Annotated in this window: 87 protein-coding genes, 1 pseudogene and 1 riboswitch; of the genes and pseudogenes, 51 read left to right on the plus strand and 37 right to left on the minus strand. The window is 67.3% G+C overall.

Translation table 11 applies throughout. The features are described from left to right. Positions 1-149: 149 nt before the first annotated feature. Together ABE522_RS05450 and ABE522_RS05455 are read right to left on the minus strand one after the other, a co-directional pair. Positions 150-968, minus strand: a complete 819-nt coding sequence (locus ABE522_RS05450) for an META and DUF4377 domain-containing protein (RefSeq protein ID WP_346590849.1) — start codon at positions 966-968, stop codon at positions 150-152. 73 nt (positions 969-1,041) lie between these two features. Continuing rightward, positions 1,042-1,836 carry an undecaprenyl-diphosphate phosphatase gene (locus tag ABE522_RS05455; RefSeq protein ID WP_346590850.1) on the minus strand — a complete coding sequence of 265 codons (795 nt, stop codon included), beginning with the start codon at positions 1,834-1,836 and terminating at the stop codon, positions 1,042-1,044. Between the two features lie 224 nt (positions 1,837-2,060). On the opposite strand from ABE522_RS05455, the gene glnA reads away from it, so the two are divergent. The 10 genes from glnA to ABE522_RS05505 all read left to right on the plus strand — a co-directional run bounded on the left by glnA (position 2,061) and on the right by ABE522_RS05505 (position 12,402). Beyond that, positions 2,061-3,470 (plus strand): type I glutamate--ammonia ligase, encoded by a 1,410-nt coding sequence (glnA, locus tag ABE522_RS05460; protein WP_057509241.1) that lies wholly within the window; start codon positions 2,061-2,063, stop codon positions 3,468-3,470. 312 nt (positions 3,471-3,782) lie between these two features. Continuing rightward, complete coding sequence (locus ABE522_RS05465; RefSeq protein WP_042614733.1) at positions 3,783-4,121, plus strand: P-II family nitrogen regulator; 339 nt, start codon at positions 3,783-3,785, stop codon at positions 4,119-4,121. A 20-nt stretch (positions 4,122-4,141) separates the two neighbouring features. After that, positions 4,142-5,569: an ammonium transporter gene (locus ABE522_RS05470; RefSeq protein WP_346590851.1), complete on the plus strand. Its 1,428-nt coding sequence runs from the start codon at positions 4,142-4,144 to the stop codon at positions 5,567-5,569. Between the two features lie 98 nt (positions 5,570-5,667). Beyond that, positions 5,668-6,411 (plus strand): N-acetylmuramoyl-L-alanine amidase, encoded by a 744-nt coding sequence (locus ABE522_RS05475; protein WP_346590852.1) that lies wholly within the window; start codon positions 5,668-5,670, stop codon positions 6,409-6,411. Between the two features lie 70 nt (positions 6,412-6,481). Then, positions 6,482-6,757, plus strand: a complete 276-nt coding sequence (locus ABE522_RS05480) for a hypothetical protein (RefSeq protein ID WP_346590853.1) — start codon at positions 6,482-6,484, stop codon at positions 6,755-6,757. 115 nt (positions 6,758-6,872) lie between these two features. Beyond that, positions 6,873-8,453: a metallophosphoesterase gene (locus tag ABE522_RS05485; RefSeq protein WP_346590854.1), complete on the plus strand. Its 1,581-nt coding sequence runs from the start codon at positions 6,873-6,875 to the stop codon at positions 8,451-8,453. A gap of 95 nt (positions 8,454-8,548) precedes the next feature. Beyond that, positions 8,549-9,604 carry a two-component system sensor histidine kinase NtrB gene (locus ABE522_RS05490; RefSeq protein ID WP_346590855.1) on the plus strand — a complete coding sequence of 352 codons (1,056 nt, stop codon included), beginning with the start codon at positions 8,549-8,551 and terminating at the stop codon, positions 9,602-9,604. Then, positions 9,597-11,060: a nitrogen regulation protein NR(I) gene (gene ntrC / locus ABE522_RS05495; protein WP_346590856.1), complete on the plus strand. Its 1,464-nt coding sequence runs from the start codon at positions 9,597-9,599 to the stop codon at positions 11,058-11,060. Before ABE522_RS05490 ends, ntrC begins: the two co-directional genes overlap by 8 nt. Before the next feature lie 94 nt (positions 11,061-11,154). Then, complete coding sequence (locus ABE522_RS05500; RefSeq protein ID WP_346590857.1) at positions 11,155-11,724, plus strand: superoxide dismutase family protein; 570 nt, start codon at positions 11,155-11,157, stop codon at positions 11,722-11,724. 45 nt (positions 11,725-11,769) lie between these two features. Continuing rightward, positions 11,770-12,402: a superoxide dismutase family protein gene (locus tag ABE522_RS05505; protein WP_346590858.1), complete on the plus strand. Its 633-nt coding sequence runs from the start codon at positions 11,770-11,772 to the stop codon at positions 12,400-12,402. A gap of 231 nt (positions 12,403-12,633) precedes the next feature. Here the strand turns inward: ABE522_RS05505 and ABE522_RS05510 are convergent, their stop codons facing one another. Further along, positions 12,634-13,521, minus strand: coding sequence for a hypothetical protein (locus ABE522_RS05510; RefSeq protein ID WP_346590859.1), 888 nt, complete (start codon positions 13,519-13,521; stop codon positions 12,634-12,636). 93 nt (positions 13,522-13,614) lie between these two features. On the opposite strand from ABE522_RS05510, the gene ABE522_RS05515 reads away from it, so the two are divergent. Next, positions 13,615-14,910: an acetyl-CoA C-acetyltransferase gene (locus tag ABE522_RS05515; RefSeq protein WP_346590860.1), complete on the plus strand. Its 1,296-nt coding sequence runs from the start codon at positions 13,615-13,617 to the stop codon at positions 14,908-14,910. 61 nt (positions 14,911-14,971) lie between these two features. Here the strand turns inward: ABE522_RS05515 and ABE522_RS05520 are convergent, their stop codons facing one another. From ABE522_RS05520 to ABE522_RS05530, 3 genes are all read right to left on the minus strand, one after another. Next, positions 14,972-16,276: a heme biosynthesis protein HemY gene (locus ABE522_RS05520; protein ID WP_346590861.1), complete on the minus strand. Its 1,305-nt coding sequence runs from the start codon at positions 16,274-16,276 to the stop codon at positions 14,972-14,974. After that, positions 16,273-17,262, minus strand: a complete 990-nt coding sequence (locus ABE522_RS05525) for a uroporphyrinogen-III C-methyltransferase (protein ID WP_346590862.1) — start codon at positions 17,260-17,262, stop codon at positions 16,273-16,275. Before ABE522_RS05525 ends, ABE522_RS05520 begins: the two co-directional genes overlap by 4 nt. Before the next feature lie 129 nt (positions 17,263-17,391). Further along, positions 17,392-18,186 carry a uroporphyrinogen-III synthase gene (locus ABE522_RS05530; protein ID WP_346590863.1) on the minus strand — a complete coding sequence of 265 codons (795 nt, stop codon included), beginning with the start codon at positions 18,184-18,186 and terminating at the stop codon, positions 17,392-17,394. Positions 18,187-18,221: 35 nt separating this feature from the next. Between ABE522_RS05530 and ABE522_RS05535 the strand changes: the two genes are divergently transcribed. From ABE522_RS05535 to ABE522_RS05555, 5 genes are all read left to right on the plus strand, one after another. Beyond that, positions 18,222-18,689 (plus strand): YiiD C-terminal domain-containing protein, encoded by a 468-nt coding sequence (locus tag ABE522_RS05535; RefSeq protein WP_101101586.1) that lies wholly within the window; start codon positions 18,222-18,224, stop codon positions 18,687-18,689. 47 nt (positions 18,690-18,736) lie between these two features. After that, positions 18,737-19,165 (plus strand): hypothetical protein, encoded by a 429-nt coding sequence (locus ABE522_RS05540; RefSeq protein WP_319275302.1) that lies wholly within the window; start codon positions 18,737-18,739, stop codon positions 19,163-19,165. 113 nt (positions 19,166-19,278) lie between these two features. Further along, positions 19,279-19,716, plus strand: a complete 438-nt coding sequence (locus tag ABE522_RS05545) for a rhodanese-like domain-containing protein (RefSeq protein WP_346590864.1) — start codon at positions 19,279-19,281, stop codon at positions 19,714-19,716. A gap of 108 nt (positions 19,717-19,824) precedes the next feature. Further along, complete coding sequence (secB, locus tag ABE522_RS05550; protein ID WP_042614716.1) at positions 19,825-20,343, plus strand: protein-export chaperone SecB; 519 nt, start codon at positions 19,825-19,827, stop codon at positions 20,341-20,343. A 20-nt stretch (positions 20,344-20,363) separates the two neighbouring features. Beyond that, positions 20,364-21,389, plus strand: a complete 1,026-nt coding sequence (locus ABE522_RS05555) for an NAD(P)H-dependent glycerol-3-phosphate dehydrogenase (RefSeq protein WP_346590865.1) — start codon at positions 20,364-20,366, stop codon at positions 21,387-21,389. 324 nt (positions 21,390-21,713) lie between these two features. Here ABE522_RS05555 and ABE522_RS05560 read toward each other — a convergent pair whose 3' ends face one another. Beyond that, on the minus strand, positions 21,714-22,289 hold the full coding sequence (locus ABE522_RS05560) for an OmpO family porin (RefSeq protein WP_182656519.1): 576 nt from the start codon (positions 22,287-22,289) through the stop codon (positions 21,714-21,716). A gap of 401 nt (positions 22,290-22,690) precedes the next feature. Between ABE522_RS05560 and ABE522_RS17495 the strand changes: the two genes are divergently transcribed. After that, on the plus strand, positions 22,691-23,176 hold the full coding sequence (locus ABE522_RS17495; RefSeq protein WP_406846311.1) for a mobile mystery protein A: 486 nt from the start codon (positions 22,691-22,693) through the stop codon (positions 23,174-23,176). After that, a complete protein-coding gene (locus tag ABE522_RS05565; protein ID WP_346590866.1) occupies positions 23,112-23,387 on the plus strand; it encodes a hypothetical protein in 276 nt (91 codons plus the stop codon). The genes ABE522_RS17495 and ABE522_RS05565 overlap by 65 nt, the downstream gene beginning before the upstream one ends. On the opposite strand, the gene ABE522_RS05570 is transcribed toward ABE522_RS05565, so the two are convergent. Beyond that, the gene (locus tag ABE522_RS05570) at positions 23,384-23,869 is read right to left on the minus strand and encodes a MarR family winged helix-turn-helix transcriptional regulator (protein ID WP_346590867.1); all 486 of its coding nucleotides are present in this window, start codon (positions 23,867-23,869) and stop codon (positions 23,384-23,386) included. The genes ABE522_RS05565 and ABE522_RS05570 overlap by 4 nt on opposite strands. A gap of 46 nt (positions 23,870-23,915) precedes the next feature. Here ABE522_RS05570 and ABE522_RS05575 point away from each other — a divergent pair, with 46 nt between their 5' ends. From ABE522_RS05575 to ABE522_RS05590, 4 genes are all read left to right on the plus strand, one after another. Beyond that, positions 23,916-25,418 carry an FAD-dependent oxidoreductase gene (locus ABE522_RS05575; protein ID WP_346590868.1) on the plus strand — a complete coding sequence of 501 codons (1,503 nt, stop codon included), beginning with the start codon at positions 23,916-23,918 and terminating at the stop codon, positions 25,416-25,418. 81 nt (positions 25,419-25,499) lie between these two features. Next, entirely contained in the window at positions 25,500-25,847 is a 348-nt protein-coding gene (locus tag ABE522_RS05580) for an RcnB family protein (protein ID WP_346590869.1), read from the plus strand. Positions 25,848-26,083: 236 nt separating this feature from the next. Continuing rightward, positions 26,084-27,736, plus strand: a complete 1,653-nt coding sequence (locus tag ABE522_RS05585; protein ID WP_346590870.1) for an amidohydrolase — start codon at positions 26,084-26,086, stop codon at positions 27,734-27,736. A gap of 83 nt (positions 27,737-27,819) precedes the next feature. After that, a complete protein-coding gene (locus ABE522_RS05590) occupies positions 27,820-29,175 on the plus strand; it encodes a putative bifunctional diguanylate cyclase/phosphodiesterase (protein ID WP_346590871.1) in 1,356 nt (451 codons plus the stop codon). Positions 29,176-29,281: 106 nt separating this feature from the next. Here the strand turns inward: ABE522_RS05590 and pnuC are convergent, their stop codons facing one another. The 5 genes from pnuC to ABE522_RS05615 form a co-directional block, all read right to left on the minus strand. Then, entirely contained in the window at positions 29,282-29,857 is a 576-nt protein-coding gene (gene pnuC, locus ABE522_RS05595; RefSeq protein ID WP_346590872.1) for a nicotinamide riboside transporter PnuC, read from the minus strand. Then, positions 29,854-32,025, minus strand: a complete 2,172-nt coding sequence (locus ABE522_RS05600) for a TonB-dependent siderophore receptor (protein ID WP_346590873.1) — start codon at positions 32,023-32,025, stop codon at positions 29,854-29,856. Before ABE522_RS05600 ends, pnuC begins: the two co-directional genes overlap by 4 nt. 67 nt (positions 32,026-32,092) lie before the next feature. Continuing rightward, positions 32,093-32,188: riboswitch (TPP riboswitch) on the minus strand. Between the two features lie 41 nt (positions 32,189-32,229). Continuing rightward, complete coding sequence (locus ABE522_RS05605) at positions 32,230-33,366, minus strand: phosphotransferase enzyme family protein (RefSeq protein ID WP_346590874.1); 1,137 nt, start codon at positions 33,364-33,366, stop codon at positions 32,230-32,232. Between the two features lie 132 nt (positions 33,367-33,498). Beyond that, the gene (locus ABE522_RS05610; protein WP_346590875.1) at positions 33,499-34,800 is read right to left on the minus strand and encodes an aminotransferase class V-fold PLP-dependent enzyme; all 1,302 of its coding nucleotides are present in this window, start codon (positions 34,798-34,800) and stop codon (positions 33,499-33,501) included. Continuing rightward, positions 34,800-37,193: a TonB-dependent receptor plug domain-containing protein gene (locus tag ABE522_RS05615; RefSeq protein ID WP_346590876.1), complete on the minus strand. Its 2,394-nt coding sequence runs from the start codon at positions 37,191-37,193 to the stop codon at positions 34,800-34,802. Before ABE522_RS05615 ends, ABE522_RS05610 begins: the two co-directional genes overlap by 1 nt. A 186-nt stretch (positions 37,194-37,379) precedes the next feature. On the opposite strand from ABE522_RS05615, the gene ABE522_RS05620 reads away from it, so the two are divergent. Beyond that, positions 37,380-39,749: a TonB-dependent receptor gene (locus ABE522_RS05620; RefSeq protein ID WP_346590877.1), complete on the plus strand. Its 2,370-nt coding sequence runs from the start codon at positions 37,380-37,382 to the stop codon at positions 39,747-39,749. Beyond that, positions 39,746-41,890: a phosphocholine-specific phospholipase C gene (locus ABE522_RS05625; RefSeq protein WP_346590878.1), complete on the plus strand. Its 2,145-nt coding sequence runs from the start codon at positions 39,746-39,748 to the stop codon at positions 41,888-41,890. Before ABE522_RS05620 ends, ABE522_RS05625 begins: the two co-directional genes overlap by 4 nt. A gap of 13 nt (positions 41,891-41,903) precedes the next feature. Here the strand turns inward: ABE522_RS05625 and ABE522_RS05630 are convergent, their stop codons facing one another. After that, entirely contained in the window at positions 41,904-42,542 is a 639-nt protein-coding gene (locus ABE522_RS05630; RefSeq protein WP_346590880.1) for a response regulator transcription factor, read from the minus strand. 117 nt (positions 42,543-42,659) lie between these two features. Here ABE522_RS05630 and ABE522_RS05635 point away from each other — a divergent pair, with 117 nt between their 5' ends. Beyond that, positions 42,660-45,527 carry an ATP-binding protein gene (locus ABE522_RS05635; protein WP_346590881.1) on the plus strand — a complete coding sequence of 956 codons (2,868 nt, stop codon included), beginning with the start codon at positions 42,660-42,662 and terminating at the stop codon, positions 45,525-45,527. A 21-nt stretch (positions 45,528-45,548) separates the two neighbouring features. Beyond that, a pseudogene (locus ABE522_RS05640) lies at positions 45,549-45,857 on the plus strand (response regulator); the annotation flags it as partial. Here ABE522_RS05640 and ABE522_RS05645 read toward each other — a convergent pair. Then, complete coding sequence (locus ABE522_RS05645; RefSeq protein WP_346590882.1) at positions 45,854-46,237, minus strand: c-type cytochrome; 384 nt, start codon at positions 46,235-46,237, stop codon at positions 45,854-45,856. The pseudogene ABE522_RS05640 and the gene ABE522_RS05645 overlap by 4 nt on opposite strands. Before the next feature lie 7 nt (positions 46,238-46,244). Continuing rightward, entirely contained in the window at positions 46,245-47,921 is a 1,677-nt protein-coding gene (locus ABE522_RS05650) for an electron transfer flavoprotein-ubiquinone oxidoreductase (RefSeq protein ID WP_346590883.1), read from the minus strand. A 371-nt stretch (positions 47,922-48,292) separates the two neighbouring features. On the opposite strand from ABE522_RS05650, the gene ABE522_RS05655 reads away from it, so the two are divergent. Continuing rightward, complete coding sequence (locus ABE522_RS05655; protein ID WP_346590884.1) at positions 48,293-49,057, plus strand: polymorphic toxin type 15 domain-containing protein; 765 nt, start codon at positions 48,293-48,295, stop codon at positions 49,055-49,057. Further along, positions 49,047-50,210, plus strand: coding sequence for an acyl-CoA dehydrogenase family protein (locus tag ABE522_RS05660; RefSeq protein WP_346590885.1), 1,164 nt, complete (start codon positions 49,047-49,049; stop codon positions 50,208-50,210). Before ABE522_RS05655 ends, ABE522_RS05660 begins: the two co-directional genes overlap by 11 nt. Before the next feature lie 571 nt (positions 50,211-50,781). Here ABE522_RS05660 and ABE522_RS05665 read toward each other — a convergent pair. Continuing rightward, a complete protein-coding gene (locus ABE522_RS05665; protein WP_042614241.1) occupies positions 50,782-51,261 on the minus strand; it encodes a tRNA (cytidine(34)-2'-O)-methyltransferase in 480 nt (159 codons plus the stop codon). 120 nt (positions 51,262-51,381) lie between these two features. Next, entirely contained in the window at positions 51,382-51,855 is a 474-nt protein-coding gene (locus ABE522_RS05670; protein WP_346590886.1) for an XAC0231 family protein, read from the minus strand. Positions 51,856-52,223: 368 nt separating this feature from the next. On the opposite strand from ABE522_RS05670, the gene ABE522_RS05675 reads away from it, so the two are divergent. Continuing rightward, a complete protein-coding gene (locus ABE522_RS05675; protein ID WP_346590887.1) occupies positions 52,224-55,076 on the plus strand; it encodes a M16 family metallopeptidase in 2,853 nt (950 codons plus the stop codon). Positions 55,077-55,231: 155 nt separating this feature from the next. On the opposite strand, the gene ABE522_RS05680 is transcribed toward ABE522_RS05675, so the two are convergent. Next, complete coding sequence (locus ABE522_RS05680; protein WP_346590888.1) at positions 55,232-55,747, minus strand: DUF2059 domain-containing protein; 516 nt, start codon at positions 55,745-55,747, stop codon at positions 55,232-55,234. Positions 55,748-55,882: 135 nt separating this feature from the next. Between ABE522_RS05680 and arfB the strand changes: the two genes are divergently transcribed. The 3 genes from arfB (at position 55,883) to dcp (ending at position 59,206) form a co-directional block, all read left to right on the plus strand. Beyond that, the gene (arfB, locus tag ABE522_RS05685) at positions 55,883-56,314 is read left to right on the plus strand and encodes an alternative ribosome rescue aminoacyl-tRNA hydrolase ArfB (protein WP_346590889.1); all 432 of its coding nucleotides are present in this window, start codon (positions 55,883-55,885) and stop codon (positions 56,312-56,314) included. A 3-nt stretch (positions 56,315-56,317) separates the two neighbouring features. Further along, positions 56,318-56,920, plus strand: a complete 603-nt coding sequence (locus tag ABE522_RS05690) for a lysophospholipid acyltransferase family protein (protein WP_101101503.1) — start codon at positions 56,318-56,320, stop codon at positions 56,918-56,920. A 114-nt stretch (positions 56,921-57,034) separates the two neighbouring features. After that, positions 57,035-59,206 (plus strand): peptidyl-dipeptidase Dcp, encoded by a 2,172-nt coding sequence (dcp, locus tag ABE522_RS05695; protein ID WP_346590891.1) that lies wholly within the window; start codon positions 57,035-57,037, stop codon positions 59,204-59,206. A gap of 269 nt (positions 59,207-59,475) precedes the next feature. On the opposite strand, the gene ABE522_RS05700 is transcribed toward dcp, so the two are convergent. Continuing rightward, a complete protein-coding gene (locus ABE522_RS05700) occupies positions 59,476-59,922 on the minus strand; it encodes a 3-dehydroquinate dehydratase (RefSeq protein ID WP_346590893.1) in 447 nt (148 codons plus the stop codon). Positions 59,923-60,106: 184 nt separating this feature from the next. On the opposite strand from ABE522_RS05700, the gene lepB reads away from it, so the two are divergent. Both lepB and ABE522_RS05710 read left to right on the plus strand, forming a co-directional pair. Next, positions 60,107-60,733 (plus strand): signal peptidase I, encoded by a 627-nt coding sequence (gene lepB, locus ABE522_RS05705; RefSeq protein WP_346590895.1) that lies wholly within the window; start codon positions 60,107-60,109, stop codon positions 60,731-60,733. Between the two features lie 206 nt (positions 60,734-60,939). Next, entirely contained in the window at positions 60,940-62,193 is a 1,254-nt protein-coding gene (locus ABE522_RS05710) for an MFS transporter (protein ID WP_346590896.1), read from the plus strand. Between the two features lie 42 nt (positions 62,194-62,235). On the opposite strand, the gene ABE522_RS05715 is transcribed toward ABE522_RS05710, so the two are convergent. Both ABE522_RS05715 and ABE522_RS05720 read right to left on the minus strand, forming a co-directional pair. Beyond that, positions 62,236-63,147, minus strand: a complete 912-nt coding sequence (locus ABE522_RS05715; protein WP_346590897.1) for a LysR family transcriptional regulator — start codon at positions 63,145-63,147, stop codon at positions 62,236-62,238. A gap of 78 nt (positions 63,148-63,225) precedes the next feature. Further along, positions 63,226-64,191, minus strand: a complete 966-nt coding sequence (locus ABE522_RS05720; protein ID WP_101098326.1) for a LysR family transcriptional regulator — start codon at positions 64,189-64,191, stop codon at positions 63,226-63,228. A 108-nt stretch (positions 64,192-64,299) separates the two neighbouring features. Between ABE522_RS05720 and aceB the strand changes: the two genes are divergently transcribed. The 4 genes from aceB (at position 64,300) to ABE522_RS05740 (ending at position 71,128) form a co-directional block, all read left to right on the plus strand. Continuing rightward, complete coding sequence (aceB, locus tag ABE522_RS05725) at positions 64,300-65,937, plus strand: malate synthase A (protein ID WP_346590898.1); 1,638 nt, start codon at positions 64,300-64,302, stop codon at positions 65,935-65,937. Positions 65,938-65,994: 57 nt separating this feature from the next. Further along, positions 65,995-67,287 carry an isocitrate lyase gene (gene aceA / locus ABE522_RS05730; protein ID WP_346590899.1) on the plus strand — a complete coding sequence of 431 codons (1,293 nt, stop codon included), beginning with the start codon at positions 65,995-65,997 and terminating at the stop codon, positions 67,285-67,287. Positions 67,288-67,534: 247 nt separating this feature from the next. Then, positions 67,535-68,578: a GGDEF domain-containing protein gene (locus ABE522_RS05735; protein ID WP_346590900.1), complete on the plus strand. Its 1,044-nt coding sequence runs from the start codon at positions 67,535-67,537 to the stop codon at positions 68,576-68,578. Positions 68,579-68,590: 12 nt separating this feature from the next. Continuing rightward, positions 68,591-71,128 (plus strand): putative peptide modification system cyclase, encoded by a 2,538-nt coding sequence (locus ABE522_RS05740; RefSeq protein WP_346590901.1) that lies wholly within the window; start codon positions 68,591-68,593, stop codon positions 71,126-71,128. On the opposite strand, the gene ABE522_RS05745 is transcribed toward ABE522_RS05740, so the two are convergent. Beyond that, entirely contained in the window at positions 71,083-71,385 is a 303-nt protein-coding gene (locus tag ABE522_RS05745; protein ID WP_346590902.1) for an NHLP-related RiPP peptide, read from the minus strand. The genes ABE522_RS05740 and ABE522_RS05745 overlap by 46 nt on opposite strands. Positions 71,386-71,519: 134 nt before the next feature. Here ABE522_RS05745 and ABE522_RS05750 point away from each other — a divergent pair, with 134 nt between their 5' ends. Further along, complete coding sequence (locus ABE522_RS05750) at positions 71,520-72,692, plus strand: putative peptide maturation dehydrogenase (protein ID WP_346590903.1); 1,173 nt, start codon at positions 71,520-71,522, stop codon at positions 72,690-72,692. 300 nt (positions 72,693-72,992) lie between these two features. Here ABE522_RS05750 and ABE522_RS05755 read toward each other — a convergent pair whose 3' ends face one another. Next, positions 72,993-73,820, minus strand: coding sequence for an inositol monophosphatase family protein (locus ABE522_RS05755; RefSeq protein ID WP_042615229.1), 828 nt, complete (start codon positions 73,818-73,820; stop codon positions 72,993-72,995). Between the two features lie 116 nt (positions 73,821-73,936). On the opposite strand from ABE522_RS05755, the gene ABE522_RS05760 reads away from it, so the two are divergent. From ABE522_RS05760 to ABE522_RS05770, 3 genes are all read left to right on the plus strand, one after another. Then, the gene (locus tag ABE522_RS05760; RefSeq protein WP_042615228.1) at positions 73,937-74,701 is read left to right on the plus strand and encodes an RNA methyltransferase; all 765 of its coding nucleotides are present in this window, start codon (positions 73,937-73,939) and stop codon (positions 74,699-74,701) included. 78 nt (positions 74,702-74,779) lie between these two features. Next, on the plus strand, positions 74,780-75,712 hold the full coding sequence (locus ABE522_RS05765) for a phosphate/phosphite/phosphonate ABC transporter substrate-binding protein (protein ID WP_346590920.1): 933 nt from the start codon (positions 74,780-74,782) through the stop codon (positions 75,710-75,712). After that, the gene (locus ABE522_RS05770) at positions 75,709-77,841 is read left to right on the plus strand and encodes a putative bifunctional diguanylate cyclase/phosphodiesterase (protein WP_346590904.1); all 2,133 of its coding nucleotides are present in this window, start codon (positions 75,709-75,711) and stop codon (positions 77,839-77,841) included. Before ABE522_RS05765 ends, ABE522_RS05770 begins: the two co-directional genes overlap by 4 nt. 7 nt (positions 77,842-77,848) lie before the next feature. On the opposite strand, the gene epmB is transcribed toward ABE522_RS05770, so the two are convergent. Further along, positions 77,849-78,853, minus strand: a complete 1,005-nt coding sequence (gene epmB, locus ABE522_RS05775; RefSeq protein ID WP_346590905.1) for an EF-P beta-lysylation protein EpmB — start codon at positions 78,851-78,853, stop codon at positions 77,849-77,851. Between the two features lie 120 nt (positions 78,854-78,973). Here epmB and efp point away from each other — a divergent pair, with 120 nt between their 5' ends. The 5 genes from efp (at position 78,974) to ABE522_RS05800 (ending at position 83,200) form a co-directional block, all read left to right on the plus strand. Then, a complete protein-coding gene (gene efp / locus ABE522_RS05780) occupies positions 78,974-79,540 on the plus strand; it encodes an elongation factor P (protein WP_101098522.1) in 567 nt (188 codons plus the stop codon). A 150-nt stretch (positions 79,541-79,690) separates the two neighbouring features. After that, positions 79,691-81,034 carry a TRZ/ATZ family hydrolase gene (locus ABE522_RS05785; RefSeq protein WP_346590906.1) on the plus strand — a complete coding sequence of 448 codons (1,344 nt, stop codon included), beginning with the start codon at positions 79,691-79,693 and terminating at the stop codon, positions 81,032-81,034. Positions 81,035-81,076: 42 nt separating this feature from the next. After that, positions 81,077-81,793 (plus strand): bifunctional 2-polyprenyl-6-hydroxyphenol methylase/3-demethylubiquinol 3-O-methyltransferase UbiG, encoded by a 717-nt coding sequence (gene ubiG, locus ABE522_RS05790; RefSeq protein ID WP_346590907.1) that lies wholly within the window; start codon positions 81,077-81,079, stop codon positions 81,791-81,793. After that, a complete protein-coding gene (locus ABE522_RS05795) occupies positions 81,790-82,485 on the plus strand; it encodes a phosphoglycolate phosphatase (RefSeq protein ID WP_346590908.1) in 696 nt (231 codons plus the stop codon). Before ubiG ends, ABE522_RS05795 begins: the two co-directional genes overlap by 4 nt. 10 nt (positions 82,486-82,495) lie before the next feature. Further along, on the plus strand, positions 82,496-83,200 hold the full coding sequence (locus tag ABE522_RS05800; protein ID WP_346590909.1) for an isoprenoid biosynthesis enzyme family protein: 705 nt from the start codon (positions 82,496-82,498) through the stop codon (positions 83,198-83,200). Positions 83,201-83,369: 169 nt separating this feature from the next. On the opposite strand, the gene ABE522_RS05805 is transcribed toward ABE522_RS05800, so the two are convergent. Genes ABE522_RS05805 through yidD form a run of 3 tightly spaced genes read right to left on the minus strand, consistent with a single transcriptional unit; the run spans position 83,370 to position 85,811 of the window. Beyond that, positions 83,370-84,209 (minus strand): M23 family metallopeptidase, encoded by an 840-nt coding sequence (locus ABE522_RS05805; protein WP_346590910.1) that lies wholly within the window; start codon positions 84,207-84,209, stop codon positions 83,370-83,372. After that, complete coding sequence (locus ABE522_RS05810) at positions 84,209-85,555, minus strand: dihydroorotase (protein WP_346590911.1); 1,347 nt, start codon at positions 85,553-85,555, stop codon at positions 84,209-84,211. Before ABE522_RS05810 ends, ABE522_RS05805 begins: the two co-directional genes overlap by 1 nt. Before the next feature lies 1 nt (position 85,556). Beyond that, complete coding sequence (gene yidD / locus ABE522_RS05815; RefSeq protein WP_042615209.1) at positions 85,557-85,811, minus strand: membrane protein insertion efficiency factor YidD; 255 nt, start codon at positions 85,809-85,811, stop codon at positions 85,557-85,559. Positions 85,812-86,182: 371 nt separating this feature from the next. On the opposite strand from yidD, the gene dksA reads away from it, so the two are divergent. Continuing rightward, positions 86,183-87,463, plus strand: a complete 1,281-nt coding sequence (dksA, locus tag ABE522_RS05820; RefSeq protein ID WP_346590912.1) for an RNA polymerase-binding protein DksA — start codon at positions 86,183-86,185, stop codon at positions 87,461-87,463. 339 nt (positions 87,464-87,802) lie between these two features. Here dksA and ABE522_RS05825 read toward each other — a convergent pair whose 3' ends face one another. The 9 genes from ABE522_RS05825 to ccmA are packed head-to-tail and all read right to left on the minus strand — an operon-like array spanning position 87,803 to position 94,578. Then, positions 87,803-88,807 carry a tetratricopeptide repeat protein gene (locus tag ABE522_RS05825; protein WP_406846312.1) on the minus strand — a complete coding sequence of 335 codons (1,005 nt, stop codon included), beginning with the start codon at positions 88,805-88,807 and terminating at the stop codon, positions 87,803-87,805. After that, positions 88,804-89,235, minus strand: a complete 432-nt coding sequence (locus ABE522_RS05830) for a cytochrome c-type biogenesis protein (protein WP_346590913.1) — start codon at positions 89,233-89,235, stop codon at positions 88,804-88,806. The genes ABE522_RS05825 and ABE522_RS05830 overlap by 4 nt, the downstream gene beginning before the upstream one ends. 37 nt (positions 89,236-89,272) lie before the next feature. Next, positions 89,273-89,890, minus strand: a complete 618-nt coding sequence (locus ABE522_RS05835) for a DsbE family thiol:disulfide interchange protein (RefSeq protein ID WP_346590914.1) — start codon at positions 89,888-89,890, stop codon at positions 89,273-89,275. A gap of 14 nt (positions 89,891-89,904) precedes the next feature. Beyond that, the gene (locus tag ABE522_RS05840; protein ID WP_346590915.1) at positions 89,905-91,824 is read right to left on the minus strand and encodes a heme lyase CcmF/NrfE family subunit; all 1,920 of its coding nucleotides are present in this window, start codon (positions 91,822-91,824) and stop codon (positions 89,905-89,907) included. Continuing rightward, positions 91,825-92,286, minus strand: a complete 462-nt coding sequence (gene ccmE, locus ABE522_RS05845; RefSeq protein ID WP_191771447.1) for a cytochrome c maturation protein CcmE — start codon at positions 92,284-92,286, stop codon at positions 91,825-91,827. Further along, on the minus strand, positions 92,283-92,468 hold the full coding sequence (gene ccmD, locus ABE522_RS05850) for a heme exporter protein CcmD (protein WP_101098511.1): 186 nt from the start codon (positions 92,466-92,468) through the stop codon (positions 92,283-92,285). The genes ccmE and ccmD overlap by 4 nt, the downstream gene beginning before the upstream one ends. Beyond that, positions 92,465-93,214, minus strand: a complete 750-nt coding sequence (locus ABE522_RS05855; RefSeq protein ID WP_191771451.1) for a heme ABC transporter permease — start codon at positions 93,212-93,214, stop codon at positions 92,465-92,467. Before ABE522_RS05855 ends, ccmD begins: the two co-directional genes overlap by 4 nt. Before the next feature lie 33 nt (positions 93,215-93,247). After that, positions 93,248-93,943: a heme exporter protein CcmB gene (gene ccmB, locus ABE522_RS05860; protein ID WP_101098509.1), complete on the minus strand. Its 696-nt coding sequence runs from the start codon at positions 93,941-93,943 to the stop codon at positions 93,248-93,250. Beyond that, a complete protein-coding gene (ccmA, locus tag ABE522_RS05865; protein WP_346590916.1) occupies positions 93,940-94,578 on the minus strand; it encodes a heme ABC exporter ATP-binding protein CcmA in 639 nt (212 codons plus the stop codon). The genes ccmB and ccmA overlap by 4 nt, the downstream gene beginning before the upstream one ends. Positions 94,579-94,759: 181 nt before the next feature. Between ccmA and ABE522_RS05870 the strand changes: the two genes are divergently transcribed. The 3 genes from ABE522_RS05870 (at position 94,760) to ABE522_RS05880 (ending at position 97,260) form a co-directional block, all read left to right on the plus strand. Next, positions 94,760-95,908, plus strand: coding sequence for a pyridoxal phosphate-dependent aminotransferase (locus ABE522_RS05870; RefSeq protein ID WP_346590917.1), 1,149 nt, complete (start codon positions 94,760-94,762; stop codon positions 95,906-95,908). Further along, complete coding sequence (locus ABE522_RS05875; RefSeq protein ID WP_346590918.1) at positions 95,905-96,732, plus strand: amidohydrolase; 828 nt, start codon at positions 95,905-95,907, stop codon at positions 96,730-96,732. The genes ABE522_RS05870 and ABE522_RS05875 overlap by 4 nt, the downstream gene beginning before the upstream one ends. Before the next feature lie 90 nt (positions 96,733-96,822). Then, positions 96,823-97,260 (plus strand): hypothetical protein, encoded by a 438-nt coding sequence (locus tag ABE522_RS05880; protein WP_346590919.1) that lies wholly within the window; start codon positions 96,823-96,825, stop codon positions 97,258-97,260. The last annotated feature ends 81 nt before the right edge of the window (positions 97,261-97,341 follow it).

Here is a 97,341-nt window from a genome sequence, read left to right on the forward strand (position 1 = left end):
GGCGGGGAGGGTATGCGGGGCCTTGAGCGGCAGGAGCCGCGAAGAGCTACATGGACGTACTTGCGCGTGCCCCGCATAGCCTCCCCGCCCGACCCAGGCTCAGCTTCAAGCTTGAAAGCCACCCGCGAGGGGGTCTCACCCGTTCGCCGTCACTTCTCGACAGCCGACTCCACCACCATGTCCAGCACGTACGCCTGCGAGGACGCATCCGCCGGCGGATTGGCCACCTTGAAGCGGTTCACGCGCAACACGTTGCGGATCCCGGCTTCATGCGTATAGCCCTCGATGCTGTCGTAGAAGTTCTCGAACGCGCCCGGCTCGCCCTGCTTCAGTCCCTGCTCGTCGAACTTCACTTCGCGCACCTGCAGGCACTGCTTGTCCTTGATCAGCGGATGCGGGCACGGCCTGGTCTGTGCGGCCACTTCCAGGAACACGCGCTCACCCGGGCCACCGAAACGGGTCTCGGCGGTGGGCTCGGGCTGGAACACCAGCACTTCGCCCTGGGCGCTGCGCAGGGTCAGCTCGCCGTTGTCGGACAGTTCGGTCTTCAGGCTGCCCTGGAGCCGGTTGGCTACGGCTTCATCCAGCGCCATCACGTCCGGCTCGCAGGCCATTTCCGTGGATGCCAGTGGCGAAACCACCAGGTTGCCGTCCGCCAGCGTGTAACCACCATTCATGCGGTTGCAGGCGTTGGATACCGACAGCCGCCCTTCGCTGAAGTCCAGCGTCACCGGCTTGTCGGCGCGCACGAACAGCGCATCGATGCGCGTGCCGTCGGCGCCGGTAGCGTCCTTCAGGCGCCAGTGCTGGCCCTGCAGGCGCTGCACGTCCAGGTGCGCGACGGTCTTCTGCGCGGCGGCCGCCGCCGGTGCCGGAGCGAGGTCGTCGGCATTGCCGGCCGGGGCCGGGTTCTGGCTGCAGGCCGCGAGCAAGGCCAGCGGCAGGGACAGGATCAGGGTGCGCTTCATTTGGATTCTCCTTGGATTGCCGGATTCAGAACGGATGCGCGTGACCGGTGGGGTTGCGCGCATCCAGCAGCGTTCAGTTGCCAGCAGGCAGCCACAGCAGCAGTGCCGCGCCGAGCAGGATGCGGTACACCGCGAAGGCGGTGAATCTGTGCGACTTGATGTAGCCCAGCAGCCACTTCACTACGACGAAGCCGGTGACGACCGCGGCAAGGAACGCCACGCTCACGTCGGTCCAGTTCTCGCTGGCCAGCTTGCCTTCCTTGGCCAGTTCCAGGAACGCGTACGCGCTGGCGGCGAACATGGTCGGGATGCCGACCAGGAAGACGAATTCAGTGGCCGCCGCCCGCCGGCTGAGGCCCAGCAGCATCGCCAGGAAGATCGCCGACGCCGAACGCGAGGTGCCCGGGAAAATGCCCGCCACCACCTGCGCGATGCCTACGCCGATGGCCACCGTCCAGGTGATCTGGTCGCGGTCCGGCAGGCGCGCGGTATACGCCTCCACCAGCAGCATCCAGATACCCCCGATAATCAGCGCCCAGGCCACCGGGCTCACCGTTTCCGGCAGTTCCCACCCGGCCAGGCGCACCGGCAGGCCGACCACGGCCGTCACCAGGAAGGCCGCGCCGAGCTTCATCACGTAGTCGCGGTTCTCGCGCTGGTGCAGGCCCGTGGCCAACGTCCACAGGCGCTGGCGGAACACCAGGGTGATGGCCAGGATCGCGCCGGCCTGGATGATGATGTTGAAGAAGTCCGAGCGCGCACCGAGCCAATGCTGGGCGATCAACAGGTGACCGGTGCTGGAGATGGGGAGGAACTCGGTGACGCCTTCGAGGATGCCCAGCAGCAGGGCGGAGAACAGATCGGACATGGAGGGGGATCAGCGGATGGCAGCAGAAGTTGCCGAAGAGGATAGACCATCTCCTGACGCACCAAGCCAGTGCGCGGGGCTGGCTACGCACCATATTGGTGCGCCGGGTGGTGCACCATTCAGGCGCACGCTCATGCAAATCAAGGGCTTGTGAGGACCTGAAAGTTGGCACGGACATTGCTCTGTTGATCCCAGGCATTCAATTCCAACCGAGGTTCCACCCGATGTCCGTTGAAAACGTTGAGAAGCTGGTCAAGGACAACCAGATCGAGTTCGTCGATCTGCGTTTCGTGGACATGCGTGGCATCGAGCAGCACGTCACCTTCCCGGTCAGCATCATCGAAGCGTCGCTGTTCGAAGAAGGCAAGATGTTCGACGGCAGCTCCATCGCCGGCTGGAAAGGCATCAACGAATCGGACATGGTGCTGCTGCCGGATCCGTCCAGCGCGTACGTGGACCCGTTCTACGCCGACCCGACCATCGTCATCAGTTGTGACATCCTCGACCCGGCCACCATGCAGCCGTACGGCCGTTGCCCGCGCGGCATCGCCAAGCGCGCCGAAGCTTTCCTGAAGTCCAGCGGCATCGCCGAACAGGCCTTCTTCGGCCCGGAGCCGGAGTTCTTCATCTTCGATTCGGTCCGCTTCGCCAACGACATGGGCAACACCTTCTTCAAGGTCGATTCCGAAGAAGCCGCCTGGAACACCGGTGCCAAGTACGACGGCGCCAACAGCGGCTACCGTCCGGGCGTCAAGGGCGGTTACTTCCCCGTGCCGCCGACCGATTCGCTGCACGACCTGCGCGCTGAAATGTGCAAGACGCTGGAACAGGTCGGCATTGAAGTGGAAGTGCAGCACCACGAAGTGGCCACCGCCGGCCAGTGCGAGATCGGCACCAAGTTCAGCACCCTGGTGCAGAAGGCCGACGAACTGCTGCGCATGAAGTACGTGATCAAGAACGTGGCCCACCGCAACGGCAAGACCGCGACCTTCATGCCCAAGCCGATCGTCGGTGACAACGGCAGCGGCATGCACGTGCACCAGTCGCTGTCCAAGGGTGGCACCAACCTGTTCTCCGGTGACGGCTACGGTGGCCTGAGCCAACTGGCGCTGTGGTACATCGGCGGCATCTTCAAGCACGCCAAGGCGATCAACGCCTTCGCCAACGCCGGCACCAACAGCTACAAGCGCCTGGTCCCGGGCTTCGAAGCACCGGTGATGCTGGCCTACTCGGCCCGCAACCGTTCGGCCTCGTGCCGCATCCCGTTCGTGACCAACCCGAAGGCGCGCCGCATTGAAATGCGCTTCCCCGATCCGATCCAGTCCGGCTACCTGACCTTCACCGTGCTGATGATGGCCGGCCTGGATGGCATCAAGAACCAGATCGACCCGGGCGCACCGAGCGACAAGGACCTGTACGACCTGCCGCCGGAAGAAGAGAAGCTGATCCCGCAGGTCTGCTCCTCGCTGGACCAGGCGTTGGAAGCCCTCGACAAGGACCGCGAGTTCCTCAAGGCCGGCGGCGTGATGGACGATGATTTCATCGACGGTTACATCGCGCTGAAGATGCAGGAAGTCACCAAGTTCCGTGCGGCCACCCACCCGCTGGAATACCAGTTGTACTACGCCAGCTGAGCACGCGCGGCGGTGGCGGAGGATACCCCTCCCACCTTCGTCATCGCCGCATCTTTTCCGGCTGGGGAGCCGGAGCAGATGAAGCCTGCAACGCGGTAGAAATCGTTCCACCGTTCAGGGGCAAGCAAGACCGGACGCGCGTCATGGGCCTACCTCCCTCCCGCGTCGCTGGCTGTGTTTGGAGAGAGACACAGCCGCCAGGGCCCAGACCACGTTCGGCGCGACAGCCACGGCCACCCCGCGGGGTGGCCCGTGGTTGCAGACGCCACGGCCTGCATCCGCCGTGGACCCATCCACCATCGGGATATGCGCATGAAACTGATCTCCGCCATCATCCGGCCGTTCAAGCTCGACGAGGTCCGCGAGGCCCTCTCCGATGCGGGCGTGTCCGGCATCACCGTGACCGAAGTGAAAGGTTTCGGTCGCCAGAAGGGCCACACCGAGCTGTACCGCGGCGCCGAGTACGTCGTCGATTTCCTGCCCAAGATCAAGATTGAAACCGTGGTGACCGACGAGCGGACCGACGCGGTGATCGAAGCGATCCAGAACGCAGCGGGCACCGGCAAGATCGGCGACGGCAAGATCTTCGTCACGCCTGTCGAACAGGTCATCCGCATCCGCACCGGCGAAATCGGCGCGGACGCGCTGTAACCCACTCGGAGATCCTTCGCATGAAGATTCGACTGTTCGCCGGGTGGCAAGCCCGGTTCCATCTGGTGTGCCTGCTGATGCTGCTCAGTGCATTGGCCGTGGGTGCGTTCCCCGGCGCTGCGCATGCCCAGGCACAGGTCACGCCGGTGCCAACCGAAGAAGTGACCGTCGAGGCACTGGCTGCCGAGCCGGTCGCCGCACCGGTGGCCGAAGCGGCCGCCGCACCGACCTTCGACCACGGTGACGTGGCCTGGATGCTGACCTCCACGCTGCTGGTGCTGCTGATGGTGGTGCCGGGCCTGGCCCTGTTCTATGGCGGCCTGGTGCGTTCGAAGAACGTGCTTTCGGTACTCAGCCAGATCCTGGTGGTGTTCTCGCTGGTGATCATCCTGTGGGTGGCCTACGGCTACAGCGCGGTGTTCAGTGAAGGCAACCCGTTCTTCGGCTCCTTCACCCAGTTCGCCTTCCTGAAGGGCTTCACGCCCGATTCGGTGGGCAATACGCCGATCGCCGGCCTGCCGGATTATCTGTTCGTCGCCTTCCAGTCCACCTTCGCCGGCATCACCACCGCACTGATCGTCGGCGCCTTCGCCGAACGCATCAAGTTCAAGGCGGTGATCCTGTTCTCGATCCTGTGGTTCACCCTCAGCTACATCCCGATGGCGCACATCGTGTGGGGTGGTGGCTACCTGGCCGAACTGGGCGCGATCGATTTCGCCGGCGGCACCGTCGTGCACATCAACGCCGGCGTGGCCGGCCTGGTCGGCGCGTACTTCGTCGGCAAGCGCATCGGCTATGGCCAGACCGCGCTGAAGCCGCACAACGTGGTGTTCACCTACATCGGCGCGATGCTGCTGTGGGTGGGCTGGTTCGGCTTCAATGCCGGCTCGGCCGCCGCCGCCGACACCGTGGCTTCGCTGGCCTTCCTCAACACCCTGCTGGCCACGGCCGCGGCGGTGGTCGGCTGGACGCTGGTGGAAGCGATCACCAAGGGCAAGCCGTCCGCACTCGGCGCTGCATCGGGCGCGGTCGCCGGCCTGGTCGGCATCACGCCGGCCTGCGGCACCGTGGGCCCGATGGGCGCGCTGGTCATCGGCGTGGTCTCCGGTGCGCTGTGCGTGTGGGGTGTCACCGGCCTGAAGCGCCTGCTGAAGGTCGATGACACCGCCGATGTGTTCGGCGTGCATGGCATCGGCGGCATCGTCGGTGCACTGCTCACCGGTGTGTTCAGTGCGCAGTCGCTGGGCGGCACCAAGGCCGACCTGGATATCGGCCACCAGGTGTGGGTGCAGTTCGTCAGCGTTGGCTTCACGATCGTCTGGTGCGCCGTGGTGACCGCGCTGGTCCTGCTGCTGGTCAAGGCGCTGGTTGGCCTGCGCGTCACCGAAGAGGCCGAGCGTACCGGCCTGGACGTGACCTCGCACGGCGAGTCCGCTTACGAGGTCTGATCGACCTGCCTGCTGCAGAACAACTTGTTGATGGCGCCTGCGTGCGCCGTGACCGGCGGTCCGGGGGCCGCCGGTTTTTTAATGGGTACAATCGGGGCATGACGATGACCCGCCACCTGGCCCTGCTGCTTTCCTGTGCGCTGTTGGCCGCCTGCGCCGGCGCACCGGTAGAAGAGCGCAATCCGCTTGCGACCTGGGTGCCATCGGCCAACCACAACGCGCGCATGCCGGTGATCATCGTGTTGCACCACACCGACCAGCACTCCGTGCAGCAGAGCCTGGATACGCTGCGCAGCGCCAACAGCGGCGGCAAGGTCAGCGCGCATTACCTGGTCGGCGCGGACGGCAAGCGCTACCAGCTGGTCGCCGACGATCGCCGCGCCTGGCATGCCGGGCCGGGACGCTGGGGCACCATCACCGACCTGAACTCCACCTCGATCGGCATCGAACTGGACAACGACGGCGACACGCCTTTCAGCCAGGCGCAGGTCCAGTCCCTGATCGTGCTGCTGCAGGATCTCAGCGATCGCCTGCGGATTCCGCCGTCGCAGGTGATCGGCCATGCCGACCTGGCGCCTTCGCGCAAGCAGGACCCCAGCCGCTTCTTCCCGTGGCAGCAGCTGGCGCAGGCCGGTTTCGGGGTCTGGCCGCGCGCTGCCGATGGACTGCCGCCGGCCGGCTTCGATGCCTGGCAGGCGCTGGCTGCGTTCGGCTATCCGTTGGACGACCGGGAGGCGGCCGTAAGGGCATTCCATCGGCGCTTCCGCGGCAGCGACGACCTGCCCCCGCTGCTGGATGCCGAAGATGCGCGCATCCTGCATTCGCTGCTGCTGCAGCAATAACCAGCGCCCTGAGGCACACTCAGCGCCCTTTTTCCAGATTTCCGGGCGGCTGGCCCGGGTAGGACAGTTCATGAACACCGACAAGAAGTACTACAAGCACCCGGCCGAATCGGACCTGGGCAAGGGCAACGTGCTGATGGAAGCGCGCGGCGAGAAGATCCTGCGACAAGTGGAGATCTACGGATTGCGCGCGGTGTGGTGCGATGCCCACGGGCAGAGCGACGACCGCTTCCTGCTGGCCGACCAGCCGCTGTCCTTCTTCGATTTCGATGAAGATGACGAGATCAGCGCCCGCGAATTCGAAAGTGCCTGGAAGAAGGCGCGGGACGCCTCGGGCACACCCTGAACCGCGCGCCCCGGATTGTCTGATTGGTGACGGCGGCATGCGCTGATGGGGGCTGCGCCGCCGCCTTGCGAGGCTGGTAGCAGGCAAACGATGCCTGAGACCCCGGAGTGCCGCCATGCCCTCTCCCGCCCCGCGCTCGCGTTACCTTGGCGTCGCGCTTTTCATCGCATTCCCGCCGGCTGCCGTGCTGGCGGCGGACCAGTCCTTCCTGGTCCACTCCGATACGCAGTACGAGTGGTTCGACGACGGCAAGAATCCGACCCCCGGCCCCACGCTGACGGCACAGACCAAGGCGATCGCGTTATGGCTGTCCCGGCACCCGCAGGGAACGCCTGTCTTCCTCAACGGAGACGTCACGGCTTACGGGCACGGCAACGAATGGAAATTCATGCTCGCCGACCTGGGTCATCGCCTTGTACCGGATCGGTACTGGGGACTGGGAAACCATGACTATGACAACAACATAAGGCAGCCCAATGGCTCAGGGTGCTTCAACAATGGGTGCGCGCGCGACTCCATTTACCACCTCGACGCAGCCACGAAAAACTGGGGGCTGGATTCCTTCGACTACCGAACGCATGACGATGGCCTTTTTCGACATCACACTGGCAGCCTCGCCTACAGCAAGACAATCGGCGACATCAAATTCATACAGCTGCACAACCACTATTACTATTCGGTCGAGTTCACAAGCGAAGTACTCCCGCGGAACTACCTCTTCAAGATCACCCAATCGTTGGACTGGCTGGAGCAGGAACTCGAGAAGGCCAAGGCAGCAGGCCGGTTCACTGTCATCAACATGCACCGCCCGCCCATGGGGTATGGGGAAGGCGCCCAGGCAGATGCGGCGCGGGCGCGATTCGCAAAACTGGTGACCGATCATCGCGTGCTGGCGATTTTCCATGGGCACACGCATTCAGCGGGTGTGCGGAAGATGATCGGAGACACCACCAACGTCTTCGATTCCGGCGCGTCCTTCCGGAAGACATTCATGACTGCGGATATCGATCTCGCCGAAAACGCGCTCAGGGTGCACCAGGCCACCGACAACAAGGTATCCATGCAACCGCTGCGCACGATCGAGCTGGTGAAGGTGTTCGCGCCTGAGGTCGTGGTCAGGCCCACCCCGACTGGTAAGGTCGCCGCGAGCTTCCACTTTGGAGACACGCGACGGGACAAGCCGGTAGGCTGGATCAAAGTCCAGCTCAGCGGTGAGCAATCGCCGCGCGAAGGACGGCCCGGCCAGCAGCTGACCGACCTTGAACCCATGAAAGACTACGGCTACGTGCTTTCCGCCTATGCCAATCGTGGCGGTGAGGAACTGGCCACCTTCACTGGCACGTTCAACAGTGGATACGGCAATCATCCTCCGACCAATCTGTGCCTCGAGGAATGGGACGGGGACAGGGAAAGCATCACATTGCGATGGGAGAGGCCACTTACCTTTCCGACCCCGGCGTCCAGCTTCGTCGAGGGGGCCAGCGTGGACAGCGGCGTGACCTACAGGTTCCGCGGACCGAACGACAGCAACCAGGCGAGCACCCGGCAGAAGATTTTCTATACGTCACACGGCATAACGGACCCGATGCGGGTGGACTACTCGGTCTACTACTGGTCCGCGTCGCACGGCCATACACCTGCTGCGGTGCTTCATGGGAAGGACTTCTTCATGGGTGCAGCCTGCCCGCCGGAATGAGCGTGGTCCGCCGACGGGCGCATCACCGGTGATGCGTTTGTCCATCGAACGGCAGCCAGGTCCATCAATCCGCGGTTTTGCACTACATTGGTGCAATGACTGTTTCCCTGCCGCCGCCCCTCGTTGAACAGCTCGGCACGCCGGTCGCCTGGGCCGATGCCGAAGGGCGCATCACCGGCTGCAACCCGGCCTTTGCACGCTGGCTGGGGGTCAGCGGGCGTCGCCTGGTCGGCCAGCCGCTGGTGGCGCTGGAAGCACAGGGCGATGCGTTGGCGCATTTCCTGGCCCGCGACGAGCGCGACAGCCTGCGCCTGCACCGGCTGGCGCTTGCGCTGCCGGGCGAAGGCGCCCGCTTTGCCGAAGGCTGGATGAGCCGGCTGGACGACGGCGGCTGGTTGCTGGAAGCGCATCCGGTGGATGAATTTCCCGGGCTGGACCCGACCCAGGCCCTGCCCAGCGCGCTCAGCGCGGCGCTGAAAGGACTCGCCCACGAGTTGCGCAACCCGCTGGCCGGATTGAAGGGTGCGGCCCAGTTGCTGGCGCGCCGGATAACCCAGCGCGATGCCGACGAGCGCGAACTGGTGGACCTGATCGGCACCGAGATAGAACGCCTCAACAGCCTGCTCGACCAGCTGCTGTCGCCCGCACCTGCGGCCCCGCACGCCGCGCTGAACATCCACGCTGCGCTGGAGCAGGTGCTGCGCCTGGCTGAAAGCGAAGCCGGCTGGGCGGTCAGGCTGCAGCGCGATTACGATCCCAGCATTCCGGAATTCAATGGCGACGCCGACCGCCTCAGCCAGGCCGTGTGGAACCTGGTGCGCAACGCCATCCAAGCCGGTGCCGGCGGCATCACCCTGCGCACGCGGGTGGAGCACGGCGTGCGCATCGCCGAGCAGCTGCATCCGCTTGCGCTGCGGCTGGAAATCGCCGACGACGGCCGCGGCGTGCCCGAAGAGCTCGCCGAACACCTGTTCCTGCCGCTGGTGAGTGGCCGCGCCGAGGGCACCGGACTGGGCCTGGCGCTGGCCCAGCAGGTGGCGCGCGAACACCGCGGTACGCTGACCTATCGCTCGCGGCCGGGCCATACCGTATTCACCCTGCTGCTGCCGATCCGCGGCGGCGCCCCCCATGAGGTCGTGGCCCATGACTGACGCCCCGCATCCCGCCCACGCCGGCCAACGGGTCTGGGTGGTCGACGATGACCGCGCCGTGCGCTTCGTGCTGTCCACCGCACTGCGCGATGCCGGTTACCAGGTGGAAGGGTTCGACAGTGCCGCCGCCGCGCTCGACGCGCTCACCCGCCAACCGGTGCCGGCGCTGCTGTTCACCGATGTGCGGATGCCCGGCGACGATGGCCTGGTGCTGCTGGACAAGCTGAAGGCAGCCCACCCGCAGCTGCCGGTGATCGTGATGTCCGCCTATACCGACGTCGCCAGCACCGCCGGTGCGTTCCGCGGCGGCGCGCACGAGTTCCTGTCCAAGCCGTTCGACCTGGACGATGCGGTCGCGCTGGCGCGGCGCGCGCTGCCGGGAGCCGAAGCACTGCTGCCCGACGATCCTGACCCGGGCGATGCCGGCCAACCGGACCAGACGCCGCAGCTGGTGGGTGATACCCCGCCGATGCGCGCGCTGTTCCGTGCCATCGGCAAGCTGGCGCAGGCGCCGCTGGCGGTGTTGATCACCGGCGAAACCGGCACCGGCAAAGAGCTGGTGGCCAGTGCGCTGCACCGCGAATCGCCACGGTCGCGTGCACCGTTCGTTGCACTGAACACGGCTGCCATTCCGGCCGAACTGCTGGAAAGCGAACTGTTCGGCCATGAAGCCGGTGCCTTCACCGGGGCACAGCGGCGCCATGTCGGCCGCTTCGAGCAGGCAGACGGTGGCACCCTGTTCCTGGATGAAATCGGTGACATGCCGCTGGCCTTGCAGACGCGCCTGCTGCGCGTGCTGGCACAGGGCGAATTCTTCCGCGTGGGCGGCCGCGAGTTGATCCACGTCGACGTGCGCGTGGTTGCTGCCACCCACCAGGACCTGGAAGGGCTGGTGGCGGAAGGCCGCTTCCGCGCCGACCTGCTGCACCGGCTGGACGTGGTGCGCCTGCAGCTGCCGCCGCTGCGCGAACGCCGCGACGATATCGCCCAGCTCGCCACCACGTTCCTTGCCGCCGCTTCGCACAAGCTGGAAGGCCCGGCAAAACGGCTGACTGCGGCCGCGCTGCAGGCGCTGCGCGAGCACGACTGGCCGGGCAACGTGCGCGAACTGGAAAACGTGTGCTGGCGGATGGCGGCGCTGGCCGCCAGCGATACCATCGGTGCGGCCGACGTGGAGATGGCGCTGAACCGGGGAGCTGCGCGCAGCGCCCCGCGCGCCGGCCATGCAGACCCCGGCCAGTGGGAAGCGCTGCTTTCGCAGTGGGCGCGCCAGCGGTTGGCCGAAGGGGCCGAGGGCCTGCATGCGCAGGTGCGCGAGCGCGTGGACCATGCATTGCTGGAAGCGGCCCTGCAGATCACCCATGGTCGCCGCGCCGAAGCGGCCGCGCGGCTGGGTCTGGGCCGCAATACGTTGACCCGCAAGCTGGGCGCCGGCCGCCGGCGTGGCGGCCATTGAACCGGAAATCCAAAGCTGCCTGTGCACGCTCGACACCTGGCGTTGATGTGTCGTGGACAGGCAGGCCCGTAACGTGCATTGCAAGGAGTCCACGATGTCCTCGATCCGCCTGATCCTGCCGGCTGCTGCCGGCGTGTTGTTGGTTGCCTGCGGTACCACGCCGCCGCCGCCCGCTGCGCCGCCGGTGGCGGTGAGCGTGGTGAGTACCGCGCAGATGGCCGAAAGCAATCTGTCGTCGGCTTCGGCCAGCATCGTCAGCGGTCGCCTCGCCCTGGTGCCCGAAGCCGGTGGCGTGCACGTGACCGGCGTGATCGGCGGACTGCAGCCGCTGCAGCAGCCGGCGTTCCACGTGCACGAGCGCGGTGACTGCAGCGCCGTGGATGCCAGCAGCGCGGGCCATCATTTCAACCCGACCCAGCAGCCGCATGGCGCGCCGGGCAGCGGGCCGCACCACCTTGGCGACATGCCCAACCTGCGCGCCGATGCGCAGGGCCGCGCCAACGTCGACATCCACCTGCGAGGCGTCACCCTTGGCGGTGGCGCCGCCAACGACATCGCTGGACGTGCACTGATCGTGCACGCCCAGTCAGACGATCATCGCAGCCAGCCTGCCGGCAATGCCGGCGCACGCATCGCCTGCGGCCTCATCCGCATCACGAAGTAGCCCTTGGGCTGCGGGCCCTGCACCCATCCAATGGAGAACCACCTGATGCGCCTGATCCACACTTCGCTGTTCGTTGCCGTTGCCGCCCTCGGCCTGAGCGCCTGCAACAAGCAGCCGGAAAACGCCGCCGACACCGTTGCCCCGGCGACCCCGGCCGAAGCCACCGCAGCCACCACCCCGGCCGAAGCCCCGCCGCCGATGACCGGCCCGACCGCAGATACCGGCGCGACCGCCGTCGCCGAACTGGCACCGACCCAGGGTAATGAAACCAAGGGCTCGGTCAGCTTCAAGCTGGTCGACGGCCGCGTCCACGTCACCGGCCAGGTCAGCGGCCTGAAGCCGGGCAGCGAGCACGGCTTCCACATCCACGAAAAGGGCGACTGCAGCGCACCGGACGGTGCCAGCGCCGGCGGCCACTTCAACCCGGGCACCCAGGACCACGGCAGCGTAGCCAGCGACCCGCACCACGGCGGCGACATGCCCAACATCACTGCCAACGCCGAAGGCGTAGCCACCATCGACGCCCCGGTTTCGACCAACGTCAACATCGGCAAGGGCGACGACTTCGACATCATCGGCCGCGGCCTGATCGTCCACGCCGACGCCGACGACTACAAGACCCAACCCACCGGCAACGCCGGCGCCCGCCTGGCCTGCGCAGTAATCAAAGCCCCGTAACAGATCAGCTGCACGCAAACAGGAACGCCGGCGAAAGCCGGCGTTCTGCTTTCAAATCCCCCAACGCCGCCGGCGCCAGAAATCCGTCAGCAGAGGCGATGGTCCGGGTCAGGCAGGACCGTCTGTTGCCAAGGATGGCAACAGCGAGCCCCCATGGAAGGGTTCACGGCGTGTCCTGCCTGACCCGGACCATCGCCTCACCCCGACAAATCAAAGGCGCCGGCGAAAAATTCATCGTTCCAACAACGCCCGCGCATCCTGCCCCGCCTCGCAATGCACGAACAACACCGGCACCCCATGCGCCTCCAACACCGCCGCCATCTGCCGCTGTCGCATCAGGTACTGCTCATACACGCCCTTCAGCTGCTCGCAGTCATTGCGCCCGTGCGCGTAATACGTGCACCAGCCTGCCGGATCGAACAGCGCCATCCGCGCCTCGCCCTGCGTATAACGCAGCAACGGTTCCGGCGCGGCATCCAGCCACTCATCCTGGCCCGGCGCCATGATCGCGGTCTCGATCAGCGGCCATAGAACCGCCAGGCCCTGGTTGTCGTACTGCATCGACATCATCGCGGCGAGATCGTTCACGGTGAAATAGCGTGCATGTTCCACGCGTGCACCAAACGCTTTCTGCGCCAGCAGCGCGGTATCGGCGTGGGCCATGCCCTCGGCCAGCAGCACCGTTTCCAGCGCATCGGATACCGCCGCCGTGGTGGCCGCATCCGTGCCGGTCAGCAGGAACGGCAGCACGCGCAGCCCGCCGCCTTTCAGCGTGGCATCGGCCTGGAACGGCAGCGGTACATCGCCATTGGCGTCGGCACCGAAGGCCAGCAGGCGCGGACCCTGGCTGCGGCCGGGTGCGCGCATCTGCAGCTCTTCCAGCCGACGATGGATCGGCCAGCCCGGGCGCAGCACTTCGGCCGGGTCGAAATGCGCCGCGGCGAACACCAGGTCCAGCTCGCTGGCCTGCGGCACCAGCTTGGCCAGGTCGCGGCCGATACGTTCGGCCAGTTCGCCGGACTGGTCGGCGGTCAGTGCGGCCTGCGTGGGCGATTGCCCATCGGCGAGCTCAAGGGCCAGCACGCCGATGGCGTTCATGGCGGGGTCGGTTTTGCTCATGGTTTCACGGTTGGCCCATCACAGGGCGGCAGCTACACTTGGGACCATTATGCCTGCCATGTCGTGCAGGCCATGTTGCAGACACCCTATCCCATGCCAGGTATGTCCATGCCCAACGCCCGACCCGTCGCCATCCTCGGTGGCGTCCGTATTCCGTTCTGCCGCCAGAACACCGCGTACTCGGATGTCGGCAACCTTGGCATGTCGGTACGTACGCTCGGCGCCCTTGTCGAACGGTTCGGCCTGCATGGCCAGCAGCTCGGCGAAGTCGCGATGGGGGCGGTGATCAAGCATTCCAGCGATTGGAACCTCGGCCGTGAAGCCGCCCTGTCCTCGGGGCTGTCCGCGCTGACGCCCGGCATCACCCTGCAGCGTGCCTGCGGCACCTCGCTGGACACGATCATCGCGGTGGCCAACAAGATCGCCCTGGGCCAGATCGAATCCGGCATCGGCGGCGGTTCGGATACCACCTCCGACGTGCCGATCGTCTATGGCAAGAAGCTGCGTGCCCGCCTGCTGGCGGCCAACCGGGCCAAGCGCCCCGGCGACAAGATCCGCGCGCTGACCCGCGGTTTCAAGTTCTCCGAGTTCAAGCCCGAGTTCCCCGGCGTGGCCGAGCCGCGTACCGGCAAGAGCATGGGCGACCACTGCGAAGACATGGCCAAGGAATGGAACATCTCGCGTGATTCGCAGGATGAGTGGGCGGTGTCCTCGCACCGCAAGCTGGCCGCCGCCTACGAGCGTGGCTTCTTCAACGACCTGATCGCCCCGTTCCGCGGCGTGGAGCGCGACAACATCCTGCGCGCCGACACGTCGCTGGAAAAACTGGCCACGCTGAAGCCGGCCTTCGACAAGGTCTCCGGCCGCGGCACGTTGACCGCCGCCAACTCCACCCCGCTGACCGATGGCGCCTCGGCGGTGCTGCTGGCCAGCGAAGAATGGGCGCGTGCGCACGGCCACGAACCGCTGGCCTACCTGCGTGACTCGCAGGTCGCAGCGGTCGATTTCGTGCATGGCGAAGGCCTGTTGATGGCCCCGACCGTGGCCGTCCCCGAAATGCTCAAGCGCAACGGCCTGACCCTGCAGGATTTCGATATCTACGAAATCCATGAAGCGTTCGCCGCGCAGGTGCTGTGCACGCTGCGCGCCTGGGAAAGCGAAGACTACTGCCGCAACCGCCTGGGCCTGGATGCTCCGCTGGGCCGCATCGATCCGGAAAAGATCAACCCGCTGGGTTCGTCGCTGGCCACCGGCCATCCGTTCGCGGCAACCGGTGCGCGGGTGATCGCCACGGCGGCCAAGCAGCTGGCCGAGCGCGGCGGTGGCCGTGCGCTGGTGTCGATCTGCACCGCCGGCGGCATGGGCGTGGTGGCGATCGTCGAACGCTGATGGGCGTGATCCGGTAGCGCCGAGCCATGCTCGGCGTGCCGGGAGCCGCATCCCTCAACGCTTACGGGACGCGCGGGAAACCGTTGTCGTCGCGCGGTTCGCCGGCGTCATACACCGGCGGCACCGGCGCCATCACCTGCTCTTCCACCGTCGCGCGCGGGGCCACCACCACGGCTGGCTCCGGGCGCACCAGCGCGATGCTGCTTTCGCCGCGCTGCTCGCGCAGTGCGTTGGCCAGGCATTGTGCGGCCAGCGTGGTTTCACCGCGGGCGAGCAGCGATGCCCCCAGCGCTTCCCACGCCGATGCACCGGCGCCGGCCGCAATCGCTTCGTGCAGCAGCACTTCGGCCTCTTCATTGCGGCCCTGCGCCAGTGCCACGCGACCCTGTGCCAGCAGCAAGGCGGGCGAGCCATCGTGCACCCGGCGCCAGCGCACCAGGTTGGATTCGCGGGTCGCCAACCGTGAAGCGGGCAGGGCGCCGTAGAGTTCCACCAGCTCATCGCTCCAGCGCTGGTCCAGCGCCTGTTCCAGCGCCAGCAGGGCCGGCTCGTCCCAGTCCAGCGCCACCGCGCGTGCGGCATAGGCGGACACCACGGCAGGGTCGGCGCGCAGTGCCTTCGGCGTGGTCTCCCACTGCGCGGCAAGCGCGTTGACGTCGGCCGCTTCCAGCAGCGCCTGTGCCGCCAGGCGGGCTTCCAGCGTGGTCAGGGCATCGGCCGGCAGCACCTTGCTCTGGCGCAGCGCGCCCAGCTGGCCGTACGCCTCATGCGCACGGCCGGCGCGTGCCAGGGCTTCGCTGCGCAGCCACAGGCCGCGCGGCGGCAGTGGCTGCAGGTTGGCCGCATCCAGGGTGTTGATCGCATCTACCGGCAGGTCGTCGGCAAGCAGCTGTTCGGCGCGCAGCAGCGCCAGGCTGGTGGCATCGGCCGCGCCCAGGCGCTGCAGGTAGGTCTGGCTGGCGCTGTCGTCACCGCGCGCCCGCGCACTGCGCGCCGCGCTGGCCAGCGCCACGCCGGTCACTTCCTCGTCCTGTGCGGCGCCGTCGAACAGCTTTTCGGCACGCTGCCAGTGACCATGTTCATACGCCTGCAGGCCATCCACCAGGCGCGCGCGGCCCTGCTTGCGGCGATAGCGGCCCCACGCGCGGAACGGCGACGCGACCAGGCTCCACAGCAGCCACAGCACCAGCAGCGTCACCAGCACCAGCAGCGCCACCTGTGGCAGGGTGCTGCGGTAATCGGTGCCGCCGTAGCGGAAGATCACTTCGCCATACTGGTTGAGCGTGTTGGCGCCCAGCCACTGCGCGCCGACCACGCCCACAGCGACGGCCAACAGCAGCACGATCAGGGATTGCAAGGGCTTCATAACGGGGTCTCTCCATCGCGCAAAGTACGCAGTTGTTGCAGGGTGCTGCCCAGTTCCGGTGCGCCCAGGCGCAGCGGCGCCGAGCGCAATGAACGCAGTTCAGCACGCTGCCTGCGCAGGCCCGGTGAATCCGGCCACAGCCGGGTCATCCCGTGTTCAATCCGGTCCAGCGCCTGCTGCAGGGCCGTGCTGTCGCCGCGTTCCACCGCAGCGCGGGCGAGGGTCAGCTCCAGCTGCAGCGCGTCGGCAGCGGGCACGCGCTGGGCATCGGTCAGCGGGCCGCTGAGGCGGCTGGGGGTGATCTGCACGAACGGGGCCAATGCGATCTCCCACCATGGTCGTTCCCGTGCGGTGCTGGTCGGCGACGCCGGGGCCTGCAGCGGCAGGGTCTGCAGCGCCTGTGCGAAGGTCGCCAGGCGCAGCCGGGCATCGGCCCGCGGCCCGTTACCGGCAGCATCCAGCAGATTACGTTCCTGCAGCAGCGCCTGGCGCAGGTTCAGCCCGCTGGCGGCGGGCAGGTCTTCCAGCTGGGTGGCGGCAAGCGCATACAGCCTGCGCGCGCCGGCCAGGTCATCGGCGCCATCCAGCCGCTGCGCGGCCTGGGTCAGCAGCAGTTCGGCCTCGTCCGCATGCAGCGCATGGCTGTCCTGGCGGGCGCTTTCGGCGAGCCGCGCCAGGTTCTCTTCAATCAGGGCGCTGCGCTGGCCCAGGCCCAGCACTTCGTCGCGCAGCACCCGGTTGGTGCTGGCCGCGTCCTGCAGGCGGGCGCTGGCCGCGCGCTGGTCGCGACGCAGCGCTTCCACGCTGTCCAGCAGGCCCTGCAGCCGGACCGCGTCGGCCTGCGACTGCAGGCGGGCACGTTCCTGCCATTGCTGCACGGCATGCCATCCCCAGCCGCTGGCGGCGACCAGCAGCAGGACAAGGACCAGCGGGACGATCCAGCGCAGCGACCGCTGCGGCGGGGTAGGTGGGGGAGTTTCAGTCATCAGGACAGCATCCCTGTTGCATGCGCCAGCGGCAAGCAGCGCAGATGGGGGTTCGCGCCGAGCCATGCCCGGCGGCAGCAGATTCGGACATCACCACGCCTGATGGATCCCGCCGAGCGTGGCTCGGCGCTACCGGGTCTGATTCACATCAGCGTGCAGTGCCAGCGCGGCGGTGGCCATCTGGCTGGGAGTGGGTCCGGCGGCCACCCGCACCGGGGCCAGCCCCAACGCCCGTGCCTGCACCGCCAGCCGCTCGCTGGCGACGACCACTGCCATGTCGGCCTGCCAGCGCCTCCGCCACGCTGGCGACAGCTGCGCCCAGACGCGTTCCAGCGCTTCGCCACTGCTGACCGCCAGCACCCACGGCCGTGGTGATCGCGACAACCGCGCCAGCGTCCGCGCCGGCAGCCGCAGTGGCACACGGCGATAAACGTCGGCGCGCAGCAGCCGGGCACCGCGCGCCTGCAGATCGGCGGCAATCAACCCGCGTCCGCCGGGTGCGGTGACCAGGCCTATGGTCATTCCCCGCACATCGGACAGTGCGCGCAACGCCAGCAGGCCCTCGCTGTCCATCCGCGACGGTGCGATGGCATGCGCGATACCCTGCGCACGCAGCGCGCGCAGCGTGCCTTCACCCACCGCCAGCCAAGGCCGTTCGGGAGCATTCAGGAAACCATCGCCGCACGAGGCCGCCGCGGCCACCGCGCCCGGGCTGGTGAAGATCACCGCTGAGGCCTGCAACGCCGCGCACAAGGCGCGAGCCCCTGCGGCATCAGGGCGGCGCTGCAGCCGCCACGGTGACAAGGCGACCATCTGCGCGCCTGAATGGGCCACGGCAGCACGCAGCGCCGCGTGCTGTCCCTTCGGGCGCAGTGACACCAATGTCCAACCACACGGTTTCGCATGTTTATCCATTACCTGCATTATGCGGGCCCGCGTTGTTGCAGGTGTAACCACCGATGTCCGTCGAACCCGTTTCCTCCTCGCTGCTGGTCCTGCAACAGGTGCTCGACAGCATGCCGCCGGTGCGGGCGATGCAATTGCGCCTGGAAAGCTATGCCGATGGCCAGCTGCAGCTGACCGCGCCATTGGCGGTCAACGTCAACGACAAGGGCAACGCCTTCGGTGGCAGCCTGGCCTCGGCCATGACGCTGTCCGGCTGGGCCCTGGTGACCCTGCGCCTGCGGCTGGCCGGCTTCGAAGCGGAGGTGTACGTGGCCGACAGCCAGCTGCGCTACCGCGCGCCGGTGTACGGCGACCTGCATGCACAGGCCCAGATCGACCCGGACAGTGACTGGGACACTTTCCTGTCCACGTTCAAGCAGCGCGGCAAGGCGCGGATCGGCGTGGTCGCGGTACAGCCCGGGACCGATGGCAAGCCGGCCGCTGAACTCAGCGGTCGTTTCGTTGCCTTCGCCAAAGGGTAGGATGGCAGGCTGATGCCTTGGGGAGCAGACCGTTGAAGCACCTGCACATGCGCCGCCTGATCCAGTTGTTGATGCTGTCCAGCCTGCTGGTCGCCTCGTCCATGACGCTGGCCGCCGATTTCAGCCGCAAACAGCGCACGATGCTGGAAGAAACCCAGAACGCCTATGGGTCCACCATCCGCTGGGGCAGCATGGAAGACGCCGTCGGCTATCTCGACCCCGAACGGCGCAAGACCAACCCGCCCACCGAATTCGAGCTCAACCGCTATTCGCAGCTGCGCGTTTCGGCCTACCGCGAACGCAGCACCGCATCCTTGCCGGATGGCACGGTGGAGCGCCGCGTGGAAATCGGCGTGATCAACATCAACACCCAGGCCGAGCGCCTGGTGACGGTGGTGGAACGCTGGCGCTGGGACCCGGAAGGCAAGCGCTGGTGGCAGTTCAACGGCCTGCCGGATCTGTGGCAGGGGCATTGAGGCCCGGCCCGGCCCATCGTCAGCGGACCGGCTGAGGCCGGAAATGGCCGCTGGAATCCCGCGGCCATCGCCTTGTGCGACAATCGGCGCCCGCTTATCGACCCGTGACCTGCGTGAATTACGAAGAGTTGGTGGCCTTTGCAGGCCGAAACCCCATGCTGTCGATTGCCCTGGTGGGCTTGACTGCCGCGATCATCGTCACTGAAATCCGCCGCCTGTTCCGTGGCTACAAATCGCTCAAGCCTGCCGAACTGGTGCAGCTGATGAACGCCGGCGACGCCGTGGTGGTGGACCTGTCCGCCAGCAGCGACTTCGAGAAGGGCCACATCGCAGGCAGCAAGAACGCGCAGGCCAGCCAGTTCGGCCCGGAGCACAAGCTGGTGGCCGCGGCCAGGCAGCGCCCGGTAGTGCTGGTATGCCGTGCCGGCACCGCATCCGAAGTCGCTGCCAAGACGCTGAAGAAAGCCGGTTTCGAGCAGGTTTCCGTGCTCGACGGTGGCTTGCCGGCGTGGCAGCAGGCAGAACTGCCGCTGGTCAAGGGTCGTCATTGACCTGATGGCGCAGGCAGGGGTTGTGCACTGCGTGACCCGCCCCCATCGCTGTTGATGCAACATACCGATCAAACATAACGTTCAACGAATAATCTGGAGCAACAGGAAATGTCCGAAGAAAACACCAACGGCGCCGTCGCGCCGGTCGACGCCGCCAACGGCCCCGCGTTCACCGTCGAAAAGATCTACGTCAAGGACGTTTCCTTCGAATCGCCGAATGCTCCGAGCATCTTCAACGACCAGGTGCAGCCGGAACTGCAGCTCAACCTGAACCAGCAGGTGCAGCGCCTGGGCGAGAACGCTTTCGAAGTCGTGCTGGCCGTCACCCTGACCTGCAAGGCCGAGGACCGCACCGCGTACGTGGCCGAAGTGAAGCAGGCCGGCGTGTTCGGCCTGGTCGGCCTGGACCCGCAGTCGATCGACGTGCTGCTCGGCACCCAGTGCCCGAACATCCTGTTCCCGTACGTGCGTTCGCTGGTCAGCGACCTGATCCAGGCTGGCGGCTTCCCGCCGTTCTTCCTGCAGCCGATCAACTTCGAAGGCCTGTACGCGGAAACCCTGCGCCAGCGCCAGGAGCAGGGTGAAGCGTCTTCGCTCGCCAACTCCGAGCCGGCCGGCAACGCCTGATCGGCGTTCCGACCCCGCGCATGAGCGATAACGCTGACAAAGTAGCCGTACTCGGCGCCGGTTCCTGGGGAACCGCGCTGGCCAGCCTGCTCGCCCGGCATGGTCTTCGGACCGTGCTGTGGGGACGCGACGCGGCGATGGTGGACGCCATCGACCAGCGCCACGAGAACACCCGTTACCTGCCGGGCATCCCCCTGCCGGAGTCGCTGCGTGCGACCACCGACATGGCGCAGGCCGTGGAAGGCGCCGCGTGGATCCTGGTCGTGACGCCGTCGCATGCGTTCAACGAAACGGTGACCGCGCTGGCGCCGCTGCGTCCGGCCGGTGCCGGCGTGGCATGGGCGACCAAGGGCTTTGAACCGGGCTCGGGTCGCTTCCTGCATGAGGTAGCGCGCGGGATCCTCGGCGATGACGTGCCGCTGGCCGTGGTCACCGGGCCGTCGTTCGCCAAGGAAGTCACCCAGGGCCTGCCCACCGCGATCACTGTCCACGGTGACGTGCCCGAGTTCGCCCAGACCGTGGCCGAAGCCATGCATGGTCCGGCATTCCGCGCCTACACCGGCGATGACATGCTGGGAGCCGAACTGGGCGGTGCGATGAAGAACGTGCTGGCCGTGGCCACCGGCGTTGCCGATGGCATGCAGCTGGGCCTGAACGCACGTGCCGGCCTGATCACCCGTGGCCTCAACGAGATGCTGCGGCTGGCCGCGGCGATTGGTGCCAAGCCGGAAACCCTGATGGGCCTGGCCGGGCTGGGCGACCTGGTGCTGACCTGCACCGGCGACCTGTCGCGCAACCGTCGCCTGGGCCTCGCCCTGGGCCGTGGCCAGACGCTGCAGGATGCCATCCGCGAAATCGGACAGGTGGTGGAATCGGTGCAGACTGCTGACGAAGTGATGCGCCAGGCGCGTCGTTACGGCATCGACCTGCCGATCTCCGATGGCGTCCGCGCCGTGCTGCACGGCGAACAGACCCCGTCGGAAGGCCTGCGCACCCTGTTGGCGCGTGAGCAGAAGCCGGAGTATCCGGACACGCTGTTCAAGTGACCCCGAGCAGGGCTCGCCTGACCTGACCTGACGAACCCCGGCCAACGCCGGGGTTTTTCTTTGCCGGTAGTGCCGCGCCATGCACGGCGGCGGCTCGCGGAAAGTTAAAGAGTGGGCGTGACTTTTTAACTTTTCGTCTCAAAAGTTCAAAAGCCCAACCGCGCGATTTCCATACCGGCGCGTCAGGCTCATCAAACCCCAAAAAAAAAGAGCCCGACCAAAGGCCGGGCTCCGTGGGCGTGTGGGAGAGAGGTCACACGCCGTTTCGCACTTACCACCACACCATTCTTTCAACTACGTATTACGCACTAACGACAGGCGTTCTTACCAGGTGAAGCGCGGACCGACGAACCACTCGCGGTCACCGGCCTTGGCCAGCTTCACTTCGCCACTCAGGCCCCAGTTCTGGTTGAACTTGGCGGTGGCGCCGACGCGGCCGTAGAACTCGCCGTCCGGATTGATGCCGTGCTTCTCGCTGAAATCTTCGTAGCCGGCCAGCGCATAGCCTTCGATCATCGGGGTGAACGCAGTGCGCACGCCGACTTCGGTCGAATAGCCGTTGAAGTCCAGGCCGCGCTTCGGATCGAACTTCTGGTACGCGACGCGGGCCACCAGGTCGGTGGTCGGCGCGATGCCGTAGTTGTAGCCGACACCCAGGCGCCACTGATCGACGTCAGCGTTGCTGCGCTCGGTTTCCTGCGCGCTGTAATCACCAAAGATGTGGAAGTTCGGATGCACCGCGACCGAACCCTTGACACCCCAACCGTCGGCATCGCCGCCACGGGCGTCGGTGTTCACGTAACCGCCTTCCACGTAGTTGTAGGACAGGCCATCAGCGGCGGAGGCCGCGAACGGCATGGCAACCACGAGACCCAGGGCCAGCAGGGAAATCTTGTTCATCGGGACACTCACACCTTTCTTGTTTTGGTAGATCGGACGAGCCTGAAAAACCCGTTCGACAGGTGTGAATTATCCGTTTGCCACCGCAATCGCTCCTGAATATTGAACTGACTGGTACATGAACTTGGTCCCCGTTCAGGGAACTAAGGCACTTCCCTTGTGGTGCGAACACACCCGGCGCAGCGGCCTGGTAGCTACTGCGGGCAGCGTCGGCTGGACCACCGCGATGCGCAGGCACTGTTGGACGGCGAGGAAGCGCGAGCGTTGGTCTGGCGCCGCACGGGGGAGGCTGCGCGGCCATTGATGACGCTGCAAATCCCCCATGACGCTGGTTGGAATATTCATGGCCACAACACCGACATCGAAGATGCGTCGCCTGGCTCGTTCAAAACTGGACAGGAGTGGGGAAGCTCTGCGCAAGAGCTTACCGGCGCTTCGGGCTTACCCCTCGAGGTGGCTGGATAGCCGCGATTCGCGAAGCCTTGGGCATGTCGCAGTCCGACCTGGCTCGCCGCCTTGGTGTGGTCCAAAGCTCTGTGGTCAAAATGGAGAAGAGCGAACGCTCCGGAACGGTACGCGTGGAAACTCTGCGGCGAGCCGCTGACGCCCTTGACTGCGAGCTGGTCGTCCTCATGGTCCCTCGCGCCCCCCTGCAAGAGACCGTCGATCGCCAGCGATTGAAGGTGTACAGCGCCACGATCAATCGAGCAGCGGCCCACATGGAGCTCGAGGACCAGGCAGTATCGTCCGACCTGCGCCAGCACCTTCTTCAGCAGGCCGAGGACGAGATCCCAGACAGCGCCCTGTGGGGGATCGGGTCTAGTGGCCAAGCTCCAAGGGTTCGATTTCGAGATCGAAGATGGCCAGACACCGCTGGACCCGGATGAGGCCCAAGGGCTGAAGCTGAAGTGGGTCGCGACTCGCGCCGACCTCAACGATGCTGAGGGTGCAAACATCGTCAGCGGCATGCTCTGGGCGGCACGGGAGATCCGAAAGAAGGAAGTGGTGGTGCCCTGTGAAGCCTTCCTGCGGAAGCTGCACGAGCGACACACGCCGAAGCAAGCGCGCAGACAGGCCTGGCGGAGAAACGCTCCCTAGCCGGTCCTTGTGCCTTGTTCCAGATCCTCGGCGAACCTGCGCATGAGGCGCACCAGGTTGGCAATGTCTTCCGCCGTCCAATCCCGGAGGATTCCCTTTGCCAAGCGCTCACGGGCCTGGTCGATCTGGTCGGTGAGGGCCTTGCCTCCCGCAGACACCACCGCCTGGCGCATCCGCCGGTCTTCGGCGTTGTCATGTCGGACCACCAGTTCCATGCGCTCCAGCTTGGTGACCTGGCGACTGATGGTCGTGTAATCCCTGCCCAGGCGATCCGCCAGTTCAACCACTCCAATCGGGCCCAGGCGCTCAATCAGCACCAGGAGGCGAAAGAGCGCCTGATCCAGGTGCACGCCGGCCTCTGCGATCAAACGCTCGTCATTCCGGGGACGGTTCATGACACTCACGATTGAGATCAAGGATCGATGAAGGTCCTTCAACTGCGTCGATATATGTGTATCTTGCACTTTCTTTTTCGCGGCCATACGCTCTCTCCTGATATGTGCATATTACACTCTATTGGGAGACTGAATGATGGCGGGTACGACTGATGTCCTGATCTGTGGTGCCGGTGCCGCCGGCCTCACGTTGGCGATCGACCTGGCGCGACGTGGCGTGCGCTTTGTCCTCATTGAAAAGCTCCCTTCCCCCTTCCAGGGCTCGCGCGGAAAAGGGATCCAGCCGCGTACCCAGGAGATCTTTGAAGACCTCGGCATCCTGGACCGGGCCATGGGGGCGGGCGGGATCTATCCCACCGTGCGCCGGTACACCGCAGACGGGAGCCATGTGGACCAGGACGTGGTCAGCGCCAGCAACCCCACGCCTGCCGAGCCCTATCACCTGCCGCTGATGGTTCCGCAGTTCAAGACCGAGGCGGTCATGCGCGAGCGCCTGATCGAACTGGGGCATGCCCCGGAGTACGGTGTCGAACTGACGCGTATCGCGGTCGGCAGCAATGGAATGGAAGCCGTGCTTTCCACGCCGAACGGCGAACGCACCCTGCATGCCCGCTACCTGGTGGGAGCCGATGGCGGGCGCAGCTTCGTGCGTCGTGCTTTGGGGATCGGCTTTCCCGGCAAAACCCTGGGTGTGCGCGCAATCGTGGCCGACGTCGTACTGGAGGGGCTGTCGCGCGATAGATGGCATCAGTTCAACGGCGACGCAGGCCCCCTGGCCATCTGCCCGCTCGCAGGCACCACGCTGTTTCAGATCCAGGCGCCCGTTCCGCTGGAGGGGGACATTGATCTCTCTGCGGCCGCGCTCACCGAACGCGTTGCCCGACAGACAGGGCGCGCAGATATCATCGTCCAGTCAGTCGCCTGGTCATCCCTCTACACGATGGGTGCCAGACTTGCTGATCGCTATCGAAATGGCCCGGCGTTCCTGGTTGGCGACGCGGCGCATGTCCATCCTCCCACCGGCGGGCAAGGTCTCAACACCAGCGTGCAGGATGCTTACAACCTGGGCTGGAAGCTCGCCGCGGTGTTGGCCGGCGCACCCGATACGCTGCTGGACACCTACGAAGCCGAACGCCGGCCCCTGGCCGCAGATGTGCTCGGTCTTTCCACCCGCCTGCTCGAGGGATTCAAGAACGGCGACAACCGGCGCCCCCGTGAGGTCCAACAACTGGATATCGGCTATCCGTCTTCGCCACTATCGTGCGCGGGGCGCTGGCCGGCCGGCAAACTGGCGCCCGGCGCCCGCGCGCCCGATGCCCTCGTACAGGGCGCGGCTGGCAGTCCGACGCGTCTGTTCATGCTGTTCAAGGGCACGCATTGGACCCTGTTGGTCAATGGCCCCTCGACCGTTGCACCACGTGCTGGCCTGCACATCCACAGCATCGGGCCCGGCCTGGAGATGCAGGATCACCTGGGCCATTTCGCCCGGTTCTACGGGCTGCCCGAGCAGTCGTCCGCGTTGATCCGACCCGATGGATATCTTGCCGGAACGTTTGCCAAGGATGAGCTCGCCGCGCTTCAGGACCACCTGGACCGATATTGCCACCGCCAAGCAGGCGTGTTTCCTGATCAGTGAGCCCGCTTGGTTTCTTTCACGTCAGCTGATCTATATTCGGCCCCGATACGCCGCATGTCGCGGCCGGGTCGGGAGATTTCCATGACAAGCGTACGACTGCTGGGCGTTGCATTGACTACGGCAGCACTGCTGGCCGTGGCCCCGGCCTGGGCCGACCCGCCGCACCACGCCAAGGGCAAAGGCCCTCCTGCCCATGCCGGTGGGCCGCACAACCGCGATGCGCCGCCGCCCGGCTGGCAGAAGAAGGCGTGGCGGCGGGGTGAGCGCCTGCAATGGGCGGAGGTGGATCGTCGCTATTGGGTCGACGATTACGCGCACTACCGGCTGCGCGATCCCGGACGCGGCGAGCGTTGGGTCCGGCAATCCGACAGCGAGTATCTGCTGGTGGAAATCGCCACTGGCCTGATCATCGACGCCCTGCATCGGTGATCCAACACGGATGAGCAACGAGGCGGCTGGTCGGATCGACGCATCGGTCCGGCCAGCGCCAGGCAGTTCCCTGAAGACACCATCGGCCCGCTCTTTTCGCAAAGGCTGCCTTGGCGGATACCGCGCTGGACCCCGCTCGGAGAACCAAGATGAAACGTCTTGCCACGGGTCTATCCGTCCTGCTTCTGTCCGCTTGCGCGGGATATGCGCCCAGGCCGGTTTCCGCGGACGCCACGATGGTCACCGCGCAGGACGCCGCCGATGTCATCTACTTCGGCGGTGACGTCGTCACGGTGAACGACGCGCAACCCACGGCAGAGGCGGTGGCGATCAAGGACGGCAGGATCCTTGCCGTTGGCCGCCTGCAGGACCTGGTCGCCCGCGCACAGGGCGCTGGCACGCAGTTGATCGACATGGCAGGAACCACGATGCTGCCGGGCTTCGTCGACCCGCACAGTCACTTCCTCAACGGCATGACGATGGAAGACCAGGCCAACGTCACCGCCCCGCCGGTGGGTCCGGCCAGCACCGCCGCCGAGATCGTCGCTGAACTCCAGCGCTTCGCGAAAGCAAAATCCAAGGCGCCCGGTGACCTGGTCATGGGCTATGGGTACGACGAGAACCTGCTTCCCGGCGACCACCCGCTGACCCGCGATGACCTGGATCCGGCGTTCCCGGATACTCCCGTGGTCGTCGTGCACGTGTCCACGCATGGCGCGGTACTCAACTCGGCCGCACTGAAGAAGTTCGGCATCTCGGCCGCCACGCCCACGCCGCCCGGCGGCATCATCGCGCGCAGGCCGGGCACCCGCGAGCCGACCGGGCTGTTGATGGAAACGGCCTGGATATCGCTGCACGAACAGATGCCCGCTGCTTCGCAGGAACAGGCGCCGCGCCAGCTCCGCCATGCGCAGGACCTGTACGCCGCCGCAGGGGTCACCACCGCCCAGGACGGCGCCACGATGGCTGCACAGGTGGAGGTGCTGAAGCGCGCGGCGGAGCGCGGTGAGCTCTTCATCGACATCATCTCCTACCCCTTCATCGGCGAACTGGAGAAGGTCCTGCAGGTGCACCCGGCCACGACGTTCGGTCACTACGACAAGCGCTTCAAGCTGGGCGGTTGCAAGATCATGGCCGACGGTTCACCGCAGGGCAGGACGGCCTATTTCACCACGCCCTACCTGACCGGCGGACCCGGCGGTGAAACAGACTGGAAAGGGGAGCCGACCTTTCCGCAGGACATGCTCGATGGCATGTTCAGGACCTGCTATGACCGGGGCCTTCAGGTCATTGCCCACGCAAACGGCGACGCGGCCATCGACGCGGTCCTCGGGGGGCATGCGGCCGCCACTGCCGGTACCGCCCCCAAGGACCGTCGCACGGTGGTCATCCATTCCCAGTTCGTCCGCCGGGACCAGCTGCAGCAGTACGTGGACCATCAGCTGATTCCCTCGTTCTATACCGAACACACCTTCTTCTTCGGGCAGGCGCACATCAAGAACAGAGGGATCGCGCAGGCATCGTTCATCAGCCCGATGAAGACGGCCATCGCGATGGGACTCAAGCCGACCAACCACACGGATTTCAGCGTCGCGCCGATCGATCAGATGATGGTCGTGTGGTCGGCAGTGAATCGCCAACTACGCAGCGGAGACATGCTGGGGCCCGATGAACGGATCAGTCCCTTGGACGCCATCAAGGCGATCACGATCCATGCCGCCTACGCGTACTTCGAAGAAGCGGAAAAGGGTTCGATCGAACCCGGAAAACTGGCCGACCTGGTGATTCTCGACGGCAACCCGCTCACGGTCGACCCGGGCGCGATCAAGGACATCAAGGTGGTCGAGACCATCAAGGAAGGCAGGACGATCTACCGGGCAGCGTTATGACCGATCGGGGCGTCGCCAGCCCCGAATGCGGGTAACACCTGCAACGCTGCACCCGTACCATGATGCAAAAAAAGGGATCTTGCATGCTCGAGACAGGAAGTGCGCGAAGCAGCCGGGAGTGGGTCACCCGCAAGTTCCCCGATCACGCGCAATGGCCGCGCGTGAAGCGTCTGCTGCATCTTGGCGGGATGGTCTGCGTGCTGCATGGCGTGGCATGGGGGGCTTACTACGGCAGTCATGGCATGCTCGTGCTGGCGTGCGTGTTGAGCGCCCTCACGCTGGTGGGAATCGCATGCTTCATCATCGCCCGCCGGCGCGACCGGCTGCCGATGGTGCTCATCGCGCACGTGCTGCTGGTCATGACCATCTTCGTCAGCCTGGCTGAAACGCCTACCCTGGCAGCGGCACGCTCCACCCATCTGTTCCTGCTGCCGATCGGTGCGGCGACGTTCTTCCTGTTCCGCAGCGAAGGCCTGTACCTGCGCTGGATCCTCCCAACGCTGTGCGTGGTCGCGCTGGCCTGGCTGGCAATCAGCCCGGCCAGCCTGGGTGCCGGCCTGGAGCTGCTGTCCGACACCGTGCGCCGGGTCCGCCATGGCCTCAATACGGTGACGGCGATGGCATTGACCGTCGGGGTGCTGGCGATCTTCCGCGAAGACTTCAGCACGCAGATGGACCAGTATGCCGCGCTGGTGCGTGGCATCGCGCAGCGCGAACTGCGCGGCTACCTGCAGCCGCAGGTAGCGCTCAACGGCCAGGTCGTGGGGGCCGAGCTGTTGCTGCGCTGGGACCGGCCCGGCCACGGGCTGCAGTCGCCCGCCAATTTCATTCCGCTGGCCGAGCAGACCGGGCTGATCCACGAAATCGGGCTGATGGCGCTGCGCCGTGCGTGTGTGCAGTTGGCCGCATGGGCCACGCTGCCCGGCGTCGATACGTGGGTACTTTCGGTCAATGTCAGTCCGCTGCAGCTGGCCTCGGACAGCTTCGTCAACGACGTGCGCGGGATCGTGCGCGGCACCGGGGCGCCGGCCAACCGGCTGCGCCTGGAGATCACCGAATCCGCCCTCGCCCACGACCACGCGCAGATCGCTGCAACGATGAACGCCCTGCGCGAGGACGGTGTTTCCTGGTCGCTGGATGACTTCGGTACCGGCTTCTCCTCGCTGTCGCTGCTGCAGGTGTTGCCGCTGGATGAGCTGAAGATCGACCAGACGTTCGTAAGCGGGATGGGTGGGGACGCCAGCCATCGCGAACTGGTGCGCAAGATCATCGAGATCGCCGCCATCCTGGGGGTGTCCACCGTGGCCGAGGGCGTGGAAACCGAGCAGCAGCGCGCATGGCTGGCCAGCATGGGTTGCAGGGTGTTCCAAGGGTATCTGTTCGGCCGGCCGGTGCCGGCCGATGACTTCCATGCTGCGCATGTGGCGCCGCTCGTGTGAGCGGCGCTACCCGGCTGGGGTTCACAGCATGCCCTTGGTAGCGCGAGTCATGCTCGGCGGGGGCATCGTGACGCGGCAACGAACGGCCGCCGAGCACGGCTCGGCGCTACCGGTATCCCGGATGGCGGGCGCTGGCCGACCACGAGCGCACGCCCAGCATCGCCAAGCCGATGAACACCACGTACAGCGCGGCGGTCACGTGCAGTGACTTGAACAGGTACACGCCGATGTAGATCACGTCGACGAAGATCCACAGCCACCATGCCGCGACATGGCGGCGCGCCTGCCACCACTGCGCGACCAGGCTCAGCGCGGCCAGCAACGCATCCAGCCATGGAATCGCGGCATCGGTCAGCGTGTGCATGGCCGCGCCCAGCGCCAGCCCGAAGGCCACGCCGATGCCGAGATCACGCACTACATGCCGCGCCGGCAGCGGCACGATGCTCACCCGGCCATCGGCCTGCGCGCTGTGCCGCCAGCTCATCCAGCCGTACACCAGGAAGCCACCGAACACGACCTGCAGCAGCGTGTCCGAATACAGGCGCGCCTCGGCGAACACCAGCGCATACAGCGCCACCGAAGCCAGCCCGATCGGCCAGCCGACCAACCGCCGCCGGGTCATCAGCCACACACCGGCGATGCTCAGCGCCGCGGCCGACCATTCCAGCAGTTCGGCGTTCATAGCGCGATGGTGACCGACAGGCGTGCCTGCCGTGGTGCGCCGGCGAACAGGTAGTAATCGCCGGCGCTGCTGCCAGTATCACGCCAGTAGAACGTGTCGAATACGTTGTCCACCGACAGCCGCCACGTCACCGGTTGCTGGCGCAGCGTGTGCTGGTAGCGCAGGCCCAGGTCGACCACGCTGTAGCTGGGCGCGCGCACGCTGCCATCCACCGTGGCGGTGTTGGATGAGGCATAGCGCCAGCCTCCGGTGACGCCCACGCCGGCGACGAACGGCAGCGCGTAGTCCAGGTGCACGGAGGCCCGCGTCTTTGGCACGTTGACCAGCTGGTGACCTTCGTAGGCGGCGGTGGCGGTTTCGCGTGCACGCGCCTGCAAAACACTGGCACTGGCCGTGACCTGCAGCTGTTCGGTGAAGTGCCCGTTGGCGGTCAGCTCCAGCCCGGTGTGGGTCTGCTGGCCTTCCTGCACGAAGGTGTATCCGGCATCGCTGTCATCGGCCCTGGCGTACTGGAAAGGCTGGCTGGTGCGGAAGAGCGCGGCCCCCAGGGTCAGCGCATCGGTGGCGCCGTACTTGATGCCCACTTCCAGCTGGCGCGACAGCACCGGCGGCAGGAACTCGCCGTCGTTGGACGTCCAGAACGGGGCCTCCTGCCCCAGCGAAATGCCGCGCACGTAGCTGACGTAGGTGTTCACCTGGTCGGTCGCGTTCCAGATCAGCGCGGTCTGCGGCAGGAAGCGTGAGATCCGGCTGTGCCGTTCCGGGTTGCCGCGCTTGTCGTAGGCACGTTCGTCCAGCCGCACCATGCGCCCACCGGCCAGCCACTGCCAGTCATCGCCGAAGCGCATGCGGTCCAGCACGAACAGGCCATCCTGGCGGCTGTCCAGCCGACGCACGGAGGCACCGGGCTGCAACGGGGAAGGCGCGAACACCGGTACCTGCGGGTCATGGATGTTGGCCGTGCCGACGTACTCATTGACGTTCTGCCGCTTGTCCACCGTGCGCCGGAAGGTATCGGCGCCGATGCTCAACTGATGGGTGACGCGGCCGGTGTCGACGCTGCCGCGCAGCTCGGCGCGCAGCTCCTGGTTGACCCGGGTGTCGTCCGGGCTGCGGTAATCGTAGATGTCATAGTCGCCGTTGGGCGCGAAGTAGTTGCCCGGCACGCTGCCGTCGGCGCACTGCGCGGCGTAATAGCAGCCGTAGGCGAAAGCCACGTTGTCATCGATCACCGAACGGCTGTGGCTGGCCGACACCCGCGATTGCCAGCGCGGCCCCAGTTCATAGGTATGCAGGGCGGTCAGGTTGGTGCTGGCGATGCCGACCGGCTGCTGCCACGGCTGGTAACCGAGCATCTTCGAGCGGTCCACGCCGCGCGGCAGCTCGGTTGCGCCCAGCAGCTGGAAACCCGATGCCGAGCGCTGTGCGCTGGTCTGGTAGTTGGCATCCACTTCCAGCTTGCCGCGTTCGCCGATCAACCAGTCCGCAGCGAGCGAATAGAAGTTGCGCCGCCCGTCGGCGTGGTCGATGTAGGACGCGCTGTCTTCCCATGCGGCGTTGACGCGCACGCCGAAGCGCGGGGTCAACCAGTGTCCCACGTCCACCGCGGTGTAACGGGTGCCTTCCGAATCGGTACCCAGGGTGACGGTGCGCACTTCGGCGGCGCGCTTGCCGACGTAGTTGATGATGCCGCCCGGCGCCATCACGCCGGCAGCCAGCCCGGCTTCGCCCTTCAGGATTTCCACCTGCTGGATGTTCTCCAGCGCGATGCGTTGCTCGCCGGTGGTGGCCAGGCCATTGAAGCGGTACCCGGTGGCGGTATCCAGCGCAAAGCCGCGGATGGCGATGTTCTGGTAGTAGCCGACCGGCGCGTAGCTGTCGCCCAGCGAGGCATCGTTGGCGGCCACTTCGCTCAGCGTGCGCACCTGGCGGCTGTCCAGCAGGGTGCGGTCCAGCACGTTCACCGAGGCCGGGGTGTCCTTCCAGCTGGCCGCACCGAAGCTGCTCGACGGCGTGGTGGCGGCCGGAGCCTGCTGAGCCTGCACGCGCACGGCAGCCAGTTCGGTCGGTGAGCGATCGGGGACATCGGCAAAGGCATCGGCCGCGTGCAGCGGCAGCACGGCACAGAGGGCAACGGTCAACAGCGTGGGGCGCAGGCAGCGGTTCATTCGATTCGTCATCAACAGGAAGAAAGACGAAGCGACGGCGCGCGCGCAGTGACCCGATGGGTCCATGTGCTTGCAGCTCAAAGCTCCCTACGCCGGTGCAAACCGGATCAGGTTCCAAGGGACTCTCTCAGCCTGGTCAACCCAGGCACCCCCGCTTCAGGCGCTCATTTCACACCAAAACGGCTGAAGAAGCGAATCAGCCGCTCAGGCGGCGCCGCGCAGGGTGGCCAGCAGGCCCTGGCCGGCGGGCGTGCGGAACCAGTCGGCGTGGCCGAGCAGGAAGGTCCGGTAGGCCACGTCGGCGTTGGCGCGGGAGCCGGTGATGGCGTGGAAATACTCGACTTCAGACAGCGCGAAATCCAGGTGCACCACGGGCAGCAGGTCGGCCAGCAGCCGGACCTGGTCGGACGACAGCGCACGCGCATCGCGGTAGCCGACCAGCAGCGCCAGTGCGATGTCACCGCGCACCGCCTGCGCGCCACGGTCCAGTTGCAGCCACGCGATGGCATTGCGCTCGATCGCCGTGGCCAGGTCGTACAACGCGCTGGTGGGCGAGGCCAGCCCGAAATCGAGCACGCTGCTGACCGTGGTGACGCCGCTGCCGGTCTGCCACAGCAGGTTGGACACATGCCAGTCGTTGTGGCCCCACAGGCAAGGCTCGGCGGCCAGCCGCGTGGCGAGCCCCATGTGCCAGGGCAGGATCGCGCGCTGCAGCTCGGCCTGCCACGGCGTGTCGGCCAGGTAAGCGGCCAGCCCGGGACGGTCGGGCAACTGCGCGGTGAGCGCCGCGATCGGGTCCTCGGCGCGGATCAGGTCATCGCGGGCCACCAGCAGGTGCGTGGCCCGCTGCGGCGCGTGGAAGCTTTCCGAAGCGGTATGCAGCAGGGCTAGCATGCGCCCGGCCTGCCAAGCCTGTTCGACGCTGGCCGGTGGCGTCCAGGAGGGCACGTCGCGGTACAGGTCCTGGCCGATGCCTTCGGCGTGCACTTCGAAGGTCCAGACGCCGTGCTCGAGTGCGGTCGCGCCATCCTGATCGGCAATGACCTGCACCACCGGCAGGCCCTGGCCGGCCAGATGGGCGATGAAGCGATGTTCTTCGGACAGCACCGCGGCGCTGCGCACGCTGCAGTGGTGGCGCTTGATGAAGAACCGTCCGTGTGGGCCCTGCACGAGCGCCGCCGCGGAAAACGGCCGCGGGCTGTGCCACAGCAACCGGCAGTCGCCCTGCAGCTCCACGAAACGCTGCTGCAGCCACGCGATCTCGCCGGCGCTGATCGCAGGCCAGTCGGGTGGGACCTCGTCGTTGTCGAGACCTTGGACGTGGTGGGTGGGGCTGTTCATCGGATCGGCATGCACGGGGGCGCGTGGCGCGGGCGGTTGCGCGCCCACGCGGGGCCACCATGGTACGCGGTTCGCCTGGGACGGCTGCGGCCCATTGCCCGCGGTGCTCGACGCGTGCCGCCAGCGGCCGGCCTAGCCGCGCTGCAACTGCTCCAGCGCGGCCACCAGCCGGTCCATCTGCTGCATGCCGGTGAACACGGACGGCGTGACCCGGACGCAGCTGCCGGAAGCCAATCCGTCCCGTGCGGTGGTGAAGATGCCGAACTGCTTCAGAAGGCGCTGCTGCAGGGCCTGGTTGTCCGCCTTGCCGGCCTTCCCGCGCAGCCGGAACGATGCCAGCGCACTGGCCTGCGCGTCGTCGTGGGATGCCAGCAGCTCTATATGCGGCATTTCACGTGCCGCGGCCACCCAGCGATTGCGCAGCGCCAGCAGGCGGGCCCGTTTGTTGGCGATGCCGATCCGCTCATGCAGCGCGATGGCATCAGGGAGCGCCAGGTAGGCGGCGAAATTCGCGGTGCCGGTATGCACGCGGCTGAAGATCCTGCCGTCGTCTTTCACTGCCATGTAGGGATCGATGTCGGCCACCCGGCCACGGCGCACGTACACCGCGCCCACGCCCACCGGTGCGCCGATCCATTTGTGCAGGTTGATGCCGACGAAATCAGCCTGCAGGTCCGGGACCGCGTACGCCAGCTGGCCGAAGCCGTGCGCCGCATCGACGATCACATCGACCCCACGCGCCCGCGCCAGCGCGCTGATCTCCGCCACCGGGATCACCAGCCCATGGCGATGGCTGACCTGGGTGAGCAGCACCAGCTTCAGGCGCGGCAGCCGGGCAAATGCATCGGCGTAGGCCTGCATGACCTGGTCATGGGTCGGAGCGGGAGGCAGTGCAATGCCTTCCACCTGCACCGCGCGCCTTGAGCGCAGCCACTGCATCGCATCGATCATGCTGTCGTAGTCGGTGTCGGCATGCAGCACCTGGTCGCCGGGTCGCAGCCGGTTGTAGCCGCCGATCAGGGCGAGCAGGGCCTCGGTCGCGCCGCGGGTGAACACCAGTTCGTCTTCTGCCACCCCCAGCAGGCGGGCGGCGTCGGCATGGGCGGCGCGGTAGGCGGCCGGATACGCTTCGCGCCCATACCAGGCGTTGCCTCGGTTCACCTCGGCCGTATGCCGCTGGTAAGCCTGCAACGTGCTGCGGCCCATCGCTCCCCAGAATCCGTTTTCGAGGTGGTTGACCTCATCGGTGATGTCGAACTGCCGCGCCACCTCGGCCCACCAGGACTCGTCCGTCGCCAGCACCGACGGCGGCTGCGCTGGCGCGGAAAGCGTCCCCAGCGATACCGGGGAGGTGGTCTTCAGGCACGCCGTGGCCAGTTCGCTTGCCGGCAGCAGGGCGCCGGCGAGCAGCAGGCGCCGTCGGGACGGCTGCATCAGAAACGCAGCCGGTATTCGGCATACAGATTCGCGCCATCGGTGTCGTACGGCGCGTTGCGCGAGTAAACCAGGCCGCGGCTGGCCTGGAACGTGGCCTCGTCAGGATAGCTGTCCAACACGTTGTCGGCGCCCACGCGCATGCTGTGGTGCTCGTTGAAAGCGTAATCCACGGCCAGGTCCAGGAAGGCCATCGACCCGAACCGCTGGTAGATGTCGCCGGTGGCGTTGCCGGTGGAATCGGTCCACTCGCCGTAATAGCGCACGCGGCCCATCAGCGACCAGCCACCGACAGCATAGGTGCTGGTGAAGCTGCCCTTGTGTTCCGGCAGACGGTCCTCGAACAGCACGCGCTGGCTTTCATTGGTTGCCACACTGGTGCTGCCGCCGTCCACCTTGGTCCGGTTGTAGTTCCAGGCCATCGTCAGGCCCAGCGTGCCCGGGCCGAGCGTGCGCTGGTAGTTGCCGACCAGATCCACGCCACGGGTGGTCGTATCGAAGTCGTTGGTATAGAAATTGACCGAGCTGTAGCCCATCGGGTTGGCCACGCCGGCCGGCACGGCGAAGCTGGCGGATTGGCTGAACCGGTCGGTGAGCTTGATGTCATACACATCGACCGAACCGGAAAAGCCAAGCGCACTGCGCCAGGTCATGCCCAGCGACGCGGTGCGCGACTGTTCTGCCGTCAGCGGCTTTGCACCAAGCTGCCGGGCCAGCGGATCGGCAGGCGACAACCGGCCGCTGGTGAAGATCTGCAAGGTGCGTGTATCCAGGCCCTGCACGGTGCTGGTGGTGTTGAGCTGGCCCGGTGTCGGGGCGCGGAAGCCGGTGGACACCGTGCCGCGCAGCGCGACATCCGGGGTGATCTCGAAACGCGCCGAAAGCTTGCCGTCGCGGGTGCTGCCGAAGGAGGAGAACGTCTCGTAACGCCCTGCCGCCGCCACGCTCCAGCGCTCGCCCAGCGGAACTTCCACGTCCACGTAGGCGGCCTTGCTTTCCTGTGACCAGCTGCCGGCCTGGTTGCTGGAGAAGCCCGGCGCGCCATTGGCATTGGCTTCCAGGCCCGCCACCGCGCCTGGCCCTACGGCGTACGAAGCGGGGTCGCCGGCGTTGACCGCATAGGTCTCCTGGCGGAACTCCGCACCGAAGGCGAGGTTGATCGGCGATGACAGCGCGCCGACGTTCCAGCTGTAATTGAAGTCTGCGTTGGCGTTCTTTTCGGTCTGCGTCAGACGCCCGAGGTAGAAGCCGACGGGGCTGGCCGGGCCCAACGAAGCATTGATCGAATTGTCCAGCCGGTAGTCGATCGCATTGCGCCCGTACGACCCGCTGACGTCCCACCGGAAGTCCTCGGTGAACGCACCGCGCATGCCGGCGGCCACCTGCAGGTCATCCTGTTCGTTGGAATACTTCGGACTGAAGCCGACCGGGTAGATGTCGCGAAGATTCCAGCCGGGGAAGATCGGCGTGCTCCGATAAGCCCCCGTGGTGGTGTCTGGATTGCGCCAGTTGAAGTCACTGACTCCTTCGCTGCGGCCGTACAGGCCGAAGGCGTAGATTTCGGTGCTGTCGCTGGCAAACGCCTTCAGGTTGAAACCCGCACGCTGGCTTTCAAGATCCGGCTGGCCCCAGCGCTGCACCGGATCGGGTACATCCAGTTCCGGATGGGCCGCCTGGAAGGCGATGGCATCGGGACGCTGGCGGGTACGCGAAGTAGCATCGGAGTTGGACGATTCGGCAAACACCACCAGGCTGCCGTACTGGCCCAGCTGGAAACCGGTGCGCGCCTTGACATCGCGCGAGCCGCCGTCGCCTTGGGCGTAGCGTGAGTAACCCACGCTGACTTCGCTGCCTGCCTCGTCCTCGAGGATGAGGTTGATTACCCCGGCGATCGCGTCCGAGCCGTACTGCGCCGATGCGCCATCGCGCAGCACTTCGATGCGCTTCACCGCGCTGGACGGAATCTGCGCGAGGTCCGCACCCTGTGCACCGCGACCGCCGAGCAGCGCGCTGCGATGGAAGCGCCGACCATTCACCAGCACCAGCGTCTGGTCGGGCGACAGGCCGCGCAGCGTCGCCGGACGTACGAACACCTGGCCATCCGCCATCGGCAGGCGCTGCACCACGAAGGACGGCACCAACTGCGCCAGCACGTCCTTCAGGTCGGTCGATGCAACCGACTGGATCTCTTCCTTGCTGAAAACATCCACCGGCGCCAGCGTGTCGAACTGGGTACGGTTGGCGGCCCGGGTGCCGGTGACCAGCATGGCATCGAGCTGGGTCGTGGCTGGGGCCGCGGCGTCCTGACCGTCATTGCCAGCCGCCAGCGCCGAGGCCGCAGCGAAAGAGGAGAGTACGAGAACGATGGCACGCGAAAGCGGACTGCTGGGCACTGAAGGGCTCCACGACGACTGAAAGTTCGATGTGTAGGAGAACTCCTACAGCGGAGCGCAGTTTCCGCACGTTCCGTGTCCTGCCGGTTACAACACGGAGGCAGGAGGGTGCCGGTGCGGCGATGTAACACCCACGTCATTGCGCCTGCCAATACTCCGGCGGACCCCACCCCATGAACCGACCCGATGCCTGCTCCCGGACGTAGCCGTTTGCCCCGCGCCTCCCTGCTCAGTGTGATGCTGCTGCCCGCACTGCATGCCTATGCGGCAGAAGAAGCCGCCCCTGCCGACGATGCCCGCACGCTCGACCAGGTGCAGGTGATCGGCCAGGCCACCAGCTATGCCAAGACGTCGGTCAGCAAGGAAACCATCAACCGGCAGACCATCCTGAGCAGCGTCAACAACGCACTCAACGAGCTGCCCGGCGTGGTGGTCAGCGAGGCCGATGCCACCGGTTCGTCGGTGTGGGGCACGCAGATCAGCATGCGCGGTTTCGTCACCAATCGCGATACGCAGCAGATCGGCACCACCATCGACGGCCTGCCCAACGGCGGGTCCGGCTATGGCGGTGGTTCGCTGGCCAACCGCTACATCGACACCCTGGACCTGGAAACGGTGGAGGTCAGCCAGGGCACGGCGGATATCTCATCGCGTTCCAACGAAGCGCTGGGCGGAACGCTGAATTTCCTCACCAGCGATCCGCTGCAGGAACAGCGCGTGCGCTTCGTCGTTGGCGGCGGTGACAACGATGCGCGCAAGTATTACGCACGCTTCGATACCGGCCTGCTGGCCGGCCACACCCGCGCCTGGATCAGCGCTTCGTCGGCCGAGGTGCATGACTGGATCGACGGTAGTGGACGCACCAGCAACGATCACGTAGCTGCCAGGTTCGTCACCGAACTGGATCGCTGGACGCTGAGCGGTTATGCCTCGTACAACGATGCCAACGAACCGGAATACACCAGCGTTTCGCCGGCCAGCTTCGCCACCAACCCGGATCGTGACGGCCTGGTCGGCAACCTGACCGGCATCCCGAACCTGGACCAGAACTTCCGCTCCGGCTCGCGCGCGCTGCGCGAAAACACCTTCGGCTACCTGCGTGCGGCGTTTGATGGTGGCAATGGTTTCAAGGCCAGCGTGGCCGGCTACGCACACAAGATGGAAGGGCGGGGCGACTGGCTGCCGCCCTATCTGGTGCAGGCGCGCGAAGACGGCGGGGGCAATCCGGAATCCGAGTACCGTGGCGGCGACACCGTGTACGGCGGGTCCGCGCTGGGCCAGTTCTATTTCGTCAATCCCGATGGCAGCGCCGCGCAGATGATCCAAGGCTGCACGCCGCGTGCCGGCTTCACCGCCGACTACGATCCCAACTGCTACGCCGCCGGCGTGCAGGGCGTTCAATCCTATCGCCACTCGCACTACGACAACGACCGCGCCGGCTTCACCGCGGACGTGGAATGGACGCAGGACTTCGGCACCGTCGAGAACACCGTGCGCGGTGGCCTGTGGGTGGAGAACGTGGACCGCAGCGTGCGCCGCGACTGGCACCGTCTGCTCAATGTCGGCACCGATATCTCATTCGACAACGTGCCGTACTGGGTGCAGTTCGAAGACCGTTACAAGGTCGACGAGCAGATGTACTACGTCGAAGACGTGGCACGCTTCGGTCCTTTCAGTGCACGCGTAGGCGTCAAGCAGTTTTTCGTCGACCAGAAGCGCCAGCGCACGATCGGCGCGGCGGAGAACGTGCGTTCGGATTCGAAGTCTGATCCGCTGCTGTCCGCCGGCGCCACCTGGACGCTGCCGGTGCAGGGCCTGGAAGCGTTCGCCGGTTACTCGCAGAACTTCGCCGCCATTCCGTCCGGCGTGCTCGGCGAGACCGATGCGCAGCGCTTCGCCCGCGTGGAGCCGGAGACCGCGGACAACATCGAACTGGGCCTGCGCGTCAGCCGCTGGCCGCTGACCGGCTCGATCACCCTGTACAACATCAAGTTCGACAACCGCATCGTCTACCTGCCCGCGCGCCTGGCCGACGGTATTGATTACCTGGACGAAACCGATGGCGTCTACGAAAACTTCGGTGGGGTGGAAAGCACCGGCGTGGAAGCCGCGCTCGGTTACGGCTGGGACAACGGGTGGCGCATCAACGGGGCTTACACCTACAACCGGTCTGAATACCTGGGCAGCGGCAACGCCGCGCGCGATGCCGAACTGGGCATCGTCGACGGCGCCGATGTGATCGGGCAGCCGCGCCATATCCTGGTGATGTCGGCCGACTGGCAGGGTGAAAGCTGGAACTTCGGTGTGTCCGGCCGCTACCTGGGCGAGCGTTACCTGGATGCGTCCAACGCCAACAAGCTGCCGTCGGCCACGGTGTTCAACGCCAACATCGGCTTCGACCTGCAGGACCTGTCGCCCAAGCTGAAGGGCGTGGGCGCCAGCTTCGTGGTCAGCAACCTCACCGACCGCCGCTACCTGTCCGGCGTGGATGGCAGCGATACTGCGTTCATCGGTGCACCGCGCACCGTGGGCTTCTCGGTACGGGTAGATCTGTGAGCGAACAGCAGCACACGCCGCACGACATCGGCCGCCGCCGCCTGCTGCAGGGCGGCGTGGCGGCCGGCGTCGCCGCGTTGCTGCCGAGCATCGCGCGCGCGGCGGCGATCGCCCCGGACGCGCGCACGCGCAGCCTGCAGGACCTGCAGCACATCGTGGTGCTGATGCAGGAAAACCGATCGTTCGATCATTACTTCGGCACCCTGCCGGGTGTGCGTGGTTTCGGTGACCGTTTCGTGCCCCCGGCGCCCCCACTGCAGCCTGGCCAGCCAGCGCGCACGCTGTGGCTGCAGCCCAATGCGGCCGGCACCCACGGCATCGCGCCGTTCCCGCTGGATACCGCCGCGCACTTCGGCCACATGCGCGTGGAGGGCACCCCGCACACCTGGCCCGATGCACAGAAGGCGTGGGACCACGGGCGCATGGCGCACTGGCCGGCGGCCAAGCAGGACCATGCGATGGGCTATTACCAGCGCACCGACCTGCCGTTCCAGTTCGCGCTGGCCGAAGCGTTCACCGTGTGTGATGCCTACCACTGCGCGATGCAGGCCGGCACCAACCCCAACCGGCTGTTCCTGTGGACCGGCCACAACGATCCGCACGCCCTTGGCGGCGGGCCCGCGGTGGCCAACTCGCACGACAACTTCCCGGAGCTGGGCGGCCACCCCGCGTCCTACACCTGGACCACCTATGTCGAGCGGCTGCAGCAGGCCGGCGTGGACTGGCGTATCTACCAGGACATGGCCGACAACTTCACCGACAACCCGCTGGCGGGGTTCGAGGTGTTCCGGCAAGCCTGGCGGAACGCACCCGGGCATGATGCCGAACTGCGCGAACGCGCGGTCAGCACGCGCGGACTGGACCAGCTGCGCCAGGACGTGCTGGACGGGCGCCTGCCGCAGGTCAGCTTCCTGATTGCCGATGCCGCCGGCAGCGAGCACCCCGGGCCCTCCAGCCCGGCCCAGGGCGCGGCCTATACCGCGCAGGTGCTGGACGCCCTGACCGCCGATCCGGCGGTCTGGAGCCGCACTGCGCTGCTGGTGATGTTCGACGAGAACGATGGCTTCTTCGACCACATGCCGCCGCCGGCGCCGCCCTCGGCCGACGCTGCGGTGGTGGGCGGATGGGCCGGCGCTTCGGTGGTGGACACCGAAGGCGAATACCACCGGCATCCTTCGCCGGGCAATGAGCAGCAGGACGAAGCCGCGCTGCGTGGCCGCCCCTATGGACTGGGGCCGCGCGTGCCGATGTACGTCATTTCACCCTGGAGCCGCGGTGGCTGGGTGGATTCGCACGTTTACGACCACACCTCGGTGATCCGCCTGATCGAACGCCGATTCGGCGTGGCCGCGCCGGATATCCCAGCGTGGCGGCGCGCGGTGTGTGGCGACCTGACCGCGGCGTTCGACTTTTCGCAGATCGACAACCGCCCGTTCGCGCACGCATTGCCGGCCACGGCCGCAACCGCCGCGCGCGCCGCCGCCTTGCCCGCGCGTACCGTGCCGGTACCTCCGCAGGCCCTGCAGCCGGCGCGCCAGGAGCCTGGCGTGCGACCCGCGCGCGCGCTGCCCTACCGCCCCGGCGTGGCCATCCAGACCGACCCGCAGGCAGCCGAAATCCGCCTGACGCTGGCCTGCGAGGGGGCTGCCACCGTGCTGCACGTCTACGACCTGCTGCGCCTGGATGCGCTGCCGCGTCGCTACACCGTAGGCCCGGGCAAGCAGCTGCAGGGCAGCTGGCCGCTGCATGCGCAACAGGGCTACGACCTGTGGGTGCTCGGCTCCAATGGCTTCCATCGGCGCTTCCGCGGCAGCGCCCAGGCGCCGATGCCGGTCGAAATGGAGATCGAACGTGTCGCAGATGGCATGGTCCTGCGGCTGCGCAACCCCGGTTTGGCGCCCGCGTCGGTGGCGGTGCGCGGGGCGGCCTATCCGGGCCTGATGCCGGAGCGATCGCTTTCGCTGGATGCCGGTGAAGCGGCGCGCATCACCTGGCCGGCGGCTCCAACGGCGGGCTGGTACGACCTGGAGGTGCAGCAGCCGGGCGCCTGCCAGCGGTTGGCCGGGCGCGTGGAAAACGGCCAGCCCGGCAGCAGTGATCCGGCCATGGGCATGGCACCGCTGCGGTTCGAGGTGGGATGAAACCGGTGCGGAACTAGAGTTGGCCGTTGCGCAGGTAGTCGAACAACTGCGCATCGCTGTTCAACCCCAGCTTCAGCATCGCATCGCCCTTCTGGCGGCTGATGGTGCTGGCACTGCGATGCAGCAGGGTGGCGATTTCCTTCACCGTCATGCCCTTGCCGAGCAGGCGCAGGACCTCCACCTCGCGCGGTGACAGCGGGCGGCCTTCGCCTTCCACCATCGCGCTGCTGCCGGCTGCTTCCACGCGTTCCTTCAATGACAGGCTGACGTAGGGCAGGCCACGGTGGACCGTGCGGATGGCGACGGGCAGTTCGTCCATCGACGATCCCTTGTCCACCAGCCCCAACACTCCGGCATCGCGCACCATGCGCAGGATCGCCAGGTTGCTGGACACGCTGAGCATCAGCACCGGCAACAACGGATAGCGTCGACGGATCATGCTGATCATCGCAAAGCCATCGGGCACGGTGCTGTCCGGCATGGAATAGTCGGTGACCAGCACATCGCACGGATGGGTGGTCAGGTAGGCCAGCAGGTCCTGCGCGGTGGCGGCCTCGGCCACGACCTCACCGACGCCGCTGCCGTGGATGACCGACCGGGCGCCGATGCGGACGACGGGGTGGTCGTCAGCGATGATGATGCGAAGCGTCATGCTCTAGTATGGCCCCGGGTGACATGGGTTGGATGGAAAGCAGGCATCGACGATATCCCTATTCTAAGGAGAGCGAACCTGGTGCGCACGATCCTGGCTCACTGCCGAGGATGCGGCATGGGCATCCTGCTGTCGCTGTTGCCTGCGATCGCATGGGCCGCGGCCCCCGTGCCACGGGCCGACGCGCCGGCACGGGCGGGTCCGCACGCGGTGCTGTCGGTGGGGGTCTACGACAGTGGCTGGCCGCCGTTCGAGTTCGTCGAAGGGGGCAGCGTGCGCGGTCTGGGGCCGGACACGCTGGCCGATCTCGCCGAACGGATGGGCGTGACGCTGGACTACCGTCGCTATCCGGACTGGCGACAGGTACTGGAAGCCGCCTGTCGTGGTGACATCGACGTGGTGATGAACGTATCGCCCAGCCCATCGCCCAGCCGGTGCCTTGCCTACAGCGTGCCGTATGCCACCGCGCCGTTGGCCGTGGTGGGACGCCCCGACGACCTGCGCGCGTCCAACGATCCGGACCTGGCGGGGTTGCGCGTGGTGAGCGAACAGGATTTCCTCACCCAGGCGCAGATCCGCACCCGCTTTCCCGCCGCGCGCCAGGTGCTTGCGCCGCACACGCTGGATGCCCTGCGGATGGTGGCGCGGCAGCAGGCGGATGTGTTCATCGGCAACGCCTACGTGGCCAACCAGCTGATCAACGACCACGCGCTGGAGGGCATCGCCCTGCTGCGTCCGATCGACATGGACCTGGATGCGCTGCACTTCGGCGTGTCCCCGTCCCGACCAGCGCTGGTTGAAGCGCTGGACCAGGCCATGGCACGGCAGCCGGCATCGGTGCGCGCGGACATTGCCGCGCGCTGGCTGCGCGTGCCGGTATGGTCGGCGCCGGCACGGCAGGCGTTGGACCAGGTGGAGCGCCGTGCGTTGTCCACGCCGCTGCGCGCCGGATTCGCGCCCAACGCGGCACCGCTGTCCTTTGCCGATGGCGATGGCCGACCTGCGGGGCTCGCCAGTGATTACCTGCAGCGGCTGCGCCAGGCCGGCGCTACGCTGGTTCCCGAACCCAGCCATGACTGGTTCGACCTGCGCGAGAAAATGCGTCGCGGCAGCATCGACGTGGTGATGGGGGTGCCGAATGATTCGCGTTACCTGGGCGAGGGCTGGGTGTTCAGCCAGCCCTTCATCAGCGTGCCGAATGTGATCGTCACCCGGCCCGGCAGCGGCGCCGTGCTGGACATGGACGACCTGTCCGGCAAGCGGGTGCTGCTGTCCGATCCGGAGCGGCTTCGCCTGCCGGTGCTGCAGCGTGCGCCGGAAGCACGCATCCTTGCGGCACGCAGTGCCGAACAGGCCCTGCAGCGATTGCTCGATGGCGAAGCGCAGGCCTACATCGGCAACCTGGCGATCGTCGACCGGCTGCTGCATGAGCGCTTCCCCGGACGCCTGCAGGTAACCGCGCCGGCGGGCTTCGACGACGACCTGTCGTTGGCGGTCAAGCGCGAACATGCGGGACTGGCGACGCGGTTCGATCGCCTGCTGCAGGAGATGGATCCACGCGAACGCGAGGCGCTGCGCAACGATTGGCTGGCGGTGGCCTACCAGGGCGGCAACGACTGGCGTGCGATGGCGCGCTGGGGTATTCCGCTCGCCCTGGTACTGCTGACCGCGCTGCTGGTGCACCTGCTGGGCTACTGGCGGCTGCAGCGCGAAGTGACCAGCCGTCGACGACTGGAAAAGCGCTTGGCCGACGTCACCGGCAACCTGCCCGCGGTCGTGTACCAGATGCGTCGGGCGGCCGATGGTGGCCTTGATTTCCCGTACGTGGCCGGCGACATGCAGCCGTTGTTCGGCATCGATCCGCAGCAGGCGATGGCTTCGGCGCGGGCGGTGCTGGAGGCCATCGACGTGCGCGACGTGGCCGAGGTGCAGGCCGCCATCGAGCGGGCGGCGCGCGATTTCCTGCCTTTCGAACTTGAGTTCCGCACCATCGGCATGCCCGGATCGCCGCGCTGGGTGCGCAGCCAGGCCCAGCCGTATGCCGTGGATGCCGGCGCCGTCACCTGGAGCGGCTACTGGGTGGACATCAGCGAGGCACGCACGCAGGCCGATGCGCTGGCAGCGGCCATGGCTGCCGCCGAGCAGGCGGCCGAGGCCAAGGCGCGTTTCCTTGCGACCATGAGCCACGAAATCCGCACCCCGATGAGCGGCGTGCTGGGCATGCTGGAGATGCTCGCGCACACGTCGCTGCAACCCGCCCAGCGCACCCAGCTGGAGGAAGCGGAATCCGCTGCCCAGGCGCTGCGGCAGATGCTGGACGACATCCTGGATTACGCGAAGATGGATGCTGGCGCGCTGCGCCTGGATCCCTTGCCGCTGCCATTACGCCCGCTGCTGGAATCGCTGCAGCAGCGCCATGCCCGGCAGGCGGCGGCCAAGGGCCTGGGCCTGCGGCTGGAAGTGGACGTACGGTTGGCGGCCACCCACGAAGTGGATGGGCTGCGGTTGCGCCAGGTGCTGGAGAACCTGCTGGACAATGCCGTTGCCTTCACCCGCGAAGGGGAAGTCGTGCTGCGCGCGGAGGTGCTGGAAGGCAGCTCGCCGAGCCTGCAGGAACTTCGCCTGCAGGTCATCGACACCGGCATCGGCATGCAGCCGCAACAGCTGCAGGCACTGTTTCAGCCCTTCACCGAAGTCGATGCCGCCGCGCCACACCACCAGGGCGGCATCGGCCTGGGCCTGACGCTCTGCCAGCGGCTGGTGCAGTTGATGGGCGGGCGGCTGCTGGTGCACAGCGTGGCCGGCAAGGGGACCGAGGTCGACGTGCTGCTGCAGCTGCCGGTGGCCAGCGATGATGACCTGGCCGCGACGGTGCCGGGTCCGGACAGCGTGCCGCCGCTGCCGGTCCACCTGCGCACGGCGCGGGTCCTGGTGGTGGAAGACCACCCGACCGCACAGGCGATGATGGCCTGGCGGCTGCAGTAGCTCGGGGTCTCCCACGCGGTCGCGGGCGACGGGCGCGAAGGCCTGGAGCTGCTGGCCGCGTCCGCCTTCGACATGGTGATCAGTGACTGCCGCATGCCGGTCATGGATGGCTACGCCTTTACCCGCCTGCTGCGCGAGCGCGAACAACGGCTGGGGCATCCACGCCTGCCGGTGGTGGCGCTGACCGCCAGCCTGCTGGAGCAGGACCTGCGCCGCTGCCGTGAAGCGGGCATGGACGAGGTGCTGACCAAGCCGTTGTCGCTGGCGCAGCTTCGCCAGTGCCTGCTGCGCTGGTTGCCGGCCTCGCCGGTAGCGGGCGCAGGCGCCTAGCGCGCGTTCTGCTGCAGGTATTCGATCACCAGCCGGCGCCGCTCCGGATCCGGGAACGCGTTGTACATGCGCGTGCCGGGAACGCTCGCCGCCGGTGAACGCAGGAAGGCGTCCAGGGTCTGTTCGCTCCATACGATGTCCGCCGCGCGCATGCCATCGGAATAGGCATAGCCGGCCAGGCTGCCGGCACGCCGGCCGAACACGCCGTGCAGGTTGGGGCCATACCGGTTGATGCCGCCGGCGTGCACGGTGTGGCAGCCGGCGCAGATGGCGAAGGCGCGCTCGCGTTCGAACGCGGCGGCCTGCACCGGGTCCTGCGGCGCGGCTGCACGACAGGCGCCCAGCAGCGCCACGCTGGCCAACAGCAACAGGATCCTCATCGTCGGATCACATCCCGGCGTAGTTCGGGCCACCGCCACCCTGCGGGGTCACCCAGACGATGTTCTGGGTAGGATCCTTGATGTCGCAGGTCTTGCAGTGCACGCAGTTCTGCGCGTTGATCTGCAGGCGCTTGTCGCCCTCGGCACCGACGAATTCGTACACCCCGGCCGGGCAGTAGCGTGCTTCCGGCCCGGCGTACTCGGCCAGGTTGACCTGCACCGGGATGCTGGCGTCCTTCAGCGTCAGGTGGCTGGGCTGGTCTTCGGCATGGTGGGTGCTGCTCAGGAAAACGGAGCTGAGCTTGTCGAAGGTCAGCACGCCATCCGGCTTGGGATAGTCGATCTTCGCGTGGTCTGCCGCCGGCTCCAGGCAGGCGTGGTCCGGGGTGCTGTGGCGCAGCGTCCACGGCGCGTTGCGGATGCCCAGCTTGGGCAGCAGCCACTGTTCGATGCCCGTCATCAGGGTGGCCACCGCCTGGCCCTTCTTGAACCACTGCTTGAAGTTCTTCGACTGCTGCAGTTCGGCATGCAGCCAGCTGGATTCGAACGCCTGCGGATAGGCACTGAGCTCATCGTGCCGGCGGCCGGCGGCGAGCGCATCGAAGGCGGCGTCGGCGGCCAGCATGCCGGTCTTCAGCGCGGCGTGGCTGCCCTTGATGCGGCTGGCGTTGAGGTAACCCGCTTCGCAGCCGACCAGTGCACCGCCGGGGAACACCGTCTTCGGCAGCGACAGCAGGCCACCGGCGGTGATCGCGCGGGCGCCGTAGCCGATGCGCTTGCCCCCTTCCAGGTGCGTGCGGATGGCCGGGTGGGTCTTGAAGCGCTGGAACTCCTCGAACGGGCTCAGCCAGGGGTTCCTGTAGTCCAGCCCGACCACGTAGCCGATGGACACCTTGCCGCCTTCGGCGTGGTACAGGAAGGCGCCACCGTAGGTGCTTCCGTCCAGCGGCCAGCCCGCCGCATGCACCACCAGGCCTGGCTCGTGCCTGGCCGGGTCGATCTGCCACAGCTCCTTGATGCCGATGCCGTAAGCCTGCGGATCGCGGCCTTCGTCCAGCTTGAAGCGGGCGATCAGCTGGCGGCCGAGGTGGCCGCGCGAGCCTTCGGCGAAGATGGTGTACCTGGCCAGCAGTTCCATGCCGCGCTCGTAATTCGGGCCATGGCGGCCGTCCTTCTCGATGCCCATGTCGCCGGTGGCCACGCCGATGACTTCCCCGTTTTCGCCATACAGCACTTCGGCGGCGGCGAAGCCGGGGAAGATCGCCACTTCCAGCGCCTCGGCCTGCTGGGCCAGCCAGCGGCCCACTTCGCCCAGGCTGACGATGTAGTTGCCTTCGTTGTGGAAGCATTCCGGCAACAGTGGCTTGGGCGTGGTGCGCGCGCCGGTTTCACTGAGGAACAGGAACTCGTCGCGGGTGACTTTCTGCTTCAGCGGTGCACCGCGCTCGGCCCAGTCGGGGAACAGTTCGGCCAGCGCGCGGGGGTCCATCACCGCGCCGGACAGCAGGTGTGCGCCTGGCTCGGAGCCCTTTTCCAGCACGCACACCGACAGCTCGCTGCCGGCTTCGATGGCGCGCTGGCGCAGGCGGATCGCCGTGGCCAGGCCGGCGGGGCCGGCGCCGACGATGACGACATCGAATTCCATCATTTCGCGTGGGGGCAGTTCGGTGGCTTCTGCGCTCATGGATGACCTGACTCTTGGGTAGACCGCCGTGCTGCAGGGCGGTGGTTGCCTGGATTAACGCACGTGCTGCCACGGCGAAACGGGTGTTTGAATCCATCAGGTTAACGGCTGGCTGACGGATCGGCCAGTTGCCTGCGCCGATGTGGGTTGCACGGGCAGGAGCAGGCGCGCCGATGCAGTCGGATGCTGCAATGCAGCAGCTGCGGCAGGTCGCACGCGACCGTCGAAGCCGTCCCGCATAGCCCATGCCGACGCACAGCGCGCCCTTCATCGTTTGTCTTGAACGATGCGCATTCTGAGCAGGCCATCGCCCATTGAAACAACCACTTATTCCTACGCTGTAGCGGACCGTGGGATGAGAGGAAAGCGCGATGGCACGCCGGCTGGTCCGCGACGCATCAGGGTTCTACGCGGTGCCTGGCCGCGGAGATCTGCTGGCGGGGCGGCAGGACCCGGTACGGCGTACCCACGCAGTCGCGGTGCACCGTGCCCTGGCGTGGGTGCTTGCGCGTGTGGCCGATGGCCTGGCCGGGGCCGGGATGACCCGCCTGCTGCTGGTTTTTTCCACGCAGAAACTCCACCACGGCAAGTTCAGCGAACTGGATCGACAGCTGGCCGGGCAGCAGGCAGGGCTCAATGCCCTGACGGTGGAGGAATACCTCGGCGCACGCGCGCGCTTCGACCCCCGCGCCCGTGATCCCCAGGTCGCGCGCCGTGCGCGACGTTCATGGCGGAGCAGACTGGCCGCCGCGCATGGCCAGGCGCTTGCCGGGCAGGGCATCGCCCCCGCCGAAGCCGGCGAGCGCGCCGCGCTGCTGGCCGATCAGCAGATGCGCAGCCTGCATGCGCTGCACAATCCGGACCGGGTCGTGGGCGGGCACGATCTGATCGGCGACTTCGGCGACGGCCAGGTCAACTGCACCATCGGCCGGCAATGGACGCTGGCACGCCGGGGGGAGGTCTCGCGCGTACAGCAGCTGGACGCTGCCGCATCGCGGGTGCCGGAACGGCTGCGCGGGAACACGCGGATGAACGGGCAGCTGGTACGGGAAGCGCCCGCCGTCCTCGACGCCGTACTGCGCCGCCACCACAATGACCCGGATTCCGGCCCCTTTGGTGCACCCGATGCGACTTGATCCCTGCGACCTGTTCGATGTCCGTTCCCTGCTCAGCGACGAAGAGCGCGCCGTGCAGGACAGCGTGGCGCGCTTCGTGGACCAGCGCGTGCTGCCGATCATCGGCGACTGCTTCGACCAGGCGCGTTTCCCCGCTGAACTGGTGCCGGATATCGCCGCACTGGGGCTGCTCGGCGCGACCCTGCCGGTGACGTACGGCGGCGGGGGCATGGACGCGGTGGCCTACGGGTTGATCTGCCAGGAGCTTGAACGCGGGGATTCCGGCCTGCGCAGTTTCGTGTCGGTGCAGAGCTCGCTGTGCATGCATCCGATCTTCGCCCATGGCAGCGAGGCGCAGCGCCTGCGGTGGTTGCCGGCGATGGCCCGCGGTGAAGTCATCGGCTGCTTCGGCCTGACCGAAGCGCATGGCGGATCGGATCCTTCCAGCATGAAGACGCGTGCGGTGCGTGAGGGCGACCAGTGGCGCCTGGACGGCAGCAAGATGTGGATCACCAATGCGCCCATCGCCGACCTGGCCATCGTCTGGGCGCAGACCGAAGACGGTGTACAGGGCTTCGTGCTGGAGCGCGGGACGGAGGGATTCAGCGTGCAGGACATCGGCCGCAAGATGAGCCTGCGTGCATCGTCCACGGGCGCTTTGTTCTTCGACCAGGTGCGGGTGCCGGAGGCCAACCGGCTGGCCGGCGTGGTGGGCATGAAGGGCCCGCTGGGCTGCCTGAACCAGGCGCGGTTCGGCATCAGCTGGGGGCCGATCGGCGCGGCCATTGCCTGCCTGCGCGAGGTGCTGGCGTATGCAGGCGAACGCGAGCTGTTCGGCCGGCCGCTGGCGGCCACGCAGAGCGCGCAGATCAAGCTGGCCGACATGGCCCGCCGGATCACCGGTGCGCAGCTGCTGGCCCTGCAGCTGGGCCGGCTGAAGGAGGCGGGCCGGCTGCAGCCGCAGCAGGTCAGCCTGGCCAAGTGGAACAACTGCCGGATGGCGATCGACATCGCGCGTGAGTGCCGTGACCTGCTGGGCGCGGCGGGGATCACCACCGAACACGCCGCGATACGGCATGCGCTCAACCTGGAATCGGTGATCACCTATGAAGGCACCGAGACGGTGCACCAGCTGGTGATAGGCCGCGAACTGACCGGCATCAACGCGTTCTGAGGGTGTTTTTTTGCGCTTGCGCGCGGCATTCAGGCAACGTCAACGGCAACGGCAACGGCAAAGGCTGCAGGGCTGCTTGTTGGCGGGGCGGGGTGGCTGTGCAGGACACGCCGCAAGTACGTCCCTGTAGGCTCGCTTTTCGCATCCAGGCGAAAAGACGGTCCTGCACAGCCACCCCGCCGCGCCTTCGACAGGTCCATGGCGGCCATGGAACCATCGGTAGCGCCGACCCATGGTCGCGGATTGTGGGGGAATGAGGTCTGATGGTTTCCGCCGACCATGGGTCGGCGCTACCAGGGCGCCGTGCCGTTTCGGGTGGAGGGAGCCCCTGAGTCAGGGGCGGCCGCGAAGCGGCGGGGTGTGGGTGATGGTGAGACGGGGCCCGCGGTTTGCGCAGCAAAGCGTGGGAGCGGCAGCGCGAATGCGATGGCGTGGACCCGCCATGGATGGCGCGAAACGAGGCCCGCAGGAGCGGCTTTTGCCGTCCCCCGCACAGCCCCACCGCCCGGCCCGCCCCCAGCTGCAGCGCTAAAAGCCACCCGCGAGGGGGTCTCACCCGTTCGACCCCACCTCACGCCCCGCCGGCGAACCCGTGCTGGCGCCACGCTTCGTACATCACCACCGCCACCGTGTTGGACAGGTTGAGGCTGCGGTTGCCTGGCCGCATCGGCAGGCGCAGGCGGCGGCCATCGGGCAGCGTATCCAGTACGTCCTGCGGCAGGCCGCGGCTCTCCGGGCCGAACAGGAACGCATCACCGTCTTCAAACGGCACGCTGTCATGGCGGACGCTGGCGCGGGTGCTCAGGGCAAACAAACGGTTCGGTGCGATGCGGGCCAATGCCGTGTCCAGGTCCGGATGAACCTGCAGGCGGGAGTATTCGTGGTAGTCCAGGCCGGCGCGCTTGAGCTGCTTGTCGTCCAGTGCGAAACCCAACGGTTCGACCAGGTGCAGGTGCGCGCCGGTGTTGGCGCAAAGACGTATGACATTGCCCGTGTTGGGCGGTATTTCGGGCTGGAACAGCACGACGTGGAACGTGGGGACCTGGCTCATCGACGCAGTGTAATGCGCGGCGCAGTGCGTGGCAGCCTGCCGGGTCCTTGCGGGTGAGGGGACCCGGCGTTCAGGGATGTTTCGAATGACGTACAACGACGGTCGGCATGTGCGGACGACTCACTTGCCCACCAGGACCGAAGCGGTTTCCATCGCCAGCGCCTGCAGGTCGGCCTGGGACGGGCGCACGTGCACCACGGGCAGGTTGACGATGACGTTGTTGGCAAACGCGGTGGCTGCGTTGGTCAGTGCCACGGTGTAGCGCTCGGCCTGCAGTTCGGCGGCCAGGGCGACCTTCTGCTCCAGGCTCGGGCGGACTTCAACGGCGGCCAGCGTGGTGATCGGCATCGCGGCGGCGGCAGCAATCGCTTGGCCTTCGATACCGGCCAGCTGGTCGGCGCTCGGGCGCACCTGCACCGCGGCCAGGGTCGGGATGGTGCTGTTGCGTTCCCAGGCCTGCTGGGCCAGCTGGTCGGCGTCCGGGCGGACCTGGACGGTCTGCAGGGTGCTGATGGAAGGGGCGGCGTGCACCGAAGAAACAACCGCGGTACCGGCGATCAGGGCGATGGCGATGGCGAGAATCCTGGTGTTCATGGCGAGGCCTATTTAGTGTGTGTGGGCGGTGGTGTGGTAGTAAGGTAGTACACCAAAACTGGGTGTGCAAGAACAATCTTCAATTTCCCAGTTCTGTTCATCGTGCAGTCAGTTTCACTTGGATCGCTTCCTGTCACGAGGTAGAGGGAGCAATCGCCGTGCCAAGTTTTAAAGCTTCTGATTCAACGGCTTACGAATATGCGGAGTGTCCGCTGTCCGGACACACGTCCGCGACAGGTCACGCGGACACGGGATGCCGCTGCGGCAGCGGGCGGTGTGGGCCGCTTCTGGCCTGTGACGCTTGGCCGATGCTGGCGAGCCGGTGCGCACGGTAGGATCGGGCATCACTTAGATGACAAGGATCAGGAATGCCCTCCCCACTGCGTCCGCGCACCGCCCTGCTTGCCCTGGCCCTCGCTACCGCGTTGGGTGGCCTGGCGCCCGCGCCCCTGATGGCCAGGCCGGCAGCGGCGGCCAAGGTCGACATTCCGTTCGAGCAGTTCACCCTGCCCAACGGCCTGCGCGTGGTGGTGCACACCGACCGCAAGGCGCCGATCGTGGCGGTCAACGTCTGGTACCACGTCGGCAGCAAGGACGAACCCGCGGGCCGCACCGGTTTTGCGCATCTGTTTGAACACTTGATGTTCCAGCGCAGCGAAAACCACGACGGCGAGTACTTCGAGCCCTTCAAGCAGGTCGGTGCCACCGGCCAGAACGGCACCACCAACACCGACCGCACCAACTACTTCGAAAACGTGCCGACCACTGCGCTGGACATGGCGTTGTGGATGGAGTCCGACCGCATGGGCCACCTGCTCGGTGCGATCGACCAGGCCGCGCTGGACGAGCAGCGTGGCGTGGTGCAGAACGAAAAGCGCCAGGGCGAGAACCAGCCGTACGGGCAGGTGTGGACCCAGCTCAACCGCGCGCTGTATCCGAAGGGGCATCCGTACCACCACAGCGTCATCGGCTCGATGAACGACCTCAACGCGGCCTCGCTGGATGACGTCAAAACCTGGTTCCGCACCTGGTACGGCCCCAACAACGCGGTGCTGGTGCTGGCCGGCGACATCGACCTGGCCACGGCCAGGGAAAAGGCGGCGAAGTATTTCGGCAGCATCCCGGCCGGCCCGAGCATGGCGCAGCCCGAGGTGGACGTCGCGCAGCGCGCCGCCGATACCCGTGAGGTCATGACCGACAAGGTGCCACAGGTGCGTGTCTACCGGGCCTGGAACGTCGCCGAAGTCGGGACCCGTGACATCGACCAGCTGCAGTTGCTGGGCCAGGTGCTGGGCGGGGCGAAATCATCGCGCCTGGGCAAGCGCCTGGAGCACGAAGAGAAGCTGGTGGACAACATCAGCGCAGGCGCCTATGCCTCGCAGCTGGGTTCCAACTTCATGGTGATGGCCACGGTGAAACAGGGCGTCGACCCGGCGCGCGTGGAAGCGATCATCGACGAAGAAATCGACCGCCTGGTCGCCGAAGGCCCGTCGGCCGACGAACTCAGCCGCGCCAAGACCGCCTTCCGTGCCAGCTTCATCCGCGGCATCGAACGCATCGGCGGTTTCGGCGGCAAGGCCGACGCACTCGCGGAGTGCACCGTCTACACCGGTGACCCCGGCTGCTTCCGCGATTCGCTGAAGAACATCGATGGCGCCAGCGTCGCCGACCTGCGCGCGGTCGGCGGCAAGTGGCTGGGCACCGGCAGCCACACCCTGGTGGTGGAACCGGGCCAGCGCGTGGCGCTGGAAGAGGAAGCGTCGCAGAGTCCGAAGCCGTTCGAAGTGCCGGCCGTGGACCCGAAGTACACCACGCTGCCGGCGCAGGTCGACCGTGGCACCGGCGTGCCGCAGACCCGGCAGTTCCCTGAACTCAAGTTCCCCGAACTGCAGCGCGCCACCTTGAAGAACGGCACGCGGGTGATCCTGGCCGAGCGCCATGAAATCCCGGTGGTGCAGTTCAGCTATCAGTTCCCGGGCGGCTTCAGTGCCGACCAGGACCGCAAGCCGGGCACCGCCAACTTCGCCATGGGCCTGATGACCGAAGGCGCCGGCAAGCTCGGCTCGCTGGCCTTCGCCGACGCCGCCGATGCCCTGGGCGCGGACCTGAGTGCATCGGCCGGCCTGGACTTCAGCACCGTGGACCTGTCCGCGCTGAAGGAAAACCTGGCGCCGTCGCTGGGCCTGTACGCCACGCTGCTGCGCCAGCCGCGCTTCGACCAGGCCGAGATCGACCGGGTCAAGGCCAGCTGGATCGCCGGCATCGCGCAGGAAAAGGCCAACCCCACCGCGTCGGCGATGCGCGTGCTGCCGCCGCTGCTGTACGGCAAGGGCCACCCGTATGCGATCCCGTTCACCGGCAGTGGTGACGAGGCGGCCATCGCCAGCCTGACCCGCGACGAGCTGGTCGACTTCCACCGCGACTGGCTGCGCCCGGAAGAGGGCACGCTGATCGTGGTCGGCGACACCACGCTGAAGGAAATCGTGCCGCTGTTGAACCGCCAGCTGGGCGACTGGAAGAGCGAGGGCCCGGCACCGAAGGTGAAGGCGGCCGTTGATGTGGCCGTGCCGACCGGCCCGCGCGTGTTCCTGATCGACCAGCCCGGTGCGGTGCAGGCGAACCTGTTCGCCGGCCAGGTGGTGCCGTCTTCGGTGGATCCGGGTTCGGTCCGCTTCGACATCGCCAACGGCGTACTGGGCGGCGACTTCACCTCGCGCTTGAACATGAACCTGCGCGAGGAAAAGCACTGGTCCTACGGCGCACGCAGCAGCGCCAGCAGCACCGTCGGCCAGCGGCCGTGGATGGCCATGGCGCCAGTGCAGATCGACAAGACCGGTCCGGCGCTGGCGGAAATGCGCAAGGAAATCGCCGAGTTCGCCAGCGGCCGGAAACCGGCTACTGCCGCTGAAGTGCAGCGCATCCGCAACATCCAGACCCTGAGCCTGCCCGGTGCGTATGAAACGGCCAGTTCGGTGCTGGGAACGATCGGCAGCCTGGTGCAGTTCCAGCGTCCGGACGACTACGTGTTCCAGCGCAAGGCGGCCATCGAAGCGATGACCCCGGCGCAGGTGCAGGAAGCGGCCGCGGCGATCAAGCCCGAATCGCTGACCTGGGTGGTGGTCGGCGACCTGAAGCAGACCGAAGCACCGGTCCGCGCGCTGAAGCTCGGCGAAGTCAGCATCATCGATGCCGACGGCAACCCGGTGAAGGCAGCGAAGTAAGGGCAGCGTGCCCGGGTAGTGACGGCCGCTGGCCGTCAGATCCATCCGGGTGGGTGACGACCCCGCTCCTGGTGGGTGACGACCGTTGGTCGTCACGCTCTGCGGCGAAAGGCGTGACGACCAACGGTCGTCACCCCCCCACGGTCACCCCACCGTTACTTCTTCGGCGGCGCGGTGACGCTGGGTTCCAGGTCCTTCTGCAGGTCCGCGAACAGCGGCTGCATGCGCGCCTGGATGGCCACCATCACGTTCTGCATCAGTGCCGGGGTCTTGTCGAGCAGGCTCTGCCCGGCCGAACTCTCGTAGAACTCGGCCATCGCCAGCACGTCTTCCTTGCTGAAGGTCTGCTTGTACAGGTCCACGTACATCGGCCGCAGCTGCTGCCAGGACAATGCCTGGCGCAGGGTCTGCGCGGTGCGCGCCTGGATCCGCTGCAGCTGCTCCTGCTGCTGCGGGGTCAGCTGGCGCTGCTGGGTGACCTGTTCGAACTGCTGGCGCTGCATGGTTTCGATCTGCGGCAGCATCGAATCCAGCATCGCCTGCGCGCGCGAGGCCGACAGCAGGCGGTTGATGTCACCGTCGGTGGGCGGCGCGGCCAGTGCCGGAACGGACGCAAGGGCAAGCGCGAGCAGCAGGGCGGTGCGGTGCAGGCGGCGGGAAAGGCGGATCATGCGGACGTCCTTTGGGGATGATGTCGCCAGCATAGCGCCGGTATCGGCGAAGGCGACGTGTTGGGCCCCTGATCGCGGCGGATTGCCCCGTGATACCGACAGCCAACCGTCACCGGCTACCGTTACAATGCGTCCATGGGTATGGGTCCAGTCGTCATCTCCGCGCAGCTTGTGATCCCCGACGATGAACTCGTCGAGCGGTTCGTGCGTGCCAGCGGTGCAGGCGGCCAGAACGTCAACAAGGTATCGACGGCGGTGGAGCTGCGTTTCGACCTGGCCGGCTCGCCGTCGCTGCCCGAGCCGTTGCGTGCGCGCCTGCTGGTGCGCCGCGACCGGCGCGTGACCGGCGAAGGCGTGCTGGTCATCGACGCGCAGCGTTTCCGTACCCAGGACCGCAATCGCGAGGATGCACGCGAGCGGCTGGCCGAGTTCATCCGGGCCGGGCTGAGCGTGCCCAAACCGCGCAAGGCCACCAAACCAACCTACGGGTCGACCCTGCGTCGCCTGGACGCCAAGAAAGGCCGCGCGCAGGTCAAGCGCGGCCGCACAACCCGCAACTGGGAGTAAGCCTTGAACCATCCTTCGCCGCTGCTGCCACCCGTGCCGCCGAACATGCCGCAGGTCAAACCGAATGCCTTCATCCGCTGGATCGCGCGCAGTGCGCTGCGCCTGCGCGGCTGGAAGGTGGTCGGCACCCTGCCCGACGTGCCCAAGGTGGTGATGATCATCGCCCCGCATTCGTCCAACTGGGATGGCTACTGGGGCATGGCGGTGAAGCTGGCGCTGGGCCTGGACGTGCGCGTGCTGGGCAAGGCCTCGCTGTTCTGGTGGCCGCTGGGCCCGCTGCTGCGCAAGCTCGGGGTGATCCCGCTGGACCGCAGTTCGCCGCAGGGCACGGTGGAACAGGCGGTGGCGGTGATCCGTCGCTCGGAAAAGATGTGGTACGCGATCACCCCGGAAGGCACCCGCAAGAAGGTGACCCACTGGAAGGCCGGCTTCCTGAAGATCGCGCGGATGGCCGACGTGCCGATCCTTGCCGCGTATTTCCACTACCCGGACAAGACCATCGGCTTCGGGCCGCTGTTCCATGCCACCGGCAACGATGCGGCCGACATGGCCAGCATCCGCGAGTACTACCGCCCGTGGATCGGCAAGACCCGCGGCACGGTCTGAGCGGCCACAGCGCGGCAGCGCAGGCGCCACGTCCGGCACATGCCGCCGCAGCGCCGTGGGAGTAGGCTGCACGGCTGGCGGTCAGTCCTGATCGCCCCCCGAGGAGTCTTTTGCATGTCGCGTACCGTCATCCTGGCCGCCGCCATCAGCCTGGCGCTGGCTGCCTGTTCCGGCAAGGAGTCCACCCCCGTGTCCGAAGCCCAGAACGCGCCGGCCCAGCAGCCGGCCGATGCCTCCACCAACCCGCTGCTGAGCGCGAGCACGCTGCCGTTCCAGGCGCCGCCGTTCGACAGGATCCAGGACAGCGATTACCTGCCGGCCTTCGAAGAAGGCATGCGCCAGCACCTGGCCGAAGTGCGCGCCATCGCCGATTCCAGCGAGCCGGCCACCTTCGACAACACCATCGTGCCGATGGAGCGTGGCGGTGAAACGCTGACCCGCGTCTCGCGCATCTTCTTCGGCCTGGTGCAGGCCGATACCAACGATGCGCGGCAGAAGATCCAGGAAGAAGTGGCGCCGAAACTGGCCGCCCACCAGGACGAGATCAACCTGGACCCGAAGCTGTTCGCCCGGGTGAAGTCGCTGTACGACCAGCGCGCTTCGCTCGGCCTGGATCCGGTGCAGACCCGCCTGGTGGAGCATTACTACGACGGCCTGGTGCGCGCTGGCGCGCAGCTCAACGACGCCGACAAGGCCAGCCTGCGCAAGCTCAACGTGGAAGAAACCACGCTGTCCACGCAGTTCCACACCCGCCTGGTCGCCGCTACCGCCGCCGCCGCCGTGGTGGTGGATGACAAGGCCAAGCTGGCTGGCCTGGGCGAAGATGCCATCGCTACCGCCGCTGCCGATGCCACCGCGCGCAAGCTGGAAGGCAAGTTCCTGCTGCCCCTGCAGAACACCACCCAGCAGCCGGTGCTCGGTTCGCTGAGCAACCGCGAACAGCGCGCCGCCGTGCTGGAAGCATCCGAAACCCGTGCCCAGCGCGGCGATGCCAACGACACCCAACAGACCGTGCAGCGCCTGGCCCAGCTGCGTGCGCAGAAGGCCAAGCTGCTCGGCTTCGCCACCTACGCCGATTACAACCTCGGCGACCAGATGGCCAAGACCCCGGCTGCCGCGCTGAAGCTGCTGACCGACACCGTGCCGGCCGCCACCGCCAAGGCACGTGCGGAAGCAGCGGACATCCAGAAGGTCATCGATGCGCAGCATCCTGATGCAAAGTCGGGCGGCTTCAAGCTGGCCGCTTCGGACTGGGACTTCTACGCCGAGCAGGTGCGCAAGGCCAAGTACGATCTGGACGAATCGCAGATCAAGCCGTATTTCGAACTGGACAACGTGCTGCAGAACGGCGTCTTCTACGCCGCCACCCAGCTGTACGGCATCACCTTCAAGCCGCGTACCGACATCCCGACCTACCACGCCGACATGAAGGTCTACGAGGTGTTCGACAAGGACGGTACCTCGCTGGCGCTGTTCTACACCGACTACTTCAAGCGTGACAGCAAGTCCGGTGGCGCCTGGATGGATGTGTTCGTCGAACAGGACGGCCTGACCGGTGCCAAGCCGGTGGTCTACAACGTGTGCAACTTCACCAAGCCGGCCGCGGGCCAGCCGGCGCTGCTGAGCTTCGACGACGTCACCACGCTGTTCCATGAGTTCGGCCACGCGCTGCACGGCATGTTCTCCAACGTGAAGTACCCCTCGATCGCCGGCACCGCCACCTCGCGCGATTTCGTCGAGTTCCCCTCGCAGTTCAACGAACACTGGGCGCTGGACCCGAAGGTGTTCGCCAACTACGCCAAGAACTACAAGACCGGCGAGCCGATGCCGCAGGAACTGGTCGACAAGATCCTCAAGGCACGCAGCTTCAACCAGGGCTACGCCACCACCGAATACCTGTCGGCGGCGCTGCTCGACCTGGCCTGGCACACCCAGAAGGCCGATGCACCGCTGCAGGACGTGGGCACCTTCGAAGCGGCGGCGCTGAAGAAGTTCAACGTGGACCTGGCCCAGGTGCCGCCGCGTTACCGCACCAGCTACTTCGACCACATCTGGGGCGGCGGTTATTCGGCCGGCTACTACGCCTACTTCTGGGCTGAAGTGCTGGACCACGATGCCTTCCAGTGGTTCAAGGAGAACGGTGGCCTGACCGCCGCCAACGGCCAGCAGTTCCGCGACAAGGTGCTGTCACGCGGCAACAGCGTGGAGCTGAGCCAGCTCTATCGCGATTTCCGCGGCAAGGACCCGTCGGTGGAGCCGCTGCTCGAGTTCCGCGGCCTGAAGTGAGTTGAACGAACGGCGGGGGAAACCCCGCCGTTTTCCTGTTCCGGTAGCGCCGAGCCGTGCTCGGCGGCTTTCCGTCCCGGCACCGCGGTGCCTGACGCAGGCCGCGCTTCGCGCTCGCCGAGCATGGCTCGGCGCTACCGGTTTGCGTGCCGGCACTTCGATTCGGCGTACCGGCTCTGGTAGCGCCGAGCCGTGCTCGGCGGCTTTCCGTTCCGGTACCGCGATGCCTGGCGCAGGCCGCGCTCGGCGCTACCGGTTTCCGTGCTGGCTCACGTTCCTACGTGCACGCGCTCCGCGCGCTCGGCCAGGCCCAGGTGATCCAGCGCGATGTCCAGCGCAAGCACGTAGCTCTGCGCCCCGTACCCGGCTGCGATTCCCAGCCGCTGGCCGATGCCGTCCGGCAGCCACGGCTCCGCCACTGCACCGTCGTCGTGCACTTCCACATATGCGTTATGCAGGTGTGGCAGCAGGCGCTGCAGCCGCATGCTGTGTGCGCACGCACCCGGATCCAGCAGCGTCACCTCGCCGCGTGCATGGTCGGCCACGCGCAGCGCATCCAGCAGTTCCTGTTCGGATCCGCAGGCACGGATCGCCACGCTGGTACCGGCATCCACCGCACGGTGCACCAGCGTTTTAAGCACCAGTGCGGGCAGCGGCTCGGCGGTGCGGATCACGGTGCCGGATGCTTCCGGGCCCCGGATGATGAAGATCGACATGGCTCAACGCCACCAGGCAAGCGCCAGAGGCGCGGTGAGCACACGATGCGCGCACCGCCCGTAAAGCCTCCATGGCGTGCGCCGCGACCGCACGTAAAATCTCCGTAGTGCCACCTTTTTGCCGCCGCAAGGAACCGAACCGGCCTTCCCACGGTCTTACCCCCACACCACCCGGAGCTTCGCCATGGATGCCACCGCCCGCCCTCCCGTCAGCCAACGCGCGCTGCACTGGCTGAAAAAAGAAGCACTGCCGCTGCTGGTGATGCTCGGCCTGCTGGCCGCCGCGCGCGACACCTTGGCCAACCACTACGTGGTACCCAGCGGGTCGATGCAACCCACCCTGGAACCGGGTGACCGCGTGGTAGTGGACATGCGCGCGTATGGCCTGCGCCTGCCGTTCACCCAGCACGCGCTGATGGACGTGGGCGCGCCGCAGCGTGGCGAAGTGGCGGTGTTCGATTCCCCCGCCGACGGCACCCGGCTGATCAAGCGCGTGGTGGCCGTGGCCGGCGACCGCGTGGACGTGCGCAACGGCCACCTCAGCATCAATGGCCAGCCGCTGCAGCAGGCCGGTAACCCCGCCGCCGAACAGTTCGGCAGCCGCATCGCGCAGCTCGGCCTGGACATGGGCGGCGGCCCGGACGTGGACGGCATGGTGGTGCCGGACGGCAAGCTGCTGGTGATGGGCGACCATCGCGGCAACAGCTTCGACGGCCGCTTCTTCGGCTTCGTCGACGCCGACAAGGTCTACGGCAAAGCCGTGGCCGTGTACTACCGCCGCGGCGAAGGCTTGGAGTGGCTGCACCTGTAAGCACTCGGTCTGGTGGATGACGACGCGTTTGTGGATGACAACGCATTCGGTGGGTGACGACCGTTGGTCGTCACGCTCCCACTCCGAACTATCAAGACGTCAAACATATCAATCCGTACCCATCAGGTTATGGATCGACTCGATGGAGGGGGCTAGCCTGACCGCATCCCCGCACCCCGGCCGCCCCCCACGGCCCTCCCGATCCCATGAACGGCGATACCGCGGCCGCCCTTGAGCGCCGCATCCTCCCAAGCCCCCCGGCCGCCACCCCGGCCGCCGCCACCCACATCGAACAAGGCACGGCCGCGTTCCGGCGCACCGCGGTGGCGCTGTTCCTGGCCGGCTTCTCCACCTTCGGCCTGCTGTACACCGTGCAGCCGCTGCTGCCCGAGTTCAGCCGCCACTTCGGTGTGTCCGCCGCCAACAGTGCCCTGGCGCTGTCGCTCAGCACCGGCCTGCTGGCGGTGATGATGCTGATCGCCGGGCTGGTGTCCGACCGCGTCGGCCGCCGCAACGTGATGATCACCGCGCTGCTGGCGTCCACCGTGCTGTCCGCCGCCAGCGCATTGGTGACCGACTGGACCACGATGCTGGTGCTGCGCGCGCTGCTGGGCGTGGCACTGAGCGGCGTGCCGGCCGTGGCGATGACCTATCTGGTCGAAGAAATGGACAGCCGCGCGATGGGCCTGGCGATGGGCCTGTACATCGGCGGCAACGCGGTGGGCGGCATGAGCGGACGCTTGATCGCCGGCATCATCGCCGACCACTGGGGCTGGCGCTGGGGCATCGGCGTGGTATCGCTGATCGCCGTCGCCAGCACCCTGCTGCTGTGGATGCAGCTGCCGCCCTCGCGGCACTTCCAGAGCCGTCGCGGTGGGCTGCGCCAACTGCCCTCGCGCTGGCGCCAGCTGTTCGCCGACCCCGGCCTGCCGTGGCTGTTCGCCACCGCGTTCCTGCTGATGGGCGTGTTCGTCACCACCTACAACTACCTGGGCTACCACCTGCTGGCGCCGCCCTATCGGCTCAGCCAGACGGTGGTCGGATTGATCTTCAGCGTGTACCTGGTGGGCACGTTCAGTTCGGCGTGGATGGGCCAGCAGGCGAGCCGCCATGGTCGCGGCCGCGTGCTGTCGATCAGCTACGCCCTGATCATCGCCGGCATCGTGCTGCTGGTGCTGCCGTGGCTGTGGACGATGGCGATCGGCATCGCGCTGGTCACCTTCGGCTTCTTCGGTGGTCATTCGGTGGCGAGCAGCTGGGTCGGCAGCCGTGCCGGCGCGATCCGCGCTGAGGCATCCGCGCTGTACCTGTTCTCGTATTACTTGGGTTCCAGCGTGCTGGGCGCGGTGGGCGGACTGGCCTACACCGCGTGGGACTGGACCGGCGTCTGCGCGTTCACCGGGGTGCTTACTGTGATCGGTGCCGGTATCGCCTGGCGCCTGTGGCGCCGCCCGCTTTGAACGGTAGTGACGGCCGCTGACCGTCAATCGCGCCAGCGGCCGTCACGACCGACCAAACTCCGCCTGCAGCAGCGCAGTGAAGTTGCGGATCAACGGCGTCACCCCTTCCCGTCGCCATACCAGCTGCACTTCCGAATGCGCGCCCTGGTCCCCCAGCGCCACGAAACACGCACCCTCGATCTGGATGTGGTCGCAGGACGAGGGCAGGATCGCCGCGCCCAATCCCGCCGCCGCCAGGCTGATCAGCGTGGACGCCTCACCGGCCTCCTGCACGATGCGCGGCGTGAACCCTGCCGCCGCGCACAGCGCGATCATCTGGTCGTGGATGCCGGCGCCCACGCTGCGGTGGAAGCCCACGAACGGTTCGTGGGCGAACTGCTGCAACGGCAGCACCGTGCTGGCCGGATCACGCCCGCGCAGGGCAGGGTGGTCGCGATGCAGCACCAGCGCCAGCGGATCGGTAAACAGGCTGTGCGCCACCAGTTCCGGCGGCAGCACGCGCTTGCGGATGATGCCCACGTCCAGCCGGTTTTCCAGCAGCGCATCGATCTGCTGCAGGGTGTTCATCTCGCGCAGCTGCAAGCGCACCTGCGGGAAACGCTCGCGGTAACCAAAGATGGCGCGCGGAATCTGCGGCACCAGCGGCGTGGCGCGGGTCAGGCCGATGTGCAGTTCACCCTGCTCGCCGCGCTGCACCCGCTGCACCTCGTCCACCGCCACGTCCACCTGCGCCAGGATCGCGCGGGCCTTCGCCTGCAGCAGCGCACCGGCTTCGGTCAGCTGCACCCGCCGATGGCTGCGCACGAACAGCTGCGCGCCAAGCAGGTGTTCCAGCTGGCGGATCTGCTGGCTCAGCGGAGGCTGTGACATGCCGAGCCGCTCGGCGGCCTGGCCGAAGTGCAGCGTGTCGGCCACGGCGAGGAAGTAGCGGAGATGGCGGAGTTCGATCGACATGGGGGGATTGTAGAGAGAGACGAGAACAGCCAGGACGACGCGCGTAATGACATGACGGCCGGCGGCCGTCACTACCGGTCAGCGTTCGGAGTGGCCGCTCTGGTCGTACTCGCGGGGCGAGAACAGTTCGGGTTGGATCATTTCGACGAAGGCGCGGGCCTGCGGGGACAGGGCTTTGCCGCGGCGTACGATCACCCCGTAGCTGCGCTCCGGGAACCATTCGCGCATGGACCGCGCGACCAGCTTGCCGGGGTCGGCATCATTGAGGCACAGCGCCGGCACGATGGAGATGCCCATGCCCATCGCCACGTACTGCTTGATCACTTCCCAGCCGCCCACTTCCAGCGCCACGGTGTAGGGCAGGCGGTGGCGCTGGAATACCTGGTCCACCAGCCGGTAGGTGATCTGACGCTTCGGCGGCAGCACCAGCGGGTGCCTGGAGATCGCCTCCAGGCTCAGCGTGCCGCGCGCCAGCGGGTGGTCGTGCGGGGTGATCAACATCTGCTCGAAGCGGTAGGCCGGGGCGTAGCTCAGGTCGGCCGGCACGTCGGTCATCGATCCCACCGCCAGGTCGGCGGCGTCATCGCGCAGCAGGTCGGTGCCGTCGGCGCTGATGGCGTTGTGCAGGGTCAGCCGCACGTCCGGGTGCAGCTGGCGGAAGCGCTCGATGATGCGCGGCAGCAGGTACAGGATGGTGGAACTGTTGGCCGCGATGTTCAGCTCGCCGGCGTCCATGCCGCTCACCTTGTCGCGGAAGCGTGCCTCCAGGCCGTCCAGGTCCTCCACCAGCGGCTGCGCCATTTCGAACAGCAGCTGGCCCTCGCGGCTGGGGACCAGACGCCGCCCGCTGCGTTCGAACAGCACCACCCCCAGCTCCCGCTCCAGGGCCTGCAACTGCTGGCTGATGGCCGGCTGGCTGACAAAAAGTGCTTCCGCCGCACGTGAAACCGAGCCCAATCGCACCGTCTGGCAGAACGCCCGCAACGGCTTCAGCCGATCGGATTTGTAGGAAAAGCGGGGACTTGGCGGCGGGCGTGTGGGCATGGTGTAACGAGTATAAGCACAACTTATCCAATGCATTGCAATAACTGCTTTGTCAATACATTGGCGGCGAAGCACGGTAGGGGCGTCCCTCGCTGCAGGAGTGTCCCGATGTCCGCCGTTGCTTCCGCCATCCCGTCGCCGTCCGCCAAGCCCACCCCGGGGATCACCCTGACCACCCAGGTGGCCGGCCAGTCCGCGCTGCTGCCGGCCCCGCTGCTGGCCCTGCTGGTGTCGCTGCACCGCGCAGTGGAACCCGGCCGCCAGGCCCGCTTGGCGGCCCGCGTGCAGCGCCAGGCGTTCTTCGACCAGGGCGGGCTGCCGGACTTCCGCGCCGATACCGCGCCGATCCGCGCCGAGGACTGGAAAGTGGCGCCGCTGCCGGCCGCGTTGCTGGACCGCCGCGTGGAGATCACCGGCCCGACCGACCCGAAGATGGTCATCAACGCGTTGAACTCCGGGGCCAAGGTGTTCATGGCCGACTTCGAAGACGCCACCGCGCCGACCTGGCGCAACCTGCTGGCCGGCCAGCAGTCGCTGATCGGTGCGGTACGTGGCGACCTGCAGTTCACCGCCCCGGCCAGCGGCAGCAAGCCGGCCAAGCACTACACGCTGCGTCCGTACGAAGAACGCGCGGTGCTGATCGTGCGCCCGCGCGGCTGGCACCTTGACGAAAAGCACGTGCTGGTCGATGGCCAGCGCCTGGCCGGCGGCTTGTTCGATGCGGCGGTGTTCGCCTACCACAATGCCCGCACGCTGATGGCCAACGACCGTGGCCCGTACTTCTACCTGCCCAAGCTGCAGAGCATGGAAGAGGCGGCGCTGTGGGAAACCGCGCTGTCGCACATCGAAGGCATGCTCGGCCTGCCGCACGGCCAGATCAAGGTCACCGTGCTGATCGAAACGCTGCCGGCGGTGTTCGAGATGGACGAGATCCTGCACGCGCTGCGCGATCGCATCGTCGGGCTGAACTGCGGGCGCTGGGATTACATTTTCTCGTACCTGAAGACCTTCCGCCGGCATGCCGACAAGGTGCTGCCCGAGCGCGGCCAGGTGACCATGACCCAGCCGTTCCTGAAGGCCTATTCGGAACTGCTGATCCAGACCTGCCACCGCCGTGGCGCACATGCGATGGGGGGCATGGCGGCGCAGATCCCGATCGGCAACGATGCGGCCGCCAACGAACAGGCGATGGCGCGGGTGCGTGCGGACAAGCTGCGCGAAGTGACCGCTGGCCATGACGGCACCTGGGTCGCGCACCCGGCACTGATCCCGGTGGCGATGGCGATCTTCGACGAGCACATGCCCGGTGCGAACCAGCAGCACGTGCTGCGCCAGGACGTGCGCGTGGACCGCGACCAGCTGATCGCACGGCCGCCGGGCAGCATCAGCCGCGCCGGCTTCGAAGGCAACGTGGAAGTCTGCGTGCGCTACCTGGCGGCATGGCTGGACGGCAACGGCTGCGTGCCGATCCACAACCTGATGGAAGACGCGGCCACCGCCGAGATCAGCCGCAGCCAGCTGTGGCAGTGGCTGCATACCCCCGGCCAGCAGCTGGACGACGGCACCGCCATCGATGCCGCGCTGCTGGACAACACCCTGGCCCAGCTGCCGGCCCGCCTGGGCGACCGCGCCGCACTGCCCGGTGGCGGCCGCGTGGACGAAGCGATCGCCCTGCTGGCCGAGCTGAGCCGCGCCGACGAACTCAACGATTTCCTGACCCTGCCGGCCTACGCACGCATCGACTGACGCCTGCGCCGGCCCGCTTTTCCTTCCTGCTGTAGCAATGACGAACTGGAGATAGACATGAGCACGCTGCCCACTGCCGAACAGATCCAGCACGACTGGGACACCAACCCCCGCTGGCAGGGGATTGAACGCAACTACACCGCCGCCGACGTGGTGCGCCTGCGCGGCACCGTCCACGTGGAGCACTCGCTGGCCCGGCTGGGCGCGGAAAAGCTGTGGACCTACCTGCAGGAAAAGGACTTCGTGAATGCGCTGGGCGCATTGACCGGCAACCAGGCCATGCAGCAGGTGAAGGCCGGCTTGAACGCCATCTACCTGTCCGGCTGGCAGGTCGCCGCCGATGCCAACCTGGCCGGCCAGATGTACCCGGACCAGTCGCTGTACCCGGCCGATTCGGTGCCCGCGGTGGTCAAGCGCATCAACAACACCCTGCTGCGCGCCGACCAGCTGCACCATGCCGAAGGCAAGGACGAGATCGACTTCCTGCAGCCGATCGTGGCCGATGCCGAAGCCGGCTTCGGCGGCGTGCTGAACGCCTTCGAGCTGATGAAGGCGATGATCGAAGCCGGTGCGGCCGGGGTGCACTTCGAAGACCAGCTGGCCTCGGTGAAGAAGTGCGGCCACATGGGCGGCAAGGTGCTGGTGCCCACCCGTGAAGCCATCGAGAAGTTGAACGCGGCCCGGCTGGCGGCCGACGTGCTGGGCGTGCCGACCCTGCTGGTGGCGCGTACCGATGCCGAAGCGGCCGACCTGCTGACCAGCGACATCGATGCCAACGACCAGCCGTTCGCCACCGGCGAGCGCACCACCGAAGGCTTCTACAAGACCCGCAACGGCCTGGACCAGGCGATCAGCCGCGGCTTGGCCTACGCCCCCTATGCCGACCTGGTGTGGTGCGAAACCGGCAAGCCGGACCTGGAGTTCGCCCGCAAGTTCGCCGAGGCCATCCACGCGAGGTTCCCGGGCAAGCTGCTGGCCTACAACTGCTCGCCCAGCTTCAACTGGAAGAAGAACCTGGACGACGCCACCATCGCGAAGTTCCAGACCGAAATCGCCAAGTACGGCTACAAGTTCCAGTTCATCACCCTGGCCGGCTTCCACGCGTTGAACTACTCGATGTTCAACCTGGCCCACGGCTATGCGCGCCGCCAGATGAGCGCCTTCGTGGAGCTGCAGGAAGCCGAGTTCGCCGCCGCCGACCGCGGCTTCACGGCGGTCAAGCACCAGCGCGAGGTGGGCACCGGCTACTTCGATGCGGTGACCCAGGCGATCCAGCAGGGTCAGTCGTCCACCAGCGCCCTGAGCGGGTCCACCGAGGAAGAGCAGTTCAGCACCGGCCGCGCGGCCTGATGTGGAAGGGGGACGGGCGCCGACCCTGCCCCGGCGGGTGACGACCCTCGCTTTTGGTGGGTGGCGACCGTTGGTCGTCACGCCCTCGCCCGGAGCGGCCGCCCCCTGGCCGCCCGCCGCTGCGGACCGCGTTTCAACCTCCTGATATTCCAAGGACGGATGCAGGAAAATGAGACGCAGCGCACAGTTGAAAGCGGTGATATGCTCCGCACCTCAGGATGGGAAGTCTGATCGGCGGGGCAGGGGAATGACTGGCAGGGGTGCGGTCGTAGACGTGGTGGAGCGATCAGGCATTGCCAGCACGGCGATGGCTGAGATCGTGCACGCCGTGCTCAGCCCCGAAGAGTTCGACCTGTTTGCCCGTTTCGCCCAGCGGCGCACGTTGGCAGCAGGCGATTGCCTGTTCCGTCGCGGCCACCGCGGCAGCAGCATGTTCGTCATCGCCGAAGGCGAGATCGAACTGGACTTCGGCGAGGACCTCGTGCTCAAGCGCTTGGCCGCCAGCGAGTTCTTCGGTGAACTCGGCCTGTTGATCGGCGACCACCTGCGCAGCGCGGATGCGCGCGCGACCCGCGATACCGAGGTGCTGGAACTGGGCCATGTCGACTTCCATCGGCTGGTGGAAACCGAGCCCGGCCTGATCGCTTATTTCCTGCGCCGTACCATCATGCGCGTGGTCGGCAACGAGCAGGCGCTGATCAGCCAGCTGCGCCGTCGCAACCACGACCTGGAAACCGCGCTGGACAACCTGTACGTCACCACCCACCAGCTCAGTCATACGCGCGAACTGGTGCGGACCGACGAGCTGACCGGGCTGCACAACCGGCGTGGACTGGCGCTGTACCTGCAGGAATGCCGGGCGCATGAAACCGGCCCGGCGCAGGGCCTGCTGCTGATCGACTGCGACCGCTTCAAGCAGATCAACGACGAGTACGGCCACCAGGCCGGCGACCGCGTGCTGCAGAGCGTGGCCAATATCCTGCGTTCGATGGCCGGCGCCGACGACCTGGCCTGCCGGCTGGGTGGCGATGAATTCTGCCTGCTGCTGCGCCGTGCCAACGCGGAGATCGTGCAGCATGCCGCCGAGTTCGTGCTGACGGCCGTGCATGGCCTGATCGAACGCAGCCACGGTACCCCGCACGTGTGTTTCCTGAGCATCGGCGCCAGCCTGGTGCACCCCACCGCCGACTGGAGCGAGTGGTACGCCAACGCGGACCGTGCGCTGTACCAGGCCAAGCGGGATGGCGGCGACCGGCTTTGCTGGCCGCATGACGTCATCGAAACCGGCTGAGCGGAGACTCCCATGACCGGTGACACGGAAGCGACCCCCCACGTCCCGCAACTTCGCGCGTTGCTGTTCACCGATCTGTGCGACTCCACCATGCTGGTGGAGCGCATCGGTGATGCCGGCGCCGCCGAACTGTTCCAGCAGCACGACCGGTTGGTGCTGGCGATGCAGCAGCGCTGGCGCGGCCAGCAGATCGACCGCTCCGATGGCCTGTTCCTGTTGTTCGAGCGGCCGGTGGATGCCCTGGGTTTCGCGCTGGATTACCAGCAGGCGCTGCGCCAGCTCGGCAAGGCCAACAACGTGCCGCTGCTGGCGCGTGCCGGCCTCCACGTGGGTGAGGTGATCCTGTGGAACAACAGCGCCGAGGCGATCGCGCTGGGATCCAAGCCGGTAGAAGTGGAAGGGCTGGCCAAGCCGATGGCCGCGCGCCTGATGCAGCTGGCGCGGCCGGGACAGGTACTGGTGTCGGCCACCGCCGAAGCGATGGTGAGCCGGGTTGCCGACAGCCTCGGGGACGTCGGCAGGGGGCTGAAGTGGAAGGCGTTCGGACGCTGGCGCTTCAAGGGCGTGGCGCAGCCGATGGACGTGTACGGGGTGGTATCCGAAGACGTCCCGGCGGTGGGTCGCCCACGTCCCACGCCCAAGGCGATCCGCGATATCCCGGCCTGGCGCCGGCCGATGGCGATGGCGGCCCAGGCCACGTTTGCGACGATGCTGGTGGTGGGCATGTGGCTGCTGCTGCGGCCGCAGCCGGCGATCGCCTTCGCCGAGCGCGACTGGGTGGTGCTGGCCGACGTGCGCAACATGACCGGCAACAGCCTGCTGGATGACTCGATGGACCTGGCCCTGCGGGTGAGCCTCGAGCAATCCCGCTACGTCAACGTGCTCAGCGACCTGAAAGTGCGTGACACCGAAGCACGGATGCGCCGCAATCCCGATGCCCCGCTGGACCGGAAGGCGGCACTGGAGGTGGCGATCCGCGAGGGCGCGCGCGCCGTGCTGATTCCTTCCATCGCCGAGGTCAACGGACGCCTGCGCGTGGCCGTGGAGGTGGTGCAGCCGCACGACGGGGTCACCGTCTTCACCGAGTACGCGGACGGACGTGGCCTGGATTCCGCGCTGCGCTCCACCGATACCGTCGTCGCCTCGCTGCGCACGCGCCTGGGTGAGGCGCTTTCCGATGTGCGCAGCAATGCCCTGCCGCTGCCGCAGGTCATCACGCCGAACCTGGATGCACTTCGCGCCTACGCAGAGGGAAGCAATGCACTCGCAGACCGGCGTTACGGCGAGGCACTGCAGTTCTTCGAACAGGCGCTCAAGCTCGACCCGGACTTCGCCTTCGCGCACGTCGGCAGGATGCGGATCCACATGGCGCGGGGCGAGGTGAACCAGGCCATGGCCGCGTACCGCAACGCCGTGGCGCTGCGTGAACGCTTGCCGCCGCGCGACGTGTTGTACCTGGAAGCGTGGGGAAAGCAGCTCGATGGTGCGCCGGCCGGCGAAGTCGCTGCGAAATGGAAGATGCTGACCGACCTGTACCCGGATTACTACGCCGGCTACATGAATCGAGCGCGCGCCCTCTACTCCCTGGGCGACTACGCCAATGCACTGAACGCCGCCCGCCGCCTGCTGGCCACGCAGAATCCGATGCGCTCGGCCGCCCACGATTTCGTGGGCCGGATCGAGCTGGCGATCGGCCGGCATGAAACCGCGCGGCGCCATTTCCGCACGGCCAATACCCTTTCGGGGCGCACGTCCAGCACGCGCCTGGGCATCGTGTACGCGGTGGAGGGTGACATGCCCGCCGCGCTGGCCAACATGAGGGATGTGCCGGCATCGAACATGGGCCAACAGCTGGAGCGCGCCGCCGTGCTGGTGGATGCGAACGACCGGTCAAGTGCGATAGCGGGCCTGGAAACCCTGCGCGACGGCTGCGGCGAGGAGGTGATGTGCACCCTGGTCGACGTGGTGGTGAAGAACCTGCAGGGCATGGAGGGGGTCGAGCACCGTGGGTATCGGCAGGAGATCCTGCAGCTGCTGCACGAGCTGGATGGCGAGGAGGCCGTGCCGGACCAGCAGGAAGTGGCTTTCATCATGGCAGCGACCGCCTACCTGGCGCAGCGCAGCGATCATCCGCTTGGCAACCTGCTGCCGCTCATCAAGGGCCAGATCGCGGCACGCGGCGGCGACCGGTCAGCGCAGATGCTGTTGGTCGTCGAAGCGACGCAGGCGCGCCTCGAAGGGCGGCCGGAACGCGCGCTGGAACTGCTCAAGCCGATGGTCGACGGGCGCGAGCTCTACCAGGTGCACGCGGCACTGCGCGACGCCCACCTGGCGAAGGACGATGCCGCCAGCGCGCGGGTCGAGCAGAAGTGGCTGGTCCGCCATCGCGGGCTTGCCTACGCCGAAGACAACGGCAACTACATCCTGCAGGCGTTGAACGTGCATGACAGTCGCGATCCACGCGGGCAGCCGGCCCGTGGGCCGGGCGCCCTGGCGGTGGCGGCTCAGCCTTCCAGCGCGTCCTGGACCTTGCCGGCTTCGAAGCAGTAGGGCACATCGAACGAGCCGCGCAGGGCGACGTGTGCCTGCAGCTGCTGCGACACCGAAGCGAACTCTTCCTTGCTGGCCAGCGCCTGCACCGGGTCGCACACCGGGCCGGTGAGGTCGGCGACAACACCGAGGCCAGCGAGTGCATCGGTCGGGGCTGCGGCGAACGCAGAGCGGAATGCATCATCGTTCTGCAGCAGGTCCAGCAGCGTGGCCGCCTGTGCTGGCGACAGCGGGGTACGTGCGGGGGGAGTTGCCATGGTCATCGATCCTGTTCTGGTGGGCTCAAGTAGGCTATAGCGGCACATCCGCGCACAGGTTTAGCAGACACCTGCTGCATCGCCATGTCGCGTTGCGGCCTAGAATCGCGCATGCCTCCTGCTGGACATCCTTCATGCACTTCCGCCGTTGTTCTCTCCTCATGGTGCGGGTCAAGGAAGACCGTGGACTGGATCTGCACGCCGTGCTGCAAGGGCGCGCCGAACTGCAGACCTTCCTGGCCTGGCAGGCGTTGGCCGGCCACCTGGATGAGCCTGTCGTGCTGAGCGAAGAAGAGCTCAGCGCCTTGGGCAGGATTCCACAGGACGCGTGGAGCGAAGCCGATGCGTACGAAGGCTGCAGCCGGATCCTGCGCGGATTGATCACCAAAGGCCTGGTGATCAGCGATGAACAAGGCGCCGCCGGATTCCGCGATGCCGACGAGCGCGTACGGGCATTGAACGGGTGGCCGCTGACGGCGCTGGCGCATCGCGCGGGCCGCTGGAGGGGCGTGGACAGCGCCCAGGAAATGCGCAGCAACAACCTGGTCACCGCGGTCGAACTGCATGGCCGTTACGGCCCGCCCCCGGCGGCGGTCAGCCACCACGAAGGCACGCCCATCCCGTTGCCGGTCGCCGCGGACGAGGACTTCGATGAACTGATGTCGCGCAGGGTCACCTGCCGCAATTTCGATCCGGACCGCCCCCTGCCGCTGCAGACCGCAGCGAGGATCCTGAAGCGCACGATCATGGCGCACGCGGTGATACAGCCGGCCCCGGACATGCAGATCCTGAAGAAGAACATTCCCTCCGGCGGCGGCCTGCATCCGCTGGAAACCTATGCGGTGGTACGCAACGTGGAGGGCCTGGGGAACGGCGTCCATCACTACGACCCGATCCACCACTCACTGCGCCGCCTGGCCGCCCAGCCGGACGACCTTGATGGCCGCGTCCGGCTGATGCTTGCCGGGCAGGAATGGTTTGTCGATGCCGCGCTGCACCTGATCCAGGTCGCGCGTTTCCCACGCAATTTCTGGAAGTACCGCAGCCACCCCAAAGCGTACCGGGCGATCCTGCTGGATGCCGGCCACCTGTCGCAGCAGCTGGCGATCAGTGCGACCCTCGAGGGGGTTGCGTCCTACGTGACGGCCGCGATCAACGAATTCGACATCGAGGACACGCTGCAACTGGACGGGATAATGGAAAGCCCGGTGATGATGTGCGGCATCGGCTGGCGCGCGCAGCGCCTGACCACCACCGAATTCGATCCCGCACAACGCATCTGGACAGACGGCAAGCAGCACCGGTAACGGTAGCGCCGAGCCACGCTCGGCGGCTCTTCGTTCCGTGCCCTGACACCATCCACCGAGCATGGCTCGGCGCTACCAGAGCACCCCATGGACCCGTCGAAGGTGGGGCGGGGTGGGTTGGCGGGGGCGTTGAGCGCCATGGATGGCGCGAAACGAGGCCCGCAGGAGCGGCTCTTGCCGTCCCCCGCCAAGCCACCCCGCCCCGCCAACACGCAGCCCTGCAGCTTTTGACGTTGACGTTGCTCCAGACAGCAGAACGGCGCCCGCAGGCGCCGTCCGACCAACCTGATTCAAGCGAAATCAGAACTTCGCGTCGAACTCGGCGGCGTAGCCGGTGTTGACCAGGACCTTCTGCAGTGACTCGGCCACCTTCAGGTTGCCCGCCACCACCTGGTGGTTTTCCGGGCCGCGGTTGTCCATCCGGCCCAGCGTGGCACCCTTGTAATCGCAGACCTTGCCGCCGGCTTCGCGCACCAGCAGGATGCCCGCGGCGATGTCCCAGGACTTCACCCCGGCCTCGAAGTAGGCGTCGGCGCGGCCACAGGCCACGTAGGCCAGGTCCAGCGCGGCCGAGCCGGTGCGACGCACGTCTTCGGCCTGCACCAGCAGCGTATCCACCGCCTTCAGCTGGGCGCTGGCGCGGGCGCGCTCGCGCGGGGCGAAACCGGTGTGGATCATCGTGCCTTCCAGGTCCTTGCGGTCCGACACGCGGATGCGGCGATCGTTGAATACCGCACCGGCACCGCGGCTGGCGGTGAACAGTTCATTGCGCAGCGGATCGAAGATCACCGCATCGGTCGGCTCTCCGTTCTCCACCAGCGCGATGGATACGCAGTAGTGCGGGAAACCGCGCAGGTAGTTGCTGGTGCCGTCCAGCGGGTCGATCACCCACATGTAGCGGTTGGCACCCTGGGTGCCACCTTCTTCGCCGATCACCCCGTATTCCGGGTAGGCGCGCTTGAGTTCCTTGACGATGACCTTTTCCGCATCCGCATCGACCTCGCTCGCATAGTCCATGCGGCCCTTCTGCACCACGTTGAGCGCCTCGAGCTTGTTGATGTTGCGCAACAACACGTTGCCGGCGAGGCGGGCGGCCTTGACCATGACGGTGACGGCGGGTTTCTGCATGGCGGTAGCTCCCGGGAGGGCAGAGGGGGGGATCGGCGGGGGAAAAGAGCAGGTCCGGCGCAGTGGCCGGCCGCACAGTTTACCATTGCAGGCCGTCCAGCTCGACTACCGCGTTCATGTCCGATCCATCCATAGCTTCCCGTATCCGTTTCGTCCTGGTCGGGACCCAGCATCCCGGCAACATGGGCGCCGCCGCGCGTGCCATGAAAACCATGGGCCTGGCCCGGCTGGTGCTGGTTGCCCCGGAAAAGCCGCTGGACGAAGACGCCTTCCGGCGTTCGGCCGGCGCCGAAGATGTGCTGGGCGACGCGCCGGTGGTGGCGACCCTGGCCGATGCCGTGGCCGACTGTACCCTCGTGCTGGGCTGCACCGCGCGTGCGCGCCGGGTGCAGCTGGAAGAACTGCTGCCCACCGTGGCGGCAGCCCGGGTCGCGGCCAAGGCGGCGGAAGGTGCCGAAGTGGCGATCGTGTTCGGTCGTGAGCGTACCGGCCTGACCAACGAAGAGCTGCAGCTGTGCCACGCTGCGGTGCATATCCCGTCCGATCCGGCGTTCAGCTCGTTGAACCTGGCCGCGGCGGTGCAGGTGCTCGCTTACGAGGTGCGCATGCGCCTGCTTGGCGATGCGGCCACGCCGGTGGCCGAGCCGGGGCTGCGTGAACAGCCGGCCAGCCATGAGCAGATGGAAAGCTTCTTCGGCCAGCTGGGCGAAACCCTGGACGAGATCGAATTCCACAAGGGCCGGGCGCCGGAATCGGCGATGCGCAAACTGCGCCGGCTGTTCCTGCGCAGCGAACCCAGCGAGCAGGAAGTGCGGCTGCTGCGCGGGATCCTCGCGGACGCCCAGCGGATGGCCAGGATTGCGCACGGCGACAAAAAATAGCCTGACGCAGTTCTCACTTTTTGGGGTAGTCTTTCCCTTACATGACGGGGGAACATCGTGAACGCTTGGCTGGGACGCATGCAGTGGGGACTGCTGGGCCTGGCGTGCCTGCTGATGGCAGGCGCGTGCATGGCGGCGTCGCCGGCGTCCAGCAGTGGGCGCCCGGACCAGCGTCACGTCCTGGTGCTCGGCCGCATCAGCGATGACCCGAAGGCCCACTACGCGCAGCTGCAGCCGTTGCTGGACTATGTCGTGGCGCACATGCATGACCTGGGAATCACCGAAGGCCGCGTGTTGATGGCCCGCGATACGCAGCAGATGGCCAGCTACCTCCGTCGCGGACGGGTTGACTGGGTCACCGAAACGGCCAGTACCGCGGTCGCGCTGGGCCAGCGCGCCGACGCGCGTCCGCTGTTGCTGACCGAACGCAGCGGCGTACGCGAATACCACAGCGTGTTCTTCGTGCGCCGCGAGAGTCCACTGCACCAGCTGTCCGACCTGCGCGGGCATACCCTGGCGCTGCAGAACGCGGCGTCAACCAGCGCCTACCTGGTGCCGGCCATGACCTTGCTGGAGAACGGCCTGGTACCGCAGATCCTGCAGGAGCCCGATGACACGCCCACCGCTGACGCGGTCGGTTACGTGTTCGCGCGCACCGAACTGAACATCGCCACCTTCGTGCAGAAGGGCATGGTCGACGCCGGCGCGGTGAGCAGCGTGGACTGGGACGACGAGCGCCGGGTGCCGCCCTCGTTCAAGCACGACCTGCGGGTGATCCATCGCACCGCGCCGTATCCGCGCGCGGTTGAGGTGGTACGCGTGGACCTGGATGGGCGGGTGCGCGATCGGCTGCAGCAGGTCCTGCTGGATGCTGCGCAGGATCCGCGGGCGAAGGATGCGCTGGCACGCTTTTTTGGTACATCCGGCTTCCATCGCGTCGACGCGCGGATGCTGCAGCGACTGGATGATTTGAATCGAGGACTGGTACGCGTGCGGATGGAAGTTGAATGAAGCGGCTTGGCTTGGGATCTGGAATGCAGGCGCGCTTCGTGCTGGCGATGGGCGGGGCGATGCTGGTGGTGGTGGCGATCCTGGCGGTGCTGCTGGGACGCCAGGCCGCGACCCAGCGGGAAGTGACGCGGCTGAGTGGCACGGTGATCCACGAACTGTTCGACCGCAGCATGCGCAGCCGTGGCGACACGATGGCCCGCGAACTGGCCGATGCGCTGTCCAATCCGCTGTACTACAACGACCTGGAGCAGGTCGGGGCACTGGTGCGCAACGTGTCGCGGCAACGTGCGGTGGGTTACGTGCTGGTGTACGACGCCAGGGGCCGCCTGTTGCATGACGGGTCGGTGGCGGTGCCGGATTACGGGCGCGCGATGACCGATCCGCTTGCCGCCCGGGCCGTGGCCGCCACGGGCGCGCTGGTGCAGGAATCGCCCAAGGTGCTGGAGAACAGCATGCCCATCATGGTTGGCAACCAGCGGCTGGGTGGCGTGCGCGTGGGCATTTCGCTGAAGGACGTGCAGGTGCTGGAGGCGCAGGCCAGCCAGACCCTGGCACAGCGGCTGGAACAGGTCGGCACCCGGCACCTGGGCTGGTTGCTGCTGATGCTGGCGCTGCTGGTGGCGATCGGCGTGGCGGTGGTGCTGTATGTGCAGCGCACCCTGGTCACGCCCATCCGCGGGCTGGCCATGGCCGCACGGCAGATCGAGGCCGGCGACTACCAGGTGCCACTGCGCGAGAACCACCGCGATGACGAAGTCGGCGAGCTGGTGCGTGCCTTCGCGCGGATGCGCGATGCCATCGCCCGGCATGATCGCGAGGTACGGCACATGGCCTACACCGATGCGCTGACCGGCCTGACCAACAGGCTCGCCTTCCGCGAGGCGCTGGACCATCGCCTGATGGCGGCCCGGGCGTCCGGCAACCAGCTGGCGCTGCTGTTCGCCGACATGGACGATTTCAAGCGGGTCAACGACACCCTGGGCCATGAAGCGGGCGATGAGGCTCTGCTGCAGTTCGTGCAGCGCATCAGCGAGGCGGTGACCGCGGCGGGGGGCGACGATGCCCTGCTGGCGCGCTTTGGCGGCGACGAATTCGTGATCCTGCTTGCCGAAGGCGATGTCGCCGCGCAGGCGCGCGAACTGGCCGACCTGCTGGTGCGCGAGCTCGGCAAGCCATTGCGCGTGCAGGGCAGGGAACTGTTCCTGGGTGCTTCGATCGGCGTCACCCTGTTCCCCGATGATGCCGCCGATGCGACCACGCTGCTGAAGAATGGTGACATCGCGATGTACCAGGCCAAGATGGCCGGCAAGAACTGTTACCGCTACTACAGCCGGGCCATGGACCATGCGGTGGAGCGCCGCGTGCACATGGAACAGGAACTGCGCGGGGCGTGGGACCGTGGCGAGCTGCGGCTTGCCTACCAGCCGATCTTCCGCACCCGCGATCGACGCATGGTCGGCGTGGAAGTGCTGCTGCGCTGGCAGCATCCGACGCTGGGAACGATCCCACCCTCGGTGTTCATCGAAGTGGCCGAGCAGAGTGGCCTGATCGAGGTGATCGGCCCCAAGGTGCTGCGCGCTGCCTGTACCGAAGCGGCCCAGTGGCCACGCAACGTGGATGGCGAAGGCCTGTTCGTATCGGTCAACGTGTCGCCGCGCCAACTGCGCGGGGGCGAGCTGCCCGACCTGGTGGCGCAGTGCCTGGATGAATCGGGACTGCCGGCTTCGCGCCTGCACCTGGAGTTGACCGAAACCGCAGTGATCGGCGATGAGATGCTGGCCGCGCAGCTGCTGGACAAGCTGCACCGCACCGGCGTGAAGGTGTGGCTGGACGACTTCGGCACCGGTTTCTCCGGCCTCAGCCACCTGCGCCAGGTGCCGGTGGACGGGGTGAAGATCGACAAGAGTTTCGTCGCCGACATGCAACGCGATCCGGACGACCTGGCACTGACCACCGCGATCATCGCCATGGCCCACGCACTGGGCATCACCGTCGTGGCTGAAGGCATCGAACAGGAAGTTCAGTTCGACCTGCTCAGCCAGCGCGGCTGTGACCTGGCCCAGGGCTACTGGCTGAGCCACCCGGTCACCGCCACCGCGGTGGTGCAGATGATCGAATCCGGCGCCTGATTTCCGGCTATACGGGGCGCTTGCTGGGGTCGCCAGGCAGTTCGCGGACCAGCTTGGGGACCAGGTAGCCGGACAGGCGCGCGGTCAGTGCGGCGACCAGGGCCTTGGCCGTTGCATCGTCCACTTCGAAGTGGGCCACGCCCTCCACGCGGTCCAGCTGGTAGAGGTAGTAGGGCATCACGCCGGCGGCGAAGCTGCGTTCGCTCAGCGCCGCCAGGGCGTCTTCGCTGTCGTTGACCCCGCGCAGCAGCACGGCCTGGTTCAGCAGCTGCGCGCCGGCCGCGCGCAGGCGCGCCAATGCGGCATCCACGCTGGCATCGAACTCATTGGCATGGTTGGCGTGGATCACGAAGGCCAGCGGCCACGGCAGGCTGCCCAGCCAGGCCACCAGTTCATCGTCCACGCGCTCGGGCAGCACCACCGGCAGGCGGCTGTGGATGCGCAGCCGGCGCAGGTGCGGGATGGCGCGCAGGGCGTCGGTCAGCTCCACCAGCTTGTGCGTAGCCAGCGACAGCGGATCACCGCCGGACAGGATGACTTCATCGATGCCGGGGTCCTCAGCGATCGCCCGCACCGCGTCCTGCCAGCCGCCCTTGGCGGCGTTTTCGGTGCCGTAGTCGAAGTGGCGGCGGAAGCAGTAACGGCAGTTGATCGCGCAGCTGCCGGTGGTCACCAGCAGCGCGCGGCCACGGTACTTCTGGATGACCCCGGTGGCCTTCTTTGCCGCGCCGTCGCCGACCGCATCCAGGCTGAAGCCGGGCACCTGGCGCATTTCGGCGTCGATCGGCAGCACCTGGCGCAGCAGCGGGTCGTGCGGATCGCCATGCCGCATGCGCGCCACGAACCCTTCCGGGACGCGCTGCGCGAACTGCTGCAGGGCGGCCTCCGAAACGCCGAGTGCGGCGGGCTCCAGGCCGAGCCGTGACAGCAGCTCGGCCGGGTCGCGTATCGCCTGGCGCCAGAGCTGCTGCCAGCGGGCGGAAACGGGGCGGTGAGCGGCGGAGAGCTGCATGGACAGGGGGCCTGCGGTTATCATGGGGACATAAATCTGCGCCCACCGTCCTGCGGTGGGCTTTCCATTCTATCCGGCTCGCCGCACCTGCGGCGGTTTCGCCATTTGAGGAGCTTGAGCATGGCCACTGCGGGCATGAACGATGTCAAGAACGGGATGAAGATCCTGGTCAACAATGAACCGGCCGTCATCTCGGAAACCGAGTTCATCAAGCCGGGCAAGGGCCAGGCCTTCACCCGCGTGCGCTACCGCTTCATCAAGTCCGGCCGTACCGTGGAAATGACCATGAAGGCCACCGATGACGTCGAAGTGGCCGACGTTGTCGATACCAACATGAACTACATGTACAGCGACGGCGAGTACTGGCACTTCATGGACCCGGAATCCTTCGAGCAGGTGCAGGCCGACAAGGCCGGCATGGGCGGCGCGGAGAAGTGGCTGAAGGGCGAAGAATCCTGCATCGTGACCCTGTGGAACGGCTCGCCGATCTTCGTGCAGCCGCCGAACTTCGTTGAACTGAAGATCACCGAGACCGATCCGGGCGTGCGCGGTGACACCTCAGGCGGCGGCGGCAAGCCGGCCACGCTGGAAACCGGCGCGGTGGTCCGCGTTCCGCTGTTCGTGAACCAGGACGAGATCATCAAGGTCGACACCCGCTCGGGCGAATACTCCGCGCGCGTCAAGTAATCCGGCACAGCCGGATCATGGTAGGGACGGCCGCTGGCCGTCCGCTCCACACGGTAGGGACGGTCGCTGGCCGTCCGCTCCCGGCGTCCCGTGGGGCGGGCCTATGGCCGTCTCCACGGCCGACCCGCCGCCCCCGCCAAGTGAGTCCGCATGACCGACACCGCACGCACCCCCGAAGCCTGTGACCTGCTGATCGAAGCCGGTTACGTGGTCCCGATCGAGCCGCATGCCGTGGTGCTGGAAGACCACGCGGTGGCGGTGCGCGATGGCGCCATCGTCGCGATCCTGCCGCGCAGCGAGGCGCGCGAGCGCTTCAATGCCGCCCAGGTGGTCAGCCGCCCCGAGGCCGCGCTGATGCCCGGGCTGGTCAATGCGCATACGCACAACCCGATGACCCTGCTGCGCGGGGTGGCCGACGACCTGCCGCTGATGACGTGGCTGCAGCAGCATATATGGCCGGTGGAGGCGGCGGTGATCGGGCCCGAATTCGTGGCCGACGGCACCACCCTGGCGATCGCCGAGATGCTGCGTGGTGGCACCACCTGCGCCAACGAAAACTACTTCTTCGGCGACGTGCAGGCAGCGGTCTACAAGAAGCACGGTTTCCGCGCGCTGGTCGGTGCGGTGATCATCGATTTCCCCACCGCCTGGGCGAAGAGCGATGACGAGTACTTCGCCAAGGCCGGCGAGCTGCACGACCAGTGGCGCAACGATCCGCTGATCGGCACCGCGTTCGCCCCGCATGCGCCGTACACGGTGAACGATGCGAACTTCGAGCGCGTGCGCATGCTGTCCGACCAGCTGGACATGCAGGTGCACCTGCACACGCACGAGACCGCGCAGGAAATCAGCGATTCGATCACCCTGCACGGGCAGCGTCCGCTGGCTCGGCTGGATCGTCTGGGCCTGGTCAACGACCGCCTGATCGCCGTGCACATGACCCAGCTGACCGAGGCGGAGATCCACCTGTGCGCCGAGCGCGGCGTCAGCGTGGTGCATTGCCCGGAATCCAACCTCAAGCTGGCGTCCGGCTTCTGCCCGGCCTGCGCGCTGCAGCGCGCCGGGGTGAACCTGGCCATCGGTACCGATGGCTGCGCCAGCAACAATGACCTGGACATGTTCAGCGAAAACCGCACCGCGGCGATCCTGGCCAAAGCCGTGGCCAATGATGCGACCGCACTGGATGCGGCCAGCACGCTGCGCGCGTCCACGCTGGGCGGCGCACGCGCGCTCGGCTTCGGCGAGCGCATCGGTTCGATCGAAGTCGGCAAGCAGGCCGACCTGATCTGCGTGGACCTGTCCGCGCTGGAGACCCAGCCGCTGCACAACGTGCTGTCGCAGCTGGTGTATGCCACCGGCCGCCAGCAGGTGAGCGATGTGTGGATCGCCGGCCAGCCCAAGCTGGTGCAGCGCGAACTGGTCGGCATGGACCTGCCGGGCATCATCGCCAACGCGCGCCAGTGGCGCGAGCGCATCCGTCACGTGCGTGCCTGATCCATCCCATCCGCGCGCCCCCCGGCGCCGCAAGGACACCCCATGAACGCCCCGAATGTTTCTTCCAATTTCGACCAGGCCGAGCTGGACAAATTCGCCGCCCTGGCCAACCGCTGGTGGGACGCAGACGGTCCGCAGAAGCCGCTGCATGCGCTCAACCCGGTGCGTCTGAAGTATGTCGCCGACCGGGCACCACTGCGCGGACTGCGCGTGCTGGACATCGGCTGCGGTGGCGGCCTGCTCAGCGAGGCGCTGGCCCAGGCCGGTGCCGAAGTAACTGCCATCGACCTGGCGCCGGAGCTGGTCAAGGTGGCGCGCCTGCACGCGCTGGAAAGCGGCGTGAGCGTGGACTACCGGGTACAGGCTGCCGAGGACCTGGCCGCCGAGCAGCCGGAAAGCTTTGATGTGGTGACCTGCATGGAGATGCTGGAACACGTGCCGGACCCCGGTGCGATCATCGAGGCCTGCAAGCGGCTGCTGAAGCCCGGCGGCCAGCTGTTCCTGTCCACCATCAACCGCACCGCCGCCGCCTTCGCCGTGGCGATCGTGGGCGCCGAGTACGTGGCCAGGCTGCTGCCCAAGGGCACCCATCACTACCAGGAATTCATCACCCCGGCCGAGCTGTCGCGCTGGCTGCGCGATGCCGACCTGCAACTGCAGGATGTCAGCGGCATGGCGTACGAGCCGTGGCGCAACCGCGCACGGCTGTCCAGCCGTACCGACATCAACTACCTCGCCCACGCGACCAGGCCGGCATGACCGCAGTGCGCTTCCCGCCCGCGGTGCTATTCGACCTGGACGGTACCCTGCTGGACAGCGCGCCGGATTTCGTGGCGACCGCGGCCGACATGCTGGCCGCTCGCGGCCGGCCGCCGATCACCCTTGAAGCGCTTCGCCCGGTGGTGTCCAAGGGCTCGCGCGCTATGCTCGCCGCCGCCTTCCCGGACCTGGCCGGCGACCAGCGCGATGCGCTGATTCCGGAGTTCCTGCAGCGCTATGAAGCGCTGATCGGCCAGCATGCAACGCTGTTCGATGGCGTGGCGGGCATGCTCGCCGCGCTGGATGCTGCCGGGGTGCGCTGGGGCATCGTCACCAACAAGCCCGAGTACTTGGCCCGGCTGATCCTGCCGCAGCATGGCTGGCAGGCACGCTGTGCGGTGCTGGTGGGCGGCGATTCGCTACCCGAGCGCAAGCCGCACCCGCTGCCGCTGCTGCATGCCGCGCAGGCGATCGGCATTGCACCGTCGGACTGTGTGTACGTCGGCGATGACGAGCGCGACATCATCGCCGCGCGCGCTGCGGGAATGCCGTCGGTCGCCGCGTTGTGGGGCTATCGCCTGGCCGATGACGACCCGGCCAGCTGGAACGCCGATGTCGCGCTGGACGATGCGCACGCGCTGCAGCAGGCCGGCCAATGGCCGACCCTCCCGGCACCGCCGGTCAAGAATTGAAGGATACGTAGTGAACAGCAGTGCGTTGGACAGCTTCCTGGACAAGTGGCGTGCGCGTTGGCCGGAATGGTCGGTGGCCGAGCCGTTCGTGGCGCCGGAGCAGCGTGCGCGTGCGGTGGCGTGGTTTTCGCTGCTGCAGGAATTCGATGACATGCTCAACACCAGCGGCGACCCGCTGCCGGCCGATGCCAAGCTGGCCTGGTGGGGCGAAGAGCTGCGCAGCTGGGCGGGGCAGCGCTCACGTCATCCGCTGGGCCGCGTGCTGGAGCCGATCCGCGCGCCGTGGACGGCACTGGCCGATGCGCTGCCGACGCTGGTGGAAGCACGTGCGGTAGCCGTGGATGCGGCGGCCGCGCAGCGTGCGCTGGCTGCGTTCGCCGATGCGGTGGCGGCGGTGGAGGCCGTGCTGTTCGATGACAAACCGCGCACGGGTGCCGGCCGCGCCGTGCTGCTGCAGACGCTGGCGCAGCGGCTGTACGACGCGGGCGTTGCCGGCGTGCCGCGTTCGCTGCTGGAGCAGGAGGCCGATGGGGCTTCGCGGCGCTGGGCCGGCGAACTGCTGAAGGACTGGAAGCTGCGCGTTGCCGGTCCCCGCCCGCGACGGATATGGGCAGCGCTGGCGCGTGCACGGCTGCAGGCGCAGGCCAGCGGCAAGCCGATCGCAGCAACGCCGGTGCGCACCTTGTTGCGTGTGTGGTGGGCCGCGCGCGGCTGAAGCCCTTCTTGTAGCGCCGACCCATGGTCGGCGAGCGCAGCGGGCCGTGGCCTGATCGATTCCGCCGAGCATGGCTCGGCGCTACCCGCTGGTCCGGGTTGTCGGTAGCGCCGACCCATGGTCGGCGAGCGCAGCGGGTGGTGGGGGACGACCGTTGGCCGTCACCTCCTCACTTCCGTTCCAGCACCAGCAGCGGGTCGATACGGGTGTCGAACCAGTTCATGCCCCAATGCAGGTGGGGCCCGGTCGCACGCCCGGTGGCCCCCACTGCGGCAACCACCTGGCCCTGTTCGACCCGATCACCGACCTTGACGTCGATGCGCGACAGGTGCAGGAAGTTCGAGCTCACCCCGAAGCCATGGTCCAGCAGCAACGTGCCGCCGGTGAGATACAGGTCCGGCGCGGCGAAGGTCACCACGCCAGCCGCCGGCGCCTTGACCGGCGTGCCGGTGGGGACGGCGATGTCCATCCCGGAGTGACCCGATCCGGGCTGCCCGTTGTAGACACGGGCATTGCCGAAGCGGCCGCTGATGCGGCCCTGCACCGGCCACATGAAAGGCTGGGCGAAGTCGGCGCGGTCGTCATCGCGCGCCCGCGCCGCCGTCACCTGGGCCTGTTCGCGCTTGATCCGTTCGGCGATCGCCGGCGGCGGATTGACCGTCTTCGGTGGCACGCCGTTGACCCGTTCCACCGGCCAGTCGCGCGGCGTCACCGCGATGGCGACGCGCTCGCTGCCGCCGTCGGGACGCTGCACTTCAACCTGCAGTGGACCCTTCTCGTCGCGACCGATGCCGAACACCACGCTGCCGTAACCGCTCACCCGCAGCGTACGTCCGCCGTAGCGGACCGTGCTGCCCGCTGGCACTTTGCCGATCACCATCGCGCCCTGCGAGGCGCTGGCGGGAAACACGACGCGGCTGTCGGTGGCCTGTGCAGCGGCCGGGTTCACCGCGCACAGCAGGGCGGGCAGGGCCCCGGCGAATACCGAGGCCAGCAACAGCGCCCGCATCAGCGGTTGAACGCCAGGCGCTGGCCGTTGGCTGCGCCCACGATCTGGGTGCCGTCCCAGGCCAGTTGGCCGTTCACCCAGGTCGAGGCGATGCGCGACTGGAACGTAGTGCCTTCGAAGGGCGACCAGCCGCACTTGGACAGCACGTCTTCGCGCTTGACGGTGAACGGCTTGTCCTCGACCAGTACCAGGTCGGCGAAGTAGCCCTCACGCAGGAAGCCGCGTTCGGCCACGTCGAACAACTGCGCAGGCGCGTGGGCGAATTTCTGCACCACCCGGGCGATGTCCAGCTTGCCTTCGTGCACCAGCTCCAGCGCAGCGGTCAGCGCGTACTGCACCAGCGGCAGGCCGGACGGCGCCTGCGCGTACGGCTTCTGCTTTTCTTCCCAGGTGTGCGGGGCATGGTCGGTGGCGAGTACGTCGATGATGTCTTCCACCAGCGCGGCGGTCAGCGCCTCGCGGTCAGCCACGTCCTTGATCGCCGGATTGCACTTGATCAGGTTGCCCAGGCGTGCGTAATCGGTCCGATCAAAGCGCAGGAAATGAATGCAGGTTTCAGCGGTGATCTGCTTGCGGCTGCCATCGGCGCGGATCAGCGGGCCGCGCTCGAACAGGGCCAGCTCGTCGGCGGTGGAAATGTGCAGCACGTGCAGGCGGGTGCCGTGCCTGCGTGCCAGCGACACCGCCAGTTCCGACGACTTCAGGCAAGCCTGGCGCGATCGGATGTCCGGATGCTGCTCCGCGCTCAGCGTGTCGCCGTATTGCGCCTGGTACTCCTTCATCAGCGCGTCGATCATCGGCGTGTCTTCGCAGTGCGTGATGATGGGCGTTGGCGCGTCGCGGAAGATCGCGTCCAGCGTTTCCGGGTTGTCGACCAGCATGTTGCCGGTGGAGGCGCCCATGAACACCTTGATGCCCGGCGCGGTCTTCGGATCAAGGCGCTGGATGTGTTCGAGGTTGTCGTTGCTGGCGCCCATGTAGAAGCCGTAATTCGCACGCGCACGGCCAGCGGCGGAATCGTACTTGGCCTGCAGGGCGTCGGCGTTCAGCGTCGGCGGATTGGTGTTGGGCATGTCCATGAAGGTGGTCAGGCCCCCGGCCACGGCGGCCGCCGATTCGGTGGCGATGTCGCCCTTCTGGGTCAGGCCGGGTTCGCGGAAGTGCACCTGGTCATCGATCATGCCGGGCAGCAGCCAGCGGCCGGCGGCGTCGACCACCTGCTCGCCTTCGCGCGCAGCCAGCCCGCTTTCGATGCGCGCGATGCGGCCGTTTTCAATGCGCAGGTCGGCATCGAAGACGCGTCCTTCGTTGACCAGGCGGGCGTTGGTAATCAGCGTGGAAGGCATGTCAGTGGTTTCCTTTGCAGCGGCAGGCGGGATCTTCGGTGCGCTCGGGTACCGGATCGAATCCGCCAGGATGGAAGGGGTGGCAGCGGCCGATACGGCGCACGGCGAGCCAACTGCCACGCAGCGGACCGTGCCCGGCGATGGCCTGCATGGCATATTCGGAACAGCTGGGGACAAAGCGGCAGCGCGGCCCGAGCAGCGGGCTGATGAAGCGCTTGTAGAAGCGCAGCAGGGCGATGAGCAGGTGGGAGATCACCCGTTCATAGTAAAACGAGTGTCCGCTGTTGGGGTGAATCGCGGCGGCATGGCAGCGCTGCCCGTAAACCCCGACGGAACGGCCGTTGCCCATTCAGTGGGAGCCCGTGGGCTACATGGTTGGCAGCGGCGGATATTTGTCGCAGGATGGGGCGTTGGCTGCCGCGCGCGTCCCGCGCCGCAGCCATGTCGGTGGCGTGTCCGTCGACCAGGTTCCGTGCCGCGCAGCAGATGATGCGGGTTCCGGGCAACCCACAGCCCCGTATTTGCGAGGGCCGTGTGTGCGTCCTGTCACGCGGTTGCTGCAGTCGGCCGGGTAGGCTATAAAGGCCCGCTTTCCCGGGCCCCGGGGAATCCAAGGAAGAGCGTTTCGTGGCTGCTAAAAAATCTGCAAAAAAGGCCGTCAAGGCCGCCAAGAAGTCCGCCAGCCCTGTTGCGAAGAAGACGGCGGCCAAGTCTGTAGCCAGCAAGCCGGCCAAGCCGGTGGCCAAGGCAACGGGGAAGACAACGGCCAGGACGGCCACGGCGAAGAAGGCGCCGGCAGCGAAAGCGCCCGCGAAGAAAGCGCCGGTGAAGAAGGTCGCGGCCAGGAAGGCCGCAGTGACCAAGGCACCGGCGAAGAAGGTCGTGGCCAGGAAGACGGCGGTGACCAAGGCAGTGGCGAAGAAAGCGCCGGCCAAGGTCGCCAGCAAGCCGGCCAAGGCTGCTGCGAAGCCCGCCAAGCCGGTTGCCAAACCGGCCGGCAAGATCGCAAAGAAGCCCGTGGCCAAGCCGGCCCCGGCAAAGAAGGTTTCCACGGTCGCCAAGGCGACCAAGGCCGCCAAGCCGGTTTCCGGCAAGGCGTCCGCAAGCAAGCCGTCGGCCAGTCCGGCGGTGAACAAGACCGCCACGGCAAAGCCCGCGGTCGGCAAAGCCACCAGCAAGCCGGTGGTGGCGCCCGCAGTGAAGTCCGTACCGAAGCCGGCCCCGCCGGTTCCGGCCACGTCTGTCCCGGCCAGCAACGCCGGCACCAAGGCACCTGAAAAGGTGGCCAAGGCGCCAGCCAAGCAGGCCCCGCAAATCAAGAATCCCGTGCCCGTTTCGAAATCGTCCGCGAAAACCCCTGTGAAATCCGATGCCGCCCCGAAGACCGTCGCCCGCCCGGTGGGCAAGGTCGCCGTGGCAGTGACCGCACGCTCGACCGCTCCGGCGCCGCGCAGCAAGTACAAGGTGGTCGAGTACAAGACCGACGAAGCCACCGGCCGTCCGATCCTGCCTGCCGGCTACAAGCCGGGCGCAGAAGAGGAATACATGAGCCCGCTGCAGCAGGAGTACTTCCGCAAGCGCCTGCAGGACTGGCGCGCCGACCTGGTGGAAGAATCCAAGCAGACCATCGAGAACCTGCGCGAGGAAGTGCGTGACATCGGCGATGAAGCCGAGCGCGCGACCCGCGAAACCGAGAACTCGCTGGAACTGCGCACCCGCGATCGTTACCGCAAGCTGATCGGCAAGATCGACAGCACGCTCAAGCGCCTGGAAGCAGGTGATTACGGCTACTGCGTCGATACCGGCGAAGAGATCGGCCTGGATCGCCTCGAAGCGCGCTTGACCGCCGAGCGCACCATCGATGCGCAGGAGCGGTGGGAGCACATGCAGAAGCAGCAGGGCGACTAAGCTTCAAGCTGCCGCATGACGAAAAAGCCCGGCTCGCGTCGGGCTTTTTCGTTGCTGCATCCACCGGTGACGGTAGCGCCGACCCATGGTCGGCGAGCGCAGCGGGCCGTGGCCGGCAGGATTCCGCCGAGCACGGCTCGGCGCTACCAGGGCAGGTCGGTAGCGCCGACCCATGGTCGGCGAGCGCAGCGGGCCGTGGCCGGAGGGATGCCGCCGAGCACGGCTCGGCGCTACCAGGGCAGGACGGTAGCGCCGACCCATGGTCGGCGAGCGCAGCGGGCCGTGGCCGGAGGGATTCCGCCGAGCACGGCTCGGCGCTACCAGGGCAGGCCGGCGGCGTTACCGCAGCTGCAGCTGCAGCTCGCCGCGCTGCGGCAGCTGTACCGTCACCGGCGCGCTTTCCAGATCGCCCTCGGCGTGCGGCGCCGTGCCCGCGCGTGACAGTCTCGCCAGCACCTCCACCTGTGCGTGGGAAGACAGCGGCTGGGTCGGCATCGGGCTGTCGGCGTCGCTGAGGGTGACGCTCGCAGGCAGCGCCTGCAGCGGATAGCGGCGCACCGCCACCGGCATCGGCGGGCCTCCCGGTGCACGTGCCAGCACGAACAGCGCCGCGCCCTGTGGCCACTGCGCGGGATCGAAACCGGGCGGTAGCGCGATGCCGATGCTCAGCAGGGGCGTCGCGTTTTCCTGCAACGCCCCGGAGGAAGCGGCGGGCGCTTTGGCACCTGCCGCAGCGCGTGCGATGACCAGCTGTTGTTGCAGTGCCGCCGCCGCGCCGGGCTGCAGGCGCGGCAGCAGCGCGGACCACACGGCCACCGCTTCCGCATCGCGGCCGCGCTGGCGCAGCGCGATGCCCAGCAGCCAGGCAGCGCGTTCGGCATCGGGCTGCACCTGCAGCGCATGCTGCAGCCAGCCCAGCGCCCGGTCATCGAAATGTTTTTCCGGATCGGCCTGGGCACGCGCCTGGGCGGCTTCCACCAGCACGCCGGCGTCGTCCGGTGCCAGCGCTGCAGCCCGGCTGTACGCGGCAGCAGCGGCATCAAGCTGGCCGAGTTCGCCGCGCGAGCGGCCCAGCAGCACCCAACCATCGGCGCGCTGCGGTTCCCGCTCAAGTGCCTGTTCCAGCGCCTGCACGCCGTCGCGCAGCTCCGCCAGCGAGGGGGCGGCCGGTTCCTGCGCGGCGCGCGGATCGCCCACCAGCAGGTACAGGCTGGCGCTGGCCAGGCCGATGCTCAGGCAGGCGACGAGGAATCCCGACCGCCCGCGCGCGCGCAGCGGCCACAGCACCGCCAGCGCCAGCAGCAGGCCCGCAATCCCCGCCAGTGCAGCCAAGCCGGCCGTCACCAGCCATCACCGCGGGTTTCGTCGACCACCACCGTGCCACCGCGGCGGCGCACCAGCCGCCACACCAGCAGCACGCCGGCCAGCAGGAACAGCAACGGTCCGCCCCACAGCAGCCACGTACCGGGTTGCAACGTGGGCTGGTACAGCACGAACTCGCCATAGCGCTGCACCAGGAAGCGCTTCACCTCGGCATCGTCATGGCCCTGGTGGATCAGCTGCAACACTTCGCGGCGCAGGTCCTGGGCGATCTGGGCATTGGAATCGGCCAGTGACTGGTTCTGGCATTGAACGCAGCGCAGCTGCGCGGCAAGCGCGTGGAAGCGGGCTTCTTCGGCATGGTCGGTGAACTGCAGCGGGCGCGCATCATGCACCGGCTGCTGCGCGCGGGCGACGCTGCAGAACAGCGAGGCCAGCAGCAGCACGGCCATCAGCAGGCCGCCTGCTAGCCGGCTGCCCCCGTGGCGATCAGGGCGTGGCGTGCAGTGCATTGCCGGCATCGGCCTGGGCCTTCTCGACCTGTTCCAGCGCCGGGATCAACTTCTGCTCGATCACCGCCTGGGTCATCGCGCCGCTGTACTTCCAGCGCACCACGCCGCTGCCGTCCACCAGGAAGGTTTCCGGTGCGGCGGTGATGCCCCAGTCGATCGCGGTGCGGCCTTCGATATCACTCAACACCACCATGAAGGGATTGCCGAGCTGTTCCAGCCAGTGCAGGGCATCGGCCGGTTCATCCTTCCAGTTGTAGCCGATCACCCGCACGCGCTTGGTTTCGGCAAAGCGGGTCAGCACCGGATGTTCTTCGCGGCAGGCCGCGCACCAGCTGCCCCAGACATTGAGCAGGTACGGCGCGCCGCGCAGCTCTTCGCTGCGGACCTGGATGTGCGGATCGTGCAGCACCGGCAGTTCGAAGGCCGGCGCCTGCTTGCCGATCAGCGGCGAGGGCAGGACATCGCGCTGCGGATCGCCGCTCTTCATCACCCCATACACCATCAGCCCGAGCAGGCCGAAGAAGAACAGCACGCCGATCACGATGGCCACCGGCGGCAGCGGGCGGGAAGGGCGGGGGGCGGGGGATTCGGACATGGAAAACAGGACTCCTACGGACGGCGGAAACGACGATCAACGGCAGCTACCAGGCCACCGAGCGCCATCAGCAGCGCCCCGAGCCAGATCCAGCGCACGAATGGCTTGATATGCACGCGTACGGCCCATGCATTGTTGCCCAGTGGCTCGCCCATTGCCACGTAGACATCGCCGGAAAGGCGCGCATCGATGCCGGCTTCGGTCATCACCTGGCCACCGCTGGCATACAGGCGTTTTTCCGGATGCAGCAGGGCGCGTTCGCGGCCATCGCGGAACACCCGCAGGTGGCCGCGGTCGGCGCTGAAGTTCGGGCCCTCGCGATGGTCGACGCCTTCGAAGCGGATTTCATGGCGGCCCACCACCACGGCCTGCCCGGGTGACAGGGCGACTTCGCGCTGCACGTTCAGCGCTTCCACCAGCAGCGCGCCGGCCAGGAACACCGCCATGCCCACGTGGCCCAGCAGCATGCCGGTCATTTCCGCAGTGAAGCGCCCATTGCCGCGCAGCCGCTGCCAGATGAAGCGTGCCGTGCCCAATCCGACCCAGGCGGCCGCGCCGACGCCGAGCCCGACCTTCCAGCCGTTCTGCGGTGCCCGCCACCACGCCAGCGCGGCCAACAGCACTGCCAGCACCAGCCACGGCAACAGCAGCGCCAGCGCGCGCGAGGGCTGGTCGCGCTGCCAGTTGACCAGCGGGCCGAACGGCAGCAGCAGCACCAGCGGCGCCATCAGCAGCAGGAACAGGCTGCCGAAGTAGGGCGGCCCGACGGAGATCTTGCCCAGCCCCATCGCATCGGCCAGCAACGGATACAGGGTGCCCAGCAGCACCATCGCACAGGCACTGGCCAGCAGCAGGTTGTTGGCCAGCAGCAGGGTCTCGCGCGAGGTGGCGGTGAAACCGCGGCGCGGATCGCTGCTGTCCACGCCCAGGCGGCCGGCGCGCAGCGCGAACAGCAACAGTGCGCCGCCGACCAGGATCGCCAGGAACATCAGGATGAACATGCCGCGCGAGGGATCGGCAGCAAAGGAATGCACGCTGGTCAGCACGCCCGAACGCACCAGGAAGGTGCCAAGCAGGGACAGCGCGAAGGCGGCGATCGCCAGCAGCAGGGTCCAGCTGGCGAAGGTGCCGCGCTTTTCGGTGACCGCCTGCGAGTGGATCAGCGCGGCGCCGGCCAGCCATGGCATGAAGCTCGCATTTTCCACCGGATCCCAGAACCACCAGCCGCCCCAGCCCAGTTCGTAGTAGGCCCACCAGCTGCCCAGCGCGATGCCCAGGGTGAGGAAGGCCCAGGCCACGTTGGTCCACGGCCGTGTCCAGCGCACCCAGCGCGTATCGACCCGGCCATCCAGCAGCGCGGCGACCGCGAACGCGAACGGCACCGAGAAGCCGACGTAGCCCAGGTACAGCATCGGCGGGTGGATGATCAGTCCCGGGTCCTGGAGCAGGGGATTGAGATCACGGCCTTCCAACGGCGCGGGGATCAGGCGCGCGAACGGATTGGAGGTGAAGATCAGGAACGCCAGGAAGCCGATGCTGACCAGGCCCATCACCGCCAGCACGCGCGCCTGCACGGTAGCGGGCAGCGCGCGCGAGCCCAGCGCCACCGCACCGGTCCACGCGGCCAACACCAGCGCCCACAGCAGCAGCGAGCCTTCGTGCGCGCCCCACACCGCTGACCAGCGATACACCATCGGCAGCAGCGTATTGGAGTTTTCGGCGACGTAGCGCACCGAGAAATCCTGCTGCACGAAGCCAGCGGTCAGCACCGCGAAGGCGGCCGCCACCAACAGCAGCTGCGCCAGCGCCGCCGGTCGTGCGACCTGCATCCAGCTGGCGATGCCGCGTTGCGCACCGATCAGCGGCAGGCTGGCCTGCAGCAACGCGGCCAACAATGCCAGCAGCAGCAGGATCTGTCCCAGTTCGGGCAGCACTCAGCGCACCTCGGGTGCAGGCACGGGCACATCGTGTTTGACGTGCGCCTTGCCCATCTTGTCGGCCAGTTCCTTCGGCATGTAGCTTTCATCGTGCTTGGCCAGCACTTCTTCGGCGATGAAGCGATCACCCTGCAGGCGCCCGGTCACCACTACCGCCTGGCCTTCGCGGAACAGGTCGGGCAGGATCTGGTCGCTGCGAACGGTGAGCTCGGCATCGCCATCGGTCACGGTGAACAGCGCCACCAGCGACCCGGGCTCACGTTTCAGCGAGCCCTTGGCGACCATGCCGCCCAAGCGGAAGCGTTCGGCGCTGCCGGCATCACCACGCAGCACTTCGGCCGGGGTGTACAGGTAGGCCACGTTGCGCTGCAGGGCCATCGCCACCAGCGCGGTGGCCAGGCCGGAAGCGGCCACCAGCAGCAGCACCCACAGCAGTCGACGCCGGCGCTGCGGGTTCATCGCTCCAGCTCCAGCGGCGCGCCGTTACCGGTGCTGGCCGAGCGCCGAGCCTGCTGCCGCTGCTGGCGCTGGCGGGCATCCTGCCGTGCGCGGCGCAGGCGCAGGTGCGAGCCGATCGCATCGATGGCCAGCAGCCCGACGAACACGGCGTAGGCGGCGACCACGTAGCCCAGGTAATTCATGCTTCCCCCTGCAGCTGGCGCTGCACCCAGTCCTTGCCGGCTTCGCGCTGCAGGTTGTCCGCGCGCGCCTTGGCCAGCAGTGAGCCGACGAACCACAACTTGGTGCCGATCACCATCAGCCACAGCGGCAGCTGCATGCTGGCATCCAGCGTGGTCGGCCCGAACAGGCGGATGGTCTGGCCCTGGTGCAGGCTGCCCCACCAGTCCACCGAATAGCGGATGACCGGCAGCAACGCGACCCCGACGATGGCCAGCAGGCCCGCCGCGCGCGCGGCATTGCGCCGGTCCTCGATCGCCATGTACAGCCCGATCACCCCGAAGTACAGGAACAGCAGGATCAGTTCGGTGGTCAGGCGCGGGTCCCAGTCCCACCATGTGCCCCACATCGGCCGGCCCCAGATGCTGCCGGTGAGCAGGGTGACGAGGGTGAACCCTGCGCCGATGGGTGCGCATGCCATCGCCAGCACCTCGCAGATCTTGATCTTCCACACCATTGCGATGGCTGCGTAAAGCGCCATCAGTGCGAACACGAACAGGCTCATCCACGCGCTGGGCACGTGCACGAACAGGATGCGGAAACTGTCGCCCTGCTGGTAGTCGGCCGGCACCACGAACAACGCCTGCCACAGCCCGAAGGCCAGCACCGGCAGCGCAGCGAGGTGGAAGACACGGGACCAGCGACGGGCGAAACGGTCGAAGGTGGGCGGTGAGCCGAGTTGGTGGAACCAGCGGACGATCGGTTGCATGCGGTAGCGGCTATCCCGGTTGGTCGGTGTGGCTCAGCTCAAGGAAATGCGGATGGCGGCAGCGGTGGCCAGTGGCGCCAGCACCAGTGCCACCACCAGCCCGGCGGCGAGCATCAGCAGCGCGCCATACGGATCCTGATCGCGTGCAGCAGCGGCGACACTGCCTGCGCCGAACACCAGCACCGGCACGTACAGCGGCAACGACAGCAACGCCACGAGGATACCAGAGCGCCGGATGCCGACCGTCAGTGCCGCCACCATGCCGCCGATCAGGCTCAACAGTGGCGTGCCCAGCAGCAACGATGCCAGCAACATCGGCAGTTGGTCATGTGGCAGATGCAGCATTTCCGCCAGCAGGGGGCTGAGCACGATCAGCGGCAGGGCCGTCGTCAGCCAGTGCATCAGCACGCGCACCAGCACCAGCCAGGCCAGCGGCACCGGCGCCAGCAGCCATTGTTCCAGCGAGCCGTCTTCGGCGTCGGAACGGAACAGCGAATCCAGCGCCAGTTGCCCGGCCAGCAGCACCGCCAGCCACAGCACCGCAACCGCGTTGGCCGCCAGCTGCTGCGGATCGCGGCCGGACGCCAGTGCGAACAGCACCACCACCAGCAACGCGAACAGCACCGGTTGCAGCGCATCGCCACGGCGGCGCCAGACCAGTCGCAGGTCGCGCGTGGCCAGCGCACGTGCGGTCTGCCACAGGCCGGGTTCGGTACCGGGGGCGATCATGCAGCCACCTGTGGAAGCGCCAACTGCAACTGCCGCGTGCGCACCGGCGGGGCGGCGTAGGCGCCGTGGGTGGTGACCAGCGCCGCGCCACCGCCGCGCAGGTGCGCGGAGATCATCCGGTTGACCAGGTTGATGCCCTCAAGGTCGAGGTTGGCATAGGGTTCGTCCAGCAGCCACAGCGGTGCCGGCGACAACCACATCCGTGCCAGCGCCAGGCGCCGCTTCTGCCCGGCCGACAGATGCCGCACCAGGGTGCCTTCATGGCCGGCCAGCCCGACCACGGCCAGCGCATTGCCGGGCATCTGGCGCGCGCGACGGCCATGCAGGCCGCACAGGAAATGCAGGTTCTGCAGCGTGTCCAGGTCCGCTTTCATGGCCGGCAGGTGGCCGAGGTAGGCGACGAAGCGTGCGCGCTCGGCGGTGCTGGCGGCGCGGCCATCGATCTCCACGCGGCCGGCGGACGGCCGCAGCAGGCCGGCCAGCACGCGCAGCAGGGTGGTCTTGCCGGCGCCGTTGTCACCCTGCACCAGCAGCGCTTCGCCGGTATCGACATGGAACTCGAGCGGCCCGAACACGCGTTCGTCATCTCGTGAGAAGCAAAGGCCATGTGCGGCCAGCAGCGCAGGGGCATTCAAGGGACACGATCTCTGCACGGCGGACGGGCCCTGATTCTAGCCGCCCGCGCCGGCTTGCGGAGCGCGCGGGCAGCTGCAGGTGGGCGGCGACCCCAGCACCCGGTGGGCGACGACCGTTGGTCGTCACGCTTCACCCCCCGCAGTACACTTCACGCCTGTCTTCCGCTCCCCGCACAGGCCGATGCAACCGCAGACCAAGCTGCCCAAGGTGGGCACCACCATCTTCACCGTGATGTCCCAGCTGGCCGCCGAACACGGCGCCGTCAACCTCGGCCAGGGCTTCCCCGATTTCAGCGCGCCGCAGCGCCTGATCGATGCCACCACCCGCGCGATGGCCGAAGGACTCAACCAGTATCCGCCGATGACCGGGGTGGCGCCGCTGCGCCAGGCGATCGCGCAGAAGTCGCTGGACCTGTATGGCGCGCAGGTCGACCCGGATACCGAAGTCACCGTCACCAGCGGCGCTACCGAAGCGATCTTCAACGCCATCCACGCCGTGGTGCGTGCCGGCGAGGAAGTGATCGTGCTCGACCCGGCGTACGACTGCTATGAACCGGCCATCGACCTGGCCGGCGCACGTGCGGTGCACGTGCCACTGGACCCGCAGACCTTCGCGGTGGACTGGGACCGCGTGCGCGCGGCGATCACCCCGCGCACCCGCCTGCTGATGGTCAACACCCCGCACAATCCGTCCGGTGCGATGCTGGACGAGGCCGACCTGCAGGCGCTGGCCGACCTGCTGCGTGGCACCGACATCTACCTGATCTCCGATGAGGTGTACGAACACATCATCTACGACGGCCGCCGCCACGAATCGGCGCTGCGCCACCCGGAACTGCGCGCGCGTGCGTTCGTCATTTCCAGCTTCGGCAAGACCTACCACTGCACCGGCTGGAAGATCGGCTACGCGATCGCGCCGCCAGCGCTGAGCGCGGAGTTCCGCAAGGTCCACCAGTACAACACCTTCACCAGTTTCGGCCCCGCGCAGCATGGTTTCGCCGCGATGATCCGTGACGAGCCGCAGCACCATCTTGAACTGGGGGCGTTCTACCAGGCCAAGCGCGACCGTTTCCGCGAGCAGCTGGCGCAGACCCGGCTGGTGCCGCTGGCGGTGCCCGGCGGCTACTTCCAGCTGGTCGATTATTCGGCCATCAGCGACCTGCCGGACCATGAATTCGTGAAGTGGCTGACCATCGAAAAGGGCGTGGCGGCGATCCCGCTGTCGCCGTTCTACGAGACACCGCCAGTCGGCCAGCGCATCGTGCGGCTGTGTTTTGCCAAGAACGAAGCCACGCTGGATGCGGCCATTGAACGGTTGAAGCAGCTGTGAGCGCCGCCGCCCAGGACCTGCGCATCAGCCTGGTGCAGGGCGATACGCGCTGGCACGATCCGGCCGGCAACCGCGCGCACTACGCCGCGCTGCTGGCGCCGCTGGTCGGCACGACCGACCTGGTCGTGCTGCCGGAAACCTTCACCAGTGGTTTTTCCAACGCGGCGATCAGCCAGGCCGAAGACATGCACGGCCCGACCGTGGCATGGATCGTCGAGCAGGCGGTGAAACTGGGCGCGGCGGTCACCGGCAGCGTGCAGCTGCGCGAAGGCGATGCGGTCTACAACCGGCTGCTGTTTGCCACTCCGGATGGCGTTCTGCAGCAGTACGACAAGCGCCACCTGTTCCGTTACGGGGGCGAGCACGAACGCTATGCCGCCGGGCGCGAGCGCCTGAGCGTGGAGTGGAAGGGCTGGCGGATCAATCCGCAGGTCTGCTACGACCTGCGTTTCCCGGTGTTCTGCCGCAACCGTTTCGACGTGGAGCGGGCAGGGCAGTTGGATTTCGACCTGCAGATATTCGTCGCCAACTGGCCCTCTGCACGGGCGTATGCGTGGAAGACGCTGCTGCGTGCACGGGCGATCGAAAACCTGTGTTTCGTGGCGGCGGTGAACCGGGTGGGCGTGGATGGCAACGACCTGCACTATGCCGGTGACAGCGCGGTCATTGATTACCTGGGCCAGCCACAGGTGGAGGTGCGCGAGGTGGAGCAGGTGGTGACCACCACGTTGTCGGCGCAGGCGTTGGCCGCCCATCGCGCGCGCTTCCCGGCGATGCTGGACGCAGACCGTTTCGAACTGGACCCGCCGCCGCACGCAGGCTGAACCGCGCCGCGGACTGGCGCGGCCAGCCCTGTCCTGACGGGGCGGCGCGCTGCTAGATTCGGCGCATCACGCATCCGGAGCATCCCCACGATGAAGAACACTGTTTCCCTGATGGCCGTGCTGTTTGCATCGGCCTTTGTCGCGCCGGCTGCGCAGGCAGCCGGCAACATCGAATGCAGCCTGCGCTATGACCTGTCCGGCTGGTCGGTGTTCTACAAGACCGCCTCCGGCAACGGGACGATCACCTGCGACAACGGCATGCGCATGCCGGTCACGCTGAAGGTCAGGGGCGGTGGCCTGACCGTGGGCAAGTCGAAGATCGTCGATGGCACGGGCCGTTTCAGCGGGGCGTATTCCCCTGACGACCTGTTCGGCACCTATGCGGCGGTCAGCGCGCATGCCGGGGCGGTCCGCTCCAGTGGCGCGGTGGCGATGACCAAGGGCGACATCTCGCTGGCGCTGGCCGGCACCGGCAAGGGCTGGGACCTGGGGATCGACGGTACGGCGTTCACCATCGAACGGCGCTGAGCGGGGAGGTTGTAGGTGACGGCCGCTGGCGGTGGGTGACGACCGTTGGTCGTCACGCCTTCACAGCATGAAGCGTGACGA

This window comes from Stenotrophomonas lacuserhaii (genome assembly GCF_039674585.1).
Taxonomy (GTDB): Bacteria; Pseudomonadota; Gammaproteobacteria; order Xanthomonadales; family Xanthomonadaceae; genus Stenotrophomonas; species Stenotrophomonas pennii_A.

Excerpts from the sequence above, each read along its gene's own strand:
- ABE522_RS05450 (WP_346590849.1), bottom strand. The coding sequence starts at position 968 with ATGAAGCGCACCCTGATCCTGTCCCTGCCGCTGGCCTTGCTCGCGGCC.
- ABE522_RS05455 (WP_346590850.1), bottom strand. The coding sequence starts at position 1,836 with ATGTCCGATCTGTTCTCCGCCCTGCTGCTGGGCATCCTCGAAGGCGTC.
- glnA (WP_057509241.1), top strand. The coding sequence starts at position 2,061 with ATGTCCGTTGAAAACGTTGAGAAGCTGGTCAAGGACAACCAGATCGAG.
- ABE522_RS05465 (WP_042614733.1), top strand. The coding sequence starts at position 3,783 with ATGAAACTGATCTCCGCCATCATCCGGCCGTTCAAGCTCGACGAGGTC.
- ABE522_RS05470 (WP_346590851.1), top strand. The coding sequence starts at position 4,142 with ATGAAGATTCGACTGTTCGCCGGGTGGCAAGCCCGGTTCCATCTGGTG.
- ABE522_RS05475 (WP_346590852.1), top strand. The coding sequence starts at position 5,668 with ATGACGATGACCCGCCACCTGGCCCTGCTGCTTTCCTGTGCGCTGTTG.
- ABE522_RS05480 (WP_346590853.1), top strand. The coding sequence starts at position 6,482 with ATGAACACCGACAAGAAGTACTACAAGCACCCGGCCGAATCGGACCTG.
- ABE522_RS05485 (WP_346590854.1), top strand. The coding sequence starts at position 6,873 with ATGCCCTCTCCCGCCCCGCGCTCGCGTTACCTTGGCGTCGCGCTTTTC.
- ABE522_RS05490 (WP_346590855.1), top strand. The coding sequence starts at position 8,549 with ATGACTGTTTCCCTGCCGCCGCCCCTCGTTGAACAGCTCGGCACGCCG.
- ntrC (WP_346590856.1), top strand. The coding sequence starts at position 9,597 with ATGACTGACGCCCCGCATCCCGCCCACGCCGGCCAACGGGTCTGGGTG.
- ABE522_RS05500 (WP_346590857.1), top strand. The coding sequence starts at position 11,155 with ATGTCCTCGATCCGCCTGATCCTGCCGGCTGCTGCCGGCGTGTTGTTG.
- ABE522_RS05505 (WP_346590858.1), top strand. The coding sequence starts at position 11,770 with ATGCGCCTGATCCACACTTCGCTGTTCGTTGCCGTTGCCGCCCTCGGC.
- ABE522_RS05510 (WP_346590859.1), bottom strand. The coding sequence starts at position 13,521 with ATGAGCAAAACCGACCCCGCCATGAACGCCATCGGCGTGCTGGCCCTT.
- ABE522_RS05515 (WP_346590860.1), top strand. The coding sequence starts at position 13,615 with ATGCCAGGTATGTCCATGCCCAACGCCCGACCCGTCGCCATCCTCGGT.
- ABE522_RS05520 (WP_346590861.1), bottom strand. The coding sequence starts at position 16,276 with ATGAAGCCCTTGCAATCCCTGATCGTGCTGCTGTTGGCCGTCGCTGTG.
- ABE522_RS05525 (WP_346590862.1), bottom strand. The coding sequence starts at position 17,262 with ATGACTGAAACTCCCCCACCTACCCCGCCGCAGCGGTCGCTGCGCTGG.
- ABE522_RS05530 (WP_346590863.1), bottom strand. The coding sequence starts at position 18,186 with ATGCAGGTAATGGATAAACATGCGAAACCGTGTGGTTGGACATTGGTG.
- ABE522_RS05535 (WP_101101586.1), top strand. The coding sequence starts at position 18,222 with ATGTCCGTCGAACCCGTTTCCTCCTCGCTGCTGGTCCTGCAACAGGTG.
- ABE522_RS05540 (WP_319275302.1), top strand. The coding sequence starts at position 18,737 with ATGCGCCGCCTGATCCAGTTGTTGATGCTGTCCAGCCTGCTGGTCGCC.
- secB (WP_042614716.1), top strand. The coding sequence starts at position 19,825 with ATGTCCGAAGAAAACACCAACGGCGCCGTCGCGCCGGTCGACGCCGCC.
- ABE522_RS05555 (WP_346590865.1), top strand. The coding sequence starts at position 20,364 with ATGAGCGATAACGCTGACAAAGTAGCCGTACTCGGCGCCGGTTCCTGG.
- ABE522_RS05560 (WP_182656519.1), bottom strand. The coding sequence starts at position 22,289 with ATGAACAAGATTTCCCTGCTGGCCCTGGGTCTCGTGGTTGCCATGCCG.
- ABE522_RS05570 (WP_346590867.1), bottom strand. The coding sequence starts at position 23,869 with ATGGCCGCGAAAAAGAAAGTGCAAGATACACATATATCGACGCAGTTG.
- ABE522_RS05575 (WP_346590868.1), top strand. The coding sequence starts at position 23,916 with ATGATGGCGGGTACGACTGATGTCCTGATCTGTGGTGCCGGTGCCGCC.
- ABE522_RS05580 (WP_346590869.1), top strand. The coding sequence starts at position 25,500 with ATGACAAGCGTACGACTGCTGGGCGTTGCATTGACTACGGCAGCACTG.
- ABE522_RS05585 (WP_346590870.1), top strand. The coding sequence starts at position 26,084 with ATGGTCACCGCGCAGGACGCCGCCGATGTCATCTACTTCGGCGGTGAC.
- ABE522_RS05590 (WP_346590871.1), top strand. The coding sequence starts at position 27,820 with ATGCTCGAGACAGGAAGTGCGCGAAGCAGCCGGGAGTGGGTCACCCGC.
- pnuC (WP_346590872.1), bottom strand. The coding sequence starts at position 29,857 with ATGAACGCCGAACTGCTGGAATGGTCGGCCGCGGCGCTGAGCATCGCC.
- ABE522_RS05600 (WP_346590873.1), bottom strand. The coding sequence starts at position 32,025 with ATGAACCGCTGCCTGCGCCCCACGCTGTTGACCGTTGCCCTCTGTGCC.
- ABE522_RS05605 (WP_346590874.1), bottom strand. The coding sequence starts at position 33,366 with ATGAACAGCCCCACCCACCACGTCCAAGGTCTCGACAACGACGAGGTC.
- ABE522_RS05610 (WP_346590875.1), bottom strand. The coding sequence starts at position 34,800 with ATGCAGCCGTCCCGACGGCGCCTGCTGCTCGCCGGCGCCCTGCTGCCG.
- ABE522_RS05620 (WP_346590877.1), top strand. The coding sequence starts at position 37,380 with ATGCCTGCTCCCGGACGTAGCCGTTTGCCCCGCGCCTCCCTGCTCAGT.
- ABE522_RS05630 (WP_346590880.1), bottom strand. The coding sequence starts at position 42,542 with ATGACGCTTCGCATCATCATCGCTGACGACCACCCCGTCGTCCGCATC.
- ABE522_RS05635 (WP_346590881.1), top strand. The coding sequence starts at position 42,660 with ATGGGCATCCTGCTGTCGCTGTTGCCTGCGATCGCATGGGCCGCGGCC.
- ABE522_RS05645 (WP_346590882.1), bottom strand. The coding sequence starts at position 46,237 with ATGAGGATCCTGTTGCTGTTGGCCAGCGTGGCGCTGCTGGGCGCCTGT.
- ABE522_RS05650 (WP_346590883.1), bottom strand. The coding sequence starts at position 47,921 with ATGAGCGCAGAAGCCACCGAACTGCCCCCACGCGAAATGATGGAATTC.
- ABE522_RS05655 (WP_346590884.1), top strand. The coding sequence starts at position 48,293 with ATGGCACGCCGGCTGGTCCGCGACGCATCAGGGTTCTACGCGGTGCCT.
- ABE522_RS05660 (WP_346590885.1), top strand. The coding sequence starts at position 49,047 with ATGCGACTTGATCCCTGCGACCTGTTCGATGTCCGTTCCCTGCTCAGC.
- ABE522_RS05665 (WP_042614241.1), bottom strand. The coding sequence starts at position 51,261 with ATGAGCCAGGTCCCCACGTTCCACGTCGTGCTGTTCCAGCCCGAAATA.
- ABE522_RS05670 (WP_346590886.1), bottom strand. The coding sequence starts at position 51,855 with ATGAACACCAGGATTCTCGCCATCGCCATCGCCCTGATCGCCGGTACC.
- ABE522_RS05675 (WP_346590887.1), top strand. The coding sequence starts at position 52,224 with ATGCCCTCCCCACTGCGTCCGCGCACCGCCCTGCTTGCCCTGGCCCTC.
- ABE522_RS05680 (WP_346590888.1), bottom strand. The coding sequence starts at position 55,747 with ATGATCCGCCTTTCCCGCCGCCTGCACCGCACCGCCCTGCTGCTCGCG.
- arfB (WP_346590889.1), top strand. The coding sequence starts at position 55,883 with ATGGGTATGGGTCCAGTCGTCATCTCCGCGCAGCTTGTGATCCCCGAC.
- dcp (WP_346590891.1), top strand. The coding sequence starts at position 57,035 with ATGTCGCGTACCGTCATCCTGGCCGCCGCCATCAGCCTGGCGCTGGCT.
- ABE522_RS05700 (WP_346590893.1), bottom strand. The coding sequence starts at position 59,922 with ATGTCGATCTTCATCATCCGGGGCCCGGAAGCATCCGGCACCGTGATC.
- lepB (WP_346590895.1), top strand. The coding sequence starts at position 60,107 with ATGGATGCCACCGCCCGCCCTCCCGTCAGCCAACGCGCGCTGCACTGG.
- ABE522_RS05710 (WP_346590896.1), top strand. The coding sequence starts at position 60,940 with ATGAACGGCGATACCGCGGCCGCCCTTGAGCGCCGCATCCTCCCAAGC.
- ABE522_RS05715 (WP_346590897.1), bottom strand. The coding sequence starts at position 63,147 with ATGTCGATCGAACTCCGCCATCTCCGCTACTTCCTCGCCGTGGCCGAC.
- ABE522_RS05720 (WP_101098326.1), bottom strand. The coding sequence starts at position 64,191 with ATGCCCACACGCCCGCCGCCAAGTCCCCGCTTTTCCTACAAATCCGAT.
- aceB (WP_346590898.1), top strand. The coding sequence starts at position 64,300 with ATGTCCGCCGTTGCTTCCGCCATCCCGTCGCCGTCCGCCAAGCCCACC.
- aceA (WP_346590899.1), top strand. The coding sequence starts at position 65,995 with ATGAGCACGCTGCCCACTGCCGAACAGATCCAGCACGACTGGGACACC.
- ABE522_RS05735 (WP_346590900.1), top strand. The coding sequence starts at position 67,535 with ATGACTGGCAGGGGTGCGGTCGTAGACGTGGTGGAGCGATCAGGCATT.
- ABE522_RS05740 (WP_346590901.1), top strand. The coding sequence starts at position 68,591 with ATGACCGGTGACACGGAAGCGACCCCCCACGTCCCGCAACTTCGCGCG.
- ABE522_RS05745 (WP_346590902.1), bottom strand. The coding sequence starts at position 71,385 with ATGGCAACTCCCCCCGCACGTACCCCGCTGTCGCCAGCACAGGCGGCC.
- ABE522_RS05750 (WP_346590903.1), top strand. The coding sequence starts at position 71,520 with ATGCACTTCCGCCGTTGTTCTCTCCTCATGGTGCGGGTCAAGGAAGAC.
- ABE522_RS05755 (WP_042615229.1), bottom strand. The coding sequence starts at position 73,820 with ATGCAGAAACCCGCCGTCACCGTCATGGTCAAGGCCGCCCGCCTCGCC.
- ABE522_RS05760 (WP_042615228.1), top strand. The coding sequence starts at position 73,937 with ATGTCCGATCCATCCATAGCTTCCCGTATCCGTTTCGTCCTGGTCGGG.
- ABE522_RS05765 (WP_346590920.1), top strand. The coding sequence starts at position 74,780 with ATGCAGTGGGGACTGCTGGGCCTGGCGTGCCTGCTGATGGCAGGCGCG.
- ABE522_RS05770 (WP_346590904.1), top strand. The coding sequence starts at position 75,709 with ATGAAGCGGCTTGGCTTGGGATCTGGAATGCAGGCGCGCTTCGTGCTG.
- epmB (WP_346590905.1), bottom strand. The coding sequence starts at position 78,853 with ATGCAGCTCTCCGCCGCTCACCGCCCCGTTTCCGCCCGCTGGCAGCAG.
- efp (WP_101098522.1), top strand. The coding sequence starts at position 78,974 with ATGGCCACTGCGGGCATGAACGATGTCAAGAACGGGATGAAGATCCTG.
- ABE522_RS05785 (WP_346590906.1), top strand. The coding sequence starts at position 79,691 with ATGACCGACACCGCACGCACCCCCGAAGCCTGTGACCTGCTGATCGAA.
- ubiG (WP_346590907.1), top strand. The coding sequence starts at position 81,077 with ATGAACGCCCCGAATGTTTCTTCCAATTTCGACCAGGCCGAGCTGGAC.
- ABE522_RS05795 (WP_346590908.1), top strand. The coding sequence starts at position 81,790 with ATGACCGCAGTGCGCTTCCCGCCCGCGGTGCTATTCGACCTGGACGGT.
- ABE522_RS05805 (WP_346590910.1), bottom strand. The coding sequence starts at position 84,209 with ATGCGGGCGCTGTTGCTGGCCTCGGTATTCGCCGGGGCCCTGCCCGCC.
- ABE522_RS05810 (WP_346590911.1), bottom strand. The coding sequence starts at position 85,555 with ATGCCTTCCACGCTGATTACCAACGCCCGCCTGGTCAACGAAGGACGC.
- ABE522_RS05830 (WP_346590913.1), bottom strand. The coding sequence starts at position 89,235 with ATGGCCGTGCTGCTGCTGGCCTCGCTGTTCTGCAGCGTCGCCCGCGCG.
- ABE522_RS05835 (WP_346590914.1), bottom strand. The coding sequence starts at position 89,890 with ATGTCCGAATCCCCCGCCCCCCGCCCTTCCCGCCCGCTGCCGCCGGTG.
- ccmE (WP_191771447.1), bottom strand. The coding sequence starts at position 92,286 with ATGAACCCGCAGCGCCGGCGTCGACTGCTGTGGGTGCTGCTGCTGGTG.
- ccmD (WP_101098511.1), bottom strand. The coding sequence starts at position 92,468 with ATGAATTACCTGGGCTACGTGGTCGCCGCCTACGCCGTGTTCGTCGGG.
- ABE522_RS05855 (WP_191771451.1), bottom strand. The coding sequence starts at position 93,214 with ATGCAACCGATCGTCCGCTGGTTCCACCAACTCGGCTCACCGCCCACC.
- ccmB (WP_101098509.1), bottom strand. The coding sequence starts at position 93,943 with ATGATCGCCCCCGGTACCGAACCCGGCCTGTGGCAGACCGCACGTGCG.
- ABE522_RS05870 (WP_346590917.1), top strand. The coding sequence starts at position 94,760 with ATGCAACCGCAGACCAAGCTGCCCAAGGTGGGCACCACCATCTTCACC.
- ABE522_RS05880 (WP_346590919.1), top strand. The coding sequence starts at position 96,823 with ATGAAGAACACTGTTTCCCTGATGGCCGTGCTGTTTGCATCGGCCTTT.